Genomic DNA, 111363 nt, shown 5'->3' on the forward strand with positions numbered 1-111363 from the left:
CTCGGTCATCTCGCCGGACGGGCGGCCGGCAGCGGCGTGCCGGTGCTCACCGGGGTCGGCGACGCGGTGACGGAGGACCAGCTGAAGGCGTTCGGCGCGGCGGCCGCGTCCGGCGGGGGAGTGGGCCTGTTCCACGTCGTGGGAGTGACCCCGGAGGCGCCCACCCTCGCCGCGGTCGCCGCCGAGGACATCGAGACCGTGCGCGTCGAGGACCTGCGGCCGATGCGCGACGAGCTGAGCACCGCGCGCGGGCCCGGCCTGGACGCGCTGTGCCTTGGTACGCCGCACTTCTCGCTCACCGAGTTCGAGCGGCTGGCGGCGCTGGCGGACGGCGAGCCGTTCCGCATCCCGGTGTACGTGACCACCAGCCGCGCGGTGCTGGCCGAGGCCGGACGGCTCGGGTTCGCCGCGCCGGTGCGCGCGGCGGGTGCGCGGATCGTGGTCGACACCTGCACCTACATCACGCCGATCCTCGACCCCGTGCTGCGCACCGTGATGACCACCTCCGGCAAGTGGGCCTGGTACGCGCCCGGCAACATCGGCGTCGAGACGGTGCTCGGCTCGCTCGCCGAATGCGTCGCCTCGGCCCGTGCCGGGACCGTCGTACGGGACGGGGCGCTGTGGTCGAGCTGAGCGGCCGGACGGTGTTCGCGGGCGAGGCGACGGCGGACCTGCTGGTCCTGGACGCGCCGCTGTCGTTCTGGGGCGGCACGGACTCCGGCGGCACCATCGTGGACGGGCACCACCCGCAACGCGGCGTCAGCCTGACCGGGCGGGTCGTCGCGCTGCCGTCGGCGCGGGGGTCGAGCTCGTCGTCCTCCGTGCTGGCCGAACAGATCCGGGCGGGCACCGGCCCGGCCGCACTCGTGCTGACCGAACCCGACGCGATCCTGATGCTGGGCGCCTGGGTCGCCGCCGAGCTCTACGGGCTGCGGCTGCCGATCGTGGTCCTCACCGCGGCGGAGCACCGGCTGCTCTGCGCCCGCTCCGGCCCGGTCACCGTGCTGGCCGGGCCGGAGCGGGCCACGATCACGGCTTGACGGTCTCCTGCCCGATGGACTCCAGCGAGCGGCCCGTGGTGCGCTGCCCGAACACCGCGATCACGGCCGCGCCGAGCACGAGCAGGATGAGCAGCATGGTGAACACCCCGCCGAAGCCGACGCCGGAGTAGGAGAAGCCGATGATGATCGGCGCGATGATGCCGCCCACCCGGCCCAGCGCCGAGGCGACGCCGAGCCCCGTCGTGCGGATCATCGTCGGGTAGATCTCCGAGGTGTAGGAGTACTCCAGCGCCGCGTTGCCGTTCATGAAGAACGACAGCACCATGCCCCACACCAGGATCTCCGTGCTGCTGCCGGAGAACGCGAGCCCGAGCGCGCCCAGCGCGCCGCCGCTCAGGTACAGCACGATCGTCCACTTGCGCTCCAGCCGTTCGCTGACGAAGGCCGCGGAGTAGTAGCCGGGGATCTGCGCGAGGTAGATGACGATCGAGAACAGGAAGCTCTTCGAGATGTCGAACCCCTGCTTGACCAGCAGCGACGGGATCCAGATGAAGAAGCCGTAGTAGGTGAAGATGGCGACGAACCAGTAGACCCAGGACGTGATGGTGGTCTTGCACAGGCCCGGTGCCATGAGCGCCCTGAGGTTGTCCAGCACCCGGCCCGACGAGACGTGCACCTCCTCGGCCGCGTCGCTGTGCTGCACCGGCGGAAGCGGTTTCCCGGTGCTCGCCGCGACCCGCGCCTCGATCCCGACGACCACCTCGCCCGCCTCCTGGACGCGGCCGTGGACGTGCAGGAACCGCGGCGACTCCGGCAGCGTGCGCCGCCACCACAGCAGCATCAGGATCGGCACCGACGTGAGCACCTGGACCCAGCGCCAGCCGTGCGGAACGTCGCTGACCACGAAGTAGCCGAGCAGGCTCGCGAACACGTAGCCGAACGCGAAGAAGCCCGCCAGTGAGCCGATGTAGCGGCCGCGGACCCGCGACGGCACGAACTCCGACAGGTACGGCGCGATGATCGCGCTCTCGGCGCCGGTGCCCATCCCCGCGACGACGCGGGCGGCGAACAGGACGGCGAAGTTCGGTGCGACGGCCGCGACGATGCTGGCCGCGCTGTAGAGCACGAGCGCGCTCACCATCACCGCGCGGCGCCCGATCCGGTCGCCCAGGATCCCGGCGGCCAGCGCGCCGAACAGGAACCCGATGAGCAGGCTGCTGCCCAGGATGCCGGTGGCCCCGCTGGACAGGCCCCATTCCTTGGTGACCGACGGCAGGATGAACGCGACGATCGCGCCGTCCATCGCGTCGAAGGTGTAGCCGAGGCCGCCCGCGAAGAGCAGCTTGTAGTGGAAGCGGGAAAGGGGAAGCCGGTCCAGGCGGGCCGCGAGGACCCGGGAGGTGAGGGTGCCGGACGTGGGGGCCTCGGTCATGGTTCCTCCAGGGGGACAAGGTCGGGCCACTGTACAATGTCACATGGCACATGGCACGATGGTTACGGCTGTGTAAGGGCTTCCGCGAGAGGAAACGGCATGACTGCTTGGCACGGGGTTCTGGTGGCGACGGCGTTGCCCCTGACCGAGGCGCTCGAGGTCGACTTCGACCGCTACGGCGAGCACGTCGCCTGGCTCGCGGCCGAAGGCTGCAACGGGGTGACCCCGAACGGCTCGCTGGGCGAGTACCAGACGCTCACGCCCGAGGAGCGCGCCCGCGTCGTCGCCACCGCGCTGGAGGCGGCCCCGGAGGGCTTCACCGTCATGCCCGGCGTCGCCGCGTACGGCGCGGCGGAGGCCCGGCGCTGGGCCGAGCATGCGGCCGAGCTGGGATGCCCGGCAGTGATGTTGTTGCCCCCCAACGCCTACCGGGCCGACGAGCGGGCGGTGATCGCGCACTACCGCGAGGTGGCGAAGGCGGGGCTGCCGATCATCGCCTACAACAACCCGTTCGACACCAAGGTCGACCTCGTGCCCGAGCTGCTCGCTCAGCTGTACGCCGAGGGGCTGATCGTCGGGGTGAAGGAGTTCTCCGGCGACGTCCGCCGCCCGTACCTGATCGCCGAGCAGGCGCCGGGCCTCGACGTCCTGTGCGGCGCCGACGACGTGGCGCTGGAGCTGGCGATGGCGGGCGCGCCGGGCTGGGTCTCCGGCTACCCCAACGCGCTGCCGAAGGCGTGCGTCGAGCTGTGGCGCGCCGCTTCCGCGGGCGAGCTGGACAAGGCCGCGCCGCTCTACCGGCAGCTGCACCCGTTGCTGCGCTGGGACTCCCGCACCGAGTTCGTCCAGGCGATCAAGCTGAGCATGGACCTGGCGGGCCGCTACGGCGGTCCGTGCCGGCACCCGCGCGTGCCGCTGACCCCCGAGCACGAGAAGCTGGTGCGCGAGGCGACGGAAAAGGTGCTGGCGGAAGGACTCGGCTGACCCATGCGTGCCAAGCGGTTGTTCCACGCGGTCGACTCGCACACCGAGGGGATGCCCACGCGTGTCGTCACCGGCGGCGTCGGGGTGATCCCGGGTGCGACGATGTCCGACCGGCGGCGGCACTTCGTCGAGCACCTCGACCACCTGCGGCAGCTGCTGATGAACGAACCGCGCGGGCACTCGGCGATGAGCGGTGCGATCCTGCAGCCGCCCACCCGGCCCGACGCCGACTGGGGCGTGCTGTTCATCGAGGTCTCCGGCTGCCTGCCGATGTGCGGGCACGGCACGATCGGCGTGGCGACCGTGCTGGTCGAGACCGGCATGGTCGAGGTCACCGAGCCCGTCACCACGGTCCGGCTGGACACCCCGGCGGGGCTCGTGGTGGCCGAGGTCGCCGTCGAGGACGGGGCGGCGCGCGCGGTCACCATCCGCAACGTGCCGTCGTTCTCGGTGGGCCTGGACCGCAAGGTCGAGGTCCCCGGGCTCGGCCGGGTCCGCTACGACCTGGCGTTCGGTGGCAACTTCTACGCGATCGTCGAGCTGGCGGAGCTGGGCCTGCCGTTCGACCGCGCCGCGAAGCAGCGGCTGCTCGACGCCGGGCTCGCGATCATGGCCGCGATCGACGAGCACGACCTGCCGGTGCACCCGGCGAACCCGGAGATCACCGGCTGCCACCACGTCTACCTCGCCGCGCCCGGTTCCGGCGCGCGGCACTCGCGGCACGCGATGGCCATTCACCCCGGCTGGTTCGACCGCTCGCCGTGCGGCACCGGCACCAGCGCGCGGATGGCGCAGCTGCACGCGCGCGGCGAGCTGCCGCTGCACACCGACTTCCGCAACGAGTCGTTCATCGGCACCGAGTTCGTGGGGCGGCTGGTCGAGGAGACCGAGGTCGCCGGGGTGCCCGCGGTGGTGCCCACGATCACCGGCCGGGCGTGGCTGACCGGCACCGCGCAGTACTTCCTCGATCCCGCCGACCCGTTTCCCGCCGGGTTCCAGCTGTGATCGGGATGCGCGCGGCCGTCGAGGCGCTGGCCGCTGCCCTGCGTGGCGGGCTCGACCCGGACGCGGACCCGCCGCGGTCGGTGGTGCCCGTGCGCCGCGGCCAGCTGCTGCTGATGCCGGCCGAGTGGGGCCGCTACGCCGGGGTCAAGCTCGCGACCGTCGCGCCGGCCAACCCCGGCCGCGGGCTCGCGCGCATCCAGGGGCAGTACCTGCTGCTGGACGCCGAAACCCTGACGCCGCTGGACGTGCTGGACGGTGTCGCGCTGACCTCGGTGCGCACGGCGGCGGTCTCCGCGGTCGCCGTGGACGCGCTCGCCGAGCCCGCCGCCGCGCGGCTCGTGGTGTTCGGCTCGGGGCCGCAGGCCCGCAGCCACGTCGAGGCGTTGCGCGCGGTGCGGCCGGTGTCCGACGTCGTCGTGGTCGGGCGGGACCAGGAGCGGGCCCGCGTGCTGGCGGCGGAGGTCGGGGCACGGGTCGGATCGCCGTCCGACGTGGCGGGCGCGGACCTCGTCGCGTGCTGCACCACCGCGCGCGAACCGCTGTTCGACGGCGCCCTGCTCGCTCCACACGCGACGGTCGTGGCGGTGGGCTCGCACGAGCCGGACGCCCGCGAGGTCGACGCCGAGACCGTGCGCCGCTCGACGGTCGTGGTCGAGTCGCGGGAGACGGCGCTGCGGGAGGCGGGCGACGTCGTTCAGGCGGTGTCGGCGGGGGCGTGCGAGCCGGGCGAGCTGCTCGGCCTGGCCGCTGTGGTGCGCGGCGAGGCGAAGGCCACGCCGGACGCGCCCCGGCTTTTCAAGAGCGTCGGGATGGCATGGGAGGATCTGGTGATCGCCGCGAGGGCGTACGAGGAGGGTTCATGACCTCGAGGACCGCACGGAGCGAGCGCGACCCCGGGAGCGCTGCGAGGAGGACCGGTTGGGTGCGGATCCCCGCATGACACAGCAGGAGCACCGGCCCGCGCTGCCCTCCTTCGGAGCGCGGGGCAACCTGCGCGACGAGATCATCCAGACGTTGCGGGCGGCGGTCATCTCCGGCGAGCTGCGGCCCGGGGTGGTGTACTCCGCGCCGAGCCTGGCCACCCAGTTCGGCGTGTCCGCGACCCCGGTCCGCGAGGCGATGCTCGACCTGGCCAAGGAAGGGCTCATCGACACGGTGCGGAACAAGGGGTTCCGGGTCACCGAACTGTCCGAAAAGGACCTCGATGACCTGAGCGAGCTGCGGGCGCTCATCGAGGTGCCGACGGTGCGGCGGATCACCGAGGCCGGGGTGGCGCCCGCGGTGATCGAGGAGCTGCGCCCGCTCGCGGCGGCGATCGAGGACGCCGCGGCCGGCGGCGACCTGATCACGCACGTGGCCGCGGACATGGAGTTCCACCTGAAGCTGCTCGCCCAGGCGGGCAACCCGCACCTCGTGGAGACGGTGCGGTCGTTGCGGGCGCGCTCGCGGATCTACGGCCTGCGCTCCCTGGCCGACCGCGGCGAGCTGGTGACCTCTTCGCACGAGCACGCGGAGCTCGTGGACCTCGTCGCCGCCGGCGACGCCGCGGGCGCGGAGGCGCTGATGGACCGGCACATCCGCCACGTGCGGGGGATCTGGGCGCGCTGACGGCCCGGCCGGCCCCCGGGGCGCCCCGCCCCGCCGCAGCTGACTTGCGAGAACTCCGGCCGCCCGTGCGGGGCGCATAGCGACCGGCCGGTGACAGGTGCGGCGAGCACACCGGCCGCGGCCGCCGGACTTCTAACTTTCCAGGCACGTCTGCTGGATTGGAGTTCGTCATGGCGCGGTACCGCGTGTCGATGGACATCGGGGGCACCTTCACCGATGTCGTCACCTACGACGACGAAGCCGGGGTGTTCGCCGCGAGCAAGGCCTCGACCACCCCGGACGACCTGAGCGAGGGCGTCATGGCCGGCCTCGGCTCGGTCGTCGGGTCGCCGGGGGACATCGGGTTCCTCGTGCACGGCACCACCCAGGGTCTCAACGCCTTCCTCGAGCGCCGGGGCGTCCCGGTGCTGCTGCTCGGCACCGCCGGGGCCGAGGACAGCTACCACATCGCCCGCGGCCCCCGTACCCGGTTGTACGACCTGCACTACCGCAAGCCCGAACCGCTCGTGCCGCGCCGCGACGTGCTGGGCATCGGCGGCCGCATCGCGCCCGACGGGACCGAGCTGACCCCGCTGGACGAGCAGGCCGTGCGGGACGCGGCCAGGAAGGCACGGGAGCGCGGCCACGGCGCGATCGCCATCGCCTTCCTGTTCAGCTACGCCAACCCCGCCCACGAGTTGCGGGCCCGCGAGATCGTGCTGGACGAGCTGGGCGAGGACTTCACCGTCTCGCTGTCCCACGAGGCCGCCAAGGAATGGCGCGAGTACGAGCGCACCTCCTCCGCCGTGGTGGAGAGCTACACCGGCCCCATCGTCCGCCGCTACCTCAGCCACCTCGAAGTGCGCCTGCGCGACGGCGGCCTGCGGGTCCCGCTGCACGTCATGCAGTCCTCCGGCGGCATCCTCACCGCGGACTCGGCCCGTGCCCGGCCGCTGCAGACCCTGCTGTCGGGTCCGGTCGGCGGGGCGATCGCGTGCGCCGAGCTGTCCCGGATCAGCGACCGGCCGAACCTCATCGGCATCGACATGGGCGGCACCTCGTTCGACGTCTCGCTCATCGTCGGCGGCGAACCCGACGTGTCGGCCGAGGCGCAGCTGGAAGGGCTGCCGATGCTGATGAGCGTGGTCAACATCCACACCGTCGGCGCGGGTGGCGGCTCGGTGGCCTGGGTCGAGGCTGGCGGGCTGCGCGTCGGCCCGCGGTCGGCCGGGGCACGGCCGGGGCCGGCCTGCTACGGACGAGGCGGCACCGAGCCGACCGTCACCGACGCCAACCTCGTGCTCGGCCGGATCGACCCGGAGGGCTTCGCGGGTGGGCAGCTGACGCTCGACACCGGGAGCGCGCGGAAGGCGGTGCGCGAGCTGGGCGAGACCTTCGACCTGGACGACGTCGCGATGGCCGAGGGCATCTGCGACGTGGCGAACTCCAAGATGGCGCAGGCGATCCGGACCATCACGGTGTCGCGCGGCATCGAGCCGCGGGACTCGAGCCTGGTCGCGTTCGGCGGTGCGGGCCCGATGCACGCGGTGTTCCTCGCCAGGGAGCTGGGCATCGCGGAGACCGTCGTGCCGCGCTTCCCCGGCGCGTTCTCGGCCTGGGGCATGCTGCAGACCCGGATCCGCAAGGACTTCACCGAGCCGTACTTCTTCCTCGACGAGGACCTCGACGGCGCCGACCTCACCGCCGTGCTGACCCGGCTCGAGGAGCACGGACTGTCCACTTTGGGCGACGAGGGGGTGGCCCAGGAGCACCGGTCGATCGCGCACTCGGTCGACATCCGGTACGCCGCACAGGAGTACACCCTCACCGTGCCGCTCGCCGACGCGGCCGAACCGTCCACACCGGACTTCCTGAAGACGATCGCCGAGCGGTTCGCCGAGATGCACCAGAGCCGCTACGGGCACGCGAACCTGGGCGCGCCCATCGAGTTCGTGACGGTGCGCAGCGCCGCCTTCGGCGACCTCGGCCGCCCCGAGCCGCAGAAGTGGCCGCACGCCGAGTCGCCGGAGTTCCCGCACCAGGTCCAGCAGGTCGTCTTCGGTGGCGCGCCCCGCGATTCGATCGTCGTGCGCCGCGACGACCTGCTCGCCGGGCACGCCTTCGAAGGGCCCGCGGTGATCGTGGAGGACACCGCCACCACCGTCGTCCCGCCCGAGTACTCGGTGTCGGTGGACGAGATCGGCTCGCTGATCATCCGTAGCAAGGAGCAGGCATGACCATCAGTACCGGCGTCGACCCGGTGACCGTGGAGATCATCCGCAACGCACTGAACTCCGCGGCTGACGACATGAACGCGACCCTCATCCGCTCGGCCTACACGCCCATCATCTACGAATGTGGCGACTGCGTGGTCGCGCTGCTCGACGCCGGGCACCAGGTGCTCGGCCAGTCCGCCGGCCTGCCGATCTTCCTCGGCAACCTGGAGACCTGCACCAGGGCCACCGAGGAGCAGTTCGGCCGCGAGGTGTGGCAGCCGGGCGACGTGTGGATCCTCAACGACAGCTACCTCGGCGGCACCCACCTCAACGACGTGACGATCTTCGGCCCGGTCTTCGCCGGCGACACCCTCGTCGGCTTCACCGCGTCCCGCGCGCACTGGATCGACGTCGGCTCCAAGGACCCCGGCGGGTCGATGGACTCGGTGTCGATCTTCCAGGAGGGGCTGCGGCTGGGCCCGCAGAAGCTCGTCTCCGGCGGCACCGACGAGCGCGCGCTGATGGACACGATCGCGCGTAACGTCCGCTTCCCCTATCCCACCAGCGGCGACATGCACGCGATGATCGCCTGCATCACGATGGGGGAGAAGCGGCTGCGGGAGATCGTCGAACGCTTCGGGCTCGAGACCCTGGAGCTGGCGCGCGACGAGATCTTCCGGCAGACCGAGCTGCTCGAGCGCGAGACCATCGCCGCCATCCCGGACGGGGTGTACGCGGCGGAGGGCGTGCTCGACAACGACGGGGTCGACCTCGACACCCCGATCCCGATCCGGCTCAAGGTCACCGTCGCCGGGGACACCATCGACTTCGACGTCACCGAGTCCGCCGACCAGACGGCCGGCCCGGTCAACTGTGGTGTGCCGCAAGCGGTCTCGGCGCTGCGGGTGGGCTACAAGCTGCTGGTGAGCCCGGACCTGCCGGGCAACGGCGGCTCGTTCCGCACGATGACCACGCAGGTGCGCGAGGGCTCGGTGCTCGGCGCGACCGCGCCCGCGGCGTGCCAGTGGTACTTCTCCCACCTGGGTCTGCTCATCGACATGGTCGCGCGGGCGCTGGCCCCGGCGATGCCCGGCCGGGTCGCCGGCGCGAGCCACGGCGACTCGATGATCGTGCTCACCTCGGGCACCGACCCGCGGTTCGGCCGCGAGTTCGTCAGCCTCGAGGCCACCGTCGGCGGCTGGGGCGCGTGGTCGGGCTCCGACGGCGAGAGCGCACTGATCAACAACGTGAACGGCTCGCTCAAGGACCTCCCGATCGAGGTGCTGGAGACGCGGTATCCCTTCCGCATCACCGAATACCGCATCCGCCCCGACTCGGGCGGCGCCGGGCGGTGGCGCGGCGGCAACGGCGTGGTCCGCGAGTACGAGGCGCAGACCGACTGCTCGCTGTCGCTGTGGTTCGAACGCTCGCGCCAGCCCGCGTGGGGCCTGTTCGGCGGCGAGGACGCCGTCGGGCCGGAGGTGGTGATCAACCCCGGGCGGCCCGACGAGCGGCGCCTGCTCAAGGTCAACGGCACGGCGATCCGCAAGGGCGACGTGATCCGCTGCGCGACCGGCGGTGGTGGCGGCTACGGCGACCCGGTGGAGCGCGCCGTCGAAGACGTGCGGGCCGACGTGGCCGACCGCAACATCACCGCGGACCGCGCCCTGAGCCGCTACGGGATCGGCGAAGAGGAGTCCTAGGGGCTCGGCCGGAGGACGCCTACGACAGGCGTGGGACGGCGAGGCCCTTCTGGGTCGCCATCACGTGCTCGATGAGGGTGACCAGCACCTGCTTCGTCGATCCCTTGTCGCGCGCGTCGCACAGCAGCACCGGGGCGCTCTGGTCCAGTTCCAGGGCGTCCCGGACCTCTTCGGTGCCGTAGCGGTAGGAGTCGTCGAAGCAGTTGACGCCGACCACGAACGGCAGCCCGCGCCGCTCGAAGAAGTCGACGGCGGGAAAGCAGCTCTCCAGCCGCCGGGTGTCGGCCAGCACGACCGCGCCCAGCGCGCCGACGGCGAGCTCGTCCCACATGAACCAGAACCGGTCCTGCCCCGGCGTGCCGAACAGGTACAGGATCAGCTCGGGGTTGATCGTGATGCGGCCGAAGTCGAGCGCGACGGTCGTGGTCGTCTTGCGCTCCACGCCGGTCAGGTCGTCGACGCCGGCGGACGCGGCCGTCAGCGCTTCCTCGGTGCGTAGTGGCGGCACCTCGCTGACCGACCCGACCATGGTCGTCTTGCCGACCCCGAACCCGCCCGCGATGAGCAGCTTCAACGTCATCGCGTTGAGGTTGCGCCGGTACTGGGGCACGCCGCCGGGACGGGCGCCGGGGTTCGAGAGCTGTCCTCGAACGGGGGAGTCCACTGTTGTTGCCGCCCTATCAGAGTCTGCGGATGCCATCGAGCACCGCCTGGAGGATGCGTTCGTCGGGGGCCGCGCTCAGCGGGGTCGCGCTGCGGAAGATGATGTGGTTCTGCTCGATCAGGTCCGCGAGCAGCACCTTCACGACCGGCAGCGGCAGCTCGAGGTACGCGGCGACCTCGGCCACCGACAGCGGCTGCTGACACAGGCGCACGACCCTGGCGTACTCCTGCGGCAGGCCGGCCGCCTCCATGATCGAGGTCAGCGCGACCACGAGCGTGAGCAGGTCGAGCCCGATGGTGTCCGTCCGGGTCCGCCCACCGGTGACCGTGTAGGGCCGGACGAGCGGGCCGGCCGCGTCATCGAACCACGCCTCTTCCTCGGCTCTCATGGCACCGCGCATCCCCGTGGTGTTCGCGGCCCGGGGTGCGCAGGAGTCCACTCGCTCACGCGTGGCCCCCGGCGTGCTCGACCCGGGGCGCGGCGCTGAGCACGACGCCGACCCGCTTCACCATCATGTTCATCGCGTAGGCCACCAGGCCCATGTCGGCCTCTTCGCTGGTCAGCAGGGCGAGGCAGGCGCCGTACCCGGCGGCGGTGACGAACAGGAACGCGTGGTCCATCTCCACCACGGTCTGGCGCACCTGGCCGCCGCCGAAGTGGCGGCCGGTGCCCTTGGCCAGGCTCTGGAACGCCGAGGCGACAGCCGAGAGGTGCTCGCCGTCCTCCTCGGTGAGGTTGGTGGACCGGCCGATGAGCAGCCCGTCGGCCGACAGCACGACGGCGCGGTCGGCGCCGTTGACCTGTTGCAGCAGGTCGTCGAGCAACCAGTCCAGCTCGTTCATGCCCGGATTGGTCATCATCGGTGCTCCCCAAAGAAATCGGTGGCGGCTGGGTCCTGAGCGCGGGCGCGCCGTGTCCCCTGCTGGAACGAGGCGAGCCTGCTACGAGCCTGGTCGGGGTCGTCCCTCGGCTCCGTCGTCGTGGTGTCGGTGTAGGGCACCTCGTCCGTGCGCAGCTGCGGCGCCAGGTTCTGCTGGCGTCGCCGCCGGGGCAGCTGCGGGCGGTCCGGCGACAGCGGGCCCTGCGGCTGCGGGGACCGGGTGTCGTGCGGGGCCCGGTTGTCCTGGGGCGGCCGGGTGTCGTACTGCGGACGGTTCTGGTGCGCCGAGCGCGTCTGGTGCTGCGGACGGCTCGGGGGCTGCTCCCGCTGCGGGGGCTGCTGAGGCTGCTGTGGGGGCTGGTCCCGCTGGGGGCGGAACAGGTCCACCCGGGTGCCCGGGTCGGCCGCGGCGAGGGTGCCGTTGTGCCGGGGCGTGTCCTCGGGCGGGGGCACCGGCTGCGGGCGGCGGGTCGGCAGGCTGGGGTGGCTCGGCAGGCTCGGGTGACTCGCCGACGGTCCCTGCTGCGCGGGGACCGGGACGGCCGGGGAGACCGGCTCCGGCTCCTCGGCCAGCGGCACCGGGGTGAGCAGCTCCGAGCGGACCAGCACGATCGCACGGGTGCCGCCGTAGGCCGAGTCCCGCAGGGTGACCGCGATACCGTGCCGCGACGCCAAACGGGCGACCACGAACAGGCCGAGCCGGGGCTCGTGCGACAGCGCCATCACGCTGAAGTCCGGCGGGTCGGCGAGCATCGTGTTCAGCTCGTCGATCTGCTCGGGCTCCATGCCCAGGCCCTGGTCCTCGATCTCCAGCACCACGCCGCGCCCGACCACGTCGCCCCAGACCTCGACCCGCGACTGCGGCGGCGAGAACGAGGTGGCGTTGTCGATCAGCTCGGCGAGCAGGTGGATCAGGTCGGCGACGGCCGGGCCGTTCACCGCGAGCGCGGGCATCTTGCCGACGTTGACCCTGGCGTAGTCCTCGGTCTCGGCGGTCGCGCCGCGGATGAGGTCGGCCAGTGCCACCGGGTTGCGCCACTGGCGGCCGGGCCGCTCGCCACCGAGGATGATCAGGTTCTCGGCGTTGCGGCGGGCGCGGGTGGACAGGTGGTCCAGCTTGAACAGCAGGTCCAGCTGGTCGGGGTCCTCCTGCTTGCGCTCGGCCTCGTCGAGGGCCTTGAGCTGCCGGTGCACCAGCACCTGGCTGCGGTGGGCGATGTTGAGGAACACCTTGGACGTGCCTTCGCGGGTCTTCGCCTCGTCCACCGCGGCCGCGACGGCGGTCTGCTGCGCCTTGTTGAACGCGTCGGCCACCTGGCCGATCTCGTCCTCCCCGTGGTCCAGGAAGGACATCTCGGTCTCGAGGTCGACCTCTTCGCCGTTCCGCACCCGCCCGACCAGGTCCGGCAGCTGCGTGTCGGCGATCTGCAGGGTCTCCTCGCGCAGCCTGCCCAGCCGGCGCACGAGCTTGCTCGAGAGCCGCCACGCGATGATGGTCACCGCGATCGCCAGCAGGATCGCCGCCGCACCGGCCGCGATCGCGGTGTACAGCATCCGGTTACCGGTGTCGATCTCGATGTTGGTGGCGTTGGTGCTCTGCTGGATGTAGAGGTTCATCAGCGCGCCGGCGACCTGCGTCGCGGACGCCTGCCACTGCTGCGGGGTGACGCCGGGCGGCAGGGAGCGGTGGTTGCCGCTCACGATCGACTGCTCGACGCCGGTCACCGTGGCCCAGGCCGGGCTCGCCTTGAGCGCGTTGTACTGCTGCGCGACCGACGGGACCATCTCGGGCACCGCGTTGTCGAAGCCCGCGTGGTAGGCGCCCACCACCTGGATGAAGGCGTTGAACTCGTCGTCGGACAGACCGCCGTGCGCGATCCCGCCCGAGCTGAGCGCCATGCTGCGGGCCATCTGGTCCGCGGCCACGAACAGCGGCATCGCCGTCGCGCGCAGGTATGCGGTCTCGGCGTCCGGCGTTCCCTCCGCGACGCCCAGCAGGCCTTCGGTGTACTCGTCGAGGATCCGGTTGTAGAAGGTGTAGGCGTCCAGCAGCGAGACCTGGTTGGCGTCGACCTTGGCGCGGAACTCCGGCAGCTGCGCGAGGTTCGCCGCGGTGCGGTCGATGCTCGCCTGCACCCGGGCGGGCGCCTCGCTGTAGAGGCCGGACAGGTTCTTCGCCTGGCCCGCGGCGGTCGCGTCCGTCTTCGCGCGGGTCTGCGTCAGCTGCGCCTGCACCGCCCCGTTCGTGCCGAGCTCGGTCAGCGTGAGCTGGCGCTCCTGCTGCACCGAGGCGAAGAACTGCACCGCGATCACCGCGGAGTCGTGCACCTTCGTGATGAACGTGCGCGCCGCGATCGCGCCGTAGAGCAGGTATCCCGCGAGTGCGACGCCGGCCACCAGCAGGGCGATGCTGGGCACGAAGGCGATCGAGAGCACCCTCGTCCGGATCGAGGCACGTCCGTTGCGTGTGCCGAATTTCTTCTTCAAGGCTCCTGAGGGCCTTCCCGCACTCGTTGTAACTGGCCAGGGCCCCCGCACCCAGTTGACATGTGGCGCGCTGCGACCACTCCGGCTCCGCGCACGCCTGCGCAGATTAATCGTGACCGCAACTGTGAGTCAACGTCGCGTTGTCGTTAATCCGAATGTGTCTCTTGACACCAGGGGCAACAATTTTCCAACTGTCATCGAGCTACCTGATCCCGGAGCATACCGGCCGGTAACCGGTCCGGTGTAAAGGGAACGAACATCACGACCGGCCGGACACCCAGAGTGACGACAGTGAGTAGCAGAGCACGTGCAGAGCGAGCCGCCAGGACGGGTCGTCGAACACCAGGCCCAGTTCTTTCGCTCGCGCGATGCGCGCCAGCACGGTGTTGCGGTGCACGCCGAGGCGCGCGGACGCCTGGCTGAGCGAGCCCCCGCAGTCGAGCACCGCGAGCACGGTGTCGACCAGGGCCTCGCGGTCGCGCGCCCCCATCAGGTCGGTCAGGCACAGGTCGGCGACCTCGGCGATCTGCCTGCGGGGCAGCCAGGCCAGTGCCGCACGGGCGCCGACCTGGTCGAACCACTGGACCGAGCCGGGGCCGGTGTCGCGGGCCACATGCGCGGCCAGCCGGGCTTCGGTGACGGATCTCATCAACCCGGCGACCCCGGCGTGCGCACCACCGACGCCGAGCACGAGCGCGTGGCTCTCCGCCGCTCGGCTCACCGAGCCGAGCGCCCGGCGCATCGCGACGGCGCCGGACGCGTCCCCGTCGGCGGCGTCCTCACTGTCGGGGATGTTCTGCCAGGAGATCCAGCCGTCGGAGTCGGCGACCAGCGGCCAGTCCGGCCGGTGCCGCTGCCAGGCCGCCCTGACCAGCTGCGTGAGCTCGTCCGCGGGCACCCCGTCGCCGTCCTGGAGCGGCGAGATCCACACCGCCCGGTTGCGGCCCTCGACCCGCCAGCCCAGCTCCCCGGTCCACGACGGCACGTCGACCTCGGGCAGCAGTGCCTGCCCGGTGCCCGCCGGCTCGGTGGCCAGGCGGCGCAGCAGCCCGAACGCCGCCTGCTCCTGGGCGGCCTGCGCGGAGCTGTTCATCCGGGTCTGCGCCCACACGGCCAGCAGCGGCAGCCGCGCCAGCCGCAGCACCGACTCGACATGCCCGGCCGCGGCGGTGCTCTTCGCCGGCAGCGCCGCCACCAGCTCGGCCCACGGGCGCCCGGCGGCGTTGATCTCCACCCGGACGGTGGCGCCGTCCGGCTTCTCCTCGGCGCCGGCCGCGCGCCCGGCCACGACGGTCTCGCCGGTCACGAGCGCCACCGGCAGCGGCGCCAGCTCGCTGTTGAGCACGCCCAGCACGCCCCGGATGCTCGACTGCCCGGCCAGGCGCTCGGCGCACAGCGCGACCCGCAGGGCGCGGGCCGCCTGCGGCGCGCTGACCTGCCCGGCGAGCGTGAGCGCCACGTCCACCGGCTCGTCGGAGATCACCAGCAGCGCGATGCCGAGCCGGTCGGCCAGCACGGCGCTCGACGAGCTCATCGCCGCCTCCGGCACCACCACCGCCGAGACGTTGCGCTCCCAGCCCGCGTGCAGCGCGGCCGCCAGCGCCCAGCCGCCGGTGGCGGCCTCGTCGTGCAGCACCACCAGCGAGTGCGGGGCCGCGCGGTGCAACCGGTCGAAGGTCTGGGCCAGCACCACCTCGTGCACCGGCCGGGCCGGGTCGGGCAGGTGCACCGCCGTGGCGAGGGCCAGCGGCTCGACGCGCAGCAGCTCGCCGAGCTCCAGCGGGGCCAGCGGTGGTCTCATCGGCGCCTCGGGTGCGGCAGCGGGATGCCGTGCGAGGCCGGGCCCACCATCGCCAGCCCCTCGGCCGAGTACCAGACCGCGTCCGCGGGCATCACCAGCACGTCCACCAGGTCGCCCGGCTCCAGGCTGTCCAATGTGGACAGTTCGCCGTGCAGGACGTCCACGAGGCAGATCAGGTCGGGCGCGGCCGCGGCGAGCGCGCCGTCGGCGAACACCGCGACCACCTCGCTGCGCAGCTCCAGGCGCAGCAGCCGGCCCTGGCCGCCGATCTCGTCGATCACCACGCTGGAGGGGTGCGCGGGGATGGTGACGTCGGCCGGCCGGGACAGGTGCTCCAGCTCGACGATCCGGCCCCGCCCGATCCGGCGGCAGCCGGTGACCGCGGCGAGCCGCGCCACCAGCACGTCCGGGTCACCGGACTCCAGCAGCAGGCGGCCCACGTTGATCAGCCGGGACACGGTGCCGGTCAGCGCGGCGCGGCGCAGCTCGCCGGTGGTCGTGGGATAGGCGGCCAGCGCGGCCCAGCCGCCCATTACGTCCACATTGGACCGGAGGAGGGTGTCGGCGCGGGCCGGGCCGGGTGTGCTGATCGCGACGTTCTCGCCGGTGACCCCGCGGATCACCAGTGGGGTGGGGGAGACCCCGGCCAGGTGCATCGCGGTGTGGTGGATGAGCGCGAAGGTGCGGCCCATCCCGTCGGCGTCGATCAGCGGCAGGTCGAGCTGGGCGGCCGCGGCCAGTGGCGCGAGCGCGCTCACCGTCGCCGCCGCGAGCGGGTAGACGGCCTCGAACCGGCGCCGGGTCAGGCGCTCCAGCTCGCGCACCGCCAGCGCGAACTCGTCGCCCGAGGGCGGGAGGTCGGCCAGTGCGGCGCCGGAGCCGATCACGCAGATCGCGGCGCAGCGGGTCTCGGGGGCGATCGCGTCGGGCCGGACGAGGGTGACCGGGCCGTTGCGCTCGAGCAGGCTCGTCGTCCACGACAGCAACGTGGTCTTCTCGGGCGAGACGGCGGGGGAGTAGAACTTGGCGCCCTCGTAGAGCGCGGGCACGTCCTCGGCGCGGATCGTGGTGGCGGCGCCGACGTAGCGGGTGGTCATGCCTCCGGCACCCCCGCGACCCGCACGCGCACCCGGATGGTGCCGGACGGGCTGTAGGGCACGGCGACGGTGGACACCTCGACGACGTCGGCGCTGCCCGGGGTGGCGCCGTTGGCCGTGGCGATCGCGGTGGCCCTGGCCTGCGCGTCGCGGCGGATGCCCTCCAGCTCGGCGGTCGACTCGATGAACGCGATCTCGTCGAGCCAGGCGGTGGGGCGGCTGGCCGCGGCGCCCACGCAGGTCAGCTCGGCGGCGTCGCGGTCGGCCTTCACCAGTGCGATGTCGCCGGCCCGTGAGGTGTCGGCCCTGGTCAGCGCGGCGGTCGGCACCGCGAGCGCGGTGCCCAGCCCGGCCACCACCTGCGGGCGGACCGCGGCGAGCCCGTGCCGGACGTCGCCCACCATCGGCTGCGGGCTGCGGTCCAGCAGCACCCGGCAGTCGCCGGTACCCGCCAGCTGCGCCGCGCCCTGCAGCTGCAGCGCGTCGGCCGCGCCGACGCCGAGGACCGGCAGCGTGCGCAGCCGCGACGGGTTCACCCAGCCGCCGTCACCGCGGGCGACCTGGAACGGGATGCCGCGGGCGCCGCGCTCGCACGCGTCGAGGAGCTGCCCGGCGGCACCCGCCAGCGCGGCGTTCAGCACGACCGTCGCCTCGCGGGCGGCGAGACCGTGCCCGCCGAACTCGTGGGCGACCGAGATCCGCGCGTCGGGCATCGCCGCCTGCAGCGCGTCCGCCACCTCGCGTTCGTGCCGCGGCTGGGCGGGCGAGCCGGACGCGACGACCGCGATGTCCCGGGCCGGGCCCTGGCGGATCTCGTGGCAGACCGCGCGCAGCGCCACGTGGTCGAGAGGGCGCAGCTCGCGCCCGAACAGGTCGTGGCCGCCCGGCACGGTGTAGCGGCGGGTGATCAGCCGCTCGACCACGTCGTCGGGATGGCGTTCCAGCGCCGGGTCGGTGGCCGCGCGCGGCAGCACCCGGATCATGGCCACGGGCGAGAGCTCGCGGTGCCGGTTCAGCACCAGGCCGGCCAGCAGGCCGCTCAGGTCGGCGACGATCGCGTCCGGTGGTTCCGGGCAGGCGCGCACGATGTCGGCGAGCAGCTTCGCCGGCGCCGTCCCGCCGGTACTGGCCAGCAGGGCGCGGTCCCGGACGGCCACCGCACTGGTCCGTCCGGGACCGAGGCTGATACCGATCCGGACCCCCATCCGGGCACCCTACCTGGTCTTTTTCCGCAGGTAACGATCAACGGCGACGGCCAGCAGGATCAGGCAGCCCTGCACCACCTGCTGGTACGTGGTGTCCCAGCCCAGGAGGTTGAACCCGTTGCCGATGATGGTGAGCAGCAGCGCGCCGACGACGCCGCGCCAGATCGCGCCCTCGCCGCCGAGGATGCTGGTGCCGCCGATGACCGCGGCCGCGATCGCCGAGAGCTCCATGCCGGTCGCCATGCTCGACTGCGCCGAGCCCGCCCGCGAGGCGAGGATGAGCCCGGCCAGCGCCGAGCAGATCCCGCTCACCACGTACGCGGCGATCCGGACCTGGCCGACGCGGATCCCCGAGAGCCGGGCCGCCTCGGCGTTGCCGCCGACCGCGTAGACCCGGCGGCCGAAGGTGGTCGCCGAGATCAGCACGCCGATCGCCGCGACCACGACGACGAACACGATCGTCGCCGAGGTCAGGCCGAACAGCGACGGCCAGGTGAGCATCCCGAAGTCCGTCTGCCCAGTGGTCAGCGGGTAGACGATGGACCCGGCGGTGACGACCACGGCGACGCCGCGGTAGATGATGCTGGTGGCCAGGGTCGCGATGAACGAGTTGACCCCGCTGCGGACCACGATCGTGCCGGTCACCAGTCCGAGCAGCGCGCCGGCCACGATCGCGGCGGCGAACCCGGTGAGCACGCCGAACTGGCGCCCGGCCTGGACGCCGACGATCGCCGAGAGCGCCAGCGAGGCGCTCGCGGTGAGGTCGAAGACGCCGCTCATGATGCACACGGTCGCGCCGGCGGCGAGCAGCCCCACGACCGAGCACTGGTCGAGCAGGTTGACCATGTTCGAGGTGCTCAGGAAGGTGCCGGTGCTCAGGCTGAGCGCGAGCACCATGGCCAGCAGCGCGACCAGGATCCCGTAGTCGCGCACCCGGCCGCCCCGGCGCCGCGCTCTCGTGGTGGCGGTGCCGCTCGTGGTGTCAGGTGCGGTGCCGACGGTCATGCCGATTCCCCTTCCTGTCCAAAAGCGACGGACATGACGTCCTCGCGTGGCGCGCCCCTGGTGAACTCGCCGGCGACCCGGCCGTGCCGCAGCACGAGCACCCGGTGGGCGAGCCCGAGCACCTCCTCGATCTCTGAGGACACGACCACGACCGCGATGCCCTCGGCGGCCAGCTCGACGACCAGTTGGTGGATCTGGGTCTTCGCAGCGACGTCGACGCCGCGGGTGGGCTCGTCGATCAGCAGCACGCGCGGCTTGCGCAGCAACCACTTGGCGAACAACGCCTTCTGTTGGTTACCACCTGACAGCGTCTCGATAGCCGCGTCCGCCTTCGCCGCGCGGATGTCCACCGAGCGCGAAACCTGTCCGACCGAGACACGCTCGCCGCCCCTGCGGACGAATGGTCCGAACCTCCGCCCTCCGAGCGAGGCGAGCGCGACGTTCTCCCGCACCGACCGGGCCATCACGAGTCCCTGTTCCTTGCGGGACTCGGGAACCAGCGCGATCCCGGCGGCCATCGCGCGGCGCGGGGTCAGTTTCGAAAGCGCTTTCCCGTCGACCTCGACGACGCCGCCGGTGGCGCGGTCGGCGCCGAACAGCAGTCGCAGCGTCTCGCTGCGGCCGCTGCCGACCAGCCCCGCGATGCCCAGGATCTCGCCCGCCCGCACGGTCAGGTCGACGCCGTCGACCATGCCGCGCCGCAGGCCCTTCGCGGCCAGCCGCACGGGCGCGTCGGCGGGCAGCGGGGGCGGGTCGGGGTGCAGCACGTCCAGCTGCCGCCCGACCATGTGCCGCACCAGGGTGGCCGGGGTGTGCCGCGCGGCCTCCTCGCTGATCACCAGGTTCCCGTCGCGCAGCACGGTGACCCGGTCGGCGACGCCGAGCACCTCGTCGAGGAAGTGCGACACCAGGACGACGGTGGTGCCGCCGGTGGCGAGGCGGCGGATGAGCCCGAGCAGGTTCTCCTTCTCGTGCTCGGTCAGCACCGCCGTCGGCTCGTCCATCGCCAGCACCCGCGCGCCGCGGGCGAGCGACCGCAGGATCTCCACCTGCTGCTGGGTGCCGATCGGCAGGTCGGCCACCCGTGCCTGGGGGTCGACGGCGAAGCCGGTCAGTGCCAGCAGTTCGGCGAAGGCCTGCCGGTCCGCGCGCCGCCGCGCGAACCCGGCCCGGTGCGACCACCGGGCGAGGAACACGTTCTCCAGCACCGTCCGGGCCGGCACCAGCGCGCCCTCCTGCGAAATGAGGCTGATGCCGTGCCGGATCGAGTCACGCGGGTTGGAGATGCTCGCCGGCACACCGTCGAACGAGATCGTCCCCGTGTCGGCCCGGATCGCGCCGCCGAGGATCTTCAGCAGCGTGCTCTTGCCCGCGCCGTTCTCCCCGACGAGGCTGTGGATCTCGCCGGGGGCGATGTCGAGGTCGACATCGCGCAGGACCGGGACCCCGCTGTAGCTCTTTCCGGCTCCGCGGACGGAGATGGCGGGTGCGCGCATCGGCCTAGTCCGCGTAGTCCGACGTCTGGCCCTGCAACGTCTGCCTGGTGCCCAGGCCCTGGAACGGCGTCAGCGTGCGGGCGTCGGTCGCGACCGGGACCTGCTGGCCGCGAGCCTTGCCCAGGCCCAGCTCGGCGGCCTTCGCGCCCTCGGCCTTCTCCGGGACGACGTACACCCCGTACCAGGCACCGGACTGCACGGCCTCGTACGCCTGCTTGGACCCGCCGTTGCCGACGAACTTGATGTTCTTGCCCGCCGCCAGCGGTGCCGCGCCCTCGACCGCCTGCGAGGACCCGATCACGACGTTGACGTCGGGGTGCGCCTGCAGCACGTTCTGGAACGCCGCGCGCCCGGAGTCCTGTGTGTAGCCGCCGACCACGTTCGCCACCACGTCCGCGCCGCCGGCCTTGAGCGCGTCGACCGCCGCGTCGGTGCGGGCGGTGTCGAGCGGGTAGTTCGCGAAGCCCTGCAGGAACGCCACCTTGCACGGCGTCGCGCCTGCCTCCTTGCACGCGCCGAGGCCGAGGGTGGCCATGCCCTCGCCGTTGACCGTCGGCGCGTCGACGATGCTGACCGTGCCGGGGACCTGCGGGTTGGTGGTCGAGTAGTCGCCGCCGACAGGGGTGAACTCGACGACCACCGTGATGCCGGCCGCGACGGCCTGCTTCACCGCGGACACGATCGCGGTGCCGTCGTTGGCCTGCACGATCACCACGTCGTACCGCTTGGAGGTGACCGCGTCCTGCAGCTGGTTGACCTGGGTGGGGCCGTCGAAGTTCGAGTCCAGGAAGGTGGCGTTCGCGTTGTGCGCCGCCGCGTACTCCTGGATGCCGGCCCAGGTCGCCTGCGCGAAGGAGTTGGCTTTCGCGAAGCCGAAGAAGCCGATGTTGAGGGTCTTGTCCGCGGGTGCCGCCGAGGTGGCGGTCGCGGCGTCGGTGCTGGGCCGGCTGCACGCGGCGAGCGACACCGTCAGTGCCGCCACGCCCGTGATCGCCGCGAGCCGAAGTGAGGTTTTCATCGAGCCCTCCTCCGCCTTTCTCCAGTGGTCGAGGTGGAGGAATGCTGACTGTGCACCGACGCGGGCGGATGTGCTAGGAGCACAGCCCCGGCGCCCGCGGGTGTGCTCCGTCACCCAGCCGTGCCCTCACCGAAACCTCGATACTGCGCCGCATGACAAAGACCAGCCGGCTGGCGATCGACGTCGGGGGGACCTTCACCGACGTCGTGGAGCTGCTGCCGGCCACGGGCGAGCTGCGCTTCGACAAGGTCGCGACCACGCCCGAATCGCCCACCACCGGAGTGCTCGACGCGTTCGCCGTGACCGGCGCCGAGGTCGGCGGGATCGCGCTGTTCACCCACGGCACGACGCTGGGCCTCAACGCGCTGCTGACCCGCACCGGCGCCCGGACGGCGGTGCTCGGCACCCGCGGGTTCCGCGACGTCTACCTGCTGGGCCGCACCGACCGCCGGGTCAACTACGACATCACCCACCGCCCACCGGAGCCGCTGCTGGAGCGCTACGACACCTTCGAGGTGACCGAGCGCAGCCTCTTCGACGGCAGCGTGCACACCCCGCTGGACGAGCGGGACGCGCGGCGCGTCGCGGCCGTGATCGCCGAGCGCGGCTACCAGTCGGTCGCGGTCGCGTTCCTGCACGCCTACGCCAACCCGGCGCACGAGCTGCGGATGCGAGAGGTGCTCGCCGAGGTCGCCCCAGGCGTGGCGGTGACTTTGTCGCACGAGCTGTCCCGGGAGTACCGCGAGTACGAGCGCACCAGCACCGCCGTGCTCGACGCGTACGTCAAGCCGATCGTGCGCCGCTACCTGGCGGACCTGGAGGTCGAGCTGGCAGGCCGCGGCTTCGGCGGCCGGTTCCTGATGACCCGCTCGGGCGGCGGCGCGATGACCGTCGGCACCGCACGGGAGCAACCGGTCAGCCTGATCTTGTCCGGCCCGGCGGGCGGCGTGATCGGCGCGGCCGCGTTCGCGGCGCTGATCGGCGAGCCCAACCTGATCACGGTCGACATGGGCGGCACGAGCCTCGACGCGTCCCTGATCCTCGACGGCGAGCCCGTGCTGCACCAGGGCGCGGAGTTCGAGGGGCTGCCGATCAACACCCCGTCGCTCTACATCCACACCATCGGCGCCGGCGGCGGGTCGGTCGCGTACCTGGACGAGGCCGGGGCGCTGCAGGTCGGGCCGCGCAGCGCGGGCGCCGCGCCCGGCCCGGCGTCCTACGGGCGAGGCGGCACCGCGCCCACCTTCACCGACGCCGCCCTCGCGCTGGGCTACCTCGCCGCGGACGTCCCGCTCGGCGGCAAGCTCGTGCTCGACCGGGGGCTCGCCGAGAAGGCGCTGTCGCCGGTCGCACAGCGGCTCGGGCTCAGCGTTTCCGCGCTGGCCCGCGGCATCGTCCGCATCTCCAGCACGAAGATCATGGGCGCGGTACGGGCGATCACCGTCGAGGTCGGCCGCGACCCCAAGGACTTCGCGCTCCTGTCGTTCGGCGGGGGCGGCGGGCTGGTGGCCGTCGACGTGGCGGCCGAGCTGGGCATCCCGACCGTCATCGTGCCGCCGGGACAGGGCGCGTTCTCCGCGTTCGGCATGCTCATGGCCGACGTGCAGCACGACTTCTCGCGCACGCTCGTGTCCTCGCTCGCTGAACTCGACCCGGCCGACGTCGAGGCCGCGTACGCGCAGATGGCGGGCGAAGCGGCGCGGACCCTGGAAGCGGAAGGGTTCGCCGCCTCGATGAGCCGCAGCCTGGACGTCCGCTACGCCGGGCAGGAGCACTCGGTGACGGTGCCCTTCGCAGGTCTGTCCACTGTGGAGGAAGCCTTCGCGCGGCTGCACGAGCGGCAGTACGGGCACACGATGACCGATCCGGTCGAGGTCACCACCCTGCGGCTGCGAGCCACGGGCGCGGTCGACAAGCCGAGCCTGCCGTTACTGGCTTCGCGGACCTCGGGTGTGCCGGAAGCCGACGGGTCGCGGCCGGTGTACGTCTCCGAAGAGCAGCCCGCCGTCCCGTACGCGCTCTACACCCGCGAAGTGCTGCTGGCCGGGGACGAATTCGACGGGCCCGCCGTCATCGCCGAGCACACCGCCACCACCGTCATCCACGCCGACGACCACCTGCGCGTCGGTCCGCACGGCGAACTCGTGATCACCGTAGGAGCAGCATGAACTTCTCGATCGAGACCGAGATCATCCGGCACGGCCTGCTGGCCTCCGCCGAGGAGATGGCGCGCAACCTGTGCCGCACGGCGTACAACACCGTCGTCTACGAGATCCACGACTACGGCATCGGCATCCACGACGCGCGCGGCGACGTGGTCGCCGACGCACCGGGCATCGCGATCTTCACCCGCGGCAACGACCACGGCATCAAGGAGGCCGTGCGGTTCCTCGGCGCGGACGCGATGCGCCCCGGCGACGTGTTCGTGCTGAACTACCCGTACTGGTCCTCCGCGCACACCCTCGACCCGCTGGTGTTCGCGCCGATCCACGTCGAGGGCGCGCTGATCGGGTTCGCCTCGTGCCGCATCCACGTGCTCGACCTCAAGCAGAAGGACCCGGGCTACGTCCTGGACTCCACCGACATGTACCAGGAAGGGCTGTTCTTCCCGGCGACCCGGCTCTATCGCGAAGGCGTGCAGGACGACGACGTCTTCAACATCATCCGGTTCAACAGCCGGCTGCCCGAGCGCACGGTCGGGGACCTGCAGGCGCAGGTCTCGGCGTGTGTCACCGGCGTCCGGCGCACCCGGGAGATCGCCGCGAAGTACGGGGTGGGCACGCTGGTCGCCGCGATGGACGCGATCAACGACCACGGCGAGCGGCTCGCCCGGCTGGCGCTGGGGAAGCTGCCCAAGGGCACCTGGAGCGCCGAGGACTTCGTCGACTCCGACGGCGTGGACCTCGACCGGATGATCAGGCTGCGTGCGACGGTCACCGTCACCGACGAGGAGCTGGTGGTCGACTGGACCGGCAGCGAGCACGGCGTCCGCGGCCCGGTCAACCTGCCGCTCGGGCAGACGGAAGCCCTGTGCAGCCTGGTTTTCAAGGCGCTCACCACACCGGGCACCTCGGTGGTCGCGGGCAACTTCCGGCCGCTGCGCGTGGTGACCGAGCCGGGTTCGGTGATGCACGCCGTGCCCCCGATGCCGACGTTCACGCTGTGGACCGGGCTGCTCGCGGGGGAGGTGATCCTGAAAGCGCTTGCCCAGGGCATGCCGGACCTGGTGCCCGCCTGCTCGGGCGGGGACGTCTGCTCGATGATGGGCCTGGGGGTCAACCCGCGTACCGGCGAGCCCTGGCTGGAGGCGACGAACGAGGCCGTCGGCTTCGGCGGGCACGCGGGCGGCGACGGGGCGGACGGGATCATGCACCTGTCCGAACCGGGCTGCCGCAACAACCCGGTCGAGGTGCTGGAGACCAAGTCGCCGATGTTCATCGAGTCCTACGGCTACCGGCCCGGCACCGGCGGCGCGGGCCGTCACCGCGGGGGCGTGGGCGTCAGCCGGGTCTACCGCTTCACCGCGCCCTCGACCGGGATATGCCTGGTGTACAAGACGAAGACGAAGCCGTGGCCCATCGGGGGCGGGCGCCCGGGGGAGCCGAACCGGATCGTGCTCAACCCCGGCACCGACGGCGAAGTGGTGCAGGGCGGCAGCTACAACCGGCTGGACGCGGGCGAGGTCCTGGTCAACGACACCGGCGGCGGCGGCGGGTACGGCGACCCCTTCGAACGCGAACCCGCGCGGGTGGCGCGCGACGTGCGCAACGGGTTCGTCTCGGCGCCGGCCGCGGCTCGCGAGTACGGCGTCGCCGTGGACCCGGTGACCTTCGCGGTGGACCTGGCGGAGACCGAGCGACTGAGGAGCGCGGAATGAGGATGTCGATCGTCAACGCGACCGTGTTCGACGGCGTCTCGGACGACCTGCACGACGAGTCCGTGCACATCGAGGACGGGCGGATCGTGCAGGTCGGCGGTGCCTTCGAGGACGCGCGGGTGCTCGACGCGCGCGGCAAGACCGTGTTGCCCGGGCTGATCGACGCGCACTTCCATGCCTACGGCATCGACCTGGACCTGGTCGCGATCGAGTCGCGGTCCCCGAGCTACCTCGCGTACTCCGGCGCGCGGCGGCTGGTGAACGCGCTGAAGCGGGGCTTCACGACCGTGCGGGACGTGGCGGGCGGCGACCCGGGTATCACCGGCGCACTCGCCGAAGGGCTGATCCCCGGGCCGCGCTACCTCTACACCGGCCCCGCGCTCAGCCAGACCGGCGGCCACGGTGACCCGCGCGGCACCGACAGCGACTTCTGCGGCTGCCACGAGTTCATGAACGAGGTGGTCGACGGGGTCGACGCGCTGCGCCAGGCGGTCCGCGACCGGTTCCGCCGCGGCGCGCACGCGATCAAGATCATGGCGTCGGGCGGGGTGGTCTCGCTGACCGACCCGATCCGCGTCCCGCAGTACTCGCCCGAGGAGATCCGTGCCGTCACCGACGAGGCGGCGCGGCGCGGCAGCTACGTCGCGGCGCACGCGTACTCGCCCGAGGCGATCCGGCACGCGGTGGAGAACGGCGTGCGCTCGGTCGAGCACGGCAACCTGCTCGACGCTGACACCGCCGCGTTGCTGGCCGAGCACGACGCGTTCCTCGTGCCGACGCTGGCCGCCTACGACGCGATGGACCGCCGCGGCGCCGAGCTGGGCATGCCCGCGGTGTCGCAGGCGAAGAACCGCGAGGTCCTGGCGTCCGGGCGGGCGGCGGTCGAGCTGGCGCGGGCGGCCGGGGTGCGGATCGGGTTCGGCACCGACCTGATGGGCGTGCTGGAGGACGAGCAGCTGGCCGGCCTGCGGCTGCAGGCCGAGGTCGAGGGGCCGCTGGCGGTGCTGCGCTCGGCGACCTCGGTGAACGCCGCGCTGCTGCGGCGCCCGGACCTCGGCCGGGTCGCCGCCGGCTGCGCCGCCGACCTGCTGATCCTCGACGGCGACCCGTTCACCGACCCCGCGCTGCTCTGGTCCGGTGCGCGCACCGTCGTGCAGGCCGGGGTTGTCGTATAACGACCTATACGCCGAGCTTTCCGGCCAGGTCCAGGAAGTCGGTGGCGTGCAGGTCGGCCTTGACGTCGGCGGCCCGGTCCGCCTGCCGGTCGGGGCCCTTCTCCCGCGGCCGCTCCACGAACGCCGTGCGCAGCCCCGCCGCGGCCGCGCCCTCGAGGTCCCAGCCGTGGGCGGCGACCATCAGCACCTCGTCGGGCCGCACGTCGAGCAGGCCCGCGGCGGTGCGGTAGACCCGCGCGTCGGGCTTGTAGGCGTGCGCCAGCTCGGCCGAGAGGATGCAGTCGAACGGCAGGTCCGCGGCCTTGACGAGGTTGGTCATCAGCGCGAACCCGCCGTTCGAGAGGGCCGCGAGGACGTGGTGCTCGCGCAGCCTCCGCAGGCCGGCCACGCTGTCGTCCCAGGCCGGCAGGCGGTGCCAGGCGTCGACCAGCCGCTGCCGGCTCGCTTCGTCCACCGAGTCGTCGACGCCGTGCTCCAGCAACAGCTCGTCGAGCGACTCGCGGTGCAGCGTGTCCAGGTACGCCCAGTCCCGTTCGTGCCGGCGGACCCGCGCCATGGACGGGAGGTACTTGGCGCGCCACTCGCTGGTGAAGGTACCCGCGTCGAGCTGCACGCCCAGGTGCCCGAAGACGTCCGCCGCCTGCCGGGCCACCCCGGTGTACCAGTCGACGGTGGTGCCGAAGATGTCGAAGGCCAGTACCCGAACCGCTGGTGTCATGCCCCCAGTGTGCCGGTCACAGCCCGCGGACGGTGACCGTGAGCACGGCCGGGTCGCCCGCGAACACCGAACCGCTGAAGTCGGGCCCGGGGGTGACGTCGTCGTAGGGGAAGGCGTAGCCGCGGTTGTCCGGCAGCTTGCTGTGCACGATGCGGGCGTAGTGGTTGGTCGCCGCGTTGCGGTAGAACTGCGCCGGGTCCTCGCCGGTGGGCTGGTTCGCGTTGGCCAGCAGCGTGGTGCGGTTCAGCGCGGCGGCCAGCCGCGGGATGATCGCCTTGCGGGCGTCGCTCGCGCCCTGGGCGATCGCGAAGGGGCCGCTGTCGCAGCTCCACACGTCGGCGGTGGTGGGCCTGGTGAAGCTCTCGCCGTTGTCGAAGGTGAGCACGTCGCCGGCGACCCGCCCGGTGAACGCGCCGACGGCCTGGGTGTCGACGGTCAGCGGCTGGGTCGCGTACTTCTGCCACACCTGGTCGATGTAGCCGTCGAGGTAGCCGGCGAACTGGTCGGCCTTGTGCTGCGCGGACAGCACCCGCAGCGGGCGGCCCCCGGAGGTCTGCACCAGCTGCGACCAGTTCGAGCCCTGCGCCGACAGTTCGCCGGCGAGTGCGGACGCCGAGCCGGACGGCAGGCCCGGCACCGACTGGCTGCCCGAGGACGTGGTCGAGAGCGCGATGCCCAGGGGCAGCCCGACGAAGTCGACGTAGCTGATGTTGGCGAACAGCTGGGCGTCGTTGAAGGTGAACTCGGCGAACGACCAGTTCCTGCCGAAGTTGGGGTCCGAGCTGTTGAGGAAGCTCGGGTGCACGAGCGCGGGGCCGGGGTTGAGGAAGAAATCGAGCTTGGCGTCGGTGACCAGGTAGATGCGCGCGGCGTACATCCTGGGCACGCTGACCTGCCGCCCCGAGCCGACCGGGATCGCGCAGTCGACCGGCAGCGGGGTGAGGGTGGTGGCGGGGGAGGGCGGGTAGTAGGGCGTGCCGTCGGCGGCGAGCAGCACCAGGCGGTTGTCGGAGGTGGTGCCGGTGACGTAGGCGTAGGCGGTGCCCGAGCCGGAGTTGTCGACCAGGTTCAGGGTGAAGGTGGCCGGGGTGGCGGCCGCGGCCGTGGCGAAGCCGGGCCAGGCGGGTGCGGTGAGCGCGGCGGCGGACAGGCCCAGGAAGGCGCGGCGGGAGAACACCGGAATTCCTCCTTCGGTAGGGGAGTTCCGACGCTAGGCACCCGGCACGGGTGCGGTCAACCGACGATCGTCGGTTGTCTGGACCTTTACGGAAGAGGTTCAGACCTGAGTTCCGGCCGCGGGAGTTGTGGCCGCCTGCCCGGCACGGTTTCCTTGCGCCGCCGGGCATCGCCCGTCAGATCATGCCCTCGCGCAGGGCGTAGGCCACCGCGTGCGTGCGGTTCCGCAGGCCGAGGCGGGTGAGCAGGCTGTGCAGGATGTTCTTCACCGTGCGCTCGGAGTACGTCATCTCCGCCGCGATCTCCGACGTGTCCATGCCTTCGGCGAGCAGCCGCAGCACGTCGGCCTCGCGGCGGGACAGGCCGCTCAGCGTCAGGTCTCGCGGCGCCAGTACGTCGTGGTGCAGCCGGGACAACCCGTGCAGCAACGGCCCCAGCTGCTCGGGCGGTAGGTCACCGCGGCCGGCGTGCGCGTCGGAGATCGCCTGTAGCAACCGCGTCGTGTTCGCCTCCGCGCGTGGCACCAGCACCACCAGCCCGTGCTCGACCGCCGTCCACAGCTCGGCGGGGCGGGCCTGGTCGGCCACCAGCACGAGCTTCGCCCCGGCGGCCTTCGACACGAGGTCGCCGAGGTCGCGTCCCGGCTCGGTGACGGCGACCACCACCTCGGGCCGGACGTCCTCACGCGGGTCGACCAGCTGCACCCCGGGCTTGTCCCGCAGCTCGGCCAGGACGCCGGTGCGGACGAACGGGTCGGCCACGAGCACCGCGACCTTGACGGTGGGCCGCCTCGGCGAGATGGCGTGCAGCTTGGGCCTGCCCTCGTCCCGTCCGGCACCCTGGGCCCACGCGATACGCGATGACATGCGTTCAGCAAACCCGAACTCCCGCGCGCGCAGGAGGCGGAACAACCGGCAGGTTTTCGGTGTAGGTAGTTCTGCCGGTTCAATAGGGGGTGGTGAACGAGGTGACGGACTACGACGCGTCGGCGTTCGGGCGGCTGCTGCTGCGCCACCGGCGCTCCGCCCGGCTGACCCAGGCGGAGCTGGCGGAGGCCTCCGGCATGAGCGTCCGCGCCCTGCGTGACCTGGAGCGGGGCCGCTCGCAGGCCGCGCAGCGCCGCTCCGCCGACGCGCTCGCCGACGCGATGGGCCTGACCGGGAAGGACCGTGAAGGGTTCGTCGCCGCGGCCCGCGACGGGCGCCGCCGCGCCGCGAAGCCGGGCGAGGAGGACCTGTCCTGCCGGCTGCCCCCGGCGGTGCCGGACCTGCTCGGCCGCGACGCGGAACTGGCCCGGCTGCGGGAGGCGGCGGCCACCGGCTCGCCCAGCGGAGTGGTCCTGTCGATCATCGGCCACCCCGGCGTCGGCAAGACGGCGCTGGCGGTGGCGGCCGCGCACGCGCTCGAAGACCGCTTCCCGGACGGCTGCTTCGCGCTCGACCTGCGTGGGATGGACGACCAGCCGGTCACCTCGCGCGCCGCGCTCGACCAGCTGCTGCGTGCCCTCGGCGTGCCCGCGCAGCAGATCCCGGCCGCCGGCGTCGAGCAGCAGCACCTGTTCCGCTCGCTGCTGGCCGGTCGGCGGGTGCTGGTGCTGCTGGACAACGCCGCCGACGAGGCGCAGGTCCGCCCGCTGCTCGCGGCGAGCCCCGGCTGCCTGACCCTGATCACCTGCCGCCGCGCGCTCGCCGGGCTGGAGGCGGGCCGGTGGGTCTGGCTCGAGCCGCTCGCGACCACCGGCGCGACCGGGCTGCTGAGCACCATCGTCGGCGCGGACCGCGTCACGGCCGAGCCCGGAGCCGCCACGGAGCTGGTGACGCTGTGCGGCAACCTGCCGCTGGCGGTGCGCATCGCGGGCAACCGCCTCGCGACGCGGCCGCACTGGTCGATCGCCTACCTGGTGGCCGAGCTGCGCGACGTGAACACGAGGCTGAGCTCGCTGGCCGCGGGCGACCTGCAGGTGCGCTCGGCGTTCGAGATGTCCTACCGCAGGCTCTCCCCGGCCGCGCGGCTGGTGTTCCGCCGGCTGGCCGCGATCCCGGGCGCCGACTTCGCGGGCGCGCTCGCCGCGGTGGCCGCCGGGATGACCGAGGAGGACGTCTCGGCGTACCTGGACGAGCTGGTCGACGCGAACCTCGTGCAGGCGGCGACCGCCCCCGGCCGCTACCGGTTCCACGACCTGATCCGCATCTTCGCCGGTGAACGCCTGGACGCCGAGGAGAAGCCGGCCGACCGCGAGACGCTGGCGCACGCCACGCTGGAGTACCTGCTGGGCACGGCGTCGGCGGCCGCGCGCCTGTTCTACCCCGACACGCTCACGCCCGAGCCGTTCCGCTCGCGGAGTGAAGCGGCGGCCTGGCTCGACACCGAGGCGTCGAACTGGCTCGCCGCGCACCGGCTCGCGGCTCAGGCGGGCCGGCACCGCGAAGTGCTGGAGCTGGCGCACGCGATGCACTGGTACTCCGACGGGCGCAGCCAGCAGCGGCCGTGGCACGACGTGTTCACCCTCGGCCTCGTCGCCGCGCGGGCGCTGGGCAGCCGGCAGGACGAGGCGGTCATGCTCGACTTCGTCGGCTGGGCGCGCTACTTCTGCCTCGCCGACAACGACGGCGGCCTCCGCGCGCATCGCGACGCGCTGCGCCTCGCCGTCGAGATCGGCGACCGGCGGGAGCAGGCGTGTGCGCTCGCCTACCTCGCCGCGGTGCTGATGCGGCTGGGCCGGCTTCCCGAGGCACTCGACCACGCCCTCCGCGCCGTGCACCTGGCGCGGGAGCTGGAGTTCTGGCTGGGCCAGGGCACCATCCGCAACACGCTGGGCGCGATCCTGCGGGCGTGCGGCCGGACGGCCGAAGCGCTCGCCGTGCACCGCGAGGTGCTGGCGGACGTCGAGGCCCGCTACGGCGAGGCCAACCCCGACGCGCGCCGGTTCTTCCACTCCGCGACGCTGCTCAACCTCGGGCTGGACCTGAACGAGGCCGGGCGCTGGCAGCGCGCCGCGAGCACCTTCCGCGAGGCGCGGTCGCTGTTCCGCCAGGGCGGGTTCCGGCTGGAGGAGGCGCACGCGGCGCTCAACGAAGGCCGCGCACGGCGCGAGGTCGGCCAGCACGCGTTCGCCGGGGTGTGCCTGGAGCTGGCGCTTTCCGCGTTCACCGGAGTGCCCCTGCGCTGGCAGCGCGCCCGCACCCTCGCGGAGCTGAGCACGCTCTACGTCGCCACCGGCGACACCGAGGCGGCACACGACCGGCGGCATCAGGCACTCGCGCTGTGCGAGGAGCTCGGCACCGACGAGGCCAGGGCGCTGGCGGCCGAGCTGTCCTGGTGAGAACGGGCAGCGTTGGCTGTCGCTTCGGGTAAGGCGCGGGCGGAGCGCCCACTACGGCGGCCCGGCGGGTTTGACTCGTCCCGACGCGTCCGTGCCAGGGGAGATACCGCTCGTGAACCACGACCAAGTCGCTGCGGCGGACCCCGCGGCGTTCGACTGGGAGACCCGGCTGCGTGCCGCGTTCGCGGTACCGGGCCTGGCCGGTCTCGTCGTCGGGGCCCGGGACCTGTGGGACCAGTGCCCGCGGAACCGGCCCCGCGCGGTCCCGTCGTCCGGCGGTACGGCCGCCCCTAGCTCCCGCCCTGGCGATCCTGGGCGCCGGGGGCACGGGGGAGACGGCGGCGCGGCGACCGGGCCGGACCTCGTCCTCACCACGGCCGAGTTCGCCCTGCTGTGGGCCGACCTCGGGCTCGGCCCGATGCCCTATCCGCTGGCCGTGCCCGCCTGCGGCCGGACCCCGGCGCTGCGCGCCGAGTTCACCGCCGAGGTGTACCGCGAGCTGGGCACCCGCGGCCTCGCCGCGGGCGGGCGCCTGGCCGCGGACCTCGAAGCGCTGCTGGTCCTGCTCGCCGGGTGCGAGTTCGCCGTGGACGCCGTCGCGCACGTGGGCTACCCGCTGCGCGCACTGGCCGGCACCGACCGGCACACCGCCGTGCTCGCGATGCTCGCCGGGGGCGAGGTGTGGCTGACCGCGATCCGCCCGACCGCGCTCGCGTCCGCGATCGCGGGCGTGCTGCCCGCCCGCGACGCCGGGCCGGGCCACGGCCTGTCCCTGCCCCGCGCCGTGCTCACCGCGGCCGCCGAGCCGGCGGAGGACGTCTTCGGCGCCCGGATGGAGCCTAAGGCGGTGTTGCGGGCGGGCGGGGTGTCGCCGGTCGACACCGCCGTGCTGCTGGAACTGGCCGCCGGGCGCCGGACCGGCGGCCAGTTCGCCGTCTCCCGTACCGGGCCGGGGCGGGCGCGCCGGATGGACACCCTCGTCTCGTGGTTCGACACCTCCCGCGGCCGCTATCTGCTGGTGCGCGAGGACTCCTGGCTCAGCCTCGCGCCCGCGAGCGCCATCCGCCTCGAGCACCGCCTGGCCGCGTTGCTGTCCGAAGTGGACGAGCTGAACCACGCCTGGTGCTGACCCGCGGCACAGCCGGAAAAAGACTGGACGAGCCCGATACGGTGGATCCCGTGCCCCGGCTGCGTCTGCATTTCACCGCCGAAGACCTGGCGAGAACCCGGATCGTGGCCGAGCCGCATCCGATGTGGGAGCTCGTGCTGAGCCTGCAGAAGGTGCGGTCCGTCCGGCCGCACGCCCGTTACGCCGAATGGCGGGAGCACTCGCTGCCGCGGCTCGGCGAGCCCGCCCACCGCCGGCATCTGGACCTGCTCACCACCCTGGTGCCCCCGCGCGGGAACTTCCCCGACTTCCTCACCCCGGCCGGCGGCGAGGGCGAGTTCGGCGACGTGCTGGAGACCGTGCTCAGCACCCCGAGGCAGCGGCTGCGCCGGGAGATGGCCGCGATCCTGCGCGGACGGCAGGCGTCCCCGGCCGCGGGCCTGCTGGCCGACGGTTCCGCGGACGGGCTGCGCGAACTGGCCGACGCCGCCTCCTGGTACCACGACACCGTGCTCAGGCCGCACTGGAGCGCCGTGCGGCGGGCCTTCGGCGCGGACCGCGGGTCCCGGGTGCACGACCTGTCCGGCGGCGGGGTGGAGCGGCTGCTGAGCAGGCTGCCGGGCTGCACCCGATGGGAGGCGCCGGTGCTGGAGTGCCCGTACCCGGTGAACCGGAACCTCGAGCTGGGCGGGCGCGGGCTCAGCCTCATCCCGTCCTACTTCTGCCAGACCAGCCCGGTGACGCTGATCGATCCGGCGCTGCCCCCGGTGCTCGTCTACCCCGCGGGGGACCTGCCGGTGCCCGGCGGCGGGACGGCCGCGCTGGTCGCCCTGCTCGGCGACACCCGGGCGCAGGTGCTGCGCGCCCTGCGCGTCCCCCGCTCCACCACGAGCATCGCCGGGTACGTGCGCACCTCGGCGGCCTCGGCGAGCAAGCACGCCGCCGTGCTGCGCGAAGCGGGCCTGGTCACGAGCACCCGCGACGGTCACGCGGTCCTGCACGCCGTGACCCCGCTGGGGCTGGCGCTGCTGGACGTGGTCGGCGGCGCCTGAGCCCGTCGGGGCGGCCCTGGGCGACGGCGAGGGCACGCGCGCAGACCTGGACCAGCAGCCGGTTGGCGGGGGAGTCCGGGAAGCGGCCGCACCCGGGGCAGCGCAGCAGGACCTGCCCGGCGAGCTCGTCCACCACGACCGGCACCGGCCGCTCGCAGGCCCGGCACCACCGGTGCCCGGTCACCAGGATCACGTGTGCGTCGGCGCCGACGCAGTGGTGCAGCCAGTTCCGGTGGGTCCGGCAGGTGATCCGCTCGAACGGGTCGAGCCCGCGCTCCTCCGCGGCGTCCTCGGCCGCCAGCCGGGCGGCCAGGCGCCGGTCGCGCAGGTCCGCGTACCGGTCGACGACGTGCAGTGTCGGCATGCCCCAAGATAACTCCGGGTGTGCCGCCCGGGCCTGTGGCCCACTTTCGCCGGACGGGCCGGGCTCAGCCGACCGGTTCGAGCACCGCCAGTTCGGCGTCCACTTCGGACTCCAGCCGGGTCAGCTCGGGCTCGCGCAGGCCGTCCTCGGCGCGCATCCGGTCCGTCAGCAGGCGGACCGGGTCGAACTCACGCCAGCGCGCCACCTCCGCGCGGCCGCGGAACCGGCACGTGCTCAGCTCCAGCAGGTGCGGGCCCTCGCCGCAGCGGATCGCGTCGACCGCCTCGTCCACGGCCTCGGCCACGGCGAGCACGTCCATGCCGTCCACCGACCACGCGGGAACGCCGTGCTCATCGGCGAAACCCGTCTCCGAGGCGAGCCCGCCGAGCGGGTGGAGGTTGTTCTCGCGGCAGAACAGCACCGGCAGCCGCCGGCGTGCGGCCAGCTTCAGCGCCGCGCGCAGTTCCTCGGCAGGGCCGCCGTCTTCGCCCAGCAGGTACACGGTGACCGTCGGCCGGTCCAGCATCGCCGCCGACATGCCCAGCCCGAGCGCGAGCGACAGCCCGCCGCCCTCGACGAGGGTGTCGTCCGGGCCGACGCCCTGGGCGATCCCGGCCAGCACGGCCTCGTTCCCGATGACCGGCTCGCCGGCGCGGCGCTCCGCGAAGCGCCGCGCGCGGATCATCTGGCGGAGCAGGTCCAGCCGCTCGTACGCGCGCAGGCTCCGGTCACTCATGACATTCCCTCCACTGTAGACGGATCTCCCGCTGCGAGACCCAGTTCCCTCGCCTTGAGCACGCGCCGCAGCACCTTGCCGCTGCGCGTCTTCGGCAGCCGCGGCTCGAACGCGACCTCCCGTGGCGCCAGCGCGCCGAGCGCGCGGCGGCCGAACGAGAGCAGCTCCAGCCGCAGCTCCTCGCCCGGCTCGTAGCCGGCGTGGAGCGCGACGAACGCCTTCACCAGCTCGCCCTCGTCGGGGTCGGGCCTGCCCACGACTCCCGCCTCCCGCACGGCCGGATGCCTCAGCAGCACGCTCTCCACCTCGAACGGGCTCACCAGGTAGCCGTTCGCGGAGATCACGTCGCCGGTCCGGCCCACGAACCAGAAGTAGCCGTCCTCGTCGCGGCGGGCGATGTCGCCGGTGAGGTACCAACCGTCCGAAAAGGACTCGTTGTAGCGCTGCGGGTCGCGCCAGTAGCCGCGGAACATCGACGGCCAGCCACGCCGCAGCGCCAGCTCGCCCGCCTGCCGCTCCTCGCGGCCCAGCTCGCGGACCTTGCCGTCCTCGCCGCGTTCCACGAGCCCGGCCTCGACCCCCGGCAGCGCAAGGCCCATCGACCCCGGCCGGACCTCCTCGGCCGCGAAGTTGGCGATCGTGATCGCGCCGGTCTCGGCCTGCCACCAGGTGTCGTGCACCGGCGTGCCCAGCGCGTCCTGGCCCCACACCACGGCCTCCGCCCCGAGCGGCTCGCCGCCGCTGGCCACGAATCGCAGTGCCGACAGGTCGTGTTCGGCAGGGGGTTCCGCACCCCGGCGCATCAGGGTGCGCAGCGTCGCGGGTTCGGTGTACCAGACGCTGACCCGCTGGGTGGACAGCACCGAGAGCCATCGCCTGCCGTCGAACCCGCCGTCGACGCTGACCGTGGTGATCCCCGCGGCCAGCGGCGCCACCACGGCGTAGGTCATCCCGGTGACCCCGCCGGGGTCGGCGCTGCACCACAGCACGTCCCGCGGGTGCAGGTCGAGGGCGTACCGGGCGCTGACGAACTGCGCCAGCACGGCCTCGTGGGCCTGCAGCACGCCCTTCGGGCTGCCGGTGGTGCCGCTGGTGAAGTGCAGGAACGCGGGGTCGTCCGGCTCGCCGGCCGCGATCTCGTACTCCGGCGAGGACCCGGCGAGCGCCGGGCCGAGCGCGAGCGTCCCCGGCTCGCTCACCTCGCCGGTCACCAGGACCTCCCGCAGCGAGGGCACCGAGTCGCGGATCTCCCGCACCTTGCGGCGGTACAGCTCGGGAGTGGTGACGAGCACGCCGGCCTCGCCCAGCCGCAGCCGTTCGCGGACCGGCTGGGGACCGTAGGCGGCGAACAGCGGGGAGAGCACGCAGCCGGCCTTGAGGGCGCCGAGCACGGCGACGTAGAGCTCGGGCACCCGGCCCAGCAGCGTGAACACCCGTTCGCCGCGCGGGATGCCGAGCTTGCCGAGCAGGTCGGCGAACCGGTTGCTGCGCTCGGCCAGCTCGGCGTAGGTGAAGTCCACGGTGTCGTCGTAGCGGTCCACCCAGCGGAGCGCGGCGTGGTCGCGGCGCGGCCCGGCGGCGTAGCGGTCCACCGCCTCGTGCGCGATGTTGAGCCCGCGGCCCCGGGGCAGCCCGGACAGGGCCAGCCGCTCGGCGTCCCAGCTGAACTCCTCGACCACCCGCCGGTAGTCCCCGAGGGTGGCCGACGCGCGGACGGCGTCGGGCTTGCGGATCGGCGGCCACGTCATGCGGGGACCCCGGCGTTCTCCTGGAGCACGCGCAGCACCTCGCGGTCGTCCACTTCCCGGAAGTCGGCGTACCACCGGCTGACCGCCTGCATCCGATTCGGCGCGAGCAGGCATTCGACCCGGTCGACGAGCGGGGTCAGCTCGGCGAGCGCCTCCGGCGCGGCGACCGGCACCGCGAGGATGATCCGCGCGGCGCCGCGCGAGCGCAGCACCCGGATCGCCGCGCGAATGCTGGCGCCCGTCGCGATGCCGTCGTCGGCGAGCACGACGGTGCGGCCGGACACCGGCACCGCGGGGCGGACGGCGCGGTAGCGCAGCGCGCGGCGGGCCAGGCGCAGCTGCTCGGTCTCCAGCACCCGCGCGAAGATCTCGGGGTCGAGGCTGTTCCCCCCGACGACGACGGCGTCCTCGCCGACGGCGCCGAGCGCCAGCTCGGGACTGCCGGGATCACCGATCTTGCGGACCAGGACCACGTCGAGCGGGGCGTGCAGCGCGGTGGCGATCGGCGCGGCGACCAGCACCCCGCCCCGGGGCAGGCCCAGCACCAGTGGCCGTTCCCCGCGCACGTCCGCCAGGCGCGCGGCGAGCTCCTGGCCTGCGGTCGTGCGGTTGTCCACCACCATCGGATCGCTCCCTCGAGACGAAGCCGTCCGGTCGACGATGCCTTCTCCCCGGGTGCCCAGGGCAGGGCTGGAGGTAACCGGCCGCACGGTACAAAGTCCCCACGACCGGGCCGCGAGTCGTACGGTGGGACCCATGGGCCAGGCCCGGGACACGCCGGAATGACCGCCACGCAGACGGATCTGTACGCGGTCAGGACGGCCGCGGGCTGTCTGCGGCGCGGCATGACCGAGCCGGCCACGTTCAGCCTTTTCGCGCGCCGCCTGCCGCCGCAGCGCGGCTTCCTGGTCAGCGCCGGGCTCGTCGACTGCCTCGGCTTCCTCGAGGGTTTCCGCTTCGAGGAAGGGGAACTGACCGGTCTGCGGGAAAGCGGCGGCCTCGCGCAGTCCGATGTGGACGCGCTGGCGGGGCTGCGGTTCGACGGCGACGTGTGGGCCGCGCCCGAGGGCTGCCTGGTCTTCGCCGACGAGCCGCTGCTGGAGGTGACCGCACCGCTGCCGCAGGCGCAGCTGGTGGGGACCGCCCTGCTCAACACCGTCTCGTTCCAGGCCACCGTGGCGACCAAGGCCGCGCGCTGCCGGATCGCGGCGGGCGGGGCGGAGCTGGTCGACTTCGCCGCGCGGCGCACGCACGGGTTCGATGCGGCGACCGCGGTGGCGCGGGTGTGCGCCATGGTCGGTTTCGCCGGTACCAGCCAGGTCGGCGCGGTACAACGGTTCGGCCTCGCCCCGCTCAGCACGATGACCCACTCCTACGTGCAGGCCTTCGGTGACGAGCAGGCGGCCTTCCGCGCCTACGCGCACGACTTCCCCGATTCGGTGATGTTCCTGGTCGACACGAACGACACGCTCGCCGGCGTCCGTGCGGCGGTGGAGGTGGCCATGGCGCTCGGCCTGCCCGACGGCGGCTTCGGCGTGCGGTTCGCCGCCGGCGACCTGCTGCTGCTGGCGCAGGAGACGCGGAAGCTGCTCGACGAGGCGGGGTTCGTGCAGGCGCGCATCATGGTCAGCGGCGGGCTCGACGAGTACGAGCTGGCGCGCCTGACCGCGGCACAGGCGCCGATCGACTCCTACGGCGTCGGCGTGAAGCTGGGCGTGTCCGCCGACGCGCCGCCGACCGAGACCGCCTATGAGCTGGTCGAGTACGCGGGCAGGCCGATCGCGCAGCACGTGCCCGGCAAGGAGACCCTGCCGGGCGCGAAGCAGGTGTACCGCCGGGCCTCCGGCGATCCGGACGTGCTCGCGCTGCGGGACGAGCCGTCCCCGAAGGGGTGTCGCCCGGTGCTGTCCCAGGTGATGCGCGCGGGCCGTCGCCTGCGCGGCAAGCACCGGCTCGACGAGGCGCGGGACCGCTTCGAGCGGGACCTGCTGTGGCTGCCGCGCAGCGCACGGCGGTTGCGGAACCCCGAACCGGTGCGGGTGCGCGTGTCGGAGCCCCTGCGGGAGCTGTCCGAGCGTCTGGGTGCGGGCCACTGAGCTCAAGCACGGGCCGGGACGGGGGCCACCGCGCCCGGTACCGCCGACTCGATGTCCGAGGCGACCGCCTCGAGCAGCTCCTCGGTCAGGTCGCTGAACGCCCGCGCCATCGCGAGCTCGGCCGCGATCGCGGGCAGGTGTACCCCGCGCTGGCCGCCGCGGACGAGGCCGATGCCGTGAAACACGGCGCCTCCCGCCGCGGCCAGCCGGACCTGGGCGCGGGTGGTGTCGCCGTTCTCGTCGAGCGCGACTTCAATGGTCCACTTCGCCGCTCGTGCCATGGCACTCCTCTTCCGTCGTTCCCACCCTCCTGCGCTCGGCTGCCGCGGCGTAGGGTCGAAAGACCCTAGTTCAAGGAGGCGAGCTCAGTCGTCCACAGTGGATCTTGTGCGGCGTCCACAGTGGACGTCAGTCGCGCGGCTCGCGGTTCTGGCGCTGCTCCCGCATCCGGGTGGCGAGCACCGCGGCCTGGGTCCGGCGCTCGAGGCCGAGCTTCGTGAGCAGCCGGGAGACGTAGTTCTTCACGGTCTTCTCGGCGAGGAACATCCGCTCGGAGATCTGCCGGTTGGTCAGGCCCTCACCGATGAGATCCAGCAGGGTCCGCTCCCGCTCGCTCAGCCCGGCCAGCGGACCGGCGTCGCTCGCGTCCGAGCGCAGCTTCGCCATCAGCGTGGCGGCCGCGCGGTTGTCGAGCAGGGAGCGCCCCGACCCGACCTCGCGGACGGCGGAGACCAGCTGCAGGCCCTGGATGTCCTTGATCACGTACCCGCCCGCGCCGGCGAGGATCGCGTTGAGCATGGCCTCCTCGTCGGTGTAGGAGGTCAGCATCAGCACGTTCAGCTCGGGCAGCTTCGAGCGCAGGTCCCGGCACAGCTCGATGCCGTTGCCGTCGGGCAGCCGCACGTCCAGCACTGCGATGTCGGGCCGCAGCGCCGGGATGCGGGCGAGTGCCTGCGCGGCCGTGGGCGCCTCGCCGACGATGACCAGCTCGGGATCGGCCTCCAGCAGGTCGGCCACGCCGCGCCGGACGACCTCGTGGTCGTCGACCAGGAACACCTTGATCACGGTCCTCACCTCCGGCGGGTAGGCCCAGGCTAGGCCCTCCCGGGCCCCGGTGGCACGCCACCGACCAGGTCTGTCCACTGTGGACCGGGGCGGACCGGGGCCACCGCCGCTGGTCCGGGCTTGATCACCAGAGGACTTTGTGCTCTTTTCCCCCGATCCTCCCCGGACGAGGATGTCGCTCGTGCCCACGTGCGGACCGCCGAGCTGGAGTGGCGGATGACGCCGCGGAGATTCCAGGAGCTCTCGCGGGAGGAGTCGCTGCGCCGGCTGGCCGGCGTCGGCGTGGGCCGGATCGTGTTCACCCACCAGGCCCTGCCCGCGATCCGGCCGGTCCACCACCTGCTCGACGGCGGCCAGATCATCATCTGCAGCCACGGCGGTGCCGCGCTGCTCTCGGCGCTGGACACGGTGGTGGCCTACGAGGCCGACTCGGTGTCGGGCGACGACCACATCGGCTGGAGCGTCATCGTGACCGGCGTGGCCCGGCGCGTCGAGCCCGGCGCGGTCACCGAGCGCTATCGCGGGCTGGCCGACCCGTGGGCGGGGGACGGGGCGGGCTACGTGATCCGGATCCGCCCCGAGCTGGTCGCGGGGTTCGGGCTGGTGGAGGAGAACGTCTCGCCGTGCCACCGGTGACGGTCGTGCTCACGACACGGGGGCGGACCAGACCAGCCGGGTGCCGCCGCCCTCGGGCATGTCGACGGTGCACTTCCCGCCTGCCTTCGTGGCGCGGTCGGCGAGGTTCGCCAGCCCGCTGCGGGTCACCCCGCCCGGCACTCCACGGCCGTTGTCGGAGACCTCGATGCACATGTCGTCGGCGACGGTGACGGTCACCGCGACGGTGCTGGCGCCCGCGTGGCGCACGGTGTTGCTCAGCGCCTCCCGGACGACGGCCTCGGCGTGCTCGGCCAGATGCGGGGACACCACGCCCAGCGGGCCGGACACCCGCACGGTCGTCTGCAGGCCCGCCTCGCCGGTGATCTCGGCGATGATCTCGTGCAGCCGCCTGCGCAGCTGCGTCGTGCCCTCCAGCCCGCCGTGCAGGTCGAAGATCGCGGTGCGGATCTCGGCGATGATGCTCTGCACGTCCTCGATCATGTCGCCCATCCGGCGCTGCAGGTCCGGCGAGCGGGTGCGCAGCCGGGTGCTCTGCAGGGCCAGCCCGTGCGCGAAGAGGCGCTGGATGACGTGGTCATGCAGGTCGCGGGCGATCCGGTCGCGTTCGGCCAGTACCTCGAGCTCGTAGAGGCGGCGCTGGTCGTCGGCCAGCTGCAGGGCGAGCGCGGCCTGGTCGGCGAACGAGGCGGCCAAGGACAGCTGGCTCTCCGCGAACGGCTCCTCACCGGCCTTGCGCAGCGTCACCAGCACCCCGGACACCGTGTCGGCGGAGGCCCGCAACGGCAGCACCAGCACCGGGCCGAAGTCCTCCGTCAGCCCTTCCGAGAGGTTGTAGCGCAGGCTCGCCGCGCGCTGCGGCACCGCGTCGCGGAACGCCATCCCGCAGCTGGACCCTTCGACCGGGATCTCGCGGCCGGTCAGCACGTCGGCGTTGAGCCCGGCGGACACGGTGACCACGAGGGTGCTGACCTCCTCGGGCGGCAGCTCCGGATCGTCCGGCCGGGCCAGGAAGGTGTAGTCCGCCCCGGTCAGCGCCAGCGCCCGGTTGGCGATCAGGTGCAGCACGTCGCCGGGCGCGGCCGCCGCCAGCAGCTCGGCCCGGATCTCGCTGGTGGCCTCCTGCCAGCGCTGGCGCAGCCGGGCCTCCTCGTACAGCCGCGCGTTCTGGATCGCGATGCCCGCGGCCGCGGCGAGCGCGTGCACCACCACCTGGTCGTCCTCGGTGAAGGGCTGCTCGTCCGCCTTCTCGGTGAGGTAGAGGTTGCCGAACACCGTGTCGCGCACCAGGACCGGCACGCCGAGGAAGGTCTTCATCGGCGGGTGGTGCGCCGGGAAGCCCGCCGACGCGGGATGGGCCGCCAGATCCGGCAGGCGCAGCGGCTTCGGCTCCTGGATGAGCATGCCGAGCAGGCCGTGTCCCTCCGGCAGGTGCCCGATCTTCCGGCGATCCTGCTCGTCGATGCCCTCGTAGACGAACTCGGCGAGCCCGACGCCGTCGAAGTTGAGCACGCCGAGGGCGCCGTAGTGGCAGTCGACCAGCTCGATCGCCGCGTGCACGATGCGGCGCAGGGTCGCGTCCAGCTCGAGCCCGCCCGCGACGGCGAGCACGGCCTCCAGCAGCCCGTCCATCTGGTCGCGGACGCCCACCAGCCGCTCGACGCGGTCCTGCACCTCGCCGAGCAGCTCCCGCAGGCGCAGCTGGGACAGGGCGCCGCGCAGGGGGCTGGGGGTGCCTTCCACCGGCATGCAGCCAGCTTGTCATCGGGGCCGGGCGAAAGCCAGGTCGTCTCCCGGCCGGGCGCGCCCGCCAAGGGCCCAAAGACCCCCGATGTTCGGGACGCCCGCCTCTGCCGCGGCCCGTGCCGCGAGACGAACCTGGTGGCCGGAATTCAGCTCCGGGAGTGCCGATCATGACCATCATCCCCGCGCAGGCCGCGAGCCTGGTCGTGCCGGCGCTCGAAGCCGCGGTGCGAGCCCCGTCGCCGCACAACACCCAGCCCTGGCGGTTCGAGCTGGCCGAGGACCGGATCGAGGTGCTGCTCGATCCCGAGCGGGTGCTCGCCGTCGCCGACGCGGACGGCCGGGAGGCCCGGCTCGCCTGCGGGGCGGCCGTGCTCAACATCCAGCTCGCGCTGCGTGCCGCCGGGCAGGCCTGCGCGGTGCGCCTGCTGCCCGACCGGGCGCGGCCCGCGCACCTGGCCACCGTGTGGCTGCAGGGCCCGTGCCAGGTCACCCCGGAGGACCGCGCGTTCGCCAGGGCCGTCTCGTTCCGCCGCAGCAACCGGCGGCCGTTCACCGACCGGCCGGTGCCGGTGTGGATCCGGGACGCGCTGGTGCGCGCGGCGAGCCTGGAGGGCGCCGCGCTGGTGCTCGTGGAACGCGGCCGGGACCTCGACGAGCTGGCGCGGCTGCTGCGGCGCGCCGAGCACCTGCAGAACGAGGATCCCGCGTTCCAGGCCGAGCTGCGGCGCTGGACCGCCGCGGGCGGCCGCCGCGACGACGGCGTGCCGCTGGCGGCGGGCGGCCCGCGCCCGGCGGCGGCCGGCCTGCTGACCCCGCGCCACCACCCGGAGGGTCCGGCCGGACGCGAGCCGCTGGTCGCGGTGCTCTGCTCGTTCGCCGACACGCCGCTGGCGCAGCTGCGTACCGGCCAGGCGATGCAACGGGTGCTGCTCACCGGCACCACCGCCGGGGTCAGCGCGTCGTTCCTGTCGCAGCCGGTCGAGGTCCCCGCGACCCGCGAGCCCCTGCGCGGGCTGCTCGGCGGTCAGGCCCACCCCCAGGCCGTGCTGCGCTTCGGCTACGGGTTCGCCGCACCCGCGACGCCGCGGCGGCGCCCCGAGGCCGTCACCCGGTCCCGCCGTCAGCAGCCCGAGGAGGCCAACCGATGAGCTGGTCCGGCACCGAGATCGGGGTGCTGGCGCGCGCGGTGAGCCGGGCGCCGTCGGTGCACCACAGCAGGCCGTGGACGCTCGAGGCGCACGGCGACCAGGCCGAGCTGGTCGAGCGCGTCGAGGTGGCGCTGCCGCGTCACGACCCCGCGGGCCGCGACCGGATGGTCTCCTGCGGGGCGGCGCTGGCCAACCTGGAGCTGGCCGTGCGGGCGCTGGGCCGGCGCCCCGCCGTGGCGTTGTTCCCGGCCGGCGGGCGTCCCGACCTCGTCGCCAAGGTGGTGGCGGCAGGGCGTGAGGACGCCACGGCCGAGGAGGTCGAGCGGTACTCCGCGGTGTTCCGCCGTCGCAGCTACCGGGCGCCCTTCAGCCTGCACCCGGTGCCACCGTCCATATTGGACTCACTCGGCGCCGCCGCGGGATCGGGCGCACAGGCGCGGGCGGTGCGCCGGCCGGAAGACGCCGCGGCGCTCGCGGAGTTGCTGCGCCGCGCGGCGGCGGTGCTGCGCGAGGACCGTGTCTACCAGCGGGAGCTGACCGCGTGGACGGCGCAGTTCCCCGAGCCGCTCCAGGACGTGGCCGGCCTGCCGTGGGCCGCGCTCGCGCACGACGGCACCCGGCTGCCCGACAGCCTCACGCTCGCCGGGCGGCTGCGCACGGAGGGCCTGCTGGTCGTGCTCACCCCCGGCGACGGGCGGCGGGACCACCTGCTCGCGGGCCTGGCCATGGAACGGATCTGGCTCGCGGCGCTCACCGAGGGCCTGGTCGGCTCGGTGCTGGCCCAGCCGCTGCACGTGCCCGAGGTGCGGGCGGGGCTGGCCGACCGGCTCGGGCTCCCCGGCCACCCGCAGGTGATCCTGCGCTTCGGCTACCCCGTCACCGCGACCCCGGTGACCCTGCCCTCGGCGGTCGCCGCCGGGCCGCGGTAGCGCACGAAGAAGGGCCCCGGACCTGGCGGATTCTGGCGGTCGGGGCCCCTTCGGGTCGGTTACTCGCCGGTGATCTCGATCCGGCGCGGCTGCGCCGGCTCGGCCTTGGGCACGCGCACGGTCAGCACACCGTTCTCCAGCGCGGCCTCGACCTTGTCGCCGTCCACTCCCCGCGGCAGCGGCACGCGGTAGGAGAACTTGCCGGTGCGCCGGGTGCGGCGGTGGAACCGGCCCTCCCGCTCCTGCGCCTTCAGCTCGCCGGTCACGGCGAGGCGGTTGCCGGTCAGGTCGACCGCGACGTCCTCGCGGCTCACCTCCGAAGTCCCGGAACGGGTCCCAACGGCTCGACGTGCCGGCGGATCGCATGGCGGGCAGCGCCATGACGCTCACCTCCCAAAGTTGAGCGCCCCTCGCTCAAGTCAGTCCTCGTCGTCCTTCGCCTCGATCGTGAAGGCGACGGACAGCCCTGTCAGGTCGAGGATGCGGCGGGCGTAGCGGTTGACGTTGGCGAGCGTGATGCTGCTGCCGCGCTCCTCGGCGAGCGCCCGCGCCCGGACCAGGGCGCTGATACAGGCGGAGTCGAAGAACGACAGATCGGCGAAGTCCACCACGAGGTGACTCACGCCCTTGTCGAGCAGATCGGAGACGGCGCGGTCGAGCTGCTCCACGGCCGTGTGATCGATTTCGCCGAACAGCCTGATGCGGCCGACGTCGTCCGCGAGCTCGGCCCTGACCGGTCCGCTGGTGTGGATGTCCTCGTCCTTCCTCACGAAACAGTGCCCTTTCTCTCGCCGGGCCCCCGGTTTGTCGTCCGGCGCCTGGTGTCTTAGCTTGACCGCCAGGCATTCGATACTCGGCGGACCGTACCGCGTCCGCGGCACTGGAGCTTGGGAGCGATGACGACCACCCCCGAACCGGAGACCCGTTCCATTGTCAGCGACTTCCTCGACCGGCGCAGGGAGAGCATCGTCGCCGAGTGGTCCGGCGCCCCGTTCTTCCGGACGGCGGGGATGGACCCCGAGCAGGCCGCGCTCGACGGCGCCGAGGTGCTCGCCGGGCTGCGCCGCGCGGTCGACAAGGGCGAGGCGAACAACCCCGCCGCCGAGGGCTTCGCGAGCATCCGCAGCCTGCTGGAGGCACTGGCCGTGCAGCAGGTGCACGACTCCACGCTCGTCGCGCAGACCGCGGCGCAGATGAGCGGCCTCAAGGAGCCCCTGCTGCGGCTGTGGGCGGAGGAGGACGTGCCGCGCGAGCTGGTCGCGCCCGGCGCGGTGCTGCTTTCCGGCGCGGTCGACACCCTCGGGCTGATCCTGCTCGACGCGGCGCTGACCGCCACCCGCGACACCATCGCCAGCCAGCGCGAGCAGCTGGCCGAGCTGTCCACGCCGGTGATCAAGCTGTGGGACGGGGTGCTGGCCATCCCGCTGATCGGCACCCTGGACAGCATGCGGAGCCAGACCGCGACCGAGAGCCTGCTGCAGGCGATCCTCGACCAGCAGGCCAAGGTCGCGATCCTGGACATCACCGGTGTGCCGACGGTGGACACCATGGTCGCGCAGCACCTGCTCAAGACGGCGCTCGCGGCGCGGCTGATGGGCGCCGAGTGCGTCATCAGCGGGATCCGGCCGCAGATCGCGAACACCATGGTGCAGCTGGGCATCGACCTGGAGGAGGTGGCCACCCGGGCCAAGCTGTCGGACGCGTTCGCCTACGCGCTGAACCGGCTCGGCCTCTCGGTCACCTCGACCGGACCCGGCGCGGTCTGATGCCCGGCGTCCCCATCGTCAAGCTGCACGATGTCCTGCTGGTCACCATCCAGGACGAGCTGCTCGACTACTCGGTCGACGAGCTGCAGCAGCAGATCACCGAGCAGGTGGTCGAACAGCAGGCGCGCGGCGTCCTGATCGACATCTCGGTGCTCGACGTCGTCGACTCGTTCCTGGCGAGGACCCTGCACGACATCGCGGCCGCCACCTCGCTGCTGGCCGCGAAGACGGTCGTGGTCGGCATGCGCCCCGCCGTGGCGATCACCCTGGTGGAGCTGGGTCTCGTGCTGGCGGGGCTGCAGACCGCGCTGTCGGTCGAGGAGGCGCTCGACATCCTGCACGAGGGCGGCCGTCCACGGCGGACGGCCCGGCGGTGAGCGAAACCCCGCCCACGACCACCGTGGCGATCACCAACGAGACCGACATCGTGCACGTCCGCCAAGCCGCGCGCGAGGCGGCCGTGACCGCCGGGTTCAGCCTGGTGCAGCAGACGAAGCTGGTGACGGCAGCGAGCGAGCTGGCCCGCAACGCGCTGGTCTACGGCGGCGGCGGCCGGGCCGAGATCGCGGTCGAGGAGACCTCGCTGACCGGCACCGTCCGGCTGACCTTCGTCGACTCCGGGCCGGGCATCCCCGACATCGAGGTCGCGATGACCGACGGGTACACCACCGGCTCCGGCCTGGGACTGGGCCTGGGCGGGGCCCGGCGGCTGGCCGACCGGTTCACCATCGACTCCGCACCGGGCAAGGGGACCAGGATCGAGCTGTCCATCACCACACGCAGGAAGTCATGACCCGGACCGACCTGGTCGTGTCCGAGGACGGGCACGTCGGCCGGGCACGGCGCCTCGCGGCGGCGACGGCGCAACAGGCGGGACTGCCGATGGAGCAGGTGCACCGGGTCGCGCTGGCGGCGACCGAGCTCGCCACGAACCTCGTCAAGCACGCCGGGCGGGGCGTGTTCAGCGTCGTGCCGGGGCCGGGCCAGCTCGACCTGCTGGCGGCGGACAAGGGCCCGGGCATCGGGCGGATCGAGGCCAGCATGCGCGACGGCTACTCGACGACCGGCACCATGGGCGCCGGTCTCGGCTCGATCCGCCGCGCGGCCGACTACTTCGACGCGTACTCGCTGGCGGGGCGGGGCACGGTGGTGCTCGCACGGTGGCGGCACGGCACCCCGCTGCCGGGTGTGCGGATCGGCGCGGCCCGGCTGACCGCACCGGGGGAGACCGAGTGCGGCGACATGTGGGTGGCGGCGCCCGGCGGTACCGCGGTCTCGATCGGCCTCAGTGACGGGCTCGGCCATGGCGATGCCGCCGCGCACGCCAGCGCCGCGGCCGTGGAGACCATCACCGAGCATGCGGCCGCGGCCCCGGCCCGTATTCTGGAAGCGATGCAGCAGTCCCTCGCACGAACCCGTGGCGCGACAGTCGCGGTCGTCCAGATCACGCCCGCCGAGGGACGGATGCACTTCGCGGGTATAGGAAACATCGCCACCCGGCGCTACGGCGAGGCCGGCGCGCGGGTGCAACGGTTGTTGTCGCGACCGGGGATCGTAGGCGTCGCCGGTACGAACCGTGTCCCGGATTCCACCGATTCGTGGTCCCCCCACAGCTGGCTCGTGCTGCACACTGACGGGGTGTCCGAGCGGTGGAGCGCCGACGACTGGCCCGGGCTGCTGCGCCACGACCCGGCGACCGTCGCAGGCTGGATCCTCGCCCAGCACAGCCGCGGCCGGGACGACTCGTGCGTGGTCGTGGTCACGGGAGGTGGTGGCTGATGGACGAATGCCACCACGGCGATGCTCTGGTCAAGGAGCTGCGCGAGATCATCGACCGGCAGCAGCAGGAGCTGCGGATGCACCGGTCGGAGCTCGAACAGACCAACGCGGGCCTGCTCGCGCTGCACGCGGAGGTCGAGCTGCAGCGGCAGCGCTCGGCGTTCCTCGACGAGGTCAGCCGCACCGTCTCGGCGTCGCTGCGCGGCCGGGAGGTCGCGCAGGCGCTGGTCCACCTCGTCGAGCGGGAGGGTGTCGCGACGGCCGCGGCGGTGTGGCTGCTCGACGACGCCCGCCGGCTGCACCGCGAGCCCGAGCCGGGCGAGCCCGACAGCGCCGTGCGCCGGGTGGTGGCCACCCGCCGCCCGGTCACCGACGAGAAGCGGATCCTCGTCCCGCTCAGCGTCGGCCCGAACCTGCTGGGCGTCCTGGAGCTGTGCCGCGACGAGCCGGGCTTCGGCGAGGACGACGTGCCGTTCGTCAGCGCCGTCGCCGCACGCTCCGCCGTCGGCCTGCGCAACGCGGGCGAGTACGAACGCGAGCGGGAGATGGCCGAACGGCTGCAGCTGGCGATGCTGCCGACCCTGGACACCCCGGCCGACCTGCACCTGTCCGCGCGGTACCTGCCCGCCGCCCGCGGCATCAACGTCGGCGGCGATTGGTTCGACGCGTTCACCAGGCCCGACGGCACGGTGGTGCTCACTGTCGGCGACGTCACGGGGCACGGCCTCGAAGCCGCGGTGATCATGGGGAAGCTGCAGAACGCGCTGCGCGCCTACGCCGCCGAGGGGCACGGCCCCGCCGAGACCCTGCGACTGACCCACGGCCTGCTGCGCGGCTGGCACAGCCCGCTGCTCGCCACGGCCGTGGTGATGGACCTCGAGCTGGCGACGGGCCGGATCCGCTGGGCCAACGCCGGGCACCTGCCCGTGTTCGTCGCGGACAAGGCGGGCCGGGTGCGCGCGCTGGACGAGCCGAACGCGCCGCTGATGGGCGTGCCGTTCACGTTCGCCATCCGCGAGTACGAGACCGACCTGAGTCCGGGCGAGACGATCCTGATGTACACCGACGGCCTGGTCGAGCGGCGGACGCAGTCGATCGACACCGGGATGGACCGGCTCGCGGAGGTCTTCCAGGCGGCTGCCGGCGCGCCGCCCGACGAGGCGAGCGACCGCATCCTCGAGGAGATGCTCGGTTCCGACGAGCACGACGACGACGTGTGCCTGCTGTTGTGCCGGTGGGACGCCGACGGCACGGCGCCGCAGGACGAGTGCTGAAGAGTGCCCTGAGCGTCGTTCGCGTGACGGTGACGGCCCGCCGCTTCGCCGGCTGAGAAAAAGGACCTAGGCCAGCGCGAACTCGGCCCAGACCCACTTGCCCTCGCCGGCCCGGCGGTGCCCCCACGCGCTGCTGAGCGCCTGGATCATCGGCAGGCCGCGGCCACGGGTCGAACCCGGCGGCGGGTGGCGCAGCACCGGATCGGCCGGGGAGGAGTCCCGCACCTCCAGCAGCAGGCAGCGGCCGCTGAGCCGCAGCCGCAGCGCGATGCTCCCGCTGCCGTGCTCGAAGGCGTTCGTCACCAGCTCGGACGCGACGAGCACCAGGTCACCTGCCTGCTCGCCGGACACGCCCCACGAGGTCAGCGCCGCGGCCACGAACGAGCGGGCTTCCCTGGGCGACCCGGCCGCCGCTGGCAGGTGGGTGCCGAGTCTGCGCACCCGGCCGGTGCTGGGCGGCGCCTCGCTCTTCCGACTCAAGTGGGGGACCCTCCTCACCGATGGGCAGTTACGTTCGGATACCTCCAGGCGCGAAAACGAATCAGGTTTCCCGCGACAACCTCTCGTTGCTGTCCGGGGCCGGGCCGCTTCGCCGTCCTGGGACGGCAGGCGTTCGCGCCGGTCACCACACGTCGCCGTCGCGCCAGTCGCAGGTCAGGGCCGCGTCGAGGTCGAGGGGAGCGGTGCACGGCAGGACGTGGATGGCGCCGTCGTCGTCGGGGGTCGGGCGGATTCCGGCCGGGGTGAGGGCCGACGACGGGCCGCGCCAGGGCCGCCAGCCGCGTGCGGCGTAGAAGGCGGCGCCCTCGTCGCTCGCGCCCAGGGCGCCGAGGTCGTAGGCCGCGCGGATGACGCGTTCCAGCTCGGCCATCATCGCCGCGCCGTGCCCCCGGCGCCGGTGCTCGGCACGCACTCCGACGCCCTCGACGTAGCCGGCCCGCAATGCCTTGCCACCGTGCAGGATCCGCCGCTGCACGAGGGCCGCGTGCCCGACGAGCTCGCCGTCCCAGGCGAGGGCGTGCAGGCCGCCGAGCGAGTGCTCCCAGTCGGACTCGGTCATGTCGTCGAAGATGTCGTAGAGCAAGGCCCGCGCCCGCGCGCGCACCGTCGTGGCCAGCTCAGCGGTGTGCAGGACGCGGATCATCCCGCGCACGGGCTACGCCGGGGCCTGGAGCAACCGCGAGGACACGGCGAACCCGTGGCGTTCGTAGGCCGGGACGGCGCGGACGCTCGAGTGCACGGTCACGCGCTCGAGCCGGAGCTCCCGCGCCAGGTCCAGGAGAGCGTCGATGAGCCTGCCGCCCACGCCGTTGTCGCGTTCGCCGGGGAGGACGTACACGCACTGCACGTCCCCGGACCGCCGGTCGAGCGCCCGCGGCGTGGGCACCCGGGGAACGATGGCCAGCCACGCCATCCCGACCACCGTGTCCTCCCGCACGGCGACCAGGCACCGGTGCGTGCCGCGGTTCTCCCTTGCCCAGCGGGCGAAATCCCCGGCGAACGCGTCCCGGCTCGTGGCCGGGCGGTCTCCGTTGTCCAGCACCCAGTGCCACCGGAGCCCGGCCACGACGCTCAGCTCCTCGTCTCGTGCCGGGTGTATGTCGAGATCATCCACACCGTCATGGTGCCCGATTCGTCGTCCGGGGTGGCGAATTCGGCTGCGCCGGACGAAGCCGCCTAACGCAGCCGCTTGCGCTTCGCCAGGTAGACCGCCGCCTCGGTGCGGCGTTCGAAGCCCAGCTTGTGCAGCAGCGACGAGACGTAGTTCTTCACCGTCTTCTCCGCCAGGAACAGCCGCTGCGCGATCTGGCGGTTGGTCAGCCCCGCCGCGATCAGCTCGAGGACCCGCCGTTCCTGCGGGCTGAGCAGCTCGTACTGCGGGTCCGGCTCCTCGGCCTCGCCGCGCAGCCTGCTCGTCACCGACGCGGTGAGCGCCGGGTCGAGCAGCGAGCCGCCCGCGGCCGCGGTGCGGACGGCTTCGAGGATGTTGATGCCGGAGACCTGCTTGAGCAGATAGCCCGCCGCGCCCGCCAGTATCGCGCCGAACAACGCCTCGTCGTCGGAGTACGACGTCAGCATCAGGCATGCCGGCGGGTCCGGCAGCGCCCGGATGTCGCGGCACACCGACACGCCCTCGCCGTCGGGCAACCGCACGTCGAGGATCGCGACGTCGGGCTTCGCCGGCGGGATCCGGGCCAGCGCCTCCGCCGCCGTGCCCGCCTCACCGGCCACGCGCAGGTCGGGCTCGGACTCCAGGAGGGTCTTCAGCCCCGCCCGCACCACCTCGTGGTCGTCGAGCAGGAACACCGAGATCGTCATTCGCGCAGCACCGCCGTCCACGCCAGTTTCGTGCCGCCGTCCGGTCGCGGCTCCACCGACAGTGCGCCGTGCCAGCGCGCCGCCCGCTGTTTCAGGTTCGCCAGGCCGCTCGCCCGCGGCGGGTCCACCGCGCCGCCGACGCCGTCGTCGAGCACTGTCAGCGACAGCTGCCGGCCGTTCCGGTCGACGAGCACCTCGATCGACACCGAGCTGGCCGCGGCGTGGCGGGCCACGTTCGAAAGCGCTTCCCGCACCGTCGCCAGCAGGTCCGACCGCACCGGCCCCGCGACGGCGGCGTCGAGCGGCCCGTCGAAGCTGATGCGTGGCTCGAAGCCCAGCATCCCGACGCTGTCCTGCGTCATCCGCAACAGGTCCGAGCGCACCCCGCCGTGTGCCTCGGCGGGCTCCTGCAGGGAGAAGATGCTGTTGCGCACGTCCCGGATTGTGCGGTCGAGGTCGCGGACGAAACCGGTGACCCGCTCGGCGAGCTCCGGCCGCGCGGTGAGCCTGCTCAGCCCCTCCAGCCCCAGCCCGATCGCGAACAGCCGCTGGATCACCAGGTCGTGCAGGTCGCGTGCGATCCGGTCCCGCTCCTCGAACACCACCAGCCGCCGCCGGTCCTCCTCCGCGCGGGCGAACGCGACCGCCAGCGCGGCGTGCGCGGCGAAGTCGCGCACCAGCTCCACCTCGGCGTCGGTGAACGGGTCCGCGTCGCGGAACTTCACCACCAGCAGCACGCCCAGCTTGTCCCCGCCGGCGATGAGCGGGACGGCGACCGCGGAGTCGAGGTCCTTGATGCTGCGCGGCACGTCGATGTCGCTGTTGGCCTGCTGGACCGCCACGTGCCCGCCGTACTGGCTGACCACGACGGGCTTGCCGGTGGTGTAGGCCTGGCCGGAGGCGGTGCCCTCCTTCGGCACGATCGCGCCGACGAGCCGGTGGTACTCCGGATACGGGGACGCGATGATCTCGAAGACCAGCGCCGAGGAGTCGGTCTGGCTGGGCAGCGCGATCGCGCCGCCGGAGGCGTTCGCGACCACTCTGGCGCGGTCGGCGATCGTGTGCAGCGTCGTGCCGCTGTCCTCGCCGGCCAGCAGCGCCGCGGTGACCTGCTGCGACGCCTCCCGCCAGCGTTCCCGGCGCAGCGCCTGCTCGTACAGGCTCGCGTTCTCCACCGCGATGCTCGCCGCGGCGGCGAGCGCCACCAGCCACTCGCGGTCCTGCTCGGCGAAGACGCGGCCGCCCCGCTTGCCCGTCACGTACAGCCGCCCGAACACGCTCTCGCGCAGCCGGATCGGCACGGCGATCGTGCCGGAACCGTGGGGCAGGTCGTCCTGGCAGCCGTAGCCGTGCGGGCCGCCGACCTCGATCACCCTGCCCAGCCGGTGCTCCGGCAGCAGCTCGGCGATCACCCCGTGCTCGGCGTCGACCAGCTCGCACGCGGATTCGACGATGCGCCTCAGCACATCGGGCAGGCGCAGATCCGCCGCTATCCCGACCACCGCGTCCAACAGCGCCCGGGCGCTGGTTTCGATCACTGGGTCTCCCTGCCGGAGGCGAGGCCCAGTAGATTACCGCGTCACCCGCCGCCCGGAAACGACCTCGATCGGAATCCGCACGCAGCGCAGGTCCCCGCCGGGGACCTGCCAGGACAGGTCCGGGCGACGCTGCGGGAGGTCGCAGTCCCGCACCACGCCCGCCCGGCCGAGCACGGTGACCCACCAGCCGGTCTCGAGCCCGGCGTCGAACGCGTCGGCCTCGAACGCGACCACGCCGTCCTGCGCGGCGCCGAAGAGGTCGGTGTGCGCCTGCGCCGGGAACCAGACCGCGTCCTGCCCGCACAGGAACTTCACCGGCTGCACCGCGGGCAGGCCGCGGGCGGTGAACACCACCCGGCCGACCCTGGCCGTGGCGAGCAGCGCGAGGCACTCGGCCCGGTCGACGATCTCCAGGCCGGACGGGTCCAGCATCGCGATGGGTCCTCACTCGTCCGTGCGGGGGATTCGGCCCTCACGATCCCGCCGGGGGCGCGGGGCCGGTAGGGCCATTCGGCCCGGTGCTTTCCCACCGGCCGGTCCCGTCGGTGAGCGGGCACGACGGCAACACCGGGCACACGTTTCCGGGCGCATGATGGAGGAAAGCCCCCGCGGCGGAGGGAGACCCCATGTATCCCCTGCAGGACTTCGAGCCGTTGCTGTGGCCGTTCATCGTGCTGATGTGGCTCGTGGTCTCGATGTACTCGCGGGCGGCCCTGCACCGGCGCTGGCGCGCCCGTTCCCACCCCGCGCCCCGACGGCCGCACGTGCAGGCCGCCGCCCCCGCGCTGCCGAAGTCGTTGCGGCTGCGCTGGGACCAGGCGCGCGAGCGCTACGGCCGGGTGGCGGGGGAGTACGGGCAGTACGAGGCCGACGCCCTGCAGGTGCTGCGGCTGCCGGCGCTGGCGGATCCGGCGGTGCCCTCGACCGGCCGGTTCATCGACGCCTTCCACGAGGCGATGGCCCTGCACACCGAGGAGTTCCCGCCGGAGCCGATGGCCCGGCAGTTCATCGAAGCGACCGTGACGGCGGAAAAGGCCTGGGCCGCCGCGCGCGAAGCGGCGGAGAAGCTGCGTGCGTCCCGGTTCACCGCCGAAGAGCGCGCGCTGATCGCGCAGGGCATCAAGCTGCTGGAGCTGGCCCAGGGCGGGGCGACCCCGGCCGAACAGGAGGCGGCGCTGGGTGCCGCGCGCGGGGTGCTGGCGAAGCTGGAGCGCAGCGTAGGCACCCGCCTGGACTGGCGGGTGCCCCGCTCCGCGCGTCAGGCCATCGACGCCGCGGGCAAGCCGCGGCTGCCGCCGGCGTGATCGAGGACTACTTGCCGCGTGACTTCGCGGTCTGGCGGGTGTTGGCCTTCTGCAGCGCCTTCACCAGCTCCGGCTTGCTCATCGACGAGCGGCCCTTGATGTCGAGCTTCTGGGCCAGCTCGTAGAGGTGGTTCTTGCTCGCCGAGGCGTCCACGCCGCCGGCGGTCTTCGTCGGCTTGCGGTTGGCGCCCCGCTTCGCCTGGCTGTCGGAAGGGCCCTTCTTGCCGCCCTCCTTCTCCTCCCAGTGGTCGCCGACCTTCTCGTAGGAGTGCTTCAGCGCGGAGTACGCGGTCTGGTGTGCCCGTCGGCCGTCGCCGTAGGTCTTCGCCGCCGAGTCGTGTGCCTTCACCCAGGTGTCCTGGGCCTTCTTCGGCGAACGTTTCAGCGTGCTGGGCAGAACCTCTCGTCCCGGCATGGGGAACACCTCCACACATCGGATTCGTGACTCGCAGTAGGGGTGCCCGGCGCGCGGCGGCGTCAAACGCCACCGTCCTCCACGTGCATCGCCTGCTCCTCGGCGCCGGCGGCGGGATGCTCCGTGCCCGCGTCGTCGGCGACCGCCTTCTTCTCCCGGTCGACCAGGTCGTTCGCGCGGTCCGGCGCGACGAACTGGTTGCCCGTGTCCTCGGCGTCGGGTTCGCGCGCGTAGTCCGGATCGGTCGCCCGCCAGCTGACGGGGTCCTCCAGGGGCTTCGGCTCCGCCTCCAGCTCGAGGCTTTCCTGCTGTTCGGACCTCGGCTCCGCCATCGTTGTCTCCCTCCGGTCAGCCGGGCATCGTCTCGCCGCCGAGCGCGGCGATGACTTCCCCGGTGTAGTAGGACGAAAGCCGGTCCGACGCGAGGAACACGTACGACGGCGCGAGCTCGTCCGGATGGGCCATCCGTTTCATCGGCACCTGCTCGCCGAACTTCTCGACGTGCTCCTCCGACAGGGTCGCCGGGATCAGGGGTGTCCACACCGGACCCGGCGCCACGCAGTTGATCCGGATCCCGCGCTCGGCCAGCGCCTGCGCCATCGAGTACGTCCAGGCGATGATCGCGCCCTTGGTCGCGGAGTAGTCGATGAGCTTCTTGTTGCCGCGCAAGCCGTTCACCGAGGCGGTGTTGACGATCGCGCTGCCATCGCCGAGATGCGGCAGCGCCGCCCGCGTCACCCGGAAGTAGCTGTGGATGTTCACGTCGAACGTGTGCAGCCACTGCTCCTCGGTGAGCTGTTCGGGCGAGTCGAGTTCCTGCTGAGTGGCGATGTTGTTCACCAGCAGGTCGAGCCCGCCGAAGGCGCGCACCGTGTCCTCGACCACCGACCGGCACTGCTGCGCGCCGGCGAGGTCGCCGGGCAGCAGCAGGCACTGCCTGCCCTCCTTGCGCACCAGTTCGGCGGTGTGCTCGGCGTCGGAGTGCTCGTTGAGGTACGCGATCGCGACGTCGGCGCCCTCCTTCGCGAAGGCCACCGCGACGGCGCGGCCGATGCCCGAGTCGCCGCCGGTGATCAGCGCCCGCCGGTCCTTCAGCAGGTCGCGGCCTTCGTAGTCGCTCATCGAGTCCCGCGGCCGCGGGCGCATCTGGCCCGTCGAGCCGGGCGGCTGCTGTTGCTGCGGGGGTTTGCTCATGCCGCCCAGATGCCCCGCGCCCGCGCCGCCCAAACGCCGGTTGAACGCGGCGGGCCCGGGTATTCGGCCGCCATGGGCAACGGGCTACGGGTGGTCGTGACCGGCGCGAGCGGGAACGTGGGCAGCAGCGTCGTCGAGGCGCTCGGCGCCGATCCCGGGGTCGGCTCGATTCTCGGCATCGTGCGCCGCCAGCCGGGGTGGACGCCCCCGAAGACCGAATGGGCGCTGGCGGACGTCGCGAAGGACGACCTGGGCTACCTGCTGCGCGGGGCGGACGTGGTGATCCACCTCGCCTGGCTGTTCCAGCCGACGCACGACCCGGCGACCACGTGGGCGGCGAACGTGCTCGGCAGCATCAAGCTGTTCGAGGCGGCGGGCCGCGAACAGGTGCCCGCGCTCGTGCACGCCTCGTCCGTCGGCGCCTACTCACCGGGGCCGCAGGACACCCCGGTCGACGAGAGCTGGCCGACGCACGGCTGGCCGGAGGCCGCCTACCCGCGGGAAAAGGCCTATCTGGAGCGCTACCTCGACGGCTTCGAGCCGCGGCATCCCGGAACGCGGGTGGTGCGGATGCGGCCGGGGTTCATCTTCAAGCGGGAGTCGGCCTCCCAGCAGCGCCGGCTGTTCGCCGGGCCGTTCGTGCCCGGCCTGCTCGCCCGCCCGTCGCTGATCCCCGTGGTGCCGGACATCCCCGGCCTGCGGATGCAGGCCCTGCACAGCGCCGACGCCGGCCAGGCCTACCGGCTCGCCGCCCTGCGCGACGTGCGCGGCGCGTTCAACCTCGCCGCCGAGCCCGTGCTCGACGCGGACGTCCTCGCCCGGCTGCTCGGCGCCCGCAAGGTGCGGCTGCCCGGCTGGGCCGTCCGCGGCCCGCTGGCCGCCGCGTGGCGGCTGCACGCCGTCCCGGCGACACCGGGGCTGTTCGAGACCGTACTTCGGCTGCCGATCATGGACACGACCCGGGCGCGCGCGGAACTGGGCTGGTCACCGAGCTACAGTGCCACGGACGCCATCGGGGAGTTCCTGGGCGGGCTGCGCGAGGGCGCGGGGCTGAACACGCCACCGCTGGCCCCCGACGGCCCGGGCGGGCGGCTCCGCGAACTGAGGACCGGCGTCGGCAGCCGACCCTGAGAGGACCTTCGTGCGTTTGACGCCGCGCGACACCCGCTTCTTCGACCTGCTCACCACCGCGGCGGGCAACCTGGTCACGGGCGCGGGACTGCTGACCGAGCTGATCTCCGTGCCCATCGCCGAGCGCGAGAAGGTGGCCCAGCTCATGCACGACACCGAGCACCTGGGCGACGACGCCACGCAGGAGATCATGCTGGCGCTGAACACGTCGTTCATCACCCCGTTCGACCGGCAGGACATCCAGCTGCTGGCCTCCCGGCTCGACGACGTGCTCGACGACATGGACGAGGCCGCGGACCTCGCGGTGCTGTACCGGATCGACGAGTTCCCGCCCGGCGTGGAGAAGATGGTCGAGCTGCTGGCCCGCGCCGCCGCGCTGACCGCCGAGGCGATGCCCGGGATGCGCAAGGTCACCGAGCTGAGCGCGTTCTGGGAGGAGGTCAACGCCATCGAGGACGAGGCCGACGGGGTCTACCGGCGGCTGCTGGCGCACCTGTTCAACGACGGCTGGGCGGGCGGCGACCCGCTCAAGGTGATGAAGGCCAAGGAGATCGTCGACCGGCTCGAGTCGGCGGCCGACGCCTTCGAGCACGTCGCCGACGTGGTGCAGACCATCGCTGTCAAGGAGTCGTAGTGAGCGGGGCCACCCTCGCCCTGGTCGGCGTCATCCTGCTGACCGTCTTCTTCGACTACACCAACGGCTTCCACGACGCGTCGAACGCCATCGCCAGCGCCGTGTCGACGCGTGCGCTGTCGCTGCGCGCGGCGCTGATCCTGGCCGGCGTGATGAACCTCATCGGCGCCCTGCTGAGCACCGGCGTCGCGGTCACCGTCGCGAAAGGACTCATCGACCCGCCCAAGGGCTCGGCCGCGCTGAGTGTGGTGTTCGCCGCACTGGTCGGCGCGGTCGCGTGGAACCTCGTCACCTGGTACTTCGGGCTGCCCTCGTCGTCCTCGCACGCGCTGGTGGGCGGCCTGGTCGGCGCGGCGCTCGCGTCCGCGGGCACCGTGCACTGGAGCGGGGTCGTGGAGAAGGTGCTCATCCCGATGGTGCTCTCACCCGCGGTCGGGCTGATCCTGGGCTACCTCGCGATGGTCGGCGCGCTGTGGCTGCTGCGCAGGCGCAACCAGCACCGCGTCGGGCACGTCTTCCGGCGGCTGCAGATCCTCTCCGCGGCGAGCCTCGCGCTCGGGCACGGCATCCAGGACGCCCAGAAGGGCATGGGCATCATCGTGCTGGCGCTCGTCACGAGCGGGCACCAGCAGGGCTTCGGCGTGCCGATCTGGGTGACGCTGCTGTGCGCGGTCTCGCTGGGCCTGGGCACCTACTCCGGCGGCCTGCGGATCATGCGCACCCTGGGGCGGCGGGTGTTCCCGCTCGACCCACCGCACGGGTTCGTCGCCGAGGCCGTCGGTTCGTCGGTGCTGTATCTCACCGCGTTCGCGTTCAAGGCCCCGGTGTCCACGACCCACGTCATCACCTCGGCGGTGATGGGCGTCGGCGCCACCCGCCGGCTCTCGGCCGTGCGGTGGGGGGTGGCCAGGGACATCGTGCTGGGCTGGGTGCTGACCTTCCCCGCGGCCGCGGCGGTGGCCGCGCTCGCCTACTGGATCACGCGGCTGGTCACCGGATGATAGGAATGCTTCGTGAGCCAGATCGAGACCGCGGCCGATGAGGCCGTCACGCTGACCAGCGAGCTGATCCGCATCGACACCACCAACACCGGTGATCCGGAGACCCTGGTAGGGGAGCGGGCGGCCGCGGAGTACGTGGCGGAGAAGCTCACCGAGGTCGGGTACGAGATCTCCTACGTCGAGTCCGGCGGCAGGGACCGGCACAACGTGATCGCCCGCCTGCCCGGCGCAGACCCCTCGCGGGGCGCGCTGCTCGTGCACGGCCACCTCGACGTCGTGCCCGCCGACCCCGCGGAATGGTCCGTGCACCCCTTCTCGGGCGCGATCCAGGACGGCTACGTGTGGGGTCGGGGCGCGGTCGACATGAAGGACGTGGTCGGCATGACGCTGGCACTGGCCCGGCACTACAAGCGGGAGGGGATCGTCCCGCCGCGGGACCTGGTCTTCGCGTTCCTGGCCGACGAGGAGGCCGGCGGCAAGTTCGGCGCCCAGTGGCTGGTGGAGAACCGCCCCGAGCTGTTCGAGGGCGTGACCGAGGCCGTCAGCGAGGTCGGCGGCTTCTCGATCACGCTGAAGGACGACGTGCGGGCGTACGTCATCGAGACGGCGGAGAAGGGCATCCGCTGGATGAAGCTGCGCGTGCGCGGCACCGCGGGGCACGGTTCGATGATCCATCGGGACAACGCGGTCACCAAGCTGTCCGAGGCGGTGGCCCGGCTGGGCAACCACAGGTTCCCGCTGGTGCTGACCGACTCGGTGCGCGAGTTCCTGGCCGGGGTCACCGAGATCACCGGGTGGGACTTCCCGGAGGACGACATCGACGGGGCCGTGGCGAAGCTCGGCAACATCTCCCGGATGATCGGCGCGACCCTGCGCGACACCGCGAACCCGACGATGCTCACCGCGGGCTACAAGTCGAACGTCATCCCGTCGGTCGCCGAGGCGGCGGTGGACTGCCGGATCCTGCCCGGCCGGATCGAGGCGTTCGACCGCGAGCTGGAGGAGATCCTGGGGCCGGACATCGAGAAGGAGTGGCTGGAGCTCCCGCCGGTGGAGACGACCTTCGACGGTGCGCTGGTCGACGCGATGACGGCCTCGGTGCTGGCGGAGGACCCCGGCGCGCGCACGCTGCCGTACATGCTCTCGGGCGGCACGGACGCGAAGTCGTTCCAGTCGCTCGGCATCCGCAACTTCGGGTTCGCGCCGCTGAAGCTGCCCGCCGACCTGGACTTCTCGGGCCTGTTCCACGGCGTCGACGAGCGCGTCCCGGTCGAGGCCCTCAAGTTCGGGACCCGCGTGCTGGACCGGTTCTTCCGGGCCAGCTGAGCGGTCCTACGAGGCCAGGTACCCGACGTCGGCCGGGCGGCGCTTGCGGCGCAGCCACACCCGGCGGCTGCCGTCGGAGTACAGCCGGACCGTGGAGAGCTCCCAGCCGGCGAACTCGGCGTGGATGGACAGCTGGGTCGCGGCGGCGCGCCGGGACAGGCCCGGCGGCAACTGCAGCCGCCGGTACTCCCAGTCTTCGTCGACCACCGCCTCGAATGTGCTCATGGCTGGACCACCTGGATCCCTTCTCCCGTTGCCGAGCCGACGTAGACCTTGCCGCTCGCCGCGTCGACCGTGACCGAGTCCGGCTGCCGCACGGTCGGGAAGCGGTACTTCTCGACCGGCTCGCCCCCGCGCACGTCGAAGCCCACGACCTGGTTGGTGCCGGTGAGCGTCACCCACGCGAGATGGCGCCGGCTGTCGTAGGCGATGCCGTACACCCCGCCGGGCACCGGGTACATCTGGCGCAGCAGCAACGGGTCGGTCGAGAACGCGAGCAGCGCGCCGGCGCGGGTGTCGGTGACCAGCACGCGCCCGAACGAGTCCGCGACCGCGTTCGTCGCGCCGTCACCCGCCCGCAGCCCCGCGCCGATCGTGCCGCCCGGCACGTCGACCAGGAACACCGCCGTGCGCAGCCGGTCGAGCACGACGAACTGGTCGCCGCTGCGGACCACCTCGTCGGCGCTGTACAGCCCGCCGCTGATGGTCTTCGCGAGCTTGCCGCCCTGGTACACCTCGACGGCCTTGCGGTCGCGTACCGCCACGAGCGTCTCGCCCCCGGCGCCGATCGCGTCCACCGGCTGACCTGGCACGCCCAGCTCGCCGACGTGCGAGCCGTCGGTGATGCGGGCGACCTCGCCCTTGCCGGGGATGCTCGCGAGGACCTGCCCGGCGTCGAAGCTGAGCTGCTCGACCGTGCCGTCCACGGCGACCCGGGCCGGCGCGGCGTTCAGGTCGCCCAGCGGGTACAGCAGCACCGACGGCGGGTCGGCCACCGCCACGGCGAGCGTGTGGTCGTCGGACGCCATCGCGGTCACGTGCCCGGCCGGGAGCACGGTGCCGGCGGGGGAGGCGGCGGGGGCGGGGGAGACCGGCGCGGTCGCCGCCACGGGGTTGGCGACGATCTGCAGGTCGTCGTCACCCTTGCCGGTGTCCGAGGAGCACGCGGTCGCCAGCAGCGCACAAGCCACCGGTACCGCCACCATCATCGCGGACCTCCGCACGCGACCTCCGGACTTCCTCTCGTTCGGCCCCAGCATGCTCCACAATGCCTGCCACGTCACGTCTGTGTCACCTGCTTGTCACCTGGGCCACCGCTCCGGGTAACCGAACTGGATCGCGCTGACGTCGTCGAGCGCGGCTTTGATGGCCCTGGGCAGCACGATCTCCTCGGCGGCGAGGGAACCGGTGAGCTGACCGGTGTCGCGGGCGCCGACCACCGGCGCCACCACGCCCGGCTGGTCCCGCACCCAGGCCAGTGCGACCACGAGCGGTGAGGTGCCCAGGCCGTCGGCCGCGGTGGACACCGCTTCGACGATCCGGGCGGCCCGGTCGGTGCGGTGCTGCTCCACGTACCCGGCGTAGGTCGCGGACGCGCCACGCGAGTCGGCCGGGGTGCCGGTGCGGTACTTGCCGGTCAGCACGCCGCGGCCCAGTGGCGCCCACGGCAGCAGCCCGATGCCGTGGTGCACCGCCGCGGGCACGACCTCGCGCTCCACCCCGCGTTCCACCAGCGAGTACTCGGCCTGGGCGGACACCAGCGACGTGCTGGTCGAGGCGGCCGTCGCCAGCTGCCACCCCGCGTAGTTCGAGACGCCGGCGTAGCGGACCTTGCCCGAGGTGATGGCGTGGTCGAGCGCCGAGAGCGTCTCCGCGAGCGGCACGGTGTCGTCCCACGCGTGCAGCTGCCACAGGTCGATGTGGTCCACGCCCAGTCGCCGCAGCGAGCCCTCGAGCGCGGACAGCAGCGCGCCGCGGGAGGCGCCGCCGCCGAACGGGCCGTCGGTGCGCCGGGCGACCGCCTTCGTCGCGAGCACCACGTCGTCGCGGGGCACCAGGTCGGCGAGCAGGGCGCCCAGGATCCGCTCGCACTCGCCCTCGGCGTAGATGTCCGCGGTGTCCACCAGCGTGCCCCCGGCGTCCACGAACGCGACCAGCTGGCTCGCCGCCTCGTCCGCGTCCGTCTCACCGCCCCAGCTCATGGTGCCCAGCGCCATCCTGGAGACGCGCAGTCCCGACCTGCCCAGCTGTCGCTTCTCCATGCCACAGAGAGTAATGGGCGGGTGCCGACGCGAGGCCGACGCCTCCGCGATCATGGCGACCGATAGCCTTCCGCACCGTGCAAATCAGACGTAACGCGGCAAGGGCTCGGTGACCATGAGCTGGTTCGAAGCGATCGTCCTCGGGCTCGTCCAGGGCCTGACCGAGTTCCTCCCCATCTCCTCGAGCGCGCACCTGCGCATCACCGCGGCGCTGGCGGGCTGGGGCGACCCCGGCGCCGCCTTCACCGCGGTCATCCAGATCGGCACCGAGCTCGCGGTGATCCTCTACTTCGCGCGCAAGATCGGGCGGATCATCCGCGCCTGGTTCTTCTCGATCTTCCGTAGCGAGTGGCGCCACGACCCCGACGCCCGGATGGGCTGGCTGGTGATCATCGGCTCGCTCCCGATCGTCGTGCTGGGCCTGCTGTTCCAGGACGACATCCACTCCACCTTCCGCGACCTGCGGATCACCGCGACCGTGCTGATCGTGTTCGGCGTCGTGCTGCTCATCGCCGACCGGGTCGGCGCGAAGTACCGCGACCTCGACCACCTGACCGTGCCGCACGGCCTGGGCTACGGCATCGCGCAGGCGTTCGCGCTGGTCCCGGGCGTGTCGCGGTCGGGCGGCACCGTCAGCGCCGGGCTGCTGCTCGGCTACACCCGCGCGGAGGCGACCGAGTACGCCTTCCTGCTCGCCGTGCCCGCGGTCTTCGGCTCCGGGCTGTACGAGGTCAGCAAGATCGGCGGGGAGAACAGCCCGCAGTGGGGCCCGACGATCCTGGCGACGCTGGTGTCGTTCGGGGTGGGCTACGCGGTGATCGCCTGGCTGATGAGCTTCATCAAGACGCGCAGCTACCTGCCGTTCGTGGTCTACCGGCTCGCACTGGGCGCCGCGCTGTTCGTGCTGATGGCCACCGACGTCCTCAAGCCCGACGCCGGACCCCAGTTCTGAGACCAGCGCCACGTAAGGGCCGGCCCCTCGCCCACCGCCACCCTCAACGGAGACACTGCGTGCCACGGCTACTCTCGAACCGTGGCTACCGTGATCCTTCTCCGGCACGGCCGCTCGACCGCGAACGGATCGGGCGTGCTGGCCGGCCGGACCCCCAAGGTGGGGCTCGACGACACCGGGCGCGGCCAGGCCAGGGCACTGCTCGACCGGCTCGCCGGAGTGCCGCTGGCCGAGGCCGTCGTGTCGCCCATGCTGCGCTGCAAGCAGACCGTGGCACCGCTGGTGGACGGCCGCGGGCTGGACCGCGCGGTCGACCCCCGGCTGTCCGAAGTGGACTACGGCGACTGGACGAACCGCGAGCTCAGGACGCTGGTCAAGGAGCCGCTGTGGCGGGTGGTGCAGGCGCACCCGTCGGCGGCGGTCTTCCCCGGCGGCGAGGGCCTCGCGGCGATGCAGGCCCGCGCCGTCGCCGCCGTCCGCGAGCACGACGCCCGCATCACCGCCACCCACGGTGAGCACGCGGTCTGGCTGCTGTGCAGCCACGGCGACGTGCTCAAGGCGATCCTCGCCGACGCGCTGGGCCAGCACCTGGACTCGTTCCAGCGGATCGTGGTCGACCCGGCGTCGATCTCGGTCGTGCGCTACACCGAGACTCGCCCGTTCGTGTTGCGGGTGAACGACCACGGCTCCGATTTCGCGGGAGTGGTGCCACCGCCGCCCAAGCGCGGTAGGAAGAAGGCATCCTCCGATGCCGAGGTCGGAGGTTCCACGGGACGAAGGGGCCGTCAGTGAACTCTCAGCTCTCACCGGACAATCCGTTCGCGAAGCCGAGCGAACTGCCCTACGGGCTGCCGCCGTTCGACCGCATCCGCGACGAGCACCACGCGGCGGCGTTCGAGGCGGGACTGGCCGAGCACGCGGCCGAGGTCGAGGCCATCGCGGCGAACCCCGAGCCCGCGACGTTCGACAACACCGTCGTGGCGCTGGAGCGGTCCGGCAGCCTGCTCACGCGGGTGTCGTCGGTGTTCTTCAACCTCACCTCCTCCGACACCAACCCCGCACTGCAGGACCTGCAGGCGGAGATCGCGCCCAAGCTCGCCGCGCACCACGACGCCATCCACCTCGACCCGCGGCTGTACGCCCGGGTGCGCGAGCTGTTCGACAACCGCGCCGCGCTCGGCCTGGACGAGGAGTCGGCGTGGCTGCTCGAGCGCGTGCACACCGACTTCCGCCGCGCGGGCGCCGGCCTGCCGGAGGCCGACCAGGCGCGGCTGCGGGAGCTCAACGGGGAACTGTCCACCTTGAGCACCCGGTTCCAGGAGAACCTGTTGCGCGACACCAACGACCTCGCGGTCGTGGTGGACGACGCGAGCGAGCTGGCGGGCCTGTCCGCGGACGCCGTCGCGGCGGCGCGGGAGGCCGCGAACTCGCGTGGCGAGCAGGACCGGTACCTGCTGAGCCTGAACCTGCCGACGTCGCAGCCGCTGCTGGCCTCGCTGGAGAACCGCGCCCTGCGGGAGCGGCTGTTCCGGGCCTCCACCGCGCGTGGCAACCGGGGCAACGACAACGACAACAGCGCGGTGCTCACCCGGATCGCGGCCCTGCGGGCCGAGCGCGCGGCGCTGCTGGGCTACCCGCACCACGCGGCGTACGTCATCTCCGACGAGACGGCGCGCACCTCGGAGGCGGCGGTGGGGCTGCTGGAGCGGCTCGCCCCCGCGGCGGTCGCCAACGCCAAGCGGGACGCCGAGGAGCTGCAGCGCTACCTCGAGCAGGACATCCCGGGCGCGACGCTGGAGCCGTGGGACTGGGCGTTCTACGGCGAGCGGGTCCGCAAGGCGCGCTACGACATCGACGAGGCCACCCTGCGCCCGTACTTCGAGCTGGACCGGGTGCTGCGCGACGGCGTGTTCTTCGCGGCCAACCAGTTGTACGGGCTGAGCTTCACCGAGCGGCACGACCTGCCGACCTACCACCCCGAGGTGCGGGTGTTCGAGGTCTTCGACGCGGACGGCTCGCCGCTGGGGCTGTTCCTCGGCGACTACTACACACGTGACTCCAAGCGCGGCGGCGCGTGGATGAACACCTTCGCCGACCAGTCGTACCTGCTGGGCGGGCGCCCGGTGGTGGTCAACAACCTGAACATCTCGCGCCCGCCGGAGGGCGAGCCGACGCTGCTGACGTTCGACGAGGTGGTGACCGCCTTCCACGAGTTCGGGCACGCCCTGCACGCGCTGATGTCGGCGGTGCGGTACCCGGCGTTCTCCGGCACGAACGTGCCGCGCGACTTCGTGGAGTACCCGTCGCAGGTCAACGAGATGTGGATGCTGTGGCCGCAGGTGCTGGCGAACTACGCCAAGCACCACGAGACCGGCGAGCCGCTGCCGCAGCGGCTGGTCGAGCGGCTGCAGGAGTCTGCGCAGTACGGCCAGGGCCACGCGACGACGGAGTACCTCGCGGCGGCGCTGCTGGACCAGGCGTGGCACGGCATCTCGGCCGACGACGACATCGACGACGTCGCCCGCTTCGAGGCGGCGGCGCTGGAGAAGGCGGGGGTGGCGCTGCGCGTCGTGCCGCCGCGGTACCGCAGCACGTACTTCGCGCACGTCTTCAGCGGCGGTTATTCGGCGGGCTACTACTCCTACATCTGGAGCGAGGTCCTCGACGCCGACACGGTGGAGTGGTTCCACGAGAACGGCGGCCTGACCAGGGCGAACGGCGACCACTTCCGGTCGACGCTGCTCAGCCGCGGCGGCAGCACCGACTCGATGGCGGCGTTCCGCACCTTCCGCGGCCGCGACCCGGAGATCACCCCGCTGCTGACCCGGCGAGGACTCACCGGCGCCTAGACGGACCCGGCCTCCTCCGCATCACGACGAAAACCGGCAGCGGACAACGAAAAGCACGCAGGCACTTACACCCCTGCCAGCCCCTTCGTCCCCGCCGCACTTTCGGCGCGGACGGCCGTGTCAAGGGTGGGCGAAGCCCATCGCCCAGCGACGCCGAAGGCGCCCTTTACCCGGCCTCCTCCGCGCGTAAAACGATAAAAGGCGAAGGGCCGCCCGAGCACGCGAAGAGGCCCGGCTCCCATCAGGGAGCCGGGCCTCCAGCGAAAACAGATCAGACCAGTCCGAGTTTGCGGACCGCGTCGCGCTCTTCGGTCAGCTCGGCCACGGACGCGTCGATCTTGCCGCGCGAGAAGTCGTCGATCTCCAGGCCCTGCACGATCTCCCACTTGCCGTCACGGGTGGTCACCGGGAAGGACGAGATCAGGCCCTCGGGCACGCCGTAGGAGCCGTCCGACGGTACGGCCATCGAGGTCCAGTTGCCCCCCGCGGTGCCGTTGACCCAGGTGTGGACGTGGTCGATCGCGGCCGAGGCGGCCGACGCGGCCGAGGACGCGCCCCGGGCCTCGATGATCGCCGCGCCGCGCTTGGCGACGGTCGGGATGAAGTCGTCCTCCAGCCACTTCTGGTCGCCCACGGCCTCGGCGGCGTTCTTGCCCGCGACCTCGGCGTGGAAGATGTCCGGGTACTGGGTGGCGGAGTGGTTGCCCCAGATCGTGAGCTTCTTGATGTCGGCCACGGACACGCCGAGCTTCTTCGCCAGCTGGGCGGTCGCGCGGTTGTGGTCGAGGCGGGTCATCGCGGTGAACCGCTCGGCAGGCACGTCGGGGGCGTTGGACTGCGCGATCAGGGCGTTGGTGTTGGCCGGGTTGCCGACCACCAGCACCTTGACGTCCTCGGCGGCACCGGCGTTGATCGCCTCGCCCTGCGGCTTGAAGATGCCGCCGTTGGCCTCCAGCAGGTCACCGCGCTCCATGCCCTTGGTGCGGGGCCGGGCGCCGACCAGCAGCGCGACGTTGGTGCCCTCGAAGGCCTGCTTCGGGTCGTCGAAGATGTCGGTGCCCGCCAGCAGCGGGAACGCCCCGTCTTCGAGCTCCATCGCGGTGCCCTCGGCCGCCTTGACCGCCTGCGGGATCTCCAGCAGCCGCAGCTTCACCGGGGTGTCCGCGCCGAGCAGCTGACCGGACGCGATGCGGAACAGCAGCGCGTAGCCGATCTGGCCGGCGGCGCCGGTGACGGTGACGTTGACGGGGGCATGGGTCATTGCGCACTCCTGCGGACGTTCTCTTCGCTTGTGCTGGTGACTCTATCGGCCGCCGCCCGCGCGGACCCGGTGCGTCGCCCCACACCCGGCTTGACCGATTCCGCCGTGGGGACCTCGAACACCCGGCCCAGCGCGATAACGCCCTCGTCAATGCGGCCGAGGCTGGTCAGCACCGACCGGACGTGCCGGTCGTCGGATTCGCGGGTGATCGGCGTCTCAGTGTCGCGGTCCAGCTTGCGCTGGGTGCCGCCCTGCACCGACTCGGCGAGCACGTCGATGTTGTGCGTGATCCGGTCCACGAGCTCGGTGAGCCGCTCGTCGCCCGCGAACAGGCCGGGCTCGGCGCGGGCGGCGATGTGGCGCGCGCGGAAGGAGAGCCGGTCGAGCGTCGCGAGCACGTAGGAGCCGTAGTCGCGCCGGCTGGACAGGTTCATCGGATGCGTCAGCGGCTCGACCGTGGTGCGGACCTTCTCGACCGCGCGGTCCAGCTCGCGGGACAGCTCGATGATGTTGACGTTCTCCCGGCCCGAGAGCAGCACCTCGGCCTGGTCGAGGAACTCGTGCAGGTCGCCCAGCACCGCCTCCAGGTCCGAGCGCAGCACGGTCCGGGTGCGCACCGGCAGCACGGCGACCGCGGCGAGGATGCCGGCCGTGGCGCCCACCGCGGTCTCGGCGACCCGCAGCCACAGCACGTCGACGGTGAACGTGCCGAGCATGCTGTAGAGCAGCCCGAGCATGCAGGTGATGAAGAACGACATCACCACCTGCGACACGCGCGCGGTGTAGACCAGGCAGAACACGCACACGAGGATGAGCACGACGGTGAGCGCGAGGTTGCCGGTCACCAGCAGCGCCAGCAGCGTCCCGCCGAAGATCCCCGCCAGGGTGCCCAGCACCCGCCGGAAGCCCTTCACGAACGTCGCGCCGGTGGTGGAGGTGTTGAGGAACACCACGAACACCGTCAGCACCGCCCAGTACCACCGCTGGTGCGACACCAGCTCGCCGCCCAGCACGGCGAGCGCGCCGCCGATCATGGCCTGCAGTGCCGCGCGGGCCTGGTTGTCGAAGGCGAAGAACCGCTTGCTCTCCGGCTCGCCGGGTTCCGGGAACTCGGCCTCGGCGGAGTAGTCCTGCTCGGCGATCCGCTGGGCGTTGACGTCGGCCAGCGCGAGCTCCGCGATGGCGCGGCGCAGCTCGTCGCCCGGCTCGGGCTTGTCCTTCAGCCGGCTGCCGGTGACCAGCATCCTGCTGAACTCCTCGGTCGCGCTGATCACCGGCAGCTCGCGCGGGTCGTGCTCGATCAGCGACTCGAACCGCAGGAGACTGCCGACCAGCTCGTCGCGGACCTCGTCGGGCAGCTTCTCGGTGTTGGTCCGCCGCACGGTGATCGACAGCCACTGCGCCGCGATCTCGACCTCGATGGCGCGCCGGCGCAGCAGCTCCGACGCAGGCGGGTCGAGCACCTCGTCGATCGCGTCCTCGATCATCAGTACCGCCTCGTGCAGGCGGGAGTCCGCCCGCCGCAGCTGGTTGCGCCGCCGCTCGCTGCCGCCGCCGGCCAGATACGCCGCCGCGGCGGCCGCGTGCCGGCCGAGCCGGGCCCGGAACGCGCGCCGGATGCGCACCAGCTCCCGTTGCGGATCGCGGCGCAGCACCACGAAGCGCATCAGCGCGTTGCCCGCGACCCCGACCGCCAGCGCCAGCACGTACTGCGGCAGCTGCGCGAAGTGGATCTGCAGGAACATCGAGAAGAAGAACATGAAGAACGCCAGTGCGCCGAGCGCGGGGCCGCGCGGCGCGAATCGCTGCGCGTACACCGCCAGGAAGATCAGCAGGATGAACAGCACGCTGTCCAGCGGCGGCCGGGTGATGCCGATCGAGGCGACGGTCAGCGACAGCGCGCCCGAGCAGAACGCGAGCACCAGGGTCACCGCCTGCGCCCTGGGGGTCCGGTCGTTGACGGTGAACGCCGACTGCATCGCCGCGATCGCGGCGAGCATGATCGTCGGGATCGGGCGGCCCAGCAGGCCGAGCACGAGGATCGCGAACGCGATCCCGCCGACCGCGAGCGCCGCGCGGCGCAGCCGCAGCAGCCCGGGGTCGGCGGCCACCAGCCGGTCGCGCAGGCGCTCCCAGGTGATCGTCAGCGTCTCCATCAACGCTCCCCGGCCAGCAGTTCCCACTGGGCGAGCGAAAGCCGGCGCCCGGTGGCCGCGGTGACCCGCAACCGGTAGTGCGGCAGCGCCGCGGGCGTGGCGAGCGCGAACGGCCTGGTCTGGCGCTGCCACCGGAACGTCTCGTCCGCCCGGCTGTCGAGGGTCTCCCAGTGCCGTCCGTCCGCGGAGCCCTCGAGCACCCACGCGGTGGGCGCGCCGCGGCTGCCCGGGGTGAGCGTGTAGACCTCCACCGGCCGCGGCGGTCCGTCCACTGTGTACTCGATGGCCGGGGTGGCGGTGTCGAAGGTGATCTGCGTGCGGCTGGTGTCGTCGAACAGTGCGGCGAGGTCCGGGCGCGAGTGGCCGGTGAGGTCGGTGAGCGGGCGCGGCGGCGCGTCGCCCTCGGTGAGCGACGGCGGTGGGCCGCCCCAGCCGGACGGCTCCTCGCCGAGGGTGAACTCGAGCGTCGCGCCCGCGGCCAGAACGTCGTGCGCGAGCCATGACTGCTCGTGCCACTCGCCGTTCACCCGCAGCCGCCGCACGTACATTCCGGTGCCGGACGTTGTGATCACCACCTGGTTCCCGTTCTCGAGGCGGATGGTCGCGCGCGGGAAAAGAGGCGCGCCGAGGACGTAGACCGGGCTGCCGACCGCGAGCGGGTACAGCCCGAGCGCGGCGAAGACGTACCACGCGGACATCTCGCCGTTGTCCTCGTCGCCGGGGTAGCCCTGGCCGATCTCGCTGCCGAGGTAGCAGCGGGTGAGCACCTCGCGCACCACCGCCTGCGCCTTGCCGGGCGCACCCGCGTGGAGGTACATGAACGGGATGTGGTGCGAGGGCTGGTTCGAGTGCCCGTACTGGCCGAGCCGGACGTCGCGGGCCTCGGTCATCTCGTGGATGATCCCGCCGTAGGAGCCGGTGTTGCGCCCGGTCTCCGGCGTGCTGAAGAAGGTGTCCAGTTTGGACTCCAGCCCGGCCCGCCCGCCGAACAGGTTCGCCAGGCCTTTCCCGTCGTGGGGCACGGAGAAGGCCATGTTCCAGCCGTCGGTCTCGGTGTAGTCGAAGCCCCAGCGCGTGGGGCCGTACTCCTGCGGCGACCACCGCCACCTGCCGTCGCGGTGGCGGCCCTGGAAGAAGCCGACCCGGTCGTCGAAGTGGTGGACGTAGTTCAACGCGCGGCGGCGGAAGTACTTCGCGTCGTCGCGGTGGCCCAGCGCCTCGGCGAGGTTGGCGATCCCGAAGTCGTTGACGCAGGCTTCGAGCGCCCACGACAGGCCTTCGTGGGTGCTCAGCGGGGTGTAGCCGAGGAAGATCGACTCGCGCAGGCCCTTGCGGCCCACGGCCCGGTTCGGCGGCGGCACGGTCGCGTTCTTCAGCGCGGCCTCGTAGGCCGCGTGCACGTCGAAGCCGCGGACGCCCTTGAGGTAGGCGTCGGCGAAGGCGACGTCGGAGCTGGTGCCGGTCATCAGGTTCGCGTAGCCGGGGGAGGACCAGCGCGCGATCCAGCCGCCCTCGCGGTACTGCTGCACGAACCCCTCGATCAGCTCGCCGCAGCGCGCCGGCGCGAGGAGCGCGTACGCGGGCCAGCAGGTGCGGTAGGTGTCCCAGAACCCGTTGTTGACCGACATCGGCCCGTCGAGGACCTTCGCGCCGGTCCGCTTCCGCGTGCTCGGCCACCAGCGGCGGACGACCGGGCTGGCGTGCCGCCGCCCGGACGGCGTGTCCTCGTGCCCGGAGTTCGGGTAGAGGAACAGCCGGTAGAGGCCGGAATAGAACGTCGTCAGCTGGTCCTCGGTCGCGCCGTCGAGCTCGACCCGGCCGAGCAGACCCTGCCAGGCCTCGCGCGCGTCGTCCCGCACCTGCTCGAACGCCGTCCCGGCGGGGATCTCCTGGCCGAGGTTCCGGCGGGCCTGCTTCAGGCTGATCAGCGAGGTGGCGATCCGCAGCTCGACCGTGCCGGTGTCGAAGGCCAGCGCTTTTCCCCGGCGGCGGCCCGGCCGGTCGAACGTGCCGTACACGAACATCCGCCGCGCGCCCACCGAGAGTCGGCTGCGCACCCGGGTGTGCCCGGTGACGATGCCGCGTTTCGGGTCGAGCCGGACGTTCCCGCGGTTGCACGAGAACCCGACGACGGCTTCGCCGGGGAAGCTGAACCGGAACATCGTGGCGTGGTCGGCGGGCGCGAGCTCGACGCTCGTCCCGCTGTCGAACCGCACGCCGTAGTGGTACGGGCGGTCCGTCTCGTGCTCGTGCCCGAACGCGAGGTCACCTGCGGGCACGACGTGGAAGGTGTGCCGGTCGCCCATCCACGGGCTCGGCTGGTGGCTGAGCGCGAAGCCTTCGAGCCGCGGGCGGTTCGCGGCGTCGTTGCGGCGGTGGTACTCGTACAGCCAGGTCGTCGAGGACGCGTCGGTGACCGGGGTCCAGAAGTTGAACCCGTGCGGCACGGCGGTGGCCGGGAACGTGTTGCCGCGGGAGAACTCGGCGCTGGAGTGCGTGCCGCGGGTGGTGCGGACCCAGTCCACCGGGTCGTGCTGGCGGGGAGGGCGGTCGGCGATGCGCACGTCGTCGAGCCAGCCTGTGGCGTCCCCGCCGCTGAGCACGATCGCCCGCACGGTGCGCCCGGCGGGGACCGGGCGCCGGACGAGGTTCCACTGGCCGGGATAGAACGCTTTCGGATCGAGCGTGCCCGCCAGAGTGCTGCCGTCGTCGAGCTCGACGTCGAGGGCGATGGACAGCCCCTCCTCGGGGAAGACCACATAGGACAGTTCGGTGTGCTCGCCCGCCGGGAGGTCCACCTCGAACAGCCGGACCCGCCCCGGGCGCTCGTACCGCAGCGCGTGCCGGCCGGTGAACCCCGCACCGGCCTTCGCCGTCGCCGGCCGGCCCGGTCCGGTCCCGACCTCGCCGGCCAGCGGGACGGGGTCCCCTTCTTCGAAGGACGAGAAGAACCGGTCGGCGATCACGTGCCTACCGTAACCGCCGGCCGGCCCATCTTCGCGCTAGCGCGGCTTGCCCAGCAGTTCCACCTCCGAGAGGGTGGCGGGGCCGGTGAGCTGCAGCCGGTAGTAGGTGTAGCCGCCCGGGTGCGCCACCCGGAACGGCCGGGTCTGGTCGCGCCACTGGAACGTCTGGTTCGCGCGGCTGTCCAGCGTGGTCCAGTTCTGCCCGTCGGCCGAGCCGCTCAGCGTCCAGCCCGTGGGATCGGCGCCGGCCTGCTTGCCCGAGGTCAGCGTGTAGTACGACACCGGGTTGCCGGGCGCCGCGAGCTGGTACTGCACGGTCGTGGCCTGGGCCTCGGTCTTCGACGTGTTGTCGAACAGGGCGGCGGCCGACCCGGTGCCCTTGCCCGGGCCCGTCACGTCCGCGAGTGGCGACGGCGCCTGGTCACCCTTGGTGATCGACGCCGGGGCGTCGTTCGGGCCGGTGCCCCAGCGGGACGGGTTCGGGCCCATGTCGAAGTCCAGTGTGCCGCCCTTGGCGATCAGGTCGTGCGGCAGCGACGTCGAGGTCCACGGCTTGCCGTCGACCCGCAGCCCCTGCACGTAGACGTTCTTCGCGTTGTTCTTCGGCGCGTTGATCACCAGGTCGCGGCCCGGCAGGTGGATCGTCGCCTTGGTGAACAGCGGCGAGCCCACGGCGTAGTCCGGGCTGCCCATCTGCAGCGGGTAGAAGCCCAGGACGCTGAAGACGTACCAGGCCGACATCTCGCCGTTGTCCTCGTCGCCGGGGTAACCCTGGCCCAGCTCGCTGCCGACGTAGAGCCGCGACAGCGCTTCGCGCACCTTCGCCTGCGTCTTCGACGGCTGACCGGCGTAGTCGTACATGTAGAGGATGTGGTGCGACGGCTGGTTCGACTGCGCGTACTGGCCCATCCGCACGTCGCGCGCTTCGCGCATCTCGTGGATGGTGCCGCCGTAGGCGCCGGGGAAGGTCGCCGTCTCCTGGGTGGCGAAGAACTGGTCGAGCTTGTTCGCCAGCCCCTGCTTGCCGCCGTAGAGGTCGGCGAGGCCCTGCCCGTCCTGCGGCACGGTGAACGCCATGCCCCAGCCGTCGGTCTCGGTGTAGTCGCCGCCCCAGTCGCGGGGGTCGTACTGCCCGGCGGGCAGGCGGAAGCTGCCGTCGGGGTCCCGGCCCTGGAAGAAGCCCACGCCGGGGTCGAACATGTTGACGTAGTTCTGCGCCCGGTTGAGGAAGTACGTGTAGTTGTCCAGGTACTCCTGCTTCTTCGGGTCGCCCGGCTTCGCCTCGTCGGCGAGCTTCTTCGACAGATTCGCGATGCCGTAGTCGTTGATGTAGCCCTCGATCGCCCACGACATGCCCTCGCCGGTGGTGGTCGGGGTGTAGCCGAGGAAGATCGAGCTGTCCAGGCCCTTGCGGCCGACGCTGTCGTTCGGCGGCGCGACCGTGGCGTCCTTGACCGCGGCGTCGTAGGCCGAGGAGATGTCGAAGTTCGTCACGCCCTTGAGGTAGGCGTCGGCGAAGGCGACGTCGGAGCTGGTGCCGGTCATCAGGTTCGCGTAGCCGGGGGAGGACCAGCGCGCGATCCACCCGCCGTCGCGGTACTGCTGCACGAACCCGTCGATCATCTTGCCCGCCATGTCCGGCGAGAGCAGGTCGTAGGCGGGCCAGGTGGTGCGGTAGGTGTCCCAGAACCCGTTGTTGACGTACAGCTGGCCGTCCACGACCTGCTGGGTGAACGGGCTCGCGTAGGCGTACTTCGGCTGTCGCGCGGTCCCGACGTTCTCGAAGCCCGAGTTGGGGTAGAGGAACAGCCGGTAGAGGTTGGAGTACAGCGTGGTGAGCTGGTCCTGGCTCGCGCCCTGCACCTCGATCACGCCCAGCTGCTTGTCCCACGCTGCCTGAGCGGCGGTACGAACCGAGTCGAAGCTGGCCTTCGGCGCGATTTCCAGGTCGAGGTTCTTCTTCGCCTGGTCGACGCTGATCAGCGAGGTCGCGATCCGCATGGTGACGGTCTTCCCGCTGAACTTCAGGTAGCCGCGCACGTTGTCACGGCCCTCGCCGGGCAGCATCGCGCCGTTGGTCACCGGCTGGTCGAAGGTCGCGTAGACGTAGAGCCGGCCGGCACCCGCGGACAGCCCGCTCTTGACGTCGGAGTAGCCGGTGAGCGAGTTCGTCGCCGGGTCCAGCGTCAGCCCGCCCGCGTCGCTGACGTTGTCGAAGATCAGGTTCGCGTCACTGCCGGGGAAGGTGAACCGGAACATCGCAGCATGGTCGGCCGGGGCGATCTCCCCGCTGACGCCGTTGTCGAACTTGACGCCGTAGTAGTAGGGCTTCGCGGTCTCGTTGGCGTGCTGGAACGGCAGCGCCCGCGCGGTCCGGTCGGCGTCGGGCACGCCCGCGGCGGCCGAGGGCATGACCTGGAAGGTCTGCCGGTCGCCCATCCACGGGCTCGGCTCGTGGCTGAGCCCGAACGCCTGCAGCGTCGGCAGGTTCTGCGCGTTGTTGCCCTCCTGGTAGCGGTAGAGCCAGTCGGTGGAGCCGGCGTCGGTCTCGGGGGTCCAGAAGTTGAAGCCGTGCGGCACGGCGGTGGCGGGGAAGTTGTTGCCACGCGAGAAGTTTCCGTTGGCGTTGCTGCCGCGGGTGGTCAGCACGTTGTCCGAGAGCCGCGCGGCGGGCTGCTGGTGGACCGGCGCTACCTGCACGTCGTCGACCCAGCCGGTGAAGCTCGCCGGACCGCTCGTGCTGTCGTAGCCGAGGAGGATCCGGGAGATGGTCCTGCCGCGCGCGAGCTTGCCGATCGAGGCCCGGATCAGGTTCCACTGGTTGGTGTACAGGGCTTTTCCGGCGCCCTGGCCCTGCGGCGAGAGGGTGAAGCCGTACTGGTCCGTGGCGCCGAGGCCGGACAGGTACGTGCCGTCGGTGAAGGCCAGGTCGAGCGAGACGTTCGTGCTCGGGTAGCGCAGGTCGGCAGCGGTGAACTCGGGGAAGATCTTGTACGACAGCTCGGTGTCGGGCTGGACCGGGATGTGCACGTCGAACATCTTGTTGTACGAGTAACCGCGGCCCTGGCTGGTCTGCGTCCCGGTGTAGTGGAACGCGCGCAGCCCGGTGTAGCCCGCGCGGGGCTTGCTGCTGTAGCCGCTGACCGGCCCGCTGTCGGGGTAGCTGCGCATGTTCGGCAGCGGCGGCGGGGCGGGTTCGTCGTTGGCCAGCAACAGCTCCGACAGCTGCAGCAGCGGGCCGCCGTTGTTCGCCGTGACGTCGAGCCGGTAGTAGCGGTAGGTGACGGCGGAGGTCAGCTGGTAGCTGTTGGTCTGCAGGCGCCCGGCGAAGGACTGGCCGCTGCGCTGGTCGATCGTGGTCCAGACCTGACCGTCGGCGGAGCCCTGCAGGGTCCAGTCCTTCGGGTCGCGCTCGGCGGAGTCGTTGGCCGAGGTCAGCGCGTAGTGGGTGATCGCGGTGGGCTCGCTCAGCTGGAACTGCGCCCAGCCGGTCGGCTCCCAGGCGAGCCACTTGGTGTCCGGGTTCGCGTCGACGAGGTTGACGGCCACCTCGCCGCCGTCGGTGTTCTCGTCACTGGCGGTGACGTCGGTGACCTTGCCGCGGATGTCGCCGGGGATCGCGGAACCGTTGGCGCCGTTGACCCCCGAGGTACGCGGCTGCCCGTACCGGTTCGTGTCGACGGTGTCGACCGCGGGTTGCGGATCGCCGGACTCGAAGGAGGAGGAGAAGGTCGCGGCCGCCGGTGCCGCCGTCGCGGGCGCCGCCGTGAGACCGGCAGCGAGCGCGACGCACGCCACTAGCACCGACACTGCGTTGGTTCGGGCCATGAGCCGAAGCTCAACGCGGAAGTCCCTGGTACGTCAAGGTTTCCGCCGATTCCTGGCCGAAACGGGACAAGAGTGTCAAACCGACGAAAGTAGGTTGCCCAGCACGCGTTTGCCGAACTCGAGCCCCGCCACCGGCACCCGCTCGTCGACGCCGTGCGCCATCGCCCGGTACGGGAACCCCTCGGGCAGCCACAGCGGCGCGAAGCCGTAGCAGTCGATGCCCAGCGGGCTGAACGCCTTCGCGTCGGTGCCGCCACCCATGCAGTACGGCACCACGACCGCCTCGGGGTCCTCGGCGCGCAGCGCGTCGGCCATCGCGGCGAACCACGGCGAGTCGACCGGCGCCTGCACCGGGGGCTGGTGCGCGACGAACTCGCGCTCGACGCCGGGGCCGAGCAGCGCGTCGAGCTGCGCGAGCAGGTCCTCCTCCGTGCCCGGCAAGGTCCGGGTGTCCAGCTGGGCCCGCGCGACGCTCGGGATGACGTTCACCTTGTACCCGGCGTCGAGCATGGTCGGGGTGCTGCTGTTGCGGACCGTGTTCTCCGCCAGCGACGCCGCCGGGCCGAGCCTGGCGAGTGTGCCGTCCACATCGGACAGATCCACCTCGACGCCGAGGGCCTCGCCGGTCCGCACGAGGAAGGCCTCGACGGTCGGGGTCAGCTGGACCGGCCAGCGGTGCGAGGCGATCCGGTGCAGCGCGGCCACGAGCCGGACCACGGCGTTCTCGTCGTTGCGGCGGGAACCGTGCCCCGCCCGGCCACGGGCGGTGAGCCGCATGTGCGCCGTGCCCCGCTCGGCCGTGCCGACCGGGTAGAGCCGCACGGTCCGGCCGTCGGCCGCGGGCACGTGGTAGGTGTACGCGCCGGACTCGCTGATGGCCGCCGCGCAGCCCTCGAAGTACTCCCGGTGCTCGGCCGCGAGCCAGTGCGCGCCCCACTCGCCGCGGTCCTCCTCGTCGGCGACGAACGCCAGCACGAGGTCGCGCCGCGGCCGCAGCCCCTCGGCGACCAGGGACAGGACCATCGCGCAGAAGTCCTTCATGTCCACCGCGCCGCGGCCCCACAGGCAGCCGTCGCGGACCTCGCCGGAGAACGGGTGCACCGACCAGTCGGCGGCATCGGCCGGCACTACGTCGAGGTGGCCCTGCACGAGCAGCGCCGGCAGCGAAGGGTCGGTGCCCGGCACGCGGGCGAGCACGTTCGCCCGCCGCGGCGCCGACTCCAGGACCTTCGGCTCGACCCCCGCGCCGGAGAGCACGCCGGCCACGAACTCGGCCGCCTCACGCTCGCCCTCGGAGTCCCCGTGCCCGCGGTTGGTGGTGTCGAACCGCACCAGCCGCGCGCACAGATCCACCACGTCAGCCATAGATCCCCTGTACCGCGCCCGCGGCGATCGCGGTGACCACCTTGAACGCCTTCATCGCCTCGGTCATGTCGGGTGCCTCGAAGCCGACCTTACGCACGCCGGTCTGTTCGACGGTCGGCACCACGGCTGTCGCCTGGGCGAGGTGGCTCGCGTCGAACTCGACCTCGATCCGGTGCGGGCCGCGGCGGGGCTCGACGCGCCCGGCGCGCGCCACCGCCCGCTCGGCGGCGAGCTTGAGCGCGGTCGCCGTGCGCTGCGGGGGAGTGCAGATCGCGGCGTACCGGCTGACGCATTCCTTCACGGCCACGCCGATCGCCTCCGGCGCGTAGTCCCGGGCGTCGTCGCAGGTCTTGTCGTCCCCGGTGACCATGAGCACCGGCACGCCGTACTCCGCCGCCAGCGCGGCGTTGAGCCGCCCCTCGCTCGCGGGCACCCCGTCGAGCCACACGCCGGTGATCTGGTTCTCCAGGTACGTGTGGGACAGCACGCCCTCGGCGCCGGCCCCGGCGTGGTAGCCGACGAACACCACGCCGTCGACACCCGAGTCGACGCCCTGCATCATCGACAACGGCTTGTGCCGCCCGGTCAGCATCCGCACCCGCGGGTCGAGGTCCTCCAGCAGCAGGTTGCGCTGGGAGGAGTGCGCCTCGTTGACCAGGACGTCGCTCGCGCCGGCGTCGTGCAGGCCCGCGACGGCCGCGTTCACGTCACCGGTGAACAGGCGGCGGAACCGCTGCCACTGCTCGGTTCCGGGCACGACGTCATCGGTCCAGGTGACACCCGTGGCCCCTTCCATGTCCGCCGAGATCAGGATGCGCATGGTCGCCGACCCTATCCTGGGCCCGTGCGCATCGTCTCGCTGTTACCTGCCGCCACGGACCTCGTCGCGGAGCTCGGTCTGGCCGGGAACCTGGCCGGGCGCACCCACGAATGCGACTGGCCCGCCGAGGTGGCGCGGGTGCCGGTGGTCACCGGCACCGGCCTGGACGGCGGGCTCAGCAGCAGGGAGATCAGCGAGACGGTGGGCGGCGCCCCGCATCGCGGTTCGTCGCTGTACTCGCTGGACGCGGACCTGCTGGCCCGGCTCGCCCCGGACTTCGTCCTGACCCAGGACCTCTGCGACGTGTGCGCGGTCTCCTACCGCCGCGTGTCCGAGGCGGTCCGCGTGCTCGACGCCGGCCCGCGCGTGCTCAGCCTCGAACCCCGCACGCTGCCGGAGGTCCTGGGCTGTCTGACCACGCTCGGCGACGCCTTCGGCGTACCGGAGCGCGCGGCGGCGCGGCGGCGCCACTGGGAGGACCGGCTGGTCGCGGTGGAACGCGCGGTGTCCGGGCGGGCGCGCCCGCGGGTGGCGGCGCTGGAATGGCTCGACCCGGTCTGGCCCGCCGGGCACTGGGTGCCCGAGCAGATCGGCCACGCCGGCGGGATCCCGCTGCTCGCCTCGGCGGGCGAGCACACCAGGCCGGTTGGCTGGGAGGCCGTGCTCGACGCGCGGCCGGACGTCCTGCTGGTGCTGCCCTGTGGCTTTGCGCCCGAGCGCACGCTCGCCGAGCTGGACGTGCTCACCAGCAGGCCCGGCTGGTCGTCGCTGCCGGCGGTGCGGGACGGGCGGGTGTGGGTGCTCGACGGCCCGGCGTACTTCAACCGGCCCGGTCCGCGGGTGGTGCGCGGGGTGGAGGTGCTGGCGCACGTCCTGCACGGGGTCGGCACGGTCGGTGCGGGCGAGGCGCTGCGGGTGACCGGCGGGGTGGGCCGGTCCGGTCGCTCGGGGGGCTGACGCGACCGGACCGGCTACCCGCAGGGCAGTGCACGTAGCGTGGCGGCGCTGTGGTGACCTGCCCGACGGGTTAGAGGGGCCGGACCCGGCTTCGGGACGACCGGAACGGCGGGTCCACTCGATCGAGTGACAGTTGAGTGCGGGGCCGGCCGCGGGCATGATCGGGACCGTCGTCCTCATCCAGCGTAGGGAGTGTCAATGACCTCGAACGACGCCGTCGTCGTGGTGGCCACCGCCGAAGCCGCGGCGGGCCAGGAGGAGAAGGTGGAGCAGGCGTTCCGCACCGCCATCCCGGCCGTGCACGCCGAGCCCGGCTGTGAGCTCTACGCCCTCCACCGCGACTCGCGGTCGCCGTCGACCTTCGTGATGGTCGAGAAGTGGGCCTCGCCCGACGCGCTGCGCACGCACGCGAAGGGGGCCGCGCTGGCCGAGCTGGGGGCGGCGCTGGAAGGCCTGCTCGCGGCGCCGCTGAAGGTGCAGACCCTGACGCCGCTGCCCGGCGGGGATGCCCGGCTCGGGGCCGTCTGAACGAATTTCGGGCGCGGGTGATCCGCCTCACCCTTTTCGGGGTTAATCGTTTTGTGATCCGTGGTCCGGGAAATCGGACCGCGACCGCCGATGTGTTCGGCGGCCGATTCGAGATGAGAAGTTCGAAATGTATTTCTCGAGGAGGATCACATCGTGCCCACTCGATTACGCGGGCTGGCGCTCGCGTCGGCCGGCTGCGCCGTCGCGACCGCCGGACTGCTGGCCCCGGCCGCTTCCGCGGGCGCGGCGGAGCCCACCACGGGTGACCGGGTCGTCAACGCCGCGGCCGCGCAGGCGGGCAAACCGTACGCCCCCGGCGGCACCGGCCCCGGCAGCTTCGACTGCTCGGGGCTGGCGCAGTACGCCTACCGGCAGGCGGGGGTCGGCCTGCCCCGCACCGCGAGCCAGCAGCGCGGGGCGACGCGCACCTTGTCGCACGCCGACGCGCGCCCTGGTGACCTGATCTTCTTCAGCACCGGCGGCCGGGTCTACCATGTCGGCGTTTTCGCCGGCGGCAACAGGATGTGGGCGGCGCCGGAGTCCGGTGACGTGGTCCGGCTGCAGGACATCTGGACCAGCTCCTACACCGTCGGCCGCGGCTGGTGACGCCACCCCGGGCCTTCCCGCCACCGCGCGGGAAGGCCTGGGGTGAAGCGCTTTCCGGCCACCTGTGGTCGGCATTCCCGTGCCCGTCCCGAAACCCGCCGGACACCTGCCGCGGCAGCCGGCGGGATTCGTCCGGACAACGCACTGCGCCAACCCTGCCGGTGGCCGTAGGGTCAGTTCATGAGAGTCGGCCTGCTCACCCGCGAATACCCGCCGGACGTCTATGGGGGAGCCGGGGTGCACGTGGAGTTCCTCGCCCGCGAACTACGCTCGCTCGTCGATCTCGACGTGCACTGTTGGGGGGCCGACCGGGACGGCGCGCACGGGCACACCGACGCCCATGGCTATGGCGGGCCCGCGTTCGCGACCATGGACATCGCGGTCTCGATGGCCGACGCGCTCGCCGGGCACGACCTCGCGCACAGCCACACCTGGTACGCCAACCTCGCCGGGCACCTGGCGAAGCTCGCCCACGGCATCCCGCACGTGATCACCGCGCACTCGCTGGAACCGTTGCGGCCGTGGAAAGCCGAGCAGCTCGGCGGCGGGTACCGGGTCTCGTCGTGGATCGAGCGGACCGCGTTCGAATCCGCCGACGCGATCATCGCCGTCAGTGCCGGAATGCGCCGCGACGTCCTCGAGGCCTACCCCGCGGTGCCGCCGGAGCGGGTCCACGTGGTGCACAACGGCATCGACACCAAGCTCTACCAGCCGGTTTCCACGACCGGCGCGGTCCGCGCGCACGGCGTCGACCCGGACCGGCCCTACGTGTTGTTCGTCGGCCGGATCACGCGGCAGAAGGGCGTGCCGCACCTGGTCCGCGCGGCGGCGTCGTTCGCCCCCGGCACCCAGGTCGTGCTGTGCGCGGGCGGCGCGGATACCCCAGAGCTCGACGCGGAGTTCCGTGGGCTCGTGGCCGAGCTGCAGGCCGAGCGCGACGGCGTGTTCTGGATCCCGGAGATGCTGCCCCGCGAACAGGTCGTCGAACTGCTGACGCACGCGGCCGTCTTCGCCTGCCCGTCGGTGTACGAGCCGCTGGGCATCGTGAACCTCGAGGCGATGGCCTGCGGGACGGCCGTGGTCGCCAGCGACGTCGGCGGGATCCCGGAGGTCGTCGAGGACGGGGTCACCGGACTGCTCGTGCACTACGACGAACGCGACCCGGCCGCCTTCGAGGCCGGGCTCGCCGCCCGTGTCAACGAGCTCGTCGGGGACCCCGGGCGCGCCGCGGCGATGGGCGCCGCGGGGCGCACCCGGGCCGTCGAGGAGTTCGGCTGGGCCGCGATAGCCGCCCGGACCGTCGGGATCTACCAAGGCAGCGGGAGGTCGTCGTGAACGACGCGTCAGACGTACTGGGTATCGTCCTCGCCGGCGGTGAGGGCAAGCGCTTGATGCCGCTGACCGCCGACCGCGCGAAGCCGGCCGTGCCGTTCGGCGGCGTGCACCGGCTCATCGACTTCGTCCTGTCGAACCTGGTGCACGGCGGGATCCGGCGGATCTGCGTGCTCACCCAGTACAAGTCGCATTCGCTCGACCGGCACATCAGCACGACGTGGCGGCTCTCGTCACTGACCGGCGAGTACGTCACCCCGGTGCCGGCGCAGCAACGGCTGGGGCCGCGCTGGTTCCAGGGCAGTGCCGACGCGATCCACCAGAGCCTGAACCTGGTGTACGACGAGTGCCCGGCCTACATCGCGGTGTTCGGCGCCGACAACATCTACCGGATGGACCCGCGCCAGATGGTCGAGGCGCACCTGAAGGCGGGCGCGGGCGTGACCGTCGCGGGCATCCGGGTCCCGCGCTCGGAGGCGAGCGCGTTCGGCGTCATCGACACGACCGACGGCACGCGCATCGACGCGTTCCTGGAGAAGCCGGCGGACCCGCCGGGGCTGCCCGACGCGCCGGACGAGGCGTACGTGTCGATGGGCAACTACGTGTTCACCACCCAGGCGTTGATCGACGCGCTGCACGCCGACGCGAAGAACCTCGGTTCCAAGCACGACATGGGGCGCGACATCATCCCCGCGTTCGTCGAGCAGGGTGACGCGGCGGTGTACGACTTCACCACCAACGAGGTACCGGGGGAGACGGAGCGCGACCACGGGTACTGGCGCGACGTCGGGACGATCGACAGCTACTACGAGGCGCACTGTGAGCTGATCTCGACGCTGCCGATCTTCAACCTCTACAACCGGCGCTGGCCGATCCTGGCGCATCCCGCCCAGCGCGCGGCGGCGAAGTTCGTGGAAGGCGGCACCGCGAACCAGTCGATCGTCAGCAACGGCTGCATCATCTCGGGCGCGCAGGTGATCGAGTCGGTGCTCTCGCCCGACGTGATCGTCGAGAACGGCGCGGTGGTGCAGGGATCGGTGCTGCTGGACGGGGCGCGCGTGGGCGCGGGCGCCGTGGTGCGGCGGGCGATCCTGGACAAGAACGTGATCGTCCCGCCGGGCGCGCACATCGGCGTGGACATGGCACGGGACCGGGAGCACTACCACGTCAGCCCGGGCGGGATCGTGGTGCTCGGCAAGGGGGAGCGCGCCATCTGATCGGCGGTCACCTGATCCGGTGGTTCACCCATACCCGCAGCTCATCTGGGGTACGCATGGGTGAACCCGGAGATCCGCTCCGGGGGCACGAGGGGTGGTGACGGTCGGTATGTCGATGATGGGGTTGAGCGGCGGGGCCTTGGGGCTGATCGCGCTCGTGGGACTGATCGGCCTGCTGGGACTGCGGGGCCTGCGCACCCCTCGTGCGACTGGTGACCCGCTGGAGCGCTACCCGGAGGCGAACCAGCGCCCGGTGCCCTTCGCCGACCGGCGGTCCTCCCCAGCGGCCTCGTGGAGCCGTCCCGGGTTCGAGGATGACCTGATGCCGGGTGGCGGTCTCGGGGACGTCCCGCCGGCGCCGCGGTCCGGTGTGGACTTTCCGGGTGCTCCGGTGCCGGGGTCGTCCGGGGTGGGCGGTGCTCCGGCCGCTCCGGTTGCGGCGTCGTCCGGGGTGGGGGTCCCGTCGGCTGGTTTCGAGGCGCAGCAGTTGCCGGCGTCGTCCCGGGTGGGCGGTGCTCCGGTCCCGGCTTCCGCCGAGGTCGAGGCGCAGCCGCGGATGGCGGGCCCGGCTTACACCGGGATGGCGGCTCCGTCCAACATGGAGGGTTCGCAGGCGGGCGTCGAGCACTCCTGGTTCGGCACGTCAGCGCCGCAGGAGGGTGCGGTGGGCCTGGCGCAGGAGTCGCGTGTGGACCTCACTCGGGAAGCGCCGCTCTACGGGGTCCCGGCCGCGCGTCAGCAGCCCCTGGCCGAGAGGTTGCCGACGGGGACGCCCCCGAGAGAAGGGGTGTTCGCCGGCGAGTTCATGCCCGTGCGGCCGGGGGAGTCGCCGAGCTCCCCAGGCCCGGCGACGGCGCCGTGGTCGGCCGAGGAGAGCTGGGAACGCGAGCAAGCAGCGCGCCGCGCCACGGAGGACCCCCCGACGACGCCCTTCGCGGCCCCCATGGCGGCTGGCGCGCAGGCGGATGCCGCCGCGGACGCCGGGCAGGCGAGTGTGGAGCCGAGTGCCGCGCCGATGGCGGCCGGGACCGGCCAGGCCAGCGGCGACGCCGCCCGGATGGACGCGAGCTGGGAGCCCAGCGTCGCGGAAGCGCCGCCGGCCGCCCAGCCCGAAGAGCCGCCGCGGCGGGGACCGCGGCACGCACTGGTCGAACCGGATGACGACGAGTTCGCCGAGCAGGTCCCGTCGACCGGGGAGCCCCAGTGGCCGGCGGGCGGGCTCGCACCCGCCGCGGGGCAGCAGGCGGAGTCCGGGACCGGCCAGCACCACGCTGCCCGCGAGAGCGCGGCGCCGTGGAGCGAGCCTGCCGGGCAGGCGGAGGTGCCGGAGGTGGCGGAACCTCCGGCAGCGCAACAGGAAACGGCGGCGTCCAGCGGGCGCGGATGGGAGCAGCGGATCCCGCTGCCGCAAGCCGAACCTCGGCAGGCGCAGCCGCAGCGAGCCGAATACCAGCAGCCCCAGCCCGAACCCCAGCCCCAGCAGACTCCCGCGCCCACGGCGGCTCCCCAGGCGCAGCACCTGGCCACGCCGCCTGCCGAGCGGGCCTTCGAGTCGCCGCAGAGTAGTCGCGTGCGGCATCACCGGGGCCGGGACGGCGCGCTCGGGCACCGGCTGGGGCCGGTCGACCGGTTGCGCATGTGGTTCGGGCGGCGGAAGGCGGGGTCGAACTGACCGTCGGCGACGCCGGCCCGCTCAGTACGCCCGTCTGTCGTTGCGCTGCCAGTTCCAGATCACGCTCAGCTTCGCCTCCTGGCTCAGCACCAGCACGAGCAACCGCAGCTGACTCTCCGGCAGCGGCGGTCGGACACCGGCCGGGACGGCGAACGTCCCGTCGTGCGAGAACGCTTTCAGCAGGTCCGTCGCCGTCCGGATGCCGGCCCGCCGCAGGGCCACTCGCGCCTGCGGCCCGCTCAGCGCCGCCGAGTCGGCCGCGGGCGTGCCGACCTGTGCCGAGCGCAGCTCCTTGCGGTTCGTCGAGTCCAGGTGGGTCAGCAGGAAAGCCTGGTCGAGCCAGTCGATCACGCGCCCCGGCGGGACCTTCGTGTGCAGGATGACGTCCACCAGGTTCATGCTCGTCAGGTTCTGCATGTCCTCGACGCCCTCCTCCAGCAGCCGCGTCTCGTACCACAGGTTCAGCCCGTCGAGCTGGTCCAGCGGGTACTCCGGCTTCAGCGGCGGGACGACCGTGCCGAAGGCCCGCGCCGTCGCGCGCTGGACCAGTTGCAGTCCCGCCAGCGGGAAGAACCCGATCAGGAACGCGAGCGCCACCTCCGCGGTCACCGCGGCCGACGTGATCGCGCCGACGACCTGGTGCACCACGGCCACGATCAGCAGGACCAGCACGATCCGCAGGATCGCCGAGGTGTACGCGCTGGGCCGCAGGTCGGTCTGGAAGAACCGCCGCACCAGCATCCCGGTGACGAACGCGTACGAGCCGATGAAACCGTACTTCAGCACGTCCCACACCCCGCTCGGCGTGGTGAGGAACGTGGTGTCCCACAGGATCGCCGCCCAGCCCACCGCGAGCAGCGTGGTGAACAGGAAGACCGGGAACAGTGACTCGGTGCTGATCGTCGGCCTGTCCTGGCCTTCGGTCCGGATGCGCCCGTAGTAGGCCTCGAACTTCTGCCGGTAGATGTCGTCCTGCTTTCGCCCGCCCTGTTCCCACTGCCCGTGGTAGGAGGAGTTGCGCGCCGGCTCGGGCAGGTGCTCCGACCGGTCCCAGCCCAGGCGGTGCAGCGTGAGCACGTACTCCGTCCACACCGCGTGTGCCCGGACGTAGAGGAACCGGACGTACAACCAGCCGGGCAGGAACGACAGGCACCACAGCACGAACAACTTCAACGCGCCAGGTCCCCATTCGCGCGCGACGGGCCAGCCGCGGTTCGCGAGGAACCCGGCCACGACGACCGCGGCGCCCGCGGCGAGCAGGATCAGGATGTTCATCCAACCGGCCACCACCTTGCCGCGCAGCCACTGCTGCATGCCGGGCCAGTCGAAAGCCACGAAGCTCATCGAAGTCTCCCCTCGGTCGATGTCCGGGAAGTCGCCGCGCACGGGCCGGAAGTGACACCCGTCACCCGACCGGCCCAGCGTTTGTACGTCCCTTGTATCGGCACCCTGGCCGCGCAGCTTCGGAACCACTGGGAGGACGGACATGAAATTCGCACAACGGATCGGGGGCCCGGTGGGCCTCGCGGCCGCGGTGGTGCTGATCGGCGCCGCGCCTGCGCTGGCGGCCACGGGCACCGTGCACACCGACTCGGGCGTCGCGGTGACGGTGCGTTCGGCGCCGAGCACCAGTGCCACCTCGGTGGGCACGGTGGCCGACGGCGCGTCGGTGTCGATCGACTGCCAGGCCAACGGCGACACGGTGACCGGCAACTACGGCACCAGCGACATCTGGGACTACCTCCCCGCTCGCGGAGGCTATGTCAGCGACACCTAAGTCGCGGGTGCACACCAGCAACGACTCGAGCTACGACGGCTGGTGCGACCGCATCAACGCCCAGAACTACGGCTGGAACGCGAGCGGCTCGACGACCGCGTACGTGCACACGATGATCTCCGCCGGTGGCGGGCAGTTCCTGTCCAACGACATCCACGGCGCCGGCACGTACACGCAGACCACGATCGCGGAGATCAAGAGCAAGTGGGGCCAGACCTACCTCGGCTGGGCGCAGCCGTGGTTCACGGTGAACCACTAGGCGGGCGGGGCCGGGCGCTCTTCTTGCCGACGGGCATCGCCTGCCCGAGGCGAAGGCGACCCGCGCCCTCCCCGCGCCGCTACCGTCCCTTGAACTCCGGTGCCCGCTTCGCCAGGAAGGCCGCTGCCGCTTCCTTCGCGTCCTCCGTGTACTGCAGGCGCGCGTGCCGGTCGGCCTCGCGGTCGAGGTGCGCCGAGAAGTCGTCGGTGAGCGAGTCGTTGAAGTTCTGCTTGATCGCGGCCACCGCCAGCGGCGCGGCGGCGGCCAGGCGGGCGGCGACCTCCGCCACGAAGCCCGCCAGCTCCGGGTCCGGCACGCACCCGTTCACCAGGCCGATCCGCTCCGCCTCGCGGCCGTCGAACTTCGACGGCAGCAGGTACATCTCCCGCGCCTTGGCCGGGCCCACGATCCGCGGCAACGTCCACGAGCCGCCGAAGTCGCCGGACAGCCCGGCGGTCAGGAAAGCCGTGTTGAACCGCGCGCTTTCGGCGCAGTACCGCAGATCCGCCGCGCACGCCCAGGAGAACCCGGCCCCCGCGCAGGCGCCGTTGATCGCGGCGATCGTCGGCTTCGGCATCTCCGCCAGCAGCTGCGACGTGCGCATCGAGGTCCGCAGCCTGCCGATCCGGGTGGGCACGGGCAGTTCCGTGCCCCGTCCCGCCGCGAAGCCGTTGAGGTTGCCGCCCGCGCAGAACGCCCGCCCGCTGCCGGTCATGACCAGCACCCGCACGGCGGCGTCGGCTGCCGCGAGCTCCAGGGACTCCGTGACCGCGGTGAGCATCTCGGGGTTCATCGTGTTCATCGACCCGGGCTGGTCGAGCGTCAGCGTCGCCACCCCGCCGGCCACCTCGTAGCGCACCGGCTCACCCATCGGACCTCCCGGTTGTCATTTCTAGAAGGACGTTCCAACATCGGCCGGAGGGTGTCAAGGCCGGGTTCGTCTCGGCGACCCGAAGGCGACGGCCGCGCTCGTGCCCGCGGACGAACTTCTCCCGCCGGCCCGACGCTACGTTCCCCCGATGGCGAACCTGGATGAGACCAAGAACTGGCTGTCGGACCGGTTGCCCGCACTGCTGGCCGAGCACGGTGTGCCCGGGGCCGCGATCGCGGTGTCGGCGCGCGGGGAGGTCGTCGACCACGCCGCAGGCGTGCTGAACACCGGCACCGGGGTCGAGGCCACCCCGGACTCGCTCTTCCAGGTCGGGTCCATCACCAAGGTCTGGACCACGACCCTGGCCATGCAGCTCGCCGACGAGGGCAGGCTCGAGCTCGACGCACCACTGCGCCGCTACCTGCCCCAGTTCCGCCTGCGCGACGAGGCAGCCGCGGCCGCGATCACCGTCCGGCAACTGATGTGCCACACCTCAGGCTTCGAAGGCGACCTGTTCACCGACACCGGCAAGGGCGACGACTGCGTCGAGAAGTACGTCGCGACGCTCGGCGACGTCGAGCAGTTGTTCGCGCCAGGAGAGATGTTCTCCTACAACAACGCCGCGTTCTGCGTGCTCGGCCGGGTCGTCGAGGTGCTGCGCGACAAGCCGTTCGACGCGTGCCTGCGCGAGCACCTGTTCACCCCGCTCGGCCTCACCCACGCGGCGACCTGCGCCGACGAGGCGATCCTGCACCGGGCCGCGGTCGGGCACGTGCAGCCCTCGCCGGACGAGCCGCCGCGTCCCGCGCCCGTGTGGTCCCTGGTCCGGTCCAACGCCCCGGCGGGCGCGGCGCTCGCGATGCGCCCGCGCGACCTGGTGACGTTCGCCCAGGCGCACCTCGACGGCGGCGGCACCGTGCTGAGCGCCGCCGGCGCCGAGGCCATGCGGGAACGGCAGGTCACGCTGCCCCCGCTCGGACTGATGGGCACCTCGTGGGGTCTGGGCTGGGAGCTCTACGACTGGCCCACCGGGCTGGTCCTCGGCCACGACGGCGGCACCATCGGCCAGGCCGCGTTCCTGCGTGTCGTGCCGGACAAGGACGTGGCGATCGCGCTGCTGACCAACGGCGGCAACCCCATCGCGCTCTACCTCGAGATCTACACGCACCTGCTGCGCGAGCTCGCGGACGTCGAGCTGCCGCCGCTGCCGAAGCCGCCGCCGGACCCGGAACCCTTCGACGCCACGCGCTACGTCGGCACCTACTCCTGCGAGGTGAGCGACCTGACCGTCTCGCAGGACGACGACGGCCGCGTGTGGGCGGAGCTGACGCCGAAGGGCATCCTCGCCGAGCTGAGCGGCACCGAGCGCGACGAGCTCGTCCGCCTCGACGGCGACACGCTCGTCGCGCGCGAGCCCCGCCACAGCATGCACCAGCCACACGTCTTCCTCGGCGACGACGGCAGCGGCCGCGCCCGCTACGTGCACACGGGCCGGGCCACCCGCCGCGCTGGGTGAACCGGACGAGAGCCGCCCCCATACCTGGTGCGTGCGTACCAAGACACGGCCGCATCGGCCGGGCAGGCTGCCGCGCAACGATCCCCACCTGGAGGCACCATGAAGAGTGTTCTGACCATCGCGGGGGCAGGGGTGCTCGCGCTGGCCCTGGTCGCGTGCGGCGCGGGGGGCGGGGGGAGCGCGGGCAGCGTCGTGGACGGCAAGTCGTTCACGTTCGTCCTCGGTGCGGACCCCGGCAACCTCGACCCGCACTTCACCACGCTGGCGGTCGCCCTGCAGGCCGACCGGTTCCTCTACGACTCGCTGGTCGACATCGATCCCGGCGGTGCCGTGGTCGCCGGGCTCGCCGGTAAGTGGGACGGCGACGCCACGAAGGCCACCTACGCCCTGCGCAAGGGGATCACCTGCTCGGACGGCACACCGCTGACCGCGACCCAGGTCGCCGACAACATCAACTTCGTCGGCGACCCGGCGAACGCCGCCGCCCTGATGGGCGTCTACGTGCCGCCGGGGGCGAAGGCCGTCGCCGACGACGCGGCCGGCACCGTCACGGTGACCGCGGCCAGTCCCGACTCTTTCCTGGTGCACAACGTCGGCGGCCTGCCCATCGTGTGCGCCAACGGCATGAAGAACCGCGACCTGCTCAAGCAGGGCGCCGACGGCACCGGCCTGTACACGATGACCGAGGCCGTCTCCGGCGACCACTACACCCTCGCCCGCCGCAAGGACTACGCGTGGGGGCCGGCCGACTGGAAGACCGACACCCGCGGCCTGCCCGACACCGTCGTGCTCCGGGTCGTCGCGAACGAGACCACCTCGGCGAACCTGCTGGTGTCCAAAGAGGTCAACGCGGCCCAGGTGCTCGGCCCGGACCAGCAGCGGCTCAAGGCCATGGGACTGCTCGAGCGCGACCTGGAGTCGCCGCTGGGCGAGCTGTTCTTCAACCAGAAGGCCGGGCTGCCCGGCGCCGACGAGTCCGTGCGGCGCGCGCTGACCCAGGCGCTCGACCTCACCCAGCTCGGCCAGGTGCTGACCAGCGGCACGGGCAAGCCCACCACCAGCCTCGTCGCGCCGGGGCTCGGCCCGTGCAACGGCGACACCATCGGCGGGCTGCTGCCCGCGCACGACGTCGCGGCGGCGAAGTCCGCGCTCGACGCCGCGGGATGGGCGGCCGGGCCGGACGGCGGCCGTGCCAAGGACGGCAAGAAGCTCGCGCTCACCTTCTACTACCCGACGAGCCTCGGCGCGACGATGCAGGCCGGCGCGGAGCTGGTGCAGCAGCTGTGGACGGCGGTCGGCGCGCAGGTCGAGGTGAAGGGCATGACCGACGCGGAGAGCGCCCAGATCATCGGCGGCCAGGGCACCTGGGACGCGATGCTGCTGCCGCTGTCGGTCGATCTGCCCACCCAGCTGCTGCCGTTCTTCACTGGGCCGGGCGCCCCCGGCGGCAACAACTTCGCGTCCATCCAGAACCCCGAGTACGCCGCCGCGGTGCGGGCCGCGTCGGCGGTCGCGGGCGCGGACGGCTGCGCCCGGTGGGGTGCGGGGGACAAGGCACTGGTCAAGCACCTCGACGTGGTGCCGTTCGTCAACACCGTCCGGCCGATCTTCGGGCAGGGCGCGACGTTCGACACCACCGAGGGGAGCATCGCGCCCACCTCGATCCGGATGCTCGGCTGAGGCCGTTCGTCCGGGCCGACAGTGCGGGCGGGACGGGGTCGTCCCGCCGGACGAACACCGCGGCCGCGCGCCCCGGAAGTATCCAGTCCAGAAACGGTTTTCGAGCGAGGGGAGCCACCGGTGAGCACAGTCACCGCCACCTCGCGGCGGCCGCCGGCACTGGCGGGCAACCCGTGGCTGCGCTTCGCCGCGCGGCGGCTGGGGCGGCTGCTGGTCTCGGTGTGGGTCCTGCTGACCGCCGCGTTCGGCATGATCCACCTGATCCCCGGCGACCCGGTGCGCGCGGCGCTCGGCCCGATGGCCTCGGCACAGGTCGTCGCCGCGCGCCGGGCCGCGCTGGGCCTGGACGACCCGTTGTGGCAGCAGTACCTGCACTACCTCGGCAACCTGTGCACCGGCAGGCTCGGCGTCTCGATGGGCTCCGGGCTGCCGGTGTCGCAGCTGATCGCCGACCGGCTGCCGGCGACGGTGGAGATCGCGGTGTACGCGTTCCTGCTGGCGCTGGCCGTCGCGATCCCCGTCGGCGCCGGGATGGCGGTGCTGACGCGCGGCGGCCGGCGCCGGCACGCGGAGCTGGCCTTCACCTCGACGAGCGTGGTGCTGGCCGCGATCCCGGAGTTCCTGATCGCGGTGGGGCTGGTGTTCGTGTTCGGCGTCAGCCTCGGGTGGGCGCCCGTCGCCGGCCGCAGCGGCCCCGAGTCCTACGTGCTGCCGGTGGTCGCGCTGGCGATCGGGCCCGCGGCGGTGCTCGCCCGGATCGTGCGGGTGGAGATGCTGGCGGTGCTGCGGGCCGACTACATCCGCACGGCGCGGGCGAAACGGCTTCCGGCACGGCTGGTGTACCTGCGCCACGCCCTGCCCAACGCGCTCACCGCCACGCTGACGCTCGGCGGACTGCTGCTCAGCGCCATGGTCGCGGGCACCGTGCTGGTCGAGAACGTGTTCGCGTGGCCGGGACTGGGCGCCGCGATCGTCCAGTCGATCCTCGCCAAGGACTACCCGGTGGTGCAGGGCGTGGTGCTGGTCTACGGCCTCGGCGTGCTGCTGGTGAACCTCGCGGTCGACGTCGCGCTCGCGCTGCTCGACCCCCGCTCGACGATCAGGGAGAGCTGAGTTGCGCGGTTCGAGATGGTCCGGGGTGCTGCGCAGCCCGGTCGGCGCGAGTGCCGCGGCGGTGCTGTCCGGCGTGCTCGTACTGGCGGTGCTGGCGCCGGTCCTGTGGACGGGCAAGGCGAACGCGGTCGACACCGGGCGGATCCTGCAGGGCTCCTCGGCGGCGCACTGGATGGGCACCGACAGCCTGGGCCGCGACATCTTCTTCCGGGTGCTGGTCGCGACCCGGCTCTCGGTCGAGCTCGCCCTCGCCGCGACCGCGATCGGGGTGCTGGCGGGCCTGCTGCTGGGCACCGCGCCGGTGCTGCTCGGCGCCCGCGCGGGCCGGTTCGTGACCGCGGTGGTCAACATCGCGGTGGCGTTCCCCGGCCTGCTGCTCGCGTTGTTCTTCGCGGTGATCTTCGGGGTGGGCACCGGCGGCGGGGTGCCGGCGATCGGGCTGGCGACCGCGCCGGGCTTCGCGCGGCTCACGCAGACCCTCGTCGCCACCGTGAGCGGGCTCGACTTCGTCGCAGCCGCGCGGATCGCCGGGGTGGGCCGGGTCCGGCTGCTGCTGCGGCACGTGCTGCCGAACGTCGGCGAGCCGCTGGTGGTCAACGCGACGATCTCGGCCGGCAGCGCGCTGCTGGCGTTCGCGGGCCTGTCGTTCCTCGGGCTGGGCGTGCAGGCGCCGGACTACGACTGGGGCCGGCTGCTCGGCGAGGGGCTCAACGGCCTCTACATCCACCCGGCGGCCGCGCTGGCGCCGACGGTCGCCGTCGTCGTGGCGGGACTGGCGTTCAACCTGTTCGGCGAAGCGATCGCCAAAGGCATCGGGCAGCGCACGCCCGCCGTCGAGGCGGCCTCGTTCTCCCCGCCCGCGACCGGCACCCGCGCGGGGCTTCCGGCCGACGTGGTGCTCGCCGTGGACGGGCTGCACGTCGGCTTCCCGGGCGCGGACGGGCCGGTCACGCCGGTGCGCGGGGTGAGTTTCGCGCTGCGGCGCGGTGAGGCCGTCGGCGTGGTGGGGGAGTCGGGTTCGGGCAAGAGCCTGACCGCGCTCGCGGTCGCCCAGCTGATCGAGGAGCCGGGGCGGGTGCACGCCGACCGGCTGGAGTTCCTCGGCGAACCGTTGCTGGAGACCGGCACCCGCGCGCGGCGGCAGCTGCTGGGCACGTCCTTCGCGATGGTGTTCCAGGACCCGGCGACCTCGTTCAACCCGACCCAGCGCATCGGCAGGCAGCTCGCCGAGGTCGCGCGGCGGCACCAGGGGATGAGCCGTGGGCAGGCGTTCGCCCGCGCCGTCGACCGCCTGCGCGCGGTGCGGGTGCCCGCCGCGCACCGGCGCGCCCGGCAGTTCCCGCACGAGTTCTCCGGCGGCATGCGCCAGCGCGCGATGATCGGCATGGGCGTGATGGGCAACCCGGCGCTGATCGTGGCCGACGAGCCGACCACCGCGCTCGACGTGACCGTGCAGCGGCAGGTGCTGCGGCTGCTGCAGGACGTGCGCGCCGCCGACGACGTCGCGATCCTGCTGATCAGCCACGACATCACGGTGGTCGGGCAGGTCTGCGAGCGGGTGCTGGTGATGTACGCCGGGCGGATCGTCGAGGACCTGCCCGCCGCCGAGCTGCACACCGCGGCACGCCATCCCTACACCCGGGCGCTGCTGGCCGCGGTGCCGGACATGACGACCGACCGCGAGCAGCCGCTCGCCGTCATCCCCGGCAAGCCCGCCGATCCGTCCCGGCCCCCGCGGGGATGCGCCTTCGCGCCGCGCTGCCCGTTCGCGGACGCGCAGTGCACGAGTGCGGACCCGCCGCTGGACGCCGACGGGGACGGGCGGCGGGTCGCGTGCTGGCACGCCGGGGAGCTCGCGCTCCGGGACACCGGCCGGGTAGCGGCGGGAGAGCAGCGATGAGTGAACTGCGCTTCGAGGACGTGACCGTGCGCTACGGCGGGCGGCGGCGCGGCCTGACCGCTGTGGAGGGGGTCGACCTCACCGTGCCGGACGGCACGATCGTCGGCCTCGTCGGGGAGTCGGGCTCCGGGAAGTCCACGCTGGCCCGCGCCGCGGTCGGGCTGACCCCGGTCACCGGCGGCCGCATCCTGCTCGACGGGCGGCCGGTGCGGCGCGGCCCGCTGCAGATGGTGTTCCAGGACCCGTACTCCTCGCTCGACCCGCGGATGACCGCCGGCGCCTCGATCGCCGAGGCGATGCCGCGCGGCACGCGGGACCGCGGGGCCGAGGTCGCCCGGCTGCTCGGACTGGTCGGCCTGGAGCCCGACCGCGCCGGGATGCTCCCGGCACAGCTGTCGGGCGGGCAGCGCCAGCGGGTCGCGCTCGCGCGGGCGCTCGCCGGGCGGCCGGAGGTGGTCATCGCCGACGAGATCACCTCCGCGCTCGACGTGTCGATCCAGGGCACGGTGCTCAACCTCGTGCGGGACCTGCAGCGCCGGATGCGCCTGTCGATGCTGTTCATCTCGCACAACCTCGCCGTGGTGCGCTACGTCAGCGACTACATCGCGGTGCTGTACCTGGGCCGGGTCGTCGAGTACGGGCCCGCGGACGACGTCCTGCTCGACCCGCAACACCCCTACACCCGCGAGCTGCTCGCCGCGGCGGGCGCGGCGGCACTGTCCGAACCGGACGCCGTCGCGGACACCGAGCCCGCCGACCCGCACCACCCGCCGCCCGGCTGCCGGTTCCATCCGCGCTGCCCCATCGGCCCGCTCGTGCTCGCCGACCGCGACATCTGCCGGGAGGCCGAGCCGGCCGCCGGAGGGCACCGGCACCACGCCGCCTGCCATTTCGCGGCCGCGGCGGCCGAACCCGGCCTCGTTCCGTGAACCCGCCGAACCCCGAGGAGAACCCGGTGACCCGACGTCTGCGCATCGAAGACCTGACCGCGGTCGCGGTGCCCGAACAACCCGCCCTCGCGCCGGACGGGCGCGAAGCCCTCTACGTGTTGCGCACCAGCGATGCCGGGACGGACGAGAACGTGCGCACCATCTGGCGGGTGGGCGACGGCGAAGCGCGCCCGCTGACCCGCGGCCGGGCGGACACCGCCCCGGCGTGGTCGCCCGACGGAACCCGCGTCGCGTTCCTGCGCGCGCAGGAGGGCGCCCCCCAGGTGTGGTTGCTGCGGCTGGACGGCGGCGAGGCCGAGCAGCTGACGTCGCTGCCGCTCGGCGCGGGCGCGCCCGTGTGGAGCCCGGACGGGTCGAAGATCGCCTTCGGCGCTCCCGTCGACCTGGCCGCCGACCCGGGCGAGGACGCCGAAGCACGCACCCGGCGGGCGGGCGCGCCGATCGTCGCCGGCCGGCTGGACTACCAGGCCGACGGCGCGGGGTTCCTGCGCACGATGCGCGCCCACGTGCACGTCCTCGACGTCGAGAGCGGGGAGTGTCGTCAGGTCACCGCCGGTGACTGGCACGCGGGCGACCCGGCGTGGTCGCCGGACGGCACCCGGCTCGCCTTCGCCGCGGCCGTCGCGCCGGACCGGGACCTCAACGCGCGCGTGCCGGTGTTCGTCGTCGACGCGACCGATCCCGCCGCGAAACCACGCGAAGTGGGCCTGTCCGAAGGCGTCGGCGGCCCACTGGTCTGGACCGCGGACGGTTCGGCGCTGCTCGTCGTCGGGCGTCCCGACGGCCCCGTCGGACACGCCGGGCTGCTGCGGGTCCCGCTCGACGGCGGTGCGCCGGTGAACCTCGCCGCGCCATTGGACCGCAACGTGATGCCGGGCGGTCCGGCCTACCCGGGTGCGCTGCCGCAGCTGGCCGAGGACGGCGCGAGCGTGCTGTTCTGCGCCCGCGACCGCGGCTGCACCCACCTGTACTCGGTGCCCGTCGACGGTGGCACCCCGCGCCCGCTCCTCACGGGCGCGGGGCGCACGGTGGCCGGCCTGTCGGTCGCGGGCGGCACAGCGGTGGTCGTGCTCGTCACGCCGGCCTCCTACGGCGAGATCGTCCGGGTCGACCTTGCGACGGGTACCGAGACCGTCCTCAGTGGACACGGCGAGGCGCTGGCCGAGGTCGGGCTGTTTCCCCGCGAGGAGCGCGAGTTCGCGATCTCCGACGGGACCGTCGTGCACGGCTGGCTGATCCGCGACCCGGCAGCCGAGGGCCCGCGGCCGCTGCTGCTGGACATCCACGGCGGCCCGCACAACGCCTGGCACGGCGGGGCCGACGACATCCACTTCTACCACCAGGAACTGGCCGCCCGCGGCTGGGCCGTGCTGCTGCTGAACCCGCGTGGCAGCGACGGCTACGGGGAGGCGTTCTTCACCGCCGTGAACTCCGGCTGGGGCGAGAAGGACGCCAAGGACTTCCTCGAGCCGCTGGACGACCTCGTCGCCGAGGGCACCGCCGACCCGGCGCGGCTCGCGGTCGCCGGCTACAGCTACGGCGGCTACATGACCTGCTTCCTCACCAGCCGCGACGACCGGTTCGCCGCCGCGGTCGCCGGTGGTGTCGTCGCCGACCTGACGAGCATGGCGGGCACCTCCGACCAGGGGCACTTCCTCGCCGAATACGAGCTCGGCGCGCTGCCCTGGCAGGAACGCGCGCACTACGCCGAGATGTCGCCGTTCACGAAGATCGACCAGGTGCGCACCCCGACGCTGGTCGTCCACGGCGGCGCCGACCTGCGCTGCCCCGTCGGGCAGGCCCAGCAGTGGTACACCGCCCTGCGCGAGCGTGGCGTGCCCACGCAGCTGGTGCTCTACCCGCAGGGCTCGCACCTGTTCATCCTCAACGGCCCGCCGTCGCACCGGATCGACTTCAACCGGCGCGTCGTGGACTGGCTCGAGCAGCACACCGGCACCCGACGGCCGCGGATCGACGCCGCGCACTGGCAGCGGCGGCTCGCCGCGCTCGCGCGGCGGCACCACGTCCCCGGTGCGGCACTGGGCATCCTGCGGCTGCACCCGGGCGGGGACGACGAGCTCGCCGAGGCCGCCACCGGCGTGCTCAACGTGGACACCGGGGTCGAGGTCACCGCGGACTCGCTGTTCCAGATCGGGTCCATCTCGAAGGTCTGGACCACGACCCTCGCGATGCAGCTCGTCGACGAGGGCCTGCTGGACCTCGACGCGCCGATCGCCGACGTGCTGCCCGAGCTGAAGCTCGCCGACCCCGACGTGACCAAACAGGTGACCATGCGCCACCTGCTCACCCACACCAGCGGTATCGACGGCGACGTGTTCACCGACACCGGCCGCGGCGACGACTGCCTCGAGAAGTACGTCGCGGCGCTCGGCGACGTGGCGCAGAACCATCCCCTCGCCGCCACCTGGTCCTACTGCAACTCCGGGTTCTGCCTGGCGGGCCGGGTGATCGAGAAGATCACCGGCGGCACCTGGGACGCCGCGATCCGGGAGCGGATCTTCACACCGCTAGGGCTGACCCACACCGTCACCCTGCCCGAAGAGGCGCTGATGTTCCGCGCCGCGATGGGCCACGTCGGCACCACGGAGCCGGCGAAGGCGCCGGTCTGGACCCTGCCGCGCTCGGCCGGCCCGGCGGGGCTGATCGACTCCACCGTCGCGGACGTCCTCGCCTTCGCACGCCTGCACCTGACCGGAGGGCTCGCCGCCGACGGCAGCCGCGTCCTCAGCGAGGCGAGCGCCGCGGCGATGGCGGAGAAGCAGGCGGACCTGCCGGACAAGCACACCCTCGGCGACTCGTGGGGCCTCGGCTGGTTCCGGCTCGGCTGGGACGGGCACCGGTTGATCGGCCACGACGGCAACACGATCGGCCAGGCCGCGTTCCTGCGGCTGCTGCCCGGCGACGGGCTCGCGGTCACCCTGCTCACCAACGGCGGCAACGGTCACGACCTCTATGAGGAGCTCTATCGCGAGATCTTCGCCGAGCTGGCGGACGTCGCGATGCCCCGTCCGCTCGCGCCACCGGCCGAGCCCGTGCGGGCGGACATCACCCCGCACGCGGGCACCTACGAGCGCGCGAGCTCACTGGTGGAGGTGTTCGACGGCGAGGACGGGCCGAAGCTGCGGACCACGGTGACGGGCACGCTCGCCGAGCTGGTGCCGGAGAAGACGCAGGAGTACCCGCTGGTGCCCGTGGAGGAAAACCTTTACGTGATAAGGGAACCGCAGACGCAGACCTGGGTCCCGGTGACCTTCTACACGCTGGCGACGGGGGAGCGGTACGTACATTTCGGCGTGCGCGCCACCCCCAAGGCGGACTGAGGTGGCTCCGCGGGCGGACGGGCGGTCCGCCAGGACCAAACCGGGCGCCGCGACTGGTGCGCGGCGACCATGACGAACCCGGACGAGCTGGCGAGCATGGATCGCGTGACAGACCTGCAACCTCCCCTCGCCGGCAGCCGCCCGCACGCCGCCGAGGCCGCGCGCCGGGCGGCCGACGGCGCCGGCGTCCACATCCGCGAGGTCGCCGACCTCGACGGGCTCGACGCCGTCTACCGGCTGTTCGACCGGATCTGGCGGCCCGACCCGGCGAACCCGCCGGTCACCACCGAGCTGATGCGCGCGCTGACCAAGGCGGGCAACTACGTCGGCGGGGCCTACGCGGGCGCCGAACTGGTCGGCGCGTGCGTCGGGTTCTTCGGCACGCCCGCCGACGAGGTGCTGCACAGCCACATCGCCGGGGTGGCCCCCGCGATGGCCGGGCGCAGCGTAGGGCTCGCCCTGAAGCTGCACCAGCGGGCCTGGGCACTGCAGCGCGGCATCTCGGTGATCGAGTGGACGTTCGACCCCCTCGTCGCCCGCAACGCCTGGTTCAACCTGGTCAAGCTCGGCGCCACCGCGGTGGAGTACCTGCCGAACTTCTACGGCGGGATGCGGGACGGCATCAACGGCGACGACGAGACCGACCGGCTGCTCGTGCACTGGAGGCTCGACACCCCGGCGGTCGCCGCGGCCTGTGCCGGCACCTTGCGCCCGTGCGACGCCCGCGCCGAGCTGGCCGGGGGAGCGGTGGTCGCGCTCGGCCGGTCCGGACCCGCCACGCCCGTGCCGGGCAGCTCCCGCGGGCGCAGGCTGCTGGTCGCCGTGCCGAACGACGTCGAGAAGCTGCGTGCGGCCGATCCCGGCCGCGCGAAGGAATGGCGTGTCGCCGTGCGCGAGGCGCTGGTGGCGCCGCTCGCCGAGGGCGCGCGCATCACCGGGTTCGACAAGTCCGGGTGGTACCTGGTCACCCGCGACACTGTGAGGGAGGACGGCCGATGAAGCTGACCGGACTGGAACTGCGCCGGATCGAGATGCCGCTGGTGGCACCGTTCCGGACCTCGTTCGGCACCCAGACCACGCGCGACATCCTGCTGCTGCGCGCGGTCACCGACGAGGCGGAGGGCTGGGGGGAGTGCGTCACGCTCGCCGACCCGCTGTACTCGTCCGAGTACGTCGACGCCGCGGCCGACGTGCTGCGCCGGTTCTTCGTGCCGGCCGTCGCCACCCACGAGCGCCTCGACGCCAACGCGGTCGGCCGCGTGCTCGCGCCGTTCAAGGGGCACCGGATGGCGAAGGCGGCACTGGAGATGGCGGTGCTCGACGCCGAGCTGCGGGCGGGCGGGCGCACGCTCGCGCGCGAGCTGGGCGCGGTCCACGACCGGGTCCCGTGCGGGGTGTCGGTCGGCATCATGGGCTCGGTGGCCGAGCTCGTCGACGCCGTCGGCGGCTACCTGGACGCGGGCTATCTGCGGATCAAGCTGAAGATCCAGCCGGGCTGGGACATCGAGCCGGTGCGGGCCGTGCGCGAGCGGTTCGGCGACGACGTGCTGCTGCAGGTCGACGCGAACACCGCGTACACCCTCGCCGACGCCCGCCACCTCGCCCGGCTCGACCCGTTCGGCCTGCTGCTGATCGAGCAGCCGCTGCCCGAGGAGGACGTGCTCGCGCACGCCGGGCTGGCGAAGCTCGTGCGCACCCCGATCTGCCTGGACGAGTCGATCACGTCCGCGCGCTCCGCGGCGGACGCGATCGCGCTCGGCGCCTGCCAGATCGTCAACGTCAAGCCCGGCCGGGTCGGCGGCTACCTGGAAGCGCGGCGGATCCACGACCTGTGCGCCGCGCACAACGTGCCGGTGTGGTGCGGCGGGATGCTGGAGTCCGGCCTGGGCCGGGCCGCGAACGTCGCGCTGGCTGCGCTGCCGAACTTCACCCTGCCCGGGGACACCTCCGCCTCCGACCGCTACTACCGCACCGACATCACCGCCCCGTTCGTGCTCGACGACGGGCACTTGCCCGTGCCGACGGCCCCCGGCATCGGCGTCGAGCCGATCCCGGAGCTGCTGGCGGAGGTCACGACCGGCACCGAATGGCTGCCGCTCTGAGACTTCGTCCGCATCGACGAACTGAGGAGGTGATCTCGTGCGCCTCGACGAACTAGGCTGCCCGTTCGGGACCTAGCTTCGGGAGGTGCTCGTTTCGGTGAACCTGCGCCCGCACGCCAGCCTCGGCCGCGTCCTCGACGACCTGGGCGACACCCTGCTCGACCTGGTCCACGGCGATCCCGACCAGGTCGGCGGCATCGGCGGGGTCGCCATCCACGACCCGCTGGAGGAGCCGGTCCTGCCTCAGCACGCGCTCGTACTGGGGGTGGGCGTGAGCGAGCCGGGCGACGTCGTGCGGCTGCTGCGCACCCTCGCCCGGCACGAGGCGGCCGCGCTGGTGCTGCGGGTCCCGGTCGCGGTGACCGCCGAGGTCGCGGCCGCCGTCACGGAGACCGGCGTCGCCCTGCTCGGGCTGACCCGCGGCGCCTCCTGGGCGCAGCTCGCCGCGATGCTGCGGTCCCTGCTCGCGGAAGGCGATGTCGGCGACGCCGAGCCCGAGACGCTGGCCGGGTTGCCCTCGGGCGACCTGTTCGCGGTCGCCAACGCGATCGGCGCCCTGATCGACGCGCCGGTCACCATCGAGGACCGCCGGTCGCGGGTGCTCGCGTTCTCCGGCAGGCAGGACGAGGCCGACCCCTCGCGCGTCGAGACGATCCTCGGCCGTCAGGTGCCCGAGCGGTTCGCCCGCATGCTGTCCGAGCGCGGGGTGTTCCGCGAGCTGTACCGCAGTGACCAGCCGGTGTACGTGGATCTGCCGTCGCGGCACCTCGACGGGCTTTCGCTGCCCCGGGTCGCGGTCGCGGTGCGTGCCGGGGACGAGGTACTGGGCTCGATCTGGGCGGCGGTGCGGGAGCCGCTGAGCGAGGAGCGCGGCCAGGCCCTGTGCGACGCCGCCCGGCTGGTGGCGCTGCACATGCTGCGCGTCCGTGCGGGCGCCGACGTCGAACGGCGGCTGCGCACCGACCTGCTCAGTACTGCGCTCGAAGGCGGCGCCGGGGCGCGCGAGGCGCTCAACCGGCTGGGCCTGGGCGACCAGCCCGTCGTGGTGCTCGCGCTGGCGGTGCTCGAGTCCACAGTGGACGAACGGGTCGACGCGAGCATCGCCACGGAGCGGCACCGGCTCGCGGACGGCCTGGCGATGCACCTGGGCGCGGTGCATCCGCGCTGCGCGGCGGCCCTCGTCGGCGACGTCGTGTACGGCCTGGTTCCCGTGGCGCGCAATGGCGACGGCGAGCAGCGCGCGCTCCGCATCGCGACGGACTTCCTGGACCGGGTGGGGGAGCGGGCGCGGGCGGTCATCGCCGTCGGCCCGGTGGCGCACGACGTGTCGGGGCTGGCGGAGACGCGGGCGAGCGCCGACCGGGCGTTGCGGGTGCTGCGCTCGGGCAGCAGCGCCGGCCGTCGGGTGGCGCGCCTGGCCGACGTGCACGTCGAGGCGCTGCTGCTGGAGCTGCGTGACCTGGTCTCCGCGCGGGGCGACCGGCCGACGGGCCCGGTCGCGCGGCTGTTCGAGTACGACGAGCAGCACAACACCAGCCTGGTCGAGACGCTGCGCGCGTGGCTCGACGCCTTCGGCGACGTCATCGCGGCCTCCGCGGCGGTGTACGTGCACCCGAACACCTTCCGCTACCGCCTGCGCCGCCTCGCCGAGGTGGGTGGCCTCGACCTGGCCGACCCGGAGGCCCGCTTCGCCGCGATGCTCCAGCTCCGGGTCGTCGCCCCGCCGCGTTCTGTATAACGACCTATACCGTCGGGCACCGGCGAAATTGTCCTCACCGAGTCTCGCTGGCCGGCGCCGGACCATCGGCTATGGTGGTCCTGCCACGGTTATAAAAGCAGCGGTGGCTCGCCTGTTCCGTCTCATCCTGCGAGCCGAGGTCGCGTGAACCCTGTGCCGTGTCTGCCCGGCAGCGGTCCCCAAGGGCTGCTGACCGTCGCCACCCGCACCCCGGCCGATGGCATCCGCGTCATCATCGTCGCCGGGGAGATCGACGCCCACAGCGTCGCCCCGCTGCGTGCCGAGGTGGCGTCGGTGACCTCGGACTTCCCGCCCGGAGGGCTCGTACTCGACCTCAGCGCGGTCACGTTCATCTCGGCGGCCGGGCTGGAGGTGCTCGGCGACGTGCTCGACCAGGGCAGCAGCCGCGGCCACGCGGTACGCGTCGTGGCCTCGACGCGCGCGGTGCTGCGCGTGTTCGACCTCGTCGGGCTCCAGGACCCCGCGATCGTGCACGGCTCGTTGGCGGCCGCGCTGGCTTCGCTGCGCTGACGCCGCTCAGACGAAGGCGCCCATGCCGGTGACGGCGCGGCCGACGATCAGCTGGTTGATCTCCCGGGTGCCCTCGTAGGAGTAGAGCGCCTCGGCGTCGGCGAAGAAACGGGCGACGCTGTTCTCCAGCAGGAGCCCGTTGCCGCCGAACACCTCCCGCGCCAGCGCGACCGTCTCCCGCATCCGGGTGGTGACCACGGACTTCGCCATCGCCGAGTGCTCGTCCTTGTTCACCCCGCCGTCCTGCAGCTGCGCCAGGCGCACCACGAGCGCGAGCGACGAGGTCACGTTGCCCAGCATCGTCGCGAGGTGGTCCTGGATCAGCTGGAACTTCGCGATCGGCCGGCCGAACTGCTCGCGCGTGCGCGCGTAGTCCAGCGCGAGCTCGTAGGCCGCCATCATGCAGCCCACCGAGCCCCAGGCGACGCCGCCGCGGGTCTGGCGCAGCACGTCGCTGGTGTCGCGGAACGAGTTCGCGCCGGTCAGCCGGTTCTCCTCGCCGACGACGCAGTCCTCCAGCGTGATCCGCGCGTTCTGCACGGTGCGCAGCGCGATCTTGCCCTCGATCTTCTCCGTGCGGAAGCCGGGCGTGTCCTTCTCGACGACGAATCCCTTGACGTGGTGGCCATCCTCGTCGCGGGCCCACACCACGACGAGGTCCGCGAAGGTCGCGTTCCCGATCCACTTCTTCTCGCCGTTGAGCACCCAGTGGTCGCCGTCGCGGCGCGCGGTCGTCTCCAGTCCGCCCGCCACGTCCGACCCGCCGTGCGGCTCGGTGAGGGCGAACGCCCCGATCTTGTCCATCCGCGCCATCGCCGGCAGCCACCGCTGCTTCTGTTCCGGAGAGCCGCATCGGTTCACGCTGCCCATGGCGAGTCCGGTGTGGACACCGTAGAACGTGTTGACCGACGCGTCCGTGCGGCAGATCTCCAGTGCGAGGAAGCCGGTGAGCAGGCGGGTGCCGCGATGCGCGGCGAGGCCGTCGTACATCAGGCCCGCGATGTCGAGCTTGCGGAACCCGTCGACGAGCTGGAACGGGAACTCGGCACGCGCCCAGTAGTCGTTGGCGATCGGCGCGACCTCGCTGCGCAGGAACTCGCGCACACGCAGCACGATCTCCTGTTCGGGTCCGGAAAGCAGGCTCTCGAAGCCGAAGAAGTCCCCGTCGAGTGTCGCGAATGGACTGTTCATGCCCGGACCTCCTGCCCGACCGCGACCACGCCCTTGCCGGCGAGCGCATTGATCGTCTCCTCGTCGTAGCCGAGCTCGGCCAGGATCTCGGCGGTGTGCTGCCCCAGGGCGGGCGGGTGGCTTCGCACGGAGGGCGGGGTCGCGGAGAGCCGGATGGGGCTCGCGACCACGCGGTAGGGCCCCTCGGTCGGATGCTCGGCCACGGACACCAGGCCGCTTTCGGTGAAGTACTCGTCGTCCACGGCGTCGTCGAGGTCCAGCACGGGGGAGAACGGGATGCTGTAGCGGGCGCACAACTCCGCCCATTCGGCCGTCTCGCGGGCCGGCGCCAGGTGCTCGATGAGCTCGTAGAGGTCCGCGTAGTGCTCGGACAGTGCCGCGGAGTCGGCGAAGCGCGCGTCGTCGGCCAGGTCGGGCCGGTCCACCGCGGAGAAGAAGTCGCGGATGTTGCGCGGGGTGTAGGGCAGGATGCACGCCCAGCCGTCGGCGGTGCGCATCGCCCGGTGCCCGGCCGACAGCGATCGCGGGAAGCCCACCGGACCGGCCGGCGGTTCGAAGGTCCGGCCCGCCAGGTGCTCGACCAGGTTGAACGCGAGCATCGTGTCGGTCATCGGCACCTCGACGTGCTGGCCCTGCCCGGTCGCGCGCTGGTGGATCACCGCCGCGAGCACGGAGTAGACGATCGTCAGCGCGCACACCTTGTCGGCCAGGATCGTCGGCACGTACGTCGGTTCGCCCGTCGCGCGGCGCATGAGGTCGGCCAGGCCCGAGCCCGACTGCACGATCTCGTCGTAGGCGGCGTGGTTCGCGCGGGCGGAGTCGCCGCGGAACCCCTGCGCGGTGCAGTACACGAGCTTCGGGTTGACCGCGGCGAGCGACTCCGGGTCCAGGCCCAGGCGCCGCAGGCCGCCCGGGCGGGTGTTGGTGATGAGCACGTCGGCGCTGCGCACCAGGGCCAGGAACGCGGAGTGCCCCTGCTCGGACTTCAGGTCGAGGGCGAGGCTGCGCTTGTTGCGGTTGACGTTGAGCGCGAGCGCGCCCATGCCCTCGTGCCGCTGGGGCCGGGTGCGCCGGGTCATGTCGCCGGCCGGGGGTTCCACCTTGATCACGTCCGCGCCCAGGTCGCCGAGGATCTGCGCGGCGTAGGGCCCCATCACCACGGCCGCCATGTCGATCACCCGGACCCCGTGCAGCGCGCCGGCCGTCTCCGCCATGCCCGTACCGTCCCTTTCCCGAGCAGAATCTCGTTCCGAAATCAGGTACCCGGGCGGCGCGGGCTCACACACGCGCCCGTCCGGTTCCCCCGGGGCGCGTGGCGGACGGCGGGCCGCTCAGTGCGCGACCGGTGTGCGCAGCCGGTCGAGCAGCGCGTTCGCCGGGATGCGCAACGCCGCGCAGGCGGCGCGGACGTACTGCACCGGGCAGGGCTCCCCGGAGTCGAGGAGCGCGGGCAGGCCGACCCCGAACAGGGCGGCGAGCGTCCGCAGGGTGTGCTCGTCGGACGGCACCGCGCGGCCGTGGAGCCAGCCCTGGACGGTGGCCTCCCGCCGGCCGGTGGCCCCCGCCAGCTGGGCGGCGGTCAGGCCGCGGACGGCCAGCAGTGCGCGGACGCGGCAGGCCGTCGCGTTCCGGTGCAGCTCAGGGGTGGCGTGGTCCAGACCGCGGCAGTGGACGACGCGGGCCCGCTGCAGCACCGCGCCGGCGCGCAGGCGGTGCGCTGGGTGTTGCTGGAGCATGATCCAGGTTCGTCCGGTTCGTCCGGTGCGAAACCACCCGATAGGTGGGGATCAGCTCGTGGCGGCCCCGGAGACCGAGTCGGGGTCGCGCAGGCTCAGGACGCGGCCGCTGATCAGCTCGACGGGCAGGCGCAGCAGCCTGCCCTGTTCCCCGGTGGTCCAGGCCACGTGCTCGAGGTCGGTGGCCGGCGTGATCCGGCCGATCACCACGACGCTCCACCCGGAGTGCGCGTGCGGGTCGAGGCTGTCCACCTCGAACGCGACGACCTCCTTGGTGAGCCTGCCCGCGGGCCCGGCTCCGGCATACAGGACGATGTCGCCTTCGTGCAGGAAGAAGCTCACCGGCAGGATCGTGGGCAGCGCGTTCTCCGAGAACGCCAGCCGCCCGATGCGTTGCGAGGACAGCAGCTCCCCGCATTCCCGGGGCGTCAGCAGCCGGATCTCCGTCATGACCGCTCCCGGGTTGTCGCACGGGCTCGCTTGCACCGTCCAGTGTGCGCCCGGCGGCCATCCGTCCAGCAGAGTCGTAAGTCCCCAAACCCGGTGCCATGCGTCCTCACGTCCACTGTGGACGATCAGGAGCCCTCCCGCAGCCGTGGCCGCTCGCTGCGGTGCTGCGCCGCCCGCAGGCCGGGGCACCAGCCCGTGCCGGTGGTGCTGTGGCGGCGGCGTCCCGGCGGTGGCAGCAGCCGGCCGTGCAGCTGCCACTCGCGGCCGTCGTGGGCCCAGTGCAGCAGCTCCTCCTCCCACGGCCGGTTCAGCAGGTCCTGCCGCTGCGCCAACTCGGCCTGGGTGGCCAGGAATTCGCGAACCCGTGTCAGAAACCTCATGTGCCGAGGATGCGCGCCCCCGTCTGCCGAGACGAGTGGCAGTTCTGTACATTATCGGCAAAATCCTGCCATGGTTGCCGGGGTCAGTAGTCGTCCCGGCCCGTGAATTCCTCCTCCAGCAGCTCGGCCGCTCCGGTGACCAGCTCGAGCGGGTCGGTGAACTCGTTGATGTCGAGGTTCACCAGCGGCAGGGAATGCCGCAGCACCAGGTGATCGCCCATCACCACCGCGCCGCCGACGACTGTGGTGTGCCCGATCTCCGCCAGCACGGTGCGCAGATCCACCTCGTCGACGCGGGCGAACGGGGTCGCGATCTGCACCCACTCCTCACGCCGGTCCAGCACCTCGCGGGCGATGACGACCATCTGGGTGCGCTCCGGGTCGTCGGGGTCCTTGCGGAAGTGCAGCCGGATCCTGATCTCCTCGGGCTCCTCGCGGACGACCCGGTACGACTGCTTGATGAACGTCACGAGCTCGCGCCAGGTCGCCACCCGCGCCCCTTCCTCCTGCCGACTGCGGATCGTGAGCAGTCAAGCACAACCGGCACGAGGTGACGAGTCCCGCCACGTGGGCGCCCTTGACCGGACCGCCGGGTGCGGTGATCATGCGAGGTATGTCGAACGTAGGTGTGCTCCTGTTGCGCCGTGGTCGCCTCGGCTCGCCGCCGAACTGACGCGAGCGCCGGTTTTCCCTTCACCTACAACTTTTTTGCGAGGAGTTCGGCATGTCTGTCGAGCAGTTCACCCCTGCCCTCCTGCGGTCCGCGCCGGTACCCGGCGGCGGCATCGTGGAAGGCCCCCGCGTGCTGCGCCGCCTGCCCGAAGGCGTGCGCCCGCGTCCCTACGAGCTGTTCGGGCTGCGCCCGCTCGGCCGCGTCATCGGCGCCGAGATCGACGGCGTCGACCTGGGCCGTCCGCTCACCGGGCCGCTGCGCGCGGAGCTGAACCGCGCGCTGCTGGAGTGGAAGGTGTTGTTCTTCCGCGACCAGGACATCACCCCGGCGCAGCAGCGCGCGTTCGCGCGCAACTGGGGCGAGCTGGAGACCAACCCGCTGCTGCCCGCCGGGGACTCCGCGGAGGTCACCCGCTTCTCCCGCAGCGCGACGATGCCGGCGTTCGAGAACATCTGGCACACGGACGTGACGTTCCGGCCCAACCCGGCGCTGGGCTCGGTGCTGCGGCTGGTGCGGGTGCCACCGGTCGGCGGCGACACGATGTGGGCCGACATGGCCGCCGCCCACGACAACCTGCCCGCCGACGTTCGCGAGCGCATCACCGAGCTGCGCGCGGTGCACGACTTCGTCCCCGGCTTCGTGCGCTTCGCCGACCCGGAGCTCCTCGCCCGGCGGCAGCCGGAGTTCCCGCCCGTCGAGCATCCCGTCGTGCGGACGCATCCGGAGACCGGGCGGCGGACCCTGTTCGTCAACCCGGCCTTCACCACGCACATCGTCGGCCTCGACCGCGCGGAGAGCGACGAGCTGCTGCGGCTGCTGTTCGTCCAGGCACACCTGCCCGAGGTCCAGGTGCGGTTCACCTGGACCGAGAACGCGGTCGCCTTCTGGGACAACCGCGCCACCCAGCACTACGCGGTGAACGACTACGCGCCCGAGGTGCGGATCGCCGAGCGGGTGGCGATCGCGGGGGACCGGCCGTTCTGATTCGTCCCGTGGCCGCCGGGGTAGCCGGGCGGTGAGCGTGTTTGCCGCCGCGCGCACCAGGGCATTCCGGCGGGCATGAGTCCTGTACTGGTCCTGGATATGGACGGCACCCTGGTCGACACGAACTACCACCACGCCATCGCCTGGTTCCGCGCGTTCCGGCGCAGCGACGTGACGGTGCCGGTCTGGCGGATCCACCGGGCCATCGGGATGGGCGGCGACCAGCTCGTGCCCACCGTGGCGGGCGACGACGTCGAGGAACGCCTCGGCGACACCGTGCGCGACGCGTGGAAGAAGGAGGTCGACGCGATCCTCGGCGAGGTGTGCGCGATCGAAGGCGCGCGGGAACTGCTCGAGGCCGCGCGCGACGCCGGGTACGTCGTGGTGCTCGCCAGCTCCGGCAAGCCCGACCACGTCGACCGGTACCTGGACCTGCTCGACGCGCGGGAGCTCGCGCACGACTGGACCACCTCGGCGGACGTGTCGGAGACCAAGCCCGAGCCGAACCTGATCGAGGTCGCGTTGCAGAAGGCCGGCGAGGCCGAGGCGGTCGTCGTCGGCGACTCCGTCTGGGACTGCCAGGCCGCCCAGCGCATCGGGCTGCCCTCGGTGGCGGTGCGGACCGGCGGGTTCGGCGAACGCGAGCTGCTCGACAACGGCGCGTCCCGGGTCTACGACGATCTCGCCCAGCTGCGCGCGGACCTGCCGGGCCTGCCCACCGGAAAACCGAAGTGAGCTCCGCCGGGTGAAACCTTCACGTTCCCTTTCCTGAGAACGGGAGAACGCCGGCGATCATTCCTTTCCCGGTGGCAGCATGCTGGGCTTCCCGGGGGAAGGCGAGGTGACCGAACGGGAGGTCGCCCCGTTCTACTGGAACCAGCTCCACGCCGACCGCGTCCGCATCGCGGAGATGGAGGCGTTGCGGCGCGGCGAAGAGCCGGTGCGGACGGAGTCCTTCATGGACCGTCTCCTGGTGGCCGCGGGACGCCGACGCGTTCCGCGCCCTGTTCGAGGTGGTGATGTGCCTTGCCCAGCCCCAGGAGCTGGCGAACCGGCCCGCGCTGAAGGACATCGTGGAGCGGTACGGGTACGGGCCGCCGGCGCCCGCGCCGGGAACGGATTGCGCGGGCCTGCTGTCCCTGTTGTCAGGGGGCTGACGCGTACCAGAAGGCGGTCGTGGCGATGTCCGCCTGTTCCAGCGGCAGGTAGCGGCCGCCGGACTGCCAGCCCAGCGCCTGGATCGTCACCCGCAGGTCCTCGGTGAACGCGATCGGGTCGGGCACGTGCCAGCGGTACAGGCCGAACCGCTGGTGCGGCTGGTAGATCTCCTCCGGCGGCAGCACCTGGGGCAGCCCCAGCCACGGCGACGAGTACGGCACGTACCGACCGTCCACGTCGAAGTTCCAGGCGCCGCCGAAGTAGTCCTCGGTGCCGGTGCCGCAGATGGTGGGGAACTCCTGGTCGCCGTCGAGGTAGAACTTGAGCTCGCCCTCGCCCCACCAGCCGGGCGCGTTCGGCCGGATCGCGAGATAGGTGCCCGCGTAGTGGCCGGGACCGCGCACGCCGTCGAGGATCGTGTGCACCGCGGGGGAGCCGAGGGGGTTGCTGCGCCGCCAGGCTGCGTGGAAGTAAGCGCTTTCTGGCGGCAGCTCGCGCAGCCGGTAGCTGACCTGGTAGTACACCGGCACGTCGGCGCCGCTCGCGTTCTCCAGGGTGAGCCGTGCGTGGCGGCGGAACGGCATCGGCCAGTAGCTGTTGAGCCCGCCCGCGGGCGCGACCACGATCTGCGCCGAGTCGACCAGCGCCGGCTCTTCCCAGCCGTTGCAGAAGAAGTCGCCGAGCGGGACCTCCACCGCGGGCGTGGCCTGCTCGTCCCAGTACATCCGCAGCGTCAGCCTCCGCAGCCGGCTGCGATCGGTGGTGAGCCACACGTGCTGGACCACGCCGGGCCCCGCGATGTCGGCGAGGGTGGCGGTGCCGCCGTCAGGGAGCACGATCGAGGGCGAGACCTTCCAGCCCCGCCCCAGCTCCCTGGCGGCGGCCGCGCCCGTGCCCTCGGTGGCCGCGCCGCCCGCGCCCTTGGCGCCGGTGAAGTTCTCCGGGCTGATCGAGCCGCTCACCCCGGGGCCCAGCTGCCAGATCTCGCTCATCGACGTCTCCGCGGCGCGCCGGGCGCTACTCGACCGCCATCTCGCCCAGTTCGGACCAGTCTTCCTGCGGCACCTTGAAGTTCACGATCCGCGGGGTCTGCACCAGGTGCGGCGGCAGCGTCCGCTGCGCGGTCTTGAAGTGGTCCGACTGCACGTGCGCGCCGCCGGCCTCGTCGTCGCGGAAGGCTTCGACGAGGACGTACTCGGTGGGGTCGTCGAGGCTGCGCGACCAGTCGAACCACAGGCACCCCGGCTCGGCCCTGGTCGCCGCGGTGAACTCCCGGGAGATCTCGGGCCAGGAGTCGGCGTCCTCCGGCTTGACCCGGAACTTGGCGGTAATGAAGATCATCGCTTCCTCTCCTCGGTTCGGTACTTCGGGTTTCAGGCCACGTCCAGGACCGGGATGACGCGGTCCAGCTGGGTCAAGCTGAGCACGCGCGAGACGAACGGCGGCACCCGGGTCAGCGCGAGCACCGCGCCGTGCCGGGTCGCGCGCTGGTGAGCGGCGATGATCGTGCTGATCCCGCTCGAGTCGAGACAGGTCAGCCCGCCCAGGTCGAGGATGAGGTCGGGCCCGTCGGCCAGGTCGAGCAGCGAGGCCCGGAACGCCGGCGAGCTCAGGGCGTCGAGCTCGCCGCGCAGCGCGACGACGAGGCGGCCCCGTACGGGCGTGACGGTGAACGCGAACGGGGTCATCGTCGTCGTGCGTGCCCACCGGGGGTGGTCGGCGCGGCGCCGACCACGTGCAGGGGCCTGGGCGCGTCCGGCAGCGTGCTCACCTCCCGCAGGTCCATCACGGTCAATCTACCTGCCGGAGCCGTGAGATGCGGCACGGACGCGGGTTGGGGAGGATGGACGGGCCGAGCGAAGGGAGCGAGCGATGCCGCGACGATGGCCCGCGCGATGGCCGGTCCAGCCGATGCCACGCGAGCTGTGGTCCGCACAGGAGCCCACGTTCCGGAACGCGTCGCCCGCGCTGATCGAGGCGGCCGCGAAACGGGCGGAAGCGCGTCCTTCCGGTAACTGGTTCGCCTTCGCCGCCAGCGCCGACGTCCGGCCGGACCGTCCGTTCGGGACCCGCGTCGCGGGCCGGGAGCTGGTGGCGTGGCGGGAC

At 72.7% G+C, this 111363-nt stretch carries 103 protein-coding genes and 1 pseudogene (2 of these 104 only partly in view); 52 read left to right on the forward strand and 52 right to left on the reverse strand.

Going from position 1 to position 111363, the window contains the following annotated elements:
- Window positions 1–633, forward strand: partial view of an aconitase X gene (locus LWP59_RS15395; RefSeq protein WP_229857444.1) — the 3' portion only. It extends 621 nt beyond the left edge of the window; 633 of the gene's 1254 nt are visible here — the last part of the coding sequence; its start codon lies off the left edge, out of view; the stop codon is at window positions 631–633.
- Window positions 621–1040 carry an aconitase X swivel domain-containing protein gene (locus LWP59_RS15400; RefSeq protein ID WP_144645819.1) on the forward strand — a complete coding sequence of 140 codons (420 nt, stop codon included), beginning with the start codon at window positions 621–623 and terminating at the stop codon, window positions 1038–1040. Before LWP59_RS15395 ends, LWP59_RS15400 begins: the two co-directional genes overlap by 13 nt.
- Here LWP59_RS15400 and LWP59_RS15405 read toward each other — a convergent pair.
- The gene (locus LWP59_RS15405) at window positions 1030–2433 is read right to left on the reverse strand and encodes an MFS transporter (protein WP_144645821.1); all 1404 of its coding nucleotides are present in this window, start codon (window positions 2431–2433) and stop codon (window positions 1030–1032) included. The two genes, LWP59_RS15400 and LWP59_RS15405, sit on opposite strands and share 11 nt — an antisense overlap.
- 99 nt (window positions 2434–2532) lie before the next feature.
- On the opposite strand from LWP59_RS15405, the gene LWP59_RS15410 reads away from it, so the two are divergent.
- The 6 genes from LWP59_RS15410 to LWP59_RS15435 all read left to right on the forward strand — a co-directional run bounded on the left by LWP59_RS15410 (window position 2533) and on the right by LWP59_RS15435 (window position 9928).
- Window positions 2533–3417, forward strand: coding sequence for a dihydrodipicolinate synthase family protein (locus LWP59_RS15410; protein WP_144645823.1), 885 nt, complete (start codon window positions 2533–2535; stop codon window positions 3415–3417).
- Window positions 3418–3420: 3 nt separating this feature from the next.
- Complete coding sequence (locus LWP59_RS15415) at window positions 3421–4422, forward strand: proline racemase family protein (RefSeq protein ID WP_144645825.1); 1002 nt, start codon at window positions 3421–3423, stop codon at window positions 4420–4422.
- A 5-nt stretch (window positions 4423–4427) separates the two neighbouring features.
- Window positions 4428–5285 (forward strand): ornithine cyclodeaminase family protein, encoded by an 858-nt coding sequence (locus LWP59_RS15420; protein ID WP_144645832.1) that lies wholly within the window; start codon window positions 4428–4430, stop codon window positions 5283–5285.
- Between the two features lie 73 nt (window positions 5286–5358).
- Window positions 5359–6030 (forward strand): GntR family transcriptional regulator, encoded by a 672-nt coding sequence (locus tag LWP59_RS15425; protein WP_144645826.1) that lies wholly within the window; start codon window positions 5359–5361, stop codon window positions 6028–6030.
- Between the two features lie 170 nt (window positions 6031–6200).
- Window positions 6201–8246 (forward strand): hydantoinase/oxoprolinase family protein, encoded by a 2046-nt coding sequence (locus tag LWP59_RS15430; protein WP_186383633.1) that lies wholly within the window; start codon window positions 6201–6203, stop codon window positions 8244–8246.
- Entirely contained in the window at window positions 8243–9928 is a 1686-nt protein-coding gene (locus tag LWP59_RS15435; protein WP_144645828.1) for a hydantoinase B/oxoprolinase family protein, read from the forward strand. The genes LWP59_RS15430 and LWP59_RS15435 overlap by 4 nt, the downstream gene beginning before the upstream one ends.
- Window positions 9929–9947: 19 nt before the next feature.
- Here LWP59_RS15435 and LWP59_RS15440 read toward each other — a convergent pair whose 3' ends face one another.
- The 10 genes from LWP59_RS15440 to LWP59_RS15485 all read right to left on the reverse strand — a co-directional run bounded on the left by LWP59_RS15440 (window position 9948) and on the right by LWP59_RS15485 (window position 21581).
- A complete protein-coding gene (locus LWP59_RS15440; protein WP_186383634.1) occupies window positions 9948–10508 on the reverse strand; it encodes a GTP-binding protein in 561 nt (186 codons plus the stop codon).
- Between the two features lie 100 nt (window positions 10509–10608).
- Window positions 10609–10980, reverse strand: coding sequence for a DUF742 domain-containing protein (locus LWP59_RS15445; protein WP_144645830.1), 372 nt, complete (start codon window positions 10978–10980; stop codon window positions 10609–10611).
- 55 nt (window positions 10981–11035) lie between these two features.
- A complete protein-coding gene (locus LWP59_RS15450) occupies window positions 11036–11449 on the reverse strand; it encodes a roadblock/LC7 domain-containing protein (RefSeq protein WP_144645838.1) in 414 nt (137 codons plus the stop codon).
- A complete protein-coding gene (locus LWP59_RS15455; protein ID WP_229857445.1) occupies window positions 11449–13959 on the reverse strand; it encodes a sensor histidine kinase in 2511 nt (836 codons plus the stop codon). The genes LWP59_RS15450 and LWP59_RS15455 overlap by 1 nt, the downstream gene beginning before the upstream one ends.
- 259 nt (window positions 13960–14218) lie before the next feature.
- Window positions 14219–15760: a PucR family transcriptional regulator gene (locus LWP59_RS15460; protein ID WP_144645434.1), complete on the reverse strand. Its 1542-nt coding sequence runs from the start codon at window positions 15758–15760 to the stop codon at window positions 14219–14221.
- A complete protein-coding gene (locus LWP59_RS15465) occupies window positions 15757–16857 on the reverse strand; it encodes an S-methyl thiohydantoin desulfurase domain-containing protein (protein ID WP_144645436.1) in 1101 nt (366 codons plus the stop codon). The genes LWP59_RS15460 and LWP59_RS15465 overlap by 4 nt, the downstream gene beginning before the upstream one ends.
- On the reverse strand, window positions 16854–18062 hold the full coding sequence (locus tag LWP59_RS15470) for a hydantoinase/oxoprolinase N-terminal domain-containing protein (RefSeq protein ID WP_144645438.1): 1209 nt from the start codon (window positions 18060–18062) through the stop codon (window positions 16854–16856). Before LWP59_RS15470 ends, LWP59_RS15465 begins: the two co-directional genes overlap by 4 nt.
- Before the next feature lie 9 nt (window positions 18063–18071).
- Entirely contained in the window at window positions 18072–19067 is a 996-nt protein-coding gene (locus LWP59_RS15475) for an ABC transporter permease (RefSeq protein ID WP_144645440.1), read from the reverse strand.
- A complete protein-coding gene (locus tag LWP59_RS15480; RefSeq protein ID WP_144645441.1) occupies window positions 19064–20563 on the reverse strand; it encodes a sugar ABC transporter ATP-binding protein in 1500 nt (499 codons plus the stop codon). The genes LWP59_RS15475 and LWP59_RS15480 overlap by 4 nt, the downstream gene beginning before the upstream one ends.
- 4 nt (window positions 20564–20567) lie before the next feature.
- The gene (locus LWP59_RS15485) at window positions 20568–21581 is read right to left on the reverse strand and encodes a sugar ABC transporter substrate-binding protein (RefSeq protein ID WP_144645443.1); all 1014 of its coding nucleotides are present in this window, start codon (window positions 21579–21581) and stop codon (window positions 20568–20570) included.
- 152 nt (window positions 21582–21733) lie between these two features.
- Between LWP59_RS15485 and LWP59_RS15490 the strand changes: the two genes are divergently transcribed.
- Genes LWP59_RS15490 through LWP59_RS15500 form a run of 3 tightly spaced genes read left to right on the forward strand, consistent with a single transcriptional unit; the run spans window position 21734 to window position 26633 of the window.
- Window positions 21734–23749, forward strand: a complete 2016-nt coding sequence (locus LWP59_RS15490) for a hydantoinase/oxoprolinase family protein (protein ID WP_144645445.1) — start codon at window positions 21734–21736, stop codon at window positions 23747–23749.
- Window positions 23746–25458 (forward strand): hydantoinase B/oxoprolinase family protein, encoded by a 1713-nt coding sequence (locus LWP59_RS15495; RefSeq protein ID WP_144645447.1) that lies wholly within the window; start codon window positions 23746–23748, stop codon window positions 25456–25458. Before LWP59_RS15490 ends, LWP59_RS15495 begins: the two co-directional genes overlap by 4 nt.
- Complete coding sequence (locus LWP59_RS15500) at window positions 25455–26633, forward strand: metal-dependent hydrolase family protein (protein WP_144645449.1); 1179 nt, start codon at window positions 25455–25457, stop codon at window positions 26631–26633. The genes LWP59_RS15495 and LWP59_RS15500 overlap by 4 nt, the downstream gene beginning before the upstream one ends.
- A 4-nt stretch (window positions 26634–26637) precedes the next feature.
- On the opposite strand, the gene LWP59_RS15505 is transcribed toward LWP59_RS15500, so the two are convergent.
- The 3 genes from LWP59_RS15505 to LWP59_RS15515 form a co-directional block, all read right to left on the reverse strand.
- Window positions 26638–27351 carry a haloacid dehalogenase type II gene (locus tag LWP59_RS15505; RefSeq protein ID WP_144645451.1) on the reverse strand — a complete coding sequence of 238 codons (714 nt, stop codon included), beginning with the start codon at window positions 27349–27351 and terminating at the stop codon, window positions 26638–26640.
- Between the two features lie 16 nt (window positions 27352–27367).
- The gene (locus tag LWP59_RS15510; protein ID WP_191334797.1) at window positions 27368–28528 is read right to left on the reverse strand and encodes a glycoside hydrolase family 64 protein; all 1161 of its coding nucleotides are present in this window, start codon (window positions 28526–28528) and stop codon (window positions 27368–27370) included.
- Between the two features lie 175 nt (window positions 28529–28703).
- A complete protein-coding gene (locus LWP59_RS15515; protein ID WP_144643661.1) occupies window positions 28704–29393 on the reverse strand; it encodes a helix-turn-helix transcriptional regulator in 690 nt (229 codons plus the stop codon).
- 92 nt (window positions 29394–29485) lie between these two features.
- Between LWP59_RS15515 and LWP59_RS15520 the strand changes: the two genes are divergently transcribed.
- The 3 genes from LWP59_RS15520 (at window position 29486) to LWP59_RS15530 (ending at window position 34009) form a co-directional block, all read left to right on the forward strand.
- On the forward strand, window positions 29486–31849 hold the full coding sequence (locus LWP59_RS15520; protein WP_229857446.1) for an ATP-binding protein: 2364 nt from the start codon (window positions 29486–29488) through the stop codon (window positions 31847–31849).
- A 112-nt stretch (window positions 31850–31961) separates the two neighbouring features.
- Entirely contained in the window at window positions 31962–32978 is a 1017-nt protein-coding gene (locus tag LWP59_RS15525; RefSeq protein ID WP_229857447.1) for an ESX secretion-associated protein EspG, read from the forward strand.
- 50 nt (window positions 32979–33028) lie between these two features.
- Complete coding sequence (locus LWP59_RS15530) at window positions 33029–34009, forward strand: helix-turn-helix domain-containing protein (RefSeq protein WP_144643662.1); 981 nt, start codon at window positions 33029–33031, stop codon at window positions 34007–34009.
- Here LWP59_RS15530 and LWP59_RS15535 read toward each other — a convergent pair.
- The 4 genes from LWP59_RS15535 to LWP59_RS15550 all read right to left on the reverse strand — a co-directional run bounded on the left by LWP59_RS15535 (window position 33924) and on the right by LWP59_RS15550 (window position 37480).
- Window positions 33924–34373 (reverse strand): hypothetical protein, encoded by a 450-nt coding sequence (locus tag LWP59_RS15535; RefSeq protein WP_186383521.1) that lies wholly within the window; start codon window positions 34371–34373, stop codon window positions 33924–33926. The genes LWP59_RS15530 and LWP59_RS15535 overlap by 86 nt on opposite strands.
- A gap of 64 nt (window positions 34374–34437) precedes the next feature.
- Entirely contained in the window at window positions 34438–35109 is a 672-nt protein-coding gene (locus tag LWP59_RS15540; protein WP_144643663.1) for a thiamine pyrophosphate-dependent enzyme, read from the reverse strand.
- Complete coding sequence (gene acsA / locus LWP59_RS15545; RefSeq protein ID WP_144643664.1) at window positions 35106–36857, reverse strand: acetate--CoA ligase; 1752 nt, start codon at window positions 36855–36857, stop codon at window positions 35106–35108. The genes LWP59_RS15540 and acsA overlap by 4 nt, the downstream gene beginning before the upstream one ends.
- On the reverse strand, window positions 36854–37480 hold the full coding sequence (locus LWP59_RS15550) for a phosphoribosyltransferase (RefSeq protein WP_144643665.1): 627 nt from the start codon (window positions 37478–37480) through the stop codon (window positions 36854–36856). The genes acsA and LWP59_RS15550 overlap by 4 nt, the downstream gene beginning before the upstream one ends.
- Window positions 37481–37639: 159 nt before the next feature.
- Between LWP59_RS15550 and LWP59_RS15555 the strand changes: the two genes are divergently transcribed.
- Window positions 37640–38953 (forward strand): nicotinate phosphoribosyltransferase, encoded by a 1314-nt coding sequence (locus LWP59_RS15555; protein ID WP_144643666.1) that lies wholly within the window; start codon window positions 37640–37642, stop codon window positions 38951–38953.
- Window positions 38954–38955: 2 nt separating this feature from the next.
- On the opposite strand, the gene LWP59_RS15560 is transcribed toward LWP59_RS15555, so the two are convergent.
- Both LWP59_RS15560 and LWP59_RS15565 read right to left on the reverse strand, forming a co-directional pair.
- A complete protein-coding gene (locus LWP59_RS15560) occupies window positions 38956–39234 on the reverse strand; it encodes a dsRBD fold-containing protein (protein WP_144643667.1) in 279 nt (92 codons plus the stop codon).
- Window positions 39235–39361: 127 nt separating this feature from the next.
- The gene (locus LWP59_RS15565) at window positions 39362–40018 is read right to left on the reverse strand and encodes a response regulator (RefSeq protein ID WP_144643668.1); all 657 of its coding nucleotides are present in this window, start codon (window positions 40016–40018) and stop codon (window positions 39362–39364) included.
- Window positions 40019–40234: 216 nt separating this feature from the next.
- On the opposite strand from LWP59_RS15565, the gene LWP59_RS15570 reads away from it, so the two are divergent.
- A complete protein-coding gene (locus LWP59_RS15570; RefSeq protein WP_144643669.1) occupies window positions 40235–40654 on the forward strand; it encodes a pyridoxamine 5'-phosphate oxidase family protein in 420 nt (139 codons plus the stop codon).
- A gap of 9 nt (window positions 40655–40663) precedes the next feature.
- Here the strand turns inward: LWP59_RS15570 and LWP59_RS15575 are convergent, their stop codons facing one another.
- On the reverse strand, window positions 40664–42382 hold the full coding sequence (locus LWP59_RS15575; protein ID WP_186383522.1) for a sensor histidine kinase: 1719 nt from the start codon (window positions 42380–42382) through the stop codon (window positions 40664–40666).
- 164 nt (window positions 42383–42546) lie between these two features.
- Between LWP59_RS15575 and LWP59_RS15580 the strand changes: the two genes are divergently transcribed.
- Together LWP59_RS15580 and LWP59_RS15585 are read left to right on the forward strand one after the other, a co-directional pair.
- Window positions 42547–43527: an Acg family FMN-binding oxidoreductase gene (locus LWP59_RS15580; RefSeq protein WP_144643670.1), complete on the forward strand. Its 981-nt coding sequence runs from the start codon at window positions 42547–42549 to the stop codon at window positions 43525–43527.
- The gene (locus LWP59_RS15585; protein ID WP_144643671.1) at window positions 43524–44456 is read left to right on the forward strand and encodes an Acg family FMN-binding oxidoreductase; all 933 of its coding nucleotides are present in this window, start codon (window positions 43524–43526) and stop codon (window positions 44454–44456) included. Before LWP59_RS15580 ends, LWP59_RS15585 begins: the two co-directional genes overlap by 4 nt.
- Before the next feature lie 59 nt (window positions 44457–44515).
- Here the strand turns inward: LWP59_RS15585 and LWP59_RS15590 are convergent, their stop codons facing one another.
- Both LWP59_RS15590 and LWP59_RS15595 read right to left on the reverse strand, forming a co-directional pair.
- Window positions 44516–44770, reverse strand: a complete 255-nt coding sequence (locus tag LWP59_RS15590; protein ID WP_229857449.1) for an Hsp20/alpha crystallin family protein — start codon at window positions 44768–44770, stop codon at window positions 44516–44518.
- A 105-nt stretch (window positions 44771–44875) separates the two neighbouring features.
- On the reverse strand, window positions 44876–45226 hold the full coding sequence (locus LWP59_RS15595; protein ID WP_144643672.1) for an STAS domain-containing protein: 351 nt from the start codon (window positions 45224–45226) through the stop codon (window positions 44876–44878).
- 126 nt (window positions 45227–45352) lie between these two features.
- Between LWP59_RS15595 and LWP59_RS15600 the strand changes: the two genes are divergently transcribed.
- The 5 genes from LWP59_RS15600 to LWP59_RS15620 are packed head-to-tail and all read left to right on the forward strand — an operon-like array spanning window position 45353 to window position 49275.
- Window positions 45353–46222, forward strand: coding sequence for an STAS domain-containing protein (locus LWP59_RS15600; protein WP_144643673.1), 870 nt, complete (start codon window positions 45353–45355; stop codon window positions 46220–46222).
- Complete coding sequence (locus LWP59_RS15605) at window positions 46222–46599, forward strand: STAS domain-containing protein (RefSeq protein ID WP_144643674.1); 378 nt, start codon at window positions 46222–46224, stop codon at window positions 46597–46599. Before LWP59_RS15600 ends, LWP59_RS15605 begins: the two co-directional genes overlap by 1 nt.
- Complete coding sequence (locus LWP59_RS15610) at window positions 46596–47015, forward strand: ATP-binding protein (RefSeq protein WP_144643675.1); 420 nt, start codon at window positions 46596–46598, stop codon at window positions 47013–47015. Before LWP59_RS15605 ends, LWP59_RS15610 begins: the two co-directional genes overlap by 4 nt.
- Window positions 47012–48001, forward strand: coding sequence for a SpoIIE family protein phosphatase (locus tag LWP59_RS15615; RefSeq protein ID WP_144643676.1), 990 nt, complete (start codon window positions 47012–47014; stop codon window positions 47999–48001). Before LWP59_RS15610 ends, LWP59_RS15615 begins: the two co-directional genes overlap by 4 nt.
- On the forward strand, window positions 48001–49275 hold the full coding sequence (locus LWP59_RS15620; protein ID WP_144643677.1) for a PP2C family protein-serine/threonine phosphatase: 1275 nt from the start codon (window positions 48001–48003) through the stop codon (window positions 49273–49275). Before LWP59_RS15615 ends, LWP59_RS15620 begins: the two co-directional genes overlap by 1 nt.
- 66 nt (window positions 49276–49341) lie before the next feature.
- Here the strand turns inward: LWP59_RS15620 and LWP59_RS15625 are convergent, their stop codons facing one another.
- The 6 genes from LWP59_RS15625 to LWP59_RS15650 form a co-directional block, all read right to left on the reverse strand.
- Window positions 49342–49755 (reverse strand): ATP-binding protein, encoded by a 414-nt coding sequence (locus LWP59_RS15625; protein ID WP_186383523.1) that lies wholly within the window; start codon window positions 49753–49755, stop codon window positions 49342–49344.
- Window positions 49756–49897: 142 nt separating this feature from the next.
- The gene (locus LWP59_RS15630; RefSeq protein WP_144643679.1) at window positions 49898–50419 is read right to left on the reverse strand and encodes a GNAT family N-acetyltransferase; all 522 of its coding nucleotides are present in this window, start codon (window positions 50417–50419) and stop codon (window positions 49898–49900) included.
- Between the two features lie 12 nt (window positions 50420–50431).
- A complete protein-coding gene (locus LWP59_RS15635) occupies window positions 50432–50890 on the reverse strand; it encodes a GNAT family N-acetyltransferase (RefSeq protein WP_144643680.1) in 459 nt (152 codons plus the stop codon).
- A gap of 62 nt (window positions 50891–50952) precedes the next feature.
- A complete protein-coding gene (locus tag LWP59_RS15640) occupies window positions 50953–51594 on the reverse strand; it encodes a response regulator (RefSeq protein ID WP_144643681.1) in 642 nt (213 codons plus the stop codon).
- Window positions 51591–53132: a GAF domain-containing sensor histidine kinase gene (locus LWP59_RS15645; protein ID WP_229857451.1), complete on the reverse strand. Its 1542-nt coding sequence runs from the start codon at window positions 53130–53132 to the stop codon at window positions 51591–51593. The genes LWP59_RS15640 and LWP59_RS15645 overlap by 4 nt, the downstream gene beginning before the upstream one ends.
- Before the next feature lie 33 nt (window positions 53133–53165).
- A complete protein-coding gene (locus LWP59_RS15650) occupies window positions 53166–53564 on the reverse strand; it encodes a pyridoxamine 5'-phosphate oxidase family protein (RefSeq protein WP_144643682.1) in 399 nt (132 codons plus the stop codon).
- A 194-nt stretch (window positions 53565–53758) separates the two neighbouring features.
- On the opposite strand from LWP59_RS15650, the gene LWP59_RS15655 reads away from it, so the two are divergent.
- Window positions 53759–54436 (forward strand): hypothetical protein, encoded by a 678-nt coding sequence (locus LWP59_RS15655; protein ID WP_144643683.1) that lies wholly within the window; start codon window positions 53759–53761, stop codon window positions 54434–54436.
- 7 nt (window positions 54437–54443) lie between these two features.
- On the opposite strand, the gene LWP59_RS15660 is transcribed toward LWP59_RS15655, so the two are convergent.
- The 3 genes from LWP59_RS15660 to LWP59_RS15670 form a co-directional block, all read right to left on the reverse strand.
- A complete protein-coding gene (locus tag LWP59_RS15660) occupies window positions 54444–54851 on the reverse strand; it encodes a ChaB family protein (protein ID WP_144643684.1) in 408 nt (135 codons plus the stop codon).
- Window positions 54852–54913: 62 nt separating this feature from the next.
- Window positions 54914–55183 (reverse strand): DUF5709 domain-containing protein, encoded by a 270-nt coding sequence (locus LWP59_RS15665; protein WP_144643685.1) that lies wholly within the window; start codon window positions 55181–55183, stop codon window positions 54914–54916.
- 16 nt (window positions 55184–55199) lie between these two features.
- On the reverse strand, window positions 55200–56045 hold the full coding sequence (locus tag LWP59_RS15670) for an SDR family oxidoreductase (protein ID WP_144643686.1): 846 nt from the start codon (window positions 56043–56045) through the stop codon (window positions 55200–55202).
- Window positions 56046–56117: 72 nt separating this feature from the next.
- Here LWP59_RS15670 and LWP59_RS15675 point away from each other — a divergent pair, with 72 nt between their 5' ends.
- Genes LWP59_RS15675 through LWP59_RS15690 form a run of 4 tightly spaced genes read left to right on the forward strand, consistent with a single transcriptional unit; the run spans window position 56118 to window position 60137 of the window.
- A complete protein-coding gene (locus LWP59_RS15675; RefSeq protein ID WP_144643687.1) occupies window positions 56118–57176 on the forward strand; it encodes an NAD-dependent epimerase/dehydratase family protein in 1059 nt (352 codons plus the stop codon).
- A 10-nt stretch (window positions 57177–57186) separates the two neighbouring features.
- Window positions 57187–57810: a DUF47 domain-containing protein gene (locus tag LWP59_RS15680; protein ID WP_144643688.1), complete on the forward strand. Its 624-nt coding sequence runs from the start codon at window positions 57187–57189 to the stop codon at window positions 57808–57810.
- A complete protein-coding gene (locus LWP59_RS15685; RefSeq protein WP_144643689.1) occupies window positions 57810–58811 on the forward strand; it encodes an inorganic phosphate transporter in 1002 nt (333 codons plus the stop codon). The genes LWP59_RS15680 and LWP59_RS15685 overlap by 1 nt, the downstream gene beginning before the upstream one ends.
- Before the next feature lie 12 nt (window positions 58812–58823).
- Window positions 58824–60137, forward strand: coding sequence for a M20/M25/M40 family metallo-hydrolase (locus tag LWP59_RS15690; RefSeq protein ID WP_144643690.1), 1314 nt, complete (start codon window positions 58824–58826; stop codon window positions 60135–60137).
- 6 nt (window positions 60138–60143) lie between these two features.
- On the opposite strand, the gene LWP59_RS15695 is transcribed toward LWP59_RS15690, so the two are convergent.
- The 3 genes from LWP59_RS15695 to LWP59_RS15705 form a co-directional block, all read right to left on the reverse strand.
- The gene (locus LWP59_RS15695) at window positions 60144–60362 is read right to left on the reverse strand and encodes a DUF5703 family protein (protein ID WP_144643691.1); all 219 of its coding nucleotides are present in this window, start codon (window positions 60360–60362) and stop codon (window positions 60144–60146) included.
- Entirely contained in the window at window positions 60359–61345 is a 987-nt protein-coding gene (locus LWP59_RS15700) for a YncE family protein (RefSeq protein WP_373299425.1), read from the reverse strand. The genes LWP59_RS15695 and LWP59_RS15700 overlap by 4 nt, the downstream gene beginning before the upstream one ends.
- A 93-nt stretch (window positions 61346–61438) precedes the next feature.
- On the reverse strand, window positions 61439–62398 hold the full coding sequence (locus LWP59_RS15705; RefSeq protein WP_186383310.1) for an aldo/keto reductase: 960 nt from the start codon (window positions 62396–62398) through the stop codon (window positions 61439–61441).
- 115 nt (window positions 62399–62513) lie between these two features.
- On the opposite strand from LWP59_RS15705, the gene LWP59_RS15710 reads away from it, so the two are divergent.
- The 3 genes from LWP59_RS15710 (at window position 62514) to LWP59_RS15720 (ending at window position 66199) form a co-directional block, all read left to right on the forward strand.
- Window positions 62514–63350, forward strand: coding sequence for an undecaprenyl-diphosphate phosphatase (locus tag LWP59_RS15710; protein WP_144640462.1), 837 nt, complete (start codon window positions 62514–62516; stop codon window positions 63348–63350).
- Window positions 63351–63431: 81 nt separating this feature from the next.
- Window positions 63432–64142 carry a histidine phosphatase family protein gene (locus tag LWP59_RS15715; RefSeq protein WP_144640460.1) on the forward strand — a complete coding sequence of 237 codons (711 nt, stop codon included), beginning with the start codon at window positions 63432–63434 and terminating at the stop codon, window positions 64140–64142.
- Entirely contained in the window at window positions 64139–66199 is a 2061-nt protein-coding gene (locus tag LWP59_RS15720) for a M3 family metallopeptidase (protein ID WP_144640457.1), read from the forward strand. Before LWP59_RS15715 ends, LWP59_RS15720 begins: the two co-directional genes overlap by 4 nt.
- A gap of 271 nt (window positions 66200–66470) precedes the next feature.
- On the opposite strand, the gene LWP59_RS15725 is transcribed toward LWP59_RS15720, so the two are convergent.
- From LWP59_RS15725 to LWP59_RS15750, 6 genes are all read right to left on the reverse strand, one after another.
- Complete coding sequence (locus LWP59_RS15725; protein WP_144640454.1) at window positions 66471–67460, reverse strand: malate dehydrogenase; 990 nt, start codon at window positions 67458–67460, stop codon at window positions 66471–66473.
- Window positions 67457–69616: an FUSC family protein gene (locus LWP59_RS15730; RefSeq protein WP_144640452.1), complete on the reverse strand. Its 2160-nt coding sequence runs from the start codon at window positions 69614–69616 to the stop codon at window positions 67457–67459. The genes LWP59_RS15725 and LWP59_RS15730 overlap by 4 nt, the downstream gene beginning before the upstream one ends.
- Complete coding sequence (locus LWP59_RS15735) at window positions 69616–72582, reverse strand: GH92 family glycosyl hydrolase (RefSeq protein ID WP_373299427.1); 2967 nt, start codon at window positions 72580–72582, stop codon at window positions 69616–69618. Before LWP59_RS15735 ends, LWP59_RS15730 begins: the two co-directional genes overlap by 1 nt.
- 36 nt (window positions 72583–72618) lie before the next feature.
- On the reverse strand, window positions 72619–76410 hold the full coding sequence (locus tag LWP59_RS15740) for a GH92 family glycosyl hydrolase (protein WP_144640449.1): 3792 nt from the start codon (window positions 76408–76410) through the stop codon (window positions 72619–72621).
- A 75-nt stretch (window positions 76411–76485) separates the two neighbouring features.
- Window positions 76486–77775: a M20/M25/M40 family metallo-hydrolase gene (locus LWP59_RS15745; RefSeq protein ID WP_144640446.1), complete on the reverse strand. Its 1290-nt coding sequence runs from the start codon at window positions 77773–77775 to the stop codon at window positions 76486–76488.
- Window positions 77768–78595: a M55 family metallopeptidase gene (locus LWP59_RS15750; RefSeq protein ID WP_144640443.1), complete on the reverse strand. Its 828-nt coding sequence runs from the start codon at window positions 78593–78595 to the stop codon at window positions 77768–77770. The genes LWP59_RS15745 and LWP59_RS15750 overlap by 8 nt, the downstream gene beginning before the upstream one ends.
- 24 nt (window positions 78596–78619) lie before the next feature.
- Here LWP59_RS15750 and LWP59_RS15755 point away from each other — a divergent pair, with 24 nt between their 5' ends.
- The 6 genes from LWP59_RS15755 (at window position 78620) to LWP59_RS15780 (ending at window position 84907) form a co-directional block, all read left to right on the forward strand.
- Window positions 78620–79552, forward strand: a complete 933-nt coding sequence (locus LWP59_RS15755) for a cobalamin-binding protein (RefSeq protein ID WP_144640440.1) — start codon at window positions 78620–78622, stop codon at window positions 79550–79552.
- 198 nt (window positions 79553–79750) lie between these two features.
- Window positions 79751–80080, forward strand: coding sequence for a putative quinol monooxygenase (locus tag LWP59_RS15760; protein ID WP_144640437.1), 330 nt, complete (start codon window positions 79751–79753; stop codon window positions 80078–80080).
- A 153-nt stretch (window positions 80081–80233) separates the two neighbouring features.
- Entirely contained in the window at window positions 80234–80686 is a 453-nt protein-coding gene (locus tag LWP59_RS15765; protein ID WP_229857453.1) for a C40 family peptidase, read from the forward strand.
- A gap of 180 nt (window positions 80687–80866) precedes the next feature.
- Window positions 80867–82021 (forward strand): glycogen synthase, encoded by a 1155-nt coding sequence (gene glgA, locus LWP59_RS15770; RefSeq protein ID WP_144640431.1) that lies wholly within the window; start codon window positions 80867–80869, stop codon window positions 82019–82021.
- Window positions 82018–83235 carry a glucose-1-phosphate adenylyltransferase gene (gene glgC, locus LWP59_RS15775; protein ID WP_144640428.1) on the forward strand — a complete coding sequence of 406 codons (1218 nt, stop codon included), beginning with the start codon at window positions 82018–82020 and terminating at the stop codon, window positions 83233–83235. The genes glgA and glgC overlap by 4 nt, the downstream gene beginning before the upstream one ends.
- A gap of 97 nt (window positions 83236–83332) precedes the next feature.
- Window positions 83333–84907, forward strand: a complete 1575-nt coding sequence (locus LWP59_RS15780) for a hypothetical protein (protein WP_144640426.1) — start codon at window positions 83333–83335, stop codon at window positions 84905–84907.
- A gap of 21 nt (window positions 84908–84928) precedes the next feature.
- On the opposite strand, the gene LWP59_RS15785 is transcribed toward LWP59_RS15780, so the two are convergent.
- Window positions 84929–86251, reverse strand: coding sequence for a hypothetical protein (locus tag LWP59_RS15785; RefSeq protein ID WP_144640424.1), 1323 nt, complete (start codon window positions 86249–86251; stop codon window positions 84929–84931).
- Window positions 86252–86393: 142 nt separating this feature from the next.
- Between LWP59_RS15785 and LWP59_RS15790 the strand changes: the two are divergent.
- A pseudogene (locus LWP59_RS15790) lies at window positions 86394–86943 on the forward strand (hypothetical protein).
- Window positions 86944–87022: 79 nt separating this feature from the next.
- Here LWP59_RS15790 and LWP59_RS15795 read toward each other — a convergent pair.
- Window positions 87023–87814: an enoyl-CoA hydratase-related protein gene (locus tag LWP59_RS15795; RefSeq protein ID WP_144640421.1), complete on the reverse strand. Its 792-nt coding sequence runs from the start codon at window positions 87812–87814 to the stop codon at window positions 87023–87025.
- Window positions 87815–87962: 148 nt separating this feature from the next.
- Between LWP59_RS15795 and LWP59_RS15800 the strand changes: the two genes are divergently transcribed.
- The 10 genes from LWP59_RS15800 (at window position 87963) to LWP59_RS15845 (ending at window position 102685) form a co-directional block, all read left to right on the forward strand.
- Window positions 87963–89330 carry a serine hydrolase domain-containing protein gene (locus LWP59_RS15800; protein WP_144640418.1) on the forward strand — a complete coding sequence of 456 codons (1368 nt, stop codon included), beginning with the start codon at window positions 87963–87965 and terminating at the stop codon, window positions 89328–89330.
- Window positions 89331–89429: 99 nt separating this feature from the next.
- Entirely contained in the window at window positions 89430–91010 is a 1581-nt protein-coding gene (locus LWP59_RS15805; protein WP_144640415.1) for an ABC transporter substrate-binding protein, read from the forward strand.
- Between the two features lie 120 nt (window positions 91011–91130).
- Window positions 91131–92123, forward strand: a complete 993-nt coding sequence (locus LWP59_RS15810; protein WP_229857455.1) for an ABC transporter permease — start codon at window positions 91131–91133, stop codon at window positions 92121–92123.
- Window position 92124: 1 nt separating this feature from the next.
- On the forward strand, window positions 92125–94023 hold the full coding sequence (locus LWP59_RS15815) for a dipeptide/oligopeptide/nickel ABC transporter permease/ATP-binding protein (RefSeq protein WP_144640412.1): 1899 nt from the start codon (window positions 92125–92127) through the stop codon (window positions 94021–94023).
- Window positions 94020–94952, forward strand: coding sequence for an ABC transporter ATP-binding protein (locus tag LWP59_RS15820; protein ID WP_144640410.1), 933 nt, complete (start codon window positions 94020–94022; stop codon window positions 94950–94952). The genes LWP59_RS15815 and LWP59_RS15820 overlap by 4 nt, the downstream gene beginning before the upstream one ends.
- 26 nt (window positions 94953–94978) lie before the next feature.
- On the forward strand, window positions 94979–98314 hold the full coding sequence (locus LWP59_RS15825) for a serine hydrolase (RefSeq protein ID WP_144640407.1): 3336 nt from the start codon (window positions 94979–94981) through the stop codon (window positions 98312–98314).
- Window positions 98315–98410: 96 nt separating this feature from the next.
- Window positions 98411–99313 carry a GNAT family N-acetyltransferase gene (locus tag LWP59_RS15830; protein WP_144640470.1) on the forward strand — a complete coding sequence of 301 codons (903 nt, stop codon included), beginning with the start codon at window positions 98411–98413 and terminating at the stop codon, window positions 99311–99313.
- The gene (gene menC / locus LWP59_RS15835; protein ID WP_144640404.1) at window positions 99310–100416 is read left to right on the forward strand and encodes an o-succinylbenzoate synthase; all 1107 of its coding nucleotides are present in this window, start codon (window positions 99310–99312) and stop codon (window positions 100414–100416) included. Before LWP59_RS15830 ends, menC begins: the two co-directional genes overlap by 4 nt.
- Before the next feature lie 85 nt (window positions 100417–100501).
- Window positions 100502–102154, forward strand: a complete 1653-nt coding sequence (locus LWP59_RS15840; RefSeq protein WP_229857457.1) for a PucR family transcriptional regulator — start codon at window positions 100502–100504, stop codon at window positions 102152–102154.
- Between the two features lie 144 nt (window positions 102155–102298).
- On the forward strand, window positions 102299–102685 hold the full coding sequence (locus LWP59_RS15845) for an STAS domain-containing protein (RefSeq protein WP_186383309.1): 387 nt from the start codon (window positions 102299–102301) through the stop codon (window positions 102683–102685).
- A 6-nt stretch (window positions 102686–102691) separates the two neighbouring features.
- Here LWP59_RS15845 and LWP59_RS15850 read toward each other — a convergent pair whose 3' ends face one another.
- The 6 genes from LWP59_RS15850 to LWP59_RS15875 form a co-directional block, all read right to left on the reverse strand.
- Window positions 102692–103876: an acyl-CoA dehydrogenase family protein gene (locus LWP59_RS15850; protein WP_144640398.1), complete on the reverse strand. Its 1185-nt coding sequence runs from the start codon at window positions 103874–103876 to the stop codon at window positions 102692–102694.
- Window positions 103873–105090 (reverse strand): CaiB/BaiF CoA transferase family protein, encoded by a 1218-nt coding sequence (locus LWP59_RS15855; protein WP_144640395.1) that lies wholly within the window; start codon window positions 105088–105090, stop codon window positions 103873–103875. Before LWP59_RS15855 ends, LWP59_RS15850 begins: the two co-directional genes overlap by 4 nt.
- Before the next feature lie 117 nt (window positions 105091–105207).
- Entirely contained in the window at window positions 105208–105612 is a 405-nt protein-coding gene (locus LWP59_RS15860) for a helix-turn-helix domain-containing protein (RefSeq protein ID WP_144640392.1), read from the reverse strand.
- A 51-nt stretch (window positions 105613–105663) separates the two neighbouring features.
- Window positions 105664–106062: a pyridoxamine 5'-phosphate oxidase family protein gene (locus tag LWP59_RS15865; RefSeq protein WP_186383308.1), complete on the reverse strand. Its 399-nt coding sequence runs from the start codon at window positions 106060–106062 to the stop codon at window positions 105664–105666.
- Between the two features lie 125 nt (window positions 106063–106187).
- Window positions 106188–106442 carry a hypothetical protein gene (locus tag LWP59_RS15870; protein WP_186383307.1) on the reverse strand — a complete coding sequence of 85 codons (255 nt, stop codon included), beginning with the start codon at window positions 106440–106442 and terminating at the stop codon, window positions 106188–106190.
- 83 nt (window positions 106443–106525) lie between these two features.
- Window positions 106526–106933, reverse strand: coding sequence for a hypothetical protein (locus LWP59_RS15875; RefSeq protein WP_144640386.1), 408 nt, complete (start codon window positions 106931–106933; stop codon window positions 106526–106528).
- 233 nt (window positions 106934–107166) lie between these two features.
- On the opposite strand from LWP59_RS15875, the gene LWP59_RS15880 reads away from it, so the two are divergent.
- From LWP59_RS15880 to LWP59_RS15890, 3 genes are all read left to right on the forward strand, one after another.
- Window positions 107167–108099, forward strand: a complete 933-nt coding sequence (locus LWP59_RS15880) for a TauD/TfdA dioxygenase family protein (protein WP_144640383.1) — start codon at window positions 107167–107169, stop codon at window positions 108097–108099.
- A gap of 75 nt (window positions 108100–108174) precedes the next feature.
- Window positions 108175–108834, forward strand: coding sequence for an HAD family hydrolase (locus LWP59_RS15885; protein WP_144640380.1), 660 nt, complete (start codon window positions 108175–108177; stop codon window positions 108832–108834).
- 284 nt (window positions 108835–109118) lie between these two features.
- The gene (locus LWP59_RS15890) at window positions 109119–109256 is read left to right on the forward strand and encodes a hypothetical protein (RefSeq protein ID WP_186383306.1); all 138 of its coding nucleotides are present in this window, start codon (window positions 109119–109121) and stop codon (window positions 109254–109256) included.
- Here LWP59_RS15890 and LWP59_RS15895 read toward each other — a convergent pair.
- The 3 genes from LWP59_RS15895 to LWP59_RS15905 are packed head-to-tail and all read right to left on the reverse strand — an operon-like array spanning window position 109245 to window position 110945.
- Complete coding sequence (locus LWP59_RS15895; RefSeq protein WP_144640377.1) at window positions 109245–110249, reverse strand: glycoside hydrolase family 172 protein; 1005 nt, start codon at window positions 110247–110249, stop codon at window positions 109245–109247. The genes LWP59_RS15890 and LWP59_RS15895 overlap by 12 nt on opposite strands.
- Window positions 110250–110274: 25 nt before the next feature.
- Window positions 110275–110598, reverse strand: a complete 324-nt coding sequence (locus LWP59_RS15900) for a putative quinol monooxygenase (RefSeq protein WP_144640374.1) — start codon at window positions 110596–110598, stop codon at window positions 110275–110277.
- Between the two features lie 32 nt (window positions 110599–110630).
- Window positions 110631–110945, reverse strand: coding sequence for an STAS domain-containing protein (locus LWP59_RS15905; RefSeq protein WP_144640371.1), 315 nt, complete (start codon window positions 110943–110945; stop codon window positions 110631–110633).
- 184 nt (window positions 110946–111129) lie between these two features.
- Between LWP59_RS15905 and LWP59_RS15910 the strand changes: the two genes are divergently transcribed.
- A protein-coding gene (locus LWP59_RS15910) for a DUF5914 domain-containing protein (RefSeq protein ID WP_144640369.1) crosses the window boundary here: on the forward strand, window positions 111130–111363 show its start. 777 nt of this gene lie beyond the right edge of the window; the window shows 234 of its 1011 coding nt (coding positions 1–234); it begins with the start codon at window positions 111130–111132; the stop codon falls past the right edge of the window.

The sequence above is a fragment of the Amycolatopsis acidiphila genome (assembly GCF_021391495.1).
GTDB lineage: Bacteria > Actinomycetota > Actinomycetes > Mycobacteriales > Pseudonocardiaceae > Amycolatopsis_E > Amycolatopsis_E acidiphila.

What these genes read in the sequence shown, in the direction of transcription:
- LWP59_RS15615 (WP_144643676.1), top strand. Translation starts at nt 47,012, where the DNA reads ATGACCCGGACCGACCTGGTCGTGTCCGAGGACGGGCACGTCGGCCGG.
- LWP59_RS15435 (WP_144645828.1), top strand. Translation starts at nt 8,243, where the DNA reads ATGACCATCAGTACCGGCGTCGACCCGGTGACCGTGGAGATCATCCGC.
- LWP59_RS15865 (WP_186383308.1), bottom strand. Translation starts at nt 106,062, where the DNA reads ATGACGGAGATCCGGCTGCTGACGCCCCGGGAATGCGGGGAGCTGCTG.
- LWP59_RS15570 (WP_144643669.1), top strand. Translation starts at nt 40,235, where the DNA reads ATGACGCCGCGGAGATTCCAGGAGCTCTCGCGGGAGGAGTCGCTGCGC.
- LWP59_RS15820 (WP_144640410.1), top strand. Translation starts at nt 94,020, where the DNA reads ATGAGTGAACTGCGCTTCGAGGACGTGACCGTGCGCTACGGCGGGCGG.
- LWP59_RS15605 (WP_144643674.1), top strand. Translation starts at nt 46,222, where the DNA reads ATGCCCGGCGTCCCCATCGTCAAGCTGCACGATGTCCTGCTGGTCACC.
- LWP59_RS15450 (WP_144645838.1), bottom strand. Translation starts at nt 11,449, where the DNA reads ATGACCAATCCGGGCATGAACGAGCTGGACTGGTTGCTCGACGACCTG.
- LWP59_RS15460 (WP_144645434.1), bottom strand. Translation starts at nt 15,760, where the DNA reads ATGAGACCACCGCTGGCCCCGCTGGAGCTCGGCGAGCTGCTGCGCGTC.
- LWP59_RS15500 (WP_144645449.1), top strand. Translation starts at nt 25,455, where the DNA reads ATGAGGATGTCGATCGTCAACGCGACCGTGTTCGACGGCGTCTCGGAC.
- LWP59_RS15890 (WP_186383306.1), top strand. Translation starts at nt 109,119, where the DNA reads ATGTGCCTTGCCCAGCCCCAGGAGCTGGCGAACCGGCCCGCGCTGAAG.
- LWP59_RS15860 (WP_144640392.1), bottom strand. Translation starts at nt 105,612, where the DNA reads ATGCTCCAGCAACACCCAGCGCACCGCCTGCGCGCCGGCGCGGTGCTG.
- LWP59_RS15430 (WP_186383633.1), top strand. Translation starts at nt 6,201, where the DNA reads ATGGCGCGGTACCGCGTGTCGATGGACATCGGGGGCACCTTCACCGAT.
- LWP59_RS15800 (WP_144640418.1), top strand. Translation starts at nt 87,963, where the DNA reads ATGGCGAACCTGGATGAGACCAAGAACTGGCTGTCGGACCGGTTGCCC.
- LWP59_RS15440 (WP_186383634.1), bottom strand. Translation starts at nt 10,508, where the DNA reads ATGACGTTGAAGCTGCTCATCGCGGGCGGGTTCGGGGTCGGCAAGACG.
- LWP59_RS15415 (WP_144645825.1), top strand. Translation starts at nt 3,421, where the DNA reads ATGCGTGCCAAGCGGTTGTTCCACGCGGTCGACTCGCACACCGAGGGG.
- LWP59_RS15740 (WP_144640449.1), bottom strand. Translation starts at nt 76,410, where the DNA reads ATGGCCCGAACCAACGCAGTGTCGGTGCTAGTGGCGTGCGTCGCGCTC.
- LWP59_RS15555 (WP_144643666.1), top strand. Translation starts at nt 37,640, where the DNA reads ATGACCGCCACGCAGACGGATCTGTACGCGGTCAGGACGGCCGCGGGC.
- LWP59_RS15620 (WP_144643677.1), top strand. Translation starts at nt 48,001, where the DNA reads ATGGACGAATGCCACCACGGCGATGCTCTGGTCAAGGAGCTGCGCGAG.
- LWP59_RS15475 (WP_144645440.1), bottom strand. Translation starts at nt 19,067, where the DNA reads ATGACCGTCGGCACCGCACCTGACACCACGAGCGGCACCGCCACCACG.
- LWP59_RS15485 (WP_144645443.1), bottom strand. Translation starts at nt 21,581, where the DNA reads ATGAAAACCTCACTTCGGCTCGCGGCGATCACGGGCGTGGCGGCACTG.
- LWP59_RS15895 (WP_144640377.1), bottom strand. Translation starts at nt 110,249, where the DNA reads ATGAGCGAGATCTGGCAGCTGGGCCCCGGGGTGAGCGGCTCGATCAGC.
- LWP59_RS15445 (WP_144645830.1), bottom strand. Translation starts at nt 10,980, where the DNA reads ATGAGAGCCGAGGAAGAGGCGTGGTTCGATGACGCGGCCGGCCCGCTC.
- LWP59_RS15600 (WP_144643673.1), top strand. Translation starts at nt 45,353, where the DNA reads ATGACGACCACCCCCGAACCGGAGACCCGTTCCATTGTCAGCGACTTC.
- LWP59_RS15665 (WP_144643685.1), bottom strand. Translation starts at nt 55,183, where the DNA reads ATGGCGGAGCCGAGGTCCGAACAGCAGGAAAGCCTCGAGCTGGAGGCG.
- LWP59_RS15490 (WP_144645445.1), top strand. Translation starts at nt 21,734, where the DNA reads ATGACAAAGACCAGCCGGCTGGCGATCGACGTCGGGGGGACCTTCACC.
- acsA (WP_144643664.1), bottom strand. Translation starts at nt 36,857, where the DNA reads ATGACGTGGCCGCCGATCCGCAAGCCCGACGCCGTCCGCGCGTCGGCC.
- LWP59_RS15540 (WP_144643663.1), bottom strand. Translation starts at nt 35,109, where the DNA reads ATGAGTGACCGGAGCCTGCGCGCGTACGAGCGGCTGGACCTGCTCCGC.
- LWP59_RS15470 (WP_144645438.1), bottom strand. Translation starts at nt 18,062, where the DNA reads ATGGGGGTCCGGATCGGTATCAGCCTCGGTCCCGGACGGACCAGTGCG.
- LWP59_RS15675 (WP_144643687.1), top strand. Translation starts at nt 56,118, where the DNA reads ATGGGCAACGGGCTACGGGTGGTCGTGACCGGCGCGAGCGGGAACGTG.
- LWP59_RS15640 (WP_144643681.1), bottom strand. Translation starts at nt 51,594, where the DNA reads ATGACGATCTCGGTGTTCCTGCTCGACGACCACGAGGTGGTGCGGGCG.
- LWP59_RS15885 (WP_144640380.1), top strand. Translation starts at nt 108,175, where the DNA reads ATGAGTCCTGTACTGGTCCTGGATATGGACGGCACCCTGGTCGACACG.
- LWP59_RS15900 (WP_144640374.1), bottom strand. Translation starts at nt 110,598, where the DNA reads ATGATCTTCATTACCGCCAAGTTCCGGGTCAAGCCGGAGGACGCCGAC.
- LWP59_RS15850 (WP_144640398.1), bottom strand. Translation starts at nt 103,876, where the DNA reads ATGAACAGTCCATTCGCGACACTCGACGGGGACTTCTTCGGCTTCGAG.
- LWP59_RS15725 (WP_144640454.1), bottom strand. Translation starts at nt 67,460, where the DNA reads ATGACCCATGCCCCCGTCAACGTCACCGTCACCGGCGCCGCCGGCCAG.
- LWP59_RS15425 (WP_144645826.1), top strand. Translation starts at nt 5,359, where the DNA reads ATGACACAGCAGGAGCACCGGCCCGCGCTGCCCTCCTTCGGAGCGCGG.
- LWP59_RS15405 (WP_144645821.1), bottom strand. Translation starts at nt 2,433, where the DNA reads ATGACCGAGGCCCCCACGTCCGGCACCCTCACCTCCCGGGTCCTCGCG.
- LWP59_RS15495 (WP_144645447.1), top strand. Translation starts at nt 23,746, where the DNA reads ATGAACTTCTCGATCGAGACCGAGATCATCCGGCACGGCCTGCTGGCC.
- LWP59_RS15750 (WP_144640443.1), bottom strand. Translation starts at nt 78,595, where the DNA reads ATGCGCATCCTGATCTCGGCGGACATGGAAGGGGCCACGGGTGTCACC.
- LWP59_RS15515 (WP_144643661.1), bottom strand. Translation starts at nt 29,393, where the DNA reads ATGTCATCGCGTATCGCGTGGGCCCAGGGTGCCGGACGGGACGAGGGC.
- LWP59_RS15710 (WP_144640462.1), top strand. Translation starts at nt 62,514, where the DNA reads ATGAGCTGGTTCGAAGCGATCGTCCTCGGGCTCGTCCAGGGCCTGACC.
- glgA (WP_144640431.1), top strand. Translation starts at nt 80,867, where the DNA reads ATGAGAGTCGGCCTGCTCACCCGCGAATACCCGCCGGACGTCTATGGG.
- LWP59_RS15670 (WP_144643686.1), bottom strand. Translation starts at nt 56,045, where the DNA reads ATGAGCAAACCCCCGCAGCAACAGCAGCCGCCCGGCTCGACGGGCCAG.
- LWP59_RS15580 (WP_144643670.1), top strand. Translation starts at nt 42,547, where the DNA reads ATGACCATCATCCCCGCGCAGGCCGCGAGCCTGGTCGTGCCGGCGCTC.
- LWP59_RS15805 (WP_144640415.1), top strand. Translation starts at nt 89,430, where the DNA reads ATGAAGAGTGTTCTGACCATCGCGGGGGCAGGGGTGCTCGCGCTGGCC.
- LWP59_RS15650 (WP_144643682.1), bottom strand. Translation starts at nt 53,564, where the DNA reads ATGCTGGACCCGTCCGGCCTGGAGATCGTCGACCGGGCCGAGTGCCTC.
- LWP59_RS15700 (WP_373299425.1), bottom strand. Translation starts at nt 61,345, where the DNA reads ATGATGGTGGCGGTACCGGTGGCTTGTGCGCTGCTGGCGACCGCGTGC.
- LWP59_RS15785 (WP_144640424.1), bottom strand. Translation starts at nt 86,251, where the DNA reads ATGAGCTTCGTGGCTTTCGACTGGCCCGGCATGCAGCAGTGGCTGCGC.
- LWP59_RS15420 (WP_144645832.1), top strand. Translation starts at nt 4,428, where the DNA reads ATGCGCGCGGCCGTCGAGGCGCTGGCCGCTGCCCTGCGTGGCGGGCTC.
- LWP59_RS15880 (WP_144640383.1), top strand. Translation starts at nt 107,167, where the DNA reads ATGTCTGTCGAGCAGTTCACCCCTGCCCTCCTGCGGTCCGCGCCGGTA.
- LWP59_RS15730 (WP_144640452.1), bottom strand. Translation starts at nt 69,616, where the DNA reads ATGGAGACGCTGACGATCACCTGGGAGCGCCTGCGCGACCGGCTGGTG.
- LWP59_RS15630 (WP_144643679.1), bottom strand. Translation starts at nt 50,419, where the DNA reads ATGATCCGCGTCCTGCACACCGCTGAGCTGGCCACGACGGTGCGCGCG.
- LWP59_RS15655 (WP_144643683.1), top strand. Translation starts at nt 53,759, where the DNA reads ATGTATCCCCTGCAGGACTTCGAGCCGTTGCTGTGGCCGTTCATCGTG.
- LWP59_RS15760 (WP_144640437.1), top strand. Translation starts at nt 79,751, where the DNA reads ATGACCTCGAACGACGCCGTCGTCGTGGTGGCCACCGCCGAAGCCGCG.
- LWP59_RS15480 (WP_144645441.1), bottom strand. Translation starts at nt 20,563, where the DNA reads ATGCGCGCACCCGCCATCTCCGTCCGCGGAGCCGGAAAGAGCTACAGC.
- LWP59_RS15410 (WP_144645823.1), top strand. Translation starts at nt 2,533, where the DNA reads ATGACTGCTTGGCACGGGGTTCTGGTGGCGACGGCGTTGCCCCTGACC.
- LWP59_RS15795 (WP_144640421.1), bottom strand. Translation starts at nt 87,814, where the DNA reads ATGGGTGAGCCGGTGCGCTACGAGGTGGCCGGCGGGGTGGCGACGCTG.
- LWP59_RS15830 (WP_144640470.1), top strand. Translation starts at nt 98,411, where the DNA reads ATGGATCGCGTGACAGACCTGCAACCTCCCCTCGCCGGCAGCCGCCCG.
- LWP59_RS15550 (WP_144643665.1), bottom strand. Translation starts at nt 37,480, where the DNA reads ATGGTGGTGGACAACCGCACGACCGCAGGCCAGGAGCTCGCCGCGCGC.
- LWP59_RS15660 (WP_144643684.1), bottom strand. Translation starts at nt 54,851, where the DNA reads ATGCCGGGACGAGAGGTTCTGCCCAGCACGCTGAAACGTTCGCCGAAG.
- LWP59_RS15855 (WP_144640395.1), bottom strand. Translation starts at nt 105,090, where the DNA reads ATGGCGGAGACGGCCGGCGCGCTGCACGGGGTCCGGGTGATCGACATG.
- LWP59_RS15870 (WP_186383307.1), bottom strand. Translation starts at nt 106,442, where the DNA reads ATGAGGTTTCTGACACGGGTTCGCGAATTCCTGGCCACCCAGGCCGAG.
- LWP59_RS15575 (WP_186383522.1), bottom strand. Translation starts at nt 42,382, where the DNA reads ATGCCGGTGGAAGGCACCCCCAGCCCCCTGCGCGGCGCCCTGTCCCAG.
- menC (WP_144640404.1), top strand. Translation starts at nt 99,310, where the DNA reads ATGAAGCTGACCGGACTGGAACTGCGCCGGATCGAGATGCCGCTGGTG.
- LWP59_RS15465 (WP_144645436.1), bottom strand. Translation starts at nt 16,857, where the DNA reads ATGACCACCCGCTACGTCGGCGCCGCCACCACGATCCGCGCCGAGGAC.
- LWP59_RS15905 (WP_144640371.1), bottom strand. Translation starts at nt 110,945, where the DNA reads ATGACCCCGTTCGCGTTCACCGTCACGCCCGTACGGGGCCGCCTCGTC.
- LWP59_RS15695 (WP_144643691.1), bottom strand. Translation starts at nt 60,362, where the DNA reads ATGAGCACATTCGAGGCGGTGGTCGACGAAGACTGGGAGTACCGGCGG.
- LWP59_RS15705 (WP_186383310.1), bottom strand. Translation starts at nt 62,398, where the DNA reads ATGGAGAAGCGACAGCTGGGCAGGTCGGGACTGCGCGTCTCCAGGATG.
- LWP59_RS15585 (WP_144643671.1), top strand. Translation starts at nt 43,524, where the DNA reads ATGAGCTGGTCCGGCACCGAGATCGGGGTGCTGGCGCGCGCGGTGAGC.
- LWP59_RS15535 (WP_186383521.1), bottom strand. Translation starts at nt 34,373, where the DNA reads ATGCCGACACTGCACGTCGTCGACCGGTACGCGGACCTGCGCGACCGG.
- LWP59_RS15560 (WP_144643667.1), bottom strand. Translation starts at nt 39,234, where the DNA reads ATGGCACGAGCGGCGAAGTGGACCATTGAAGTCGCGCTCGACGAGAAC.
- LWP59_RS15505 (WP_144645451.1), bottom strand. Translation starts at nt 27,351, where the DNA reads ATGACACCAGCGGTTCGGGTACTGGCCTTCGACATCTTCGGCACCACC.
- LWP59_RS15745 (WP_144640446.1), bottom strand. Translation starts at nt 77,775, where the DNA reads ATGGCTGACGTGGTGGATCTGTGCGCGCGGCTGGTGCGGTTCGACACC.